The sequence below is a fragment of the Gemmatimonadota bacterium genome (genome assembly GCA_009838645.1).
Lineage (GTDB): Bacteria > JAAXHH01 > JAAXHH01 > JAAXHH01 > JAAXHH01 > JAAXHH01.
This window is the reverse complement of sequence record VXRC01000042.1, coordinates 23276-138618: the sequence shown is the minus strand read 5'-3', so window position 1 is coordinate 138618 and position 115343 is coordinate 23276. Positions and strand designations below refer to the sequence as shown.

At 63.1% G+C, this 115343-nt stretch carries 96 protein-coding genes (1 of these 96 cut by a window edge); 46 read left to right on the top strand and 50 right to left on the bottom strand.

What is annotated here, in order from left to right; genetic code table 11:
• The 4 genes in view from F4Y38_12180 to F4Y38_12165 are tightly spaced (at most 38 nt apart) and all read left to right on the top strand, a layout consistent with a single transcriptional unit that may run on beyond the window.
• A protein-coding gene (locus F4Y38_12180; protein MXY50039.1) for an efflux RND transporter permease subunit crosses the window boundary here: on the top strand, positions 1 to 2750 show its 3' portion. The gene continues 427 nt to the left of window position 1, outside the view; 2750 of the gene's 3177 nt are visible here — the last part of the coding sequence; the start codon falls outside the window, past its left edge; the stop codon is at positions 2748 to 2750.
• Entirely contained in the window at positions 2750 to 4777 is a 2028-nt protein-coding gene (locus F4Y38_12175) for a cytochrome P450 (protein ID MXY50038.1), read from the top strand. The genes F4Y38_12180 and F4Y38_12175 overlap by 1 nt, the downstream gene beginning before the upstream one ends.
• Positions 4778 to 4815: 38 nt before the next feature.
• Positions 4816 to 5850, top strand: a complete 1035-nt coding sequence (locus tag F4Y38_12170; protein MXY50037.1) for a methyltransferase domain-containing protein — start codon at positions 4816 to 4818, stop codon at positions 5848 to 5850.
• 24 nt (positions 5851 to 5874) lie between these two features.
• A complete protein-coding gene (locus tag F4Y38_12165) occupies positions 5875 to 6741 on the top strand; it encodes a hypothetical protein (protein MXY50036.1) in 867 nt (288 codons plus the stop codon).
• Here F4Y38_12165 and F4Y38_12160 read toward each other — a convergent pair whose 3' ends face one another.
• The 9 genes from F4Y38_12160 to F4Y38_12120 form a co-directional block, all read right to left on the bottom strand.
• Complete coding sequence (locus tag F4Y38_12160) at positions 6742 to 7818, bottom strand: Rieske 2Fe-2S domain-containing protein (protein MXY50035.1); 1077 nt, start codon at positions 7816 to 7818, stop codon at positions 6742 to 6744.
• A gap of 201 nt (positions 7819 to 8019) precedes the next feature.
• A complete protein-coding gene (locus F4Y38_12155) occupies positions 8020 to 9477 on the bottom strand; it encodes an NAD(P)-binding protein (GenBank protein ID MXY50034.1) in 1458 nt (485 codons plus the stop codon).
• 10 nt (positions 9478 to 9487) lie between these two features.
• Positions 9488 to 11227 carry a hydantoinase B/oxoprolinase family protein gene (locus F4Y38_12150; protein MXY50033.1) on the bottom strand — a complete coding sequence of 580 codons (1740 nt, stop codon included), beginning with the start codon at positions 11225 to 11227 and terminating at the stop codon, positions 9488 to 9490.
• Positions 11176 to 13218 carry a hydantoinase/oxoprolinase family protein gene (locus F4Y38_12145; GenBank protein MXY50032.1) on the bottom strand — a complete coding sequence of 681 codons (2043 nt, stop codon included), beginning with the start codon at positions 13216 to 13218 and terminating at the stop codon, positions 11176 to 11178. Before F4Y38_12145 ends, F4Y38_12150 begins: the two co-directional genes overlap by 52 nt.
• Positions 13219 to 13224: 6 nt before the next feature.
• Positions 13225 to 14283: a Gfo/Idh/MocA family oxidoreductase gene (locus F4Y38_12140; protein MXY50031.1), complete on the bottom strand. Its 1059-nt coding sequence runs from the start codon at positions 14281 to 14283 to the stop codon at positions 13225 to 13227.
• Between the two features lie 41 nt (positions 14284 to 14324).
• Positions 14325 to 15440 carry a mandelate racemase/muconate lactonizing protein gene (locus F4Y38_12135; GenBank protein ID MXY50030.1) on the bottom strand — a complete coding sequence of 372 codons (1116 nt, stop codon included), beginning with the start codon at positions 15438 to 15440 and terminating at the stop codon, positions 14325 to 14327.
• A gap of 37 nt (positions 15441 to 15477) precedes the next feature.
• A complete protein-coding gene (locus F4Y38_12130) occupies positions 15478 to 16539 on the bottom strand; it encodes a dihydrodipicolinate synthase family protein (GenBank protein ID MXY50029.1) in 1062 nt (353 codons plus the stop codon).
• Between the two features lie 29 nt (positions 16540 to 16568).
• Positions 16569 to 17582: an NAD-dependent epimerase/dehydratase family protein gene (locus F4Y38_12125; GenBank protein ID MXY50028.1), complete on the bottom strand. Its 1014-nt coding sequence runs from the start codon at positions 17580 to 17582 to the stop codon at positions 16569 to 16571.
• Positions 17575 to 18822: a transglutaminase domain-containing protein gene (locus F4Y38_12120; GenBank protein ID MXY50027.1), complete on the bottom strand. Its 1248-nt coding sequence runs from the start codon at positions 18820 to 18822 to the stop codon at positions 17575 to 17577. The genes F4Y38_12125 and F4Y38_12120 overlap by 8 nt, the downstream gene beginning before the upstream one ends.
• Positions 18823 to 18969: 147 nt before the next feature.
• On the opposite strand from F4Y38_12120, the gene F4Y38_12115 reads away from it, so the two are divergent.
• Both F4Y38_12115 and F4Y38_12110 read left to right on the top strand, forming a co-directional pair.
• Entirely contained in the window at positions 18970 to 19995 is a 1026-nt protein-coding gene (locus F4Y38_12115) for a zinc-binding dehydrogenase (protein MXY50026.1), read from the top strand.
• Positions 19932 to 21017, top strand: coding sequence for a Gfo/Idh/MocA family oxidoreductase (locus F4Y38_12110; GenBank protein MXY50025.1), 1086 nt, complete (start codon positions 19932 to 19934; stop codon positions 21015 to 21017). Before F4Y38_12115 ends, F4Y38_12110 begins: the two co-directional genes overlap by 64 nt.
• On the opposite strand, the gene F4Y38_12105 is transcribed toward F4Y38_12110, so the two are convergent.
• Positions 21014 to 22576 carry a DUF2088 domain-containing protein gene (locus tag F4Y38_12105; GenBank protein ID MXY50024.1) on the bottom strand — a complete coding sequence of 521 codons (1563 nt, stop codon included), beginning with the start codon at positions 22574 to 22576 and terminating at the stop codon, positions 21014 to 21016. The two genes, F4Y38_12110 and F4Y38_12105, sit on opposite strands and share 4 nt — an antisense overlap.
• A gap of 242 nt (positions 22577 to 22818) precedes the next feature.
• Between F4Y38_12105 and F4Y38_12100 the strand changes: the two genes are divergently transcribed.
• From F4Y38_12100 to F4Y38_12090, 3 genes are all read left to right on the top strand, one after another.
• Positions 22819 to 23634: a twin-arginine translocation signal domain-containing protein gene (locus F4Y38_12100; GenBank protein ID MXY50023.1), complete on the top strand. Its 816-nt coding sequence runs from the start codon at positions 22819 to 22821 to the stop codon at positions 23632 to 23634.
• A 221-nt stretch (positions 23635 to 23855) separates the two neighbouring features.
• The gene (locus F4Y38_12095) at positions 23856 to 24383 is read left to right on the top strand and encodes a hypothetical protein (protein MXY50022.1); all 528 of its coding nucleotides are present in this window, start codon (positions 23856 to 23858) and stop codon (positions 24381 to 24383) included.
• 14 nt (positions 24384 to 24397) lie between these two features.
• Positions 24398 to 24814, top strand: coding sequence for a DUF4440 domain-containing protein (locus tag F4Y38_12090; protein MXY50021.1), 417 nt, complete (start codon positions 24398 to 24400; stop codon positions 24812 to 24814).
• A gap of 68 nt (positions 24815 to 24882) precedes the next feature.
• On the opposite strand, the gene F4Y38_12085 is transcribed toward F4Y38_12090, so the two are convergent.
• From F4Y38_12085 to F4Y38_12060, 6 genes are all read right to left on the bottom strand, one after another.
• Entirely contained in the window at positions 24883 to 25890 is a 1008-nt protein-coding gene (locus F4Y38_12085) for an Ldh family oxidoreductase (GenBank protein MXY50020.1), read from the bottom strand.
• Between the two features lie 45 nt (positions 25891 to 25935).
• A complete protein-coding gene (locus tag F4Y38_12080) occupies positions 25936 to 28596 on the bottom strand; it encodes a peptidase M14 (protein ID MXY50019.1) in 2661 nt (886 codons plus the stop codon).
• Positions 28597 to 28701: 105 nt separating this feature from the next.
• Positions 28702 to 29511 carry a phytanoyl-CoA dioxygenase family protein gene (locus tag F4Y38_12075; protein ID MXY50018.1) on the bottom strand — a complete coding sequence of 270 codons (810 nt, stop codon included), beginning with the start codon at positions 29509 to 29511 and terminating at the stop codon, positions 28702 to 28704.
• Positions 29512 to 29524: 13 nt separating this feature from the next.
• Positions 29525 to 30388 carry a phytanoyl-CoA dioxygenase gene (locus F4Y38_12070; GenBank protein ID MXY50017.1) on the bottom strand — a complete coding sequence of 288 codons (864 nt, stop codon included), beginning with the start codon at positions 30386 to 30388 and terminating at the stop codon, positions 29525 to 29527.
• 39 nt (positions 30389 to 30427) lie between these two features.
• Positions 30428 to 32218 (bottom strand): peptide ABC transporter substrate-binding protein, encoded by a 1791-nt coding sequence (locus F4Y38_12065; protein ID MXY50016.1) that lies wholly within the window; start codon positions 32216 to 32218, stop codon positions 30428 to 30430.
• 124 nt (positions 32219 to 32342) lie between these two features.
• Positions 32343 to 32945: a biotin transporter BioY gene (locus F4Y38_12060; protein MXY50015.1), complete on the bottom strand. Its 603-nt coding sequence runs from the start codon at positions 32943 to 32945 to the stop codon at positions 32343 to 32345.
• A 94-nt stretch (positions 32946 to 33039) separates the two neighbouring features.
• Between F4Y38_12060 and F4Y38_12055 the strand changes: the two genes are divergently transcribed.
• Entirely contained in the window at positions 33040 to 33906 is an 867-nt protein-coding gene (locus F4Y38_12055) for a sugar phosphate isomerase/epimerase (protein ID MXY50014.1), read from the top strand.
• 96 nt (positions 33907 to 34002) lie between these two features.
• Here F4Y38_12055 and F4Y38_12050 read toward each other — a convergent pair whose 3' ends face one another.
• Complete coding sequence (locus tag F4Y38_12050) at positions 34003 to 34461, bottom strand: thioredoxin-dependent thiol peroxidase (GenBank protein MXY50013.1); 459 nt, start codon at positions 34459 to 34461, stop codon at positions 34003 to 34005.
• Positions 34462 to 34495: 34 nt separating this feature from the next.
• A complete protein-coding gene (gene trmB / locus F4Y38_12045; GenBank protein MXY50012.1) occupies positions 34496 to 35140 on the bottom strand; it encodes a tRNA (guanosine(46)-N7)-methyltransferase TrmB in 645 nt (214 codons plus the stop codon).
• A 190-nt stretch (positions 35141 to 35330) separates the two neighbouring features.
• Between trmB and F4Y38_12040 the strand changes: the two genes are divergently transcribed.
• The 8 genes from F4Y38_12040 to F4Y38_12005 all read left to right on the top strand — a co-directional run bounded on the left by F4Y38_12040 (position 35331) and on the right by F4Y38_12005 (position 45538).
• The gene (locus F4Y38_12040) at positions 35331 to 36176 is read left to right on the top strand and encodes a histidinol-phosphatase HisJ family protein (protein MXY50011.1); all 846 of its coding nucleotides are present in this window, start codon (positions 35331 to 35333) and stop codon (positions 36174 to 36176) included.
• A 29-nt stretch (positions 36177 to 36205) separates the two neighbouring features.
• Complete coding sequence (locus tag F4Y38_12035) at positions 36206 to 37453, top strand: trans-2-enoyl-CoA reductase family protein (GenBank protein MXY50010.1); 1248 nt, start codon at positions 36206 to 36208, stop codon at positions 37451 to 37453.
• 9 nt (positions 37454 to 37462) lie between these two features.
• A complete protein-coding gene (locus tag F4Y38_12030) occupies positions 37463 to 38806 on the top strand; it encodes a nicotinate phosphoribosyltransferase (GenBank protein ID MXY50009.1) in 1344 nt (447 codons plus the stop codon).
• 9 nt (positions 38807 to 38815) lie between these two features.
• Complete coding sequence (locus tag F4Y38_12025) at positions 38816 to 39547, top strand: UMP kinase (GenBank protein ID MXY50008.1); 732 nt, start codon at positions 38816 to 38818, stop codon at positions 39545 to 39547.
• Between the two features lie 19 nt (positions 39548 to 39566).
• Positions 39567 to 40706: a hypothetical protein gene (locus F4Y38_12020; GenBank protein MXY50007.1), complete on the top strand. Its 1140-nt coding sequence runs from the start codon at positions 39567 to 39569 to the stop codon at positions 40704 to 40706.
• 94 nt (positions 40707 to 40800) lie between these two features.
• On the top strand, positions 40801 to 42240 hold the full coding sequence (locus F4Y38_12015) for an NADH:flavin oxidoreductase (GenBank protein ID MXY50006.1): 1440 nt from the start codon (positions 40801 to 40803) through the stop codon (positions 42238 to 42240).
• Between the two features lie 157 nt (positions 42241 to 42397).
• Complete coding sequence (locus F4Y38_12010) at positions 42398 to 44227, top strand: hypothetical protein (protein MXY50005.1); 1830 nt, start codon at positions 42398 to 42400, stop codon at positions 44225 to 44227.
• A gap of 27 nt (positions 44228 to 44254) precedes the next feature.
• Positions 44255 to 45538 carry a hypothetical protein gene (locus tag F4Y38_12005; protein ID MXY50004.1) on the top strand — a complete coding sequence of 428 codons (1284 nt, stop codon included), beginning with the start codon at positions 44255 to 44257 and terminating at the stop codon, positions 45536 to 45538.
• 54 nt (positions 45539 to 45592) lie between these two features.
• On the opposite strand, the gene F4Y38_12000 is transcribed toward F4Y38_12005, so the two are convergent.
• Positions 45593 to 46852 (bottom strand): enolase, encoded by a 1260-nt coding sequence (locus F4Y38_12000; protein MXY50003.1) that lies wholly within the window; start codon positions 46850 to 46852, stop codon positions 45593 to 45595.
• Between the two features lie 181 nt (positions 46853 to 47033).
• Here F4Y38_12000 and F4Y38_11995 point away from each other — a divergent pair, with 181 nt between their 5' ends.
• From F4Y38_11995 to F4Y38_11890, 22 genes are all read left to right on the top strand, one after another.
• Positions 47034 to 47810, top strand: coding sequence for a glucose 1-dehydrogenase (locus F4Y38_11995; GenBank protein MXY50002.1), 777 nt, complete (start codon positions 47034 to 47036; stop codon positions 47808 to 47810).
• A 60-nt stretch (positions 47811 to 47870) separates the two neighbouring features.
• Complete coding sequence (locus F4Y38_11990; GenBank protein ID MXY50001.1) at positions 47871 to 48239, top strand: DUF423 domain-containing protein; 369 nt, start codon at positions 47871 to 47873, stop codon at positions 48237 to 48239.
• 16 nt (positions 48240 to 48255) lie between these two features.
• Positions 48256 to 49719, top strand: coding sequence for a M81 family metallopeptidase (locus tag F4Y38_11985; GenBank protein MXY50000.1), 1464 nt, complete (start codon positions 48256 to 48258; stop codon positions 49717 to 49719).
• A 60-nt stretch (positions 49720 to 49779) separates the two neighbouring features.
• Positions 49780 to 51819 (top strand): hypothetical protein, encoded by a 2040-nt coding sequence (locus F4Y38_11980; protein MXY49999.1) that lies wholly within the window; start codon positions 49780 to 49782, stop codon positions 51817 to 51819.
• A gap of 43 nt (positions 51820 to 51862) precedes the next feature.
• Positions 51863 to 53170, top strand: coding sequence for a nodulation protein NfeD (locus tag F4Y38_11975; GenBank protein MXY49998.1), 1308 nt, complete (start codon positions 51863 to 51865; stop codon positions 53168 to 53170).
• Between the two features lie 14 nt (positions 53171 to 53184).
• On the top strand, positions 53185 to 54069 hold the full coding sequence (locus tag F4Y38_11970) for a slipin family protein (GenBank protein ID MXY49997.1): 885 nt from the start codon (positions 53185 to 53187) through the stop codon (positions 54067 to 54069).
• A gap of 80 nt (positions 54070 to 54149) precedes the next feature.
• A complete protein-coding gene (locus F4Y38_11965) occupies positions 54150 to 54848 on the top strand; it encodes a JAB domain-containing protein (protein ID MXY49996.1) in 699 nt (232 codons plus the stop codon).
• 90 nt (positions 54849 to 54938) lie between these two features.
• Positions 54939 to 55982, top strand: coding sequence for a Gfo/Idh/MocA family oxidoreductase (locus F4Y38_11960; GenBank protein ID MXY49995.1), 1044 nt, complete (start codon positions 54939 to 54941; stop codon positions 55980 to 55982).
• 10 nt (positions 55983 to 55992) lie between these two features.
• A protein-coding gene (locus F4Y38_11955; GenBank protein ID MXY49994.1) for a peptide chain release factor 2 occupies positions 55993 to 57118 on the top strand; the annotation gives its coding sequence in 2 pieces (ribosomal slippage) (positions 55993 to 56076 and positions 56078 to 57118; 1125 coding nt in all).
• A gap of 260 nt (positions 57119 to 57378) precedes the next feature.
• The gene (gene lysS / locus F4Y38_11950; protein MXY49993.1) at positions 57379 to 58953 is read left to right on the top strand and encodes a lysine--tRNA ligase; all 1575 of its coding nucleotides are present in this window, start codon (positions 57379 to 57381) and stop codon (positions 58951 to 58953) included.
• Positions 58953 to 60278, top strand: coding sequence for an FtsX-like permease family protein (locus F4Y38_11945; GenBank protein ID MXY49992.1), 1326 nt, complete (start codon positions 58953 to 58955; stop codon positions 60276 to 60278). The genes lysS and F4Y38_11945 overlap by 1 nt, the downstream gene beginning before the upstream one ends.
• A gap of 44 nt (positions 60279 to 60322) precedes the next feature.
• The gene (locus F4Y38_11940) at positions 60323 to 61042 is read left to right on the top strand and encodes an ABC transporter ATP-binding protein (protein MXY49991.1); all 720 of its coding nucleotides are present in this window, start codon (positions 60323 to 60325) and stop codon (positions 61040 to 61042) included.
• Positions 61043 to 61061: 19 nt separating this feature from the next.
• The gene (locus tag F4Y38_11935; protein MXY49990.1) at positions 61062 to 61445 is read left to right on the top strand and encodes a hypothetical protein; all 384 of its coding nucleotides are present in this window, start codon (positions 61062 to 61064) and stop codon (positions 61443 to 61445) included.
• Complete coding sequence (locus F4Y38_11930) at positions 61438 to 62517, top strand: protein arginine kinase (GenBank protein MXY49989.1); 1080 nt, start codon at positions 61438 to 61440, stop codon at positions 62515 to 62517. The genes F4Y38_11935 and F4Y38_11930 overlap by 8 nt, the downstream gene beginning before the upstream one ends.
• 66 nt (positions 62518 to 62583) lie before the next feature.
• Positions 62584 to 65055: an ATP-dependent Clp protease ATP-binding subunit gene (locus F4Y38_11925; GenBank protein MXY49988.1), complete on the top strand. Its 2472-nt coding sequence runs from the start codon at positions 62584 to 62586 to the stop codon at positions 65053 to 65055.
• 108 nt (positions 65056 to 65163) lie between these two features.
• Positions 65164 to 67689, top strand: a complete 2526-nt coding sequence (gene bamA / locus F4Y38_11920) for an outer membrane protein assembly factor BamA (GenBank protein ID MXY49987.1) — start codon at positions 65164 to 65166, stop codon at positions 67687 to 67689.
• 49 nt (positions 67690 to 67738) lie between these two features.
• Entirely contained in the window at positions 67739 to 68278 is a 540-nt protein-coding gene (locus F4Y38_11915) for an OmpH family outer membrane protein (protein MXY49986.1), read from the top strand.
• Positions 68279 to 68284: 6 nt separating this feature from the next.
• Positions 68285 to 69343, top strand: a complete 1059-nt coding sequence (gene lpxD / locus F4Y38_11910; GenBank protein MXY49985.1) for a UDP-3-O-(3-hydroxymyristoyl)glucosamine N-acyltransferase — start codon at positions 68285 to 68287, stop codon at positions 69341 to 69343.
• 6 nt (positions 69344 to 69349) lie between these two features.
• Positions 69350 to 70906 carry a bifunctional UDP-3-O-[3-hydroxymyristoyl] N-acetylglucosamine deacetylase/3-hydroxyacyl-ACP dehydratase gene (locus F4Y38_11905; protein ID MXY49984.1) on the top strand — a complete coding sequence of 519 codons (1557 nt, stop codon included), beginning with the start codon at positions 69350 to 69352 and terminating at the stop codon, positions 70904 to 70906.
• A gap of 23 nt (positions 70907 to 70929) precedes the next feature.
• Positions 70930 to 71715, top strand: a complete 786-nt coding sequence (gene lpxA, locus F4Y38_11900) for an acyl-ACP--UDP-N-acetylglucosamine O-acyltransferase (GenBank protein ID MXY49983.1) — start codon at positions 70930 to 70932, stop codon at positions 71713 to 71715.
• A gap of 81 nt (positions 71716 to 71796) precedes the next feature.
• The gene (locus F4Y38_11895; GenBank protein ID MXY49982.1) at positions 71797 to 73560 is read left to right on the top strand and encodes a hypothetical protein; all 1764 of its coding nucleotides are present in this window, start codon (positions 71797 to 71799) and stop codon (positions 73558 to 73560) included.
• Between the two features lie 10 nt (positions 73561 to 73570).
• Positions 73571 to 74905: an amidohydrolase gene (locus F4Y38_11890; GenBank protein MXY49981.1), complete on the top strand. Its 1335-nt coding sequence runs from the start codon at positions 73571 to 73573 to the stop codon at positions 74903 to 74905.
• Positions 74906 to 74929: 24 nt separating this feature from the next.
• Here F4Y38_11890 and F4Y38_11885 read toward each other — a convergent pair whose 3' ends face one another.
• The 25 genes from F4Y38_11885 to F4Y38_11765 all read right to left on the bottom strand — a co-directional run bounded on the left by F4Y38_11885 (position 74930) and on the right by F4Y38_11765 (position 102201).
• Positions 74930 to 75445 (bottom strand): hypothetical protein, encoded by a 516-nt coding sequence (locus F4Y38_11885; protein MXY49980.1) that lies wholly within the window; start codon positions 75443 to 75445, stop codon positions 74930 to 74932.
• A 128-nt stretch (positions 75446 to 75573) separates the two neighbouring features.
• Positions 75574 to 76506 (bottom strand): DMT family transporter, encoded by a 933-nt coding sequence (locus tag F4Y38_11880; protein ID MXY49979.1) that lies wholly within the window; start codon positions 76504 to 76506, stop codon positions 75574 to 75576.
• A gap of 46 nt (positions 76507 to 76552) precedes the next feature.
• Complete coding sequence (locus F4Y38_11875) at positions 76553 to 78019, bottom strand: M81 family metallopeptidase (GenBank protein ID MXY49978.1); 1467 nt, start codon at positions 78017 to 78019, stop codon at positions 76553 to 76555.
• A gap of 19 nt (positions 78020 to 78038) precedes the next feature.
• The gene (locus F4Y38_11870) at positions 78039 to 79673 is read right to left on the bottom strand and encodes a thiamine pyrophosphate-requiring protein (GenBank protein ID MXY49977.1); all 1635 of its coding nucleotides are present in this window, start codon (positions 79671 to 79673) and stop codon (positions 78039 to 78041) included.
• A 10-nt stretch (positions 79674 to 79683) separates the two neighbouring features.
• Complete coding sequence (locus tag F4Y38_11865; GenBank protein ID MXY49976.1) at positions 79684 to 80523, bottom strand: phytanoyl-CoA dioxygenase family protein; 840 nt, start codon at positions 80521 to 80523, stop codon at positions 79684 to 79686.
• Positions 80524 to 80564: 41 nt separating this feature from the next.
• The gene (locus F4Y38_11860) at positions 80565 to 81413 is read right to left on the bottom strand and encodes a phytanoyl-CoA dioxygenase family protein (GenBank protein MXY49975.1); all 849 of its coding nucleotides are present in this window, start codon (positions 81411 to 81413) and stop codon (positions 80565 to 80567) included.
• 283 nt (positions 81414 to 81696) lie between these two features.
• Positions 81697 to 81882 (bottom strand): type II toxin-antitoxin system HicA family toxin, encoded by a 186-nt coding sequence (locus F4Y38_11855; GenBank protein MXY49974.1) that lies wholly within the window; start codon positions 81880 to 81882, stop codon positions 81697 to 81699.
• Complete coding sequence (locus F4Y38_11850; GenBank protein ID MXY49973.1) at positions 81879 to 82088, bottom strand: type II toxin-antitoxin system HicB family antitoxin; 210 nt, start codon at positions 82086 to 82088, stop codon at positions 81879 to 81881. The genes F4Y38_11855 and F4Y38_11850 overlap by 4 nt, the downstream gene beginning before the upstream one ends.
• Positions 82089 to 82199: 111 nt before the next feature.
• Positions 82200 to 82826, bottom strand: coding sequence for a thioredoxin family protein (locus F4Y38_11845; protein ID MXY49972.1), 627 nt, complete (start codon positions 82824 to 82826; stop codon positions 82200 to 82202).
• 43 nt (positions 82827 to 82869) lie between these two features.
• On the bottom strand, positions 82870 to 85131 hold the full coding sequence (locus F4Y38_11840; GenBank protein ID MXY49971.1) for a thiol:disulfide interchange protein: 2262 nt from the start codon (positions 85129 to 85131) through the stop codon (positions 82870 to 82872).
• Between the two features lie 136 nt (positions 85132 to 85267).
• Entirely contained in the window at positions 85268 to 87967 is a 2700-nt protein-coding gene (locus F4Y38_11835) for a carbohydrate binding family 9 domain-containing protein (protein ID MXY49970.1), read from the bottom strand.
• Between the two features lie 211 nt (positions 87968 to 88178).
• Entirely contained in the window at positions 88179 to 88772 is a 594-nt protein-coding gene (locus F4Y38_11830) for a hypothetical protein (GenBank protein MXY49969.1), read from the bottom strand.
• 123 nt (positions 88773 to 88895) lie between these two features.
• Positions 88896 to 91130 carry a CPBP family intramembrane metalloprotease gene (locus F4Y38_11825; protein ID MXY49968.1) on the bottom strand — a complete coding sequence of 745 codons (2235 nt, stop codon included), beginning with the start codon at positions 91128 to 91130 and terminating at the stop codon, positions 88896 to 88898.
• Positions 91127 to 91882, bottom strand: a complete 756-nt coding sequence (locus F4Y38_11820; GenBank protein MXY49967.1) for an ABC transporter ATP-binding protein — start codon at positions 91880 to 91882, stop codon at positions 91127 to 91129. The genes F4Y38_11825 and F4Y38_11820 overlap by 4 nt, the downstream gene beginning before the upstream one ends.
• Positions 91870 to 93372 (bottom strand): ABC transporter permease, encoded by a 1503-nt coding sequence (locus tag F4Y38_11815; GenBank protein MXY49966.1) that lies wholly within the window; start codon positions 93370 to 93372, stop codon positions 91870 to 91872. Before F4Y38_11815 ends, F4Y38_11820 begins: the two co-directional genes overlap by 13 nt.
• Entirely contained in the window at positions 93234 to 94178 is a 945-nt protein-coding gene (locus tag F4Y38_11810; protein MXY49965.1) for a phytanoyl-CoA dioxygenase family protein, read from the bottom strand. The genes F4Y38_11815 and F4Y38_11810 overlap by 139 nt, the downstream gene beginning before the upstream one ends.
• A 38-nt stretch (positions 94179 to 94216) precedes the next feature.
• Positions 94217 to 94387 (bottom strand): Arc family DNA-binding protein, encoded by a 171-nt coding sequence (locus F4Y38_11805; GenBank protein ID MXY49964.1) that lies wholly within the window; start codon positions 94385 to 94387, stop codon positions 94217 to 94219.
• Between the two features lie 24 nt (positions 94388 to 94411).
• Entirely contained in the window at positions 94412 to 95227 is an 816-nt protein-coding gene (locus tag F4Y38_11800; GenBank protein ID MXY49963.1) for an SPFH domain-containing protein, read from the bottom strand.
• A gap of 316 nt (positions 95228 to 95543) precedes the next feature.
• On the bottom strand, positions 95544 to 96176 hold the full coding sequence (locus F4Y38_11795) for a peroxiredoxin (protein MXY49962.1): 633 nt from the start codon (positions 96174 to 96176) through the stop codon (positions 95544 to 95546).
• A gap of 115 nt (positions 96177 to 96291) precedes the next feature.
• Positions 96292 to 96936 (bottom strand): ThuA domain-containing protein, encoded by a 645-nt coding sequence (locus F4Y38_11790; protein MXY49961.1) that lies wholly within the window; start codon positions 96934 to 96936, stop codon positions 96292 to 96294.
• 153 nt (positions 96937 to 97089) lie between these two features.
• Complete coding sequence (locus tag F4Y38_11785) at positions 97090 to 97947, bottom strand: phytanoyl-CoA dioxygenase family protein (GenBank protein MXY49960.1); 858 nt, start codon at positions 97945 to 97947, stop codon at positions 97090 to 97092.
• Positions 97948 to 98083: 136 nt separating this feature from the next.
• Positions 98084 to 99265, bottom strand: coding sequence for a formate-dependent phosphoribosylglycinamide formyltransferase (gene purT, locus F4Y38_11780; GenBank protein ID MXY49959.1), 1182 nt, complete (start codon positions 99263 to 99265; stop codon positions 98084 to 98086).
• Between the two features lie 54 nt (positions 99266 to 99319).
• Positions 99320 to 100720, bottom strand: a complete 1401-nt coding sequence (locus F4Y38_11775) for an NAD(P)(+) transhydrogenase (Re/Si-specific) subunit beta (protein ID MXY49958.1) — start codon at positions 100718 to 100720, stop codon at positions 99320 to 99322.
• Positions 100721 to 100724: 4 nt separating this feature from the next.
• Positions 100725 to 101006, bottom strand: coding sequence for an NAD(P) transhydrogenase subunit alpha (locus F4Y38_11770; protein ID MXY49957.1), 282 nt, complete (start codon positions 101004 to 101006; stop codon positions 100725 to 100727).
• A 37-nt stretch (positions 101007 to 101043) separates the two neighbouring features.
• Positions 101044 to 102201 carry a Re/Si-specific NAD(P)(+) transhydrogenase subunit alpha gene (locus F4Y38_11765; GenBank protein MXY49956.1) on the bottom strand — a complete coding sequence of 386 codons (1158 nt, stop codon included), beginning with the start codon at positions 102199 to 102201 and terminating at the stop codon, positions 101044 to 101046.
• Positions 102202 to 102547: 346 nt separating this feature from the next.
• Between F4Y38_11765 and F4Y38_11760 the strand changes: the two genes are divergently transcribed.
• Positions 102548 to 103396, top strand: coding sequence for a phytanoyl-CoA dioxygenase family protein (locus tag F4Y38_11760; protein MXY49955.1), 849 nt, complete (start codon positions 102548 to 102550; stop codon positions 103394 to 103396).
• Positions 103329 to 104768, top strand: a complete 1440-nt coding sequence (locus tag F4Y38_11755) for an aminotransferase class III-fold pyridoxal phosphate-dependent enzyme (protein ID MXY49954.1) — start codon at positions 103329 to 103331, stop codon at positions 104766 to 104768. Before F4Y38_11760 ends, F4Y38_11755 begins: the two co-directional genes overlap by 68 nt.
• Here the strand turns inward: F4Y38_11755 and hemG are convergent.
• Together hemG and hemE are read right to left on the bottom strand one after the other, a co-directional pair.
• Positions 104749 to 106278 (bottom strand): protoporphyrinogen oxidase, encoded by a 1530-nt coding sequence (gene hemG / locus F4Y38_11750; protein ID MXY49953.1) that lies wholly within the window; start codon positions 106276 to 106278, stop codon positions 104749 to 104751. The genes F4Y38_11755 and hemG overlap by 20 nt on opposite strands.
• Positions 106275 to 107339 (bottom strand): uroporphyrinogen decarboxylase, encoded by a 1065-nt coding sequence (gene hemE / locus F4Y38_11745; protein ID MXY49952.1) that lies wholly within the window; start codon positions 107337 to 107339, stop codon positions 106275 to 106277. Before hemE ends, hemG begins: the two co-directional genes overlap by 4 nt.
• A gap of 687 nt (positions 107340 to 108026) precedes the next feature.
• Here hemE and F4Y38_11740 point away from each other — a divergent pair.
• The 3 genes from F4Y38_11740 to F4Y38_11730 are packed head-to-tail and all read left to right on the top strand — an operon-like array spanning position 108027 to position 109905.
• Positions 108027 to 109106 (top strand): Gfo/Idh/MocA family oxidoreductase, encoded by a 1080-nt coding sequence (locus tag F4Y38_11740; GenBank protein ID MXY49951.1) that lies wholly within the window; start codon positions 108027 to 108029, stop codon positions 109104 to 109106.
• A gap of 3 nt (positions 109107 to 109109) precedes the next feature.
• The gene (rsmI, locus tag F4Y38_11735) at positions 109110 to 109778 is read left to right on the top strand and encodes a 16S rRNA (cytidine(1402)-2'-O)-methyltransferase (GenBank protein MXY49950.1); all 669 of its coding nucleotides are present in this window, start codon (positions 109110 to 109112) and stop codon (positions 109776 to 109778) included.
• Positions 109711 to 109905: a hypothetical protein gene (locus F4Y38_11730; GenBank protein MXY49949.1), complete on the top strand. Its 195-nt coding sequence runs from the start codon at positions 109711 to 109713 to the stop codon at positions 109903 to 109905. Before rsmI ends, F4Y38_11730 begins: the two co-directional genes overlap by 68 nt.
• On the opposite strand, the gene F4Y38_11725 is transcribed toward F4Y38_11730, so the two are convergent.
• Positions 109847 to 110449: a molybdenum cofactor guanylyltransferase gene (locus tag F4Y38_11725; GenBank protein ID MXY49948.1), complete on the bottom strand. Its 603-nt coding sequence runs from the start codon at positions 110447 to 110449 to the stop codon at positions 109847 to 109849. The genes F4Y38_11730 and F4Y38_11725 overlap by 59 nt on opposite strands.
• 208 nt (positions 110450 to 110657) lie before the next feature.
• Between F4Y38_11725 and F4Y38_11720 the strand changes: the two genes are divergently transcribed.
• The gene (locus tag F4Y38_11720) at positions 110658 to 111413 is read left to right on the top strand and encodes a tetratricopeptide repeat protein (protein MXY49947.1); all 756 of its coding nucleotides are present in this window, start codon (positions 110658 to 110660) and stop codon (positions 111411 to 111413) included.
• Between the two features lie 106 nt (positions 111414 to 111519).
• Here the strand turns inward: F4Y38_11720 and F4Y38_11715 are convergent, their stop codons facing one another.
• From F4Y38_11715 to F4Y38_11705, 3 genes are all read right to left on the bottom strand, one after another.
• Complete coding sequence (locus tag F4Y38_11715; GenBank protein ID MXY49946.1) at positions 111520 to 112518, bottom strand: site-2 protease family protein; 999 nt, start codon at positions 112516 to 112518, stop codon at positions 111520 to 111522.
• Positions 112519 to 112557: 39 nt separating this feature from the next.
• Positions 112558 to 114240, bottom strand: a complete 1683-nt coding sequence (locus tag F4Y38_11710) for an AMP-binding protein (protein ID MXY49945.1) — start codon at positions 114238 to 114240, stop codon at positions 112558 to 112560.
• A gap of 85 nt (positions 114241 to 114325) precedes the next feature.
• Entirely contained in the window at positions 114326 to 115288 is a 963-nt protein-coding gene (locus F4Y38_11705; protein ID MXY49944.1) for an aminotransferase class V-fold PLP-dependent enzyme, read from the bottom strand.
• Positions 115289 to 115343 lie beyond the last annotated feature (55 nt).

The following is a 115343-nucleotide window of genomic DNA, read 5'->3' as shown; positions in this document are numbered from 1 at the left end:
ACCGCATGAGCTTGATGCGGCTCATCGTCTACGGCGACGTGTCCGAACGCTCGCTGAAGGAATTGGCGTATCAGATCGAGGACGAGCTCGCGGCACTTCCGTCCGTGTCCCAAGTCGACGTCAGCGGCGTTCGCAAATACGAAATCTCCGTCGAGGTACCGCTTCATCGGCTGGGCGCCCTTGGACTGACCCTCACCGACGTCGCCGGTACCATCCGTCGCAGTTCCTTGAACCTGTCTGCCGGCAGTATCGATACCCGGGAATCCCAGGTACGAATCCGGACCCTCGGACAGAACTACGACCAGCAGGATTTCGAAGATATCGTCCTGCTCAGCAGGAGTGACGGAACCGTCGTTCGTCTCGGAGATATCGCCGAGGTCCACGACGGTTTTCAGGAATCCGACCTTATCGTCCGGCATCAGAACCATCCCGCGGTATTCGTCGAGGTGTTCCGGGCTGATGGCGAACAGGTGATGGACGTCGCAACAACTGTCCGGGATCATCTGGAAAACGAGGTGATCCCGGCATTGCCGGACGGCGTGGCCGTCACCATGTGGAATGACGAATCCCAGGTCTATGAGGAACGCGCCGATCTCCTGATCAAGAATGGCATCCTGGGGCTGTTGCTGGTGTTGATCGCGCTCAGCCTGTTTCTCCAGATCCGGCTTGCGGTATGGGTCGCCGTCGGCCTCGCCGTTTCGGGTATAGGCGCGTTGGCCGTCATGAATGCGTTCGGTGTGTCGATCAACGAAATCAGCCTGTTTTCCTTCGTACTCGCCATAGGGATCGTCGTCGACGACGCCATCGTCGTAGCCGAGCACATTCAATACGAACGCAGTCGGGGAACGCCCGGCGTTACAGCCGCGATCCGTGGTGTACGACGGATAAAGGTGCCGTTGACTTTCGCGGTCCTCACTTCGGTCGTCGCTTTCGTCCCGCTGCTGTTCATCCCCGGCGGCATCGGTGACGTATGGCGGGCACTGCCGGTCATCATCATCGCCATGCTATTGGTCTCCCTGGTCGAATCGCTGCTGGTGTTACCCAACCACCTGTCCCATTTGAAGGGTCCGGATTGGGTGCCGGTAAATGCATTCGAACGTTTCTTCACACGAATCCAGGGCCGGGTAGACGGGTTGCTGAACCGGTTCGTGCAGGGCCCGTTGGACCGAGCACTGCGGTTCGCGACGGATCAACCCGCGATCACGATGGGAGGCGCCGTGGGCATGCTCGTGCTCAGTATCTCGCTGTTGCCGGCGGGCATCGTACCCACTACGCTGGCCGCTGACATCGAGGGGGACTTCGCGACGGTCGTCCTGGAGATGCCTGATGGGACGACCGCCCCGAGGACATACGAGGTGGCACGGGAACTGGAGGCCGCGGGTCATCGGGTCATGGAACGGCTTTCTAGTGGCCGGCCCGAGGATGCGCCACCGCTGCTGAGCGGCGTAACGGTGACCGTCGGTATGGGATCGAGACGCGAAGGCGGGCTTAATCCGACCCCTACCCTCAATCCCCAGGCCAACATCGCTACCATTGAATTCAAACTCCTGAGTGCGCAGCAAAGGCAGATCTCATCCGGAGAAGTCGTGCAGGCATGGCGGGAAGAGGTGGGGGTGCTTCCCTACGTGCGTGGCCTCACCTTCAGTGGCGCGGTCTTTGACCTGGGCAACCCGGTCGAGGCCTTACTGTCGCATCCGGATCCGGAGATCCTCGCCCGGATTGCGAACGCCGTGGTCGACGGTCTTCGTGAAGTGGCGGGCGTCCACGACATCCGGTCGGATCACACCCCTGGCATTCCGGAAATGCAGCTTGAACTACGGCCGGAAGCGCGTACCCTGGATCTGACGCTGGAGGCGTTGGCCGGACAAACGCGCGCGGCGTTTTTTGGCGCGGATGCCGTCCGGGTCCAGCGCGGCCGGGAAGAGGTCCGCGTCTACGTGCGTCTGCCCGCCGATGCGCGGAGTTCCATCACCGATATCGAAAGGTACCTGGTCCGCACACCGGGTGGGGCCGAGGTCCCGGTCGTCAGCGTGGCCACGCTGAAACCGGGCGTTTCGCCGCCGTCCGTTCGGCGGAAGGATGGTCAGCGCGTCGTCACGGTCTCCGCGGACGTGGACGCCGCGGTGATCTCCGGCGACCAGGCCAACAGCATCCTGGAGGGTTCGATCCTCGCCGCATTGACCGCCGTGTACCCGGATCTGACCTACACGTTCGGAGGTGAACAACAGCAGCAGCTCGATTCCCTGGATGCGCTGTACCGCGGGTTCGCGATCGCGCTGATCATGATTTTCGCACTGCTCGCCATCCCCTTGCGATCCTATACCAAACCGTTCATTATCATGGCGGTTATCCCTTTCGGATTCATCGGAGTGATCCTGGGCCACTGGGTCCTCGGGGTAGCACTGAGCGCCGTGTCCTTTCTGGGTATCTTCGGCCTTAGCGGCGTGGTCGTGAACGATTCCCTGGTCATGATTGATTTCATCGATCAGAAACTTAAGGAAGGCAACCCGGTACAGACTGCGATCATAGAGGGCGCAAAGGGCCGTTTTCGTCCGATTATGCTCACTTCCCTGACGACGTTTCTCGGATTCACACCGCTGATTCTGGAAACCGCCATTCAAGCGCAGTTCCTGATTCCTTTTGCCGCATCGCTTGGTTGCGGCATTATCTTCGTCACGGCCATTCTCATGATGATCGTTCCCGCGCTTTCCACCATTCATCTGCGTCTGATGACGGGAGGGCAAATATAATGACTGATACTAAAAGGGGCGTGAAACCCCAGCCTCTCACTTTGACCCAGGAACTCATCCTGATGCTCCTCAACGAGGAGACCGGCTACTTCCACCAGGTACCCGGATGGGACCTGAACTGCGCCGTGGTCGGCGCCGTGCTTGCAGAGCTTTCACTCAGATCCCGCATCGACACGGACATGGAATCCCTGTTCCTGCTCGACGCCACGAAAACGGGCAACCCTTCGATCGACCCCATTCTGGATGAAATCGCGAGCGATACGAACCGGCATAACACCCGGTACTGGATCGAACATCTCGCGCCTCGCGCGGAGACGATCATCGATTCGGTGCTGGACCGCCTGGTCGAAATGAGTATCCTGGAGCACCACGACGGCGAGTTCTGGACGCTGGCCCGCACCGACTGGAAGATGGAGTTGTACAGCGACGTCGAGACCAGTACGGCGAGTCAATTCGTAAGGACGCGGATCAGCCGGGCGATCTTCATGAACGAGATCCCGGACCCGAGGGACGTAATCGTTATAAGCCTCATCAACACGTGCGATGTTTTCCGGTTCATGTTCCAGCTTGACGAAGAAACGGAGGCGCGCATTCAGGCCATCTGCCAGATGGATCTGATCGGTCGGTCCATAACCGAAGCGGTCTCGCACAATCTCGCCGGTCCGACGCTTCGCCGTCCCGCTTTCGTCAAGAAGATTCCGACGGTTTCGCTGAGCAAGCTGCTGCTGAACCGGCATATTCGGGACGGCAACCTCAACGCGCTCTTCGGGAACCTTGCGCAGGAGTACGGCCCGGTGTTCAAGGTCCATCCTCCGTTCGCCCAACCCATGACCTTCCTGGCCGGCCTCGAGGCAAACCGCTGGGTGCATAAACACGGGCGCATGTATCTGAGAGCCAGGGACTACTTCAGCGAGTTTGAGAAGGTCTACGGCGCGTCCGGCCTGTTGCCCTCACTGGACGGCGCCGATCACTTCCGGCTGCGCAAGAACCTGTCGCCGGCGTATTCCCGCGGCAGACTGGGCGGGCAGTTGGAAAAGCTCTACGACCAGGCGCGGAGTTACATGGCAAGCTGGAACGTCGGAGAATCCTATTCCGCTACGACCATGTGCCGTCGGATGATCAACGCACAACTCTCGCCCCTGTTCATCGGCGTCGATACTCAGGACGTCATGGACGATCTGATGAAGTTCAAGGAAAGGGCGCTCAGCGTGCATGTCGCCAGGATTCTGCCCAAATTCATGCTGAACACACCGGGTATGAAACGACGGGCGAAAACCCTGGATACCCTGATGGAACGAATCGAGAAGGTCCATACCCCTGCCCAGCGGGCCGAATGTCCACGGGACCTGGTGGACGACTACCTCAGCCTGCACGCGAGCGACCCGCAGTTCCTGCCGGAGTCCAACCTTCGGTTCGCCTTTTCCGCTGCTTTGATTGCCAGCGTGTACCTTGGCGATACGTTCAGCCTGGTCGTATACGCCATGGCGTCGCGGCCCGCGCTCTATGAGAAAATACGAAATGAAGCCGACGCCATATTCGCGAATGGCGATCCGGATGTCGAGGCCTTCACACCATCCGCGATGGACGTCACGCACCGCTTTCTCATGGAGTGCATGCGCATGTACCCGATCGTTCCCATGTCGATTCGAAATGTAATGAATACGTTTGTGTTCGAGGGTTACGAACTGCCCCTGGGAGAACGACTCCATATCGCGCCGACTGCCACGCATTACATGAGCGATGTCTTTCCCGACCCGTACACCTTCGACATCGACCGCTACCTGCCGTCGCGCAATGAACATCGCAGCCCCGGGTACGCGCCGTACGGCCTGGGCACGCACATGTGTCTCGGCACCCGTTGGATGGAACTGCAACTGGCCGTCAACTTGCTGATGCTGACGCACTACTTCAGGATCGAAATGTCGCCCGCGAACTATAAACTGCGGTTCAATCCGTTTCCGTCTTTGAAACCGAGCAAGAAGCTGAAGTTCGTCATCTCCGAGCAGAGACGCGAGCTACAGGTCTGAAGCCGTGAAGACGAAACACCAGAGGAGAGGCCTAAGCATTGCAACTGGGTAAACTGTCCAGAGAATTACGGGAGGCGTACCAGGGAACGGGCGTCAAGGGTCGTGTCCGGCACTTCGATGGCTGGATCGCGCGGGCGGCTCCGCAAGCCGATGGCGCAAGCGGGTACGACCACGCGGCAACGGTGAAAGAGTACTATGACCTTTGCAGCGGGTTCATGGTATGGGGTTGGAACGAATCCCTGCATTTCGTACCACTCACACCCGATGAGAGTCTGGAAGAATCCATAGCACGTCATCAGCGGTTGATGATCTCGAAGCTGGACATGAAACCGGGTATGACGGTGGTGGACGTTGGTTGCGGAATCGGCGGCCCAATGCGCCGCGTCGTCCGTGAGGCCGGTGTCAAGGTCGTCGGTATCAACATCAGTGAAGTCCAACTGGAAAAGGCAAGAAAGTTGAACGCGGAAGCGGGGCTCGATCACATGGTCGATTACGAGGCGTGCAGCTTTATGGATATGGGCGCCTTCGAAGATGAGACGTTCGACAGGGGCTATGCCATCGAGTCGACGTGCCACGCGCCTGACAAGGTACGCGCGTTCGAGGAGATATTCCGAGTACTCAAACCAGGAGCGCTGTTCTGGGGTCAGGAAATGTGCCTGACCGACAAGTTCGATCCGGAAGACGCCGGACACCGTGTCATTGAGCAGAACCTAAAGCGAGGCATTGCACTGAACGACATCGCGACGTTCGGGGAAGTTAATCGCGCACTTGAAGCGGCGGGATTCCACGTCATCGAAGGGATGGACCGCGACAACCGGAAAGGACCATCCACGCCCTGGTACCGTTCCATGGAGAGTAGTCGCGGCATGTTGGGGAACATGCTGCGCAGGCTTCCATGGGGCCGTAAAGCCATCATCGCAGGATCGAAGATGGCCGAAGTGTTGCGTCTGCTCCCCAAGGGTTCATCGGAAGTCGTCCGGCTTCTTGATCGCACCGCGGACGCTTATGTCTCGGGCGGCAAGACGGGTATCTTTACCCCGCTGTATTGTTTCCTGGCTCGTAAACCTCTTTAGATTCGACTGAATAAAGGTGTCGAGATGATCCTTACGCGATTTGTACATCTCACGGTGGTCGGGGGGTTTTTACTCCTGGCGGCCGGTATAGCCGTCGTGGCCGGCGCGGACGCCCAGTCCCGCGCGGACGCCCGGTCGATCGACGACGCCCAGTCCGATGCGAACGCCCGGTCCGATGCGGACACCCAGTCCAGCGTGGACGCCCAGTCCGGCGCGGACGCCCGGTCGATCGACGACGCTCGGATTGCTTTTGAGGAGGGCCGCTTTCTCGAGGCGGCAGACCTGGCGGAAGCCCTCGGGACCTCCGTGGGCTACGCCCTGGCGGCGCAATCGCTCGCGGTGCACGGCCACTACGTTGCGGCCAGTGATGATCGGAAGGGGTTCTTTGAACGTGCGATGAAACTCGGCGAAGAGGCGGTACGCGCCGATTCGACCAATCAAGAAGCGTATTACCAGTCCGCGCACGCCGTTGGCCGATATGCGCTGACCGTCGGCACGTTTACGGCGCTTCGCCGGGGCCTGGCCGGAAGGGTCCGCGGACTGCTCGAGAACGCGCTTGCCATGGATCCCGACTTCGCCGATGCGCACATGGCCTTCGGGGGCTGGCATGCCGGTATCGCCCGGGCCGGGCGCGTAGCCCGGTTCCTGTACAAGGGAAACCGCGAGAGCGCGGTCATCCATTTCGAGCGGGCGCTGGAACTCGCGCCGGATTCGATGATCGTCCTGCTGGAATACGCGCTCAATTTACCCGAACTCGATAGAGAGGGTGGCCGGGAGCGGGCCGTGGCATTGCTGTCGAAGGCGGCCGGACTCCCGGCACGGGACGCCTTCGAGTCGTTCATCCAGCAGGACGTTCTCGAGGCCCTGGCGGAACTGGAGGGGCCGCCCTGATCAGGATGGGGGCTGTTCCGAGTAGAACTGTCGGCAATAGCGCCGGTACAGACCGATGGGACCGTCTGCCCTGCACAGCCGGGGCGGCGTGCGGAACCGCTTCCGTTCCCAAATCACCACGTCCTGCAGCACATCCCGTTTTTGCTGAGACAGGAGAATCTGGTTCATCAACCGCCGGCGCAGCTTCGACGGCAGGAATCCCAAGCCGGAGACGAACCGCCGCGGCTTCCGGATCTCCCGCAGCTGGCCGGCCAGCACGAGATCGATGTACTTGCCGTCGATTGGGGTCGGGAGAACCCAGAGCCTGGCGTGCATATCGATGGTCTTTTCGTGGATCTCCACGAGGGAGTACCCCAGGCCGTGGATGTGCGTGACGGCCGAGACCTCGTAGACGAGCTCCTTGACGCCCAAAGCCCTGCGGACGCGCCTGAAGTCGAAACAGCTCTTCAGGTAGGCGCCTTCCACCGTGACAGATCCGACCGCGTTCACGTTGTCGTAGCCGTGCACGTAACGCAGGTGGCCGATGTCCACGGAGTTCTCCGCGGTTTCCTGGGGATGGCTGCGAAACCGGAGGGTCCGGTAACCCAGCTCGCCCCACTCGCTTCCGGCCGGCGGTTCGTCCGGCAGGAACCAGTGCGCGGGCCGCCCGCCGAGTCCATACCAGGCGAAGACCAGGCCGAAGATCTCCCTGGTCTCGTACACGGCCAGCCGGGCGGCTCTCGGCGCCGGGGCGTTGGGCGTAGCGACGCACTGCCCGGTCGTATCGAACTCGAACCCGTGGAACGGGCAGACCAGGCGGCCGCCGCACACCTTGCCGCCGACTTTCGGTCCCAGGTCGGAACCCAGGTGCGGACACACGGCTTCGGCCACGCAGACCCGGCCTTCCTCGTCGCACCACGCGACGATATCCTCTCCCATCCACTTTTTCTCGATCAGTTTCTCCCGCCGCAGCGTATCGCGGGTCGTGACCAGGTACCAGCCTTCCGGGAAGGGATGAAGCCCTTCCGTGTCGCGGCGGTCGGTGAGTCCCGTATCCGCGTCGGCCGCCGGCGTTGGGATCGTATCGTTTGTATGCAAGGCCTATCCTCCAGTGTGCCACGTAAGTATTATAACTACAAGGCGTTAACGCGACAAGCAGGATTTGGCTCGAGCCGCTGGCGAGAGGTTGGAGCAGGCGTAATCCGGACGGGTTTCCCGTGGTCCGGCTTCCGATGGTCCGACGTGCGCAGGCAGGACGTGCGCCGACAGGACATTGAAGCCGGTCGAAACGGGGCCGTGTCAGCCCTTCGCCTTCCTGAACCGACCGCCGTGCAGAATCCGGCCGTAGTAGTTGAACATCCGCCTGGCCTCGGGGTCGTCAAAGGGATAGTCCGCCCCGATCTGCCGGGCGGCGGCGAGGCCGGTCACGAAGCAGGTCTCCTGGCTGTTCACCAGGGTGTGAGCGCCGCAGTGCCAGGTCCGTCGCCTGCCCTGGATGAACCGGAACAGTTGGACGAGCCAGGCGACGTGGCGCACGTCGTGCACGATGTGCTGGAACCAGTACTTCCTTACGACCTTCCGCTCATCGATCGGACTGACGGGATTATAGGTCACCAGACAGGGCCTGTCGGACCGGCTGGCCCACGGCTGCTGGTTGTGCATGATGTAGGTGATTTCGTAGTTGTCCGGCCTGGCGCCGTACTGTTCGATATGATTGCTCCGCGTTTCCAATGGTCTCACTTCGTTATCCGGAAGGACGGATGCGTCCGAGTGCACGACCGTGTGGTTGTGGAGTTCGCTCTCGTAGCGTATAGACGACAGAAGGTAGCGCTCCAGGAACGTGGGCCGGACGAGCATCATCAGGGTCTGGTTCGCATTGCACGCGAAGACCACCTCGTCGAACGTCTCCTCCACGCCGTCGGAGTCCTCGATCACGACGCAGTCGGACCGGCGGTGCACTTTTCGCACCGGCCGGTTGAGGTGTATCCTGTCCCGGAATCCGGCCGTCAGGTTTTCGTAGATCCGGCGCGTGCCCTGGTCCCACGTCTGCATGGGCGTCGCGCGTTCGATGTCGAAGAACTCCAGGTACCGTGCGAAGAGGGCCGCCGGCATGTCGAACACGTTCGTGGCCATCAGGAAATTGACGAACATGGGCTTCAGGATCTTGTATCTGAAGTCTCCGGAAAATCCGCCCAGGTTGAGCACCGTCCGCATCGTGATGTAATTGAACGGGTTGAGGGCGTTCATCAGCCTCGACCGGGAGCGGGTCAGCCGGCCGAACCGGTGCAGACGCTTCAGGACCCTTTGAAACCGGGCGATCTCGGGCTGAAGCTGTCGCCGGATGTCGGAGTCGAAATCGTGGGCGTAAACCCGGCCGTGGTATTTCACGCTGTAGTTGAACCGGGTGTCGAGCAGTTCGATACCGAACTGCCGCATCAACAACAGGATGTGGTGGTATACGGACGGTATCAGCGCGGTGACGGATATGTCGAACGGTATGGTGCTGCCATCATGCTGCGGCATGTCGGCGGTGATGGCGTTCCCGCCCACCTGGTCCCGGGCCTCGTACAGCCGGAAGTCAAACCGGTCCGGGTGGCGATGCAGCGCCCATGCGGCCCCGAGCCCGGATACCCCGCCGCCGATTATGGCGATTCGCTTTGGATTAGTGCCATTCCGTCCGGCTGCCATGATCTCCGCATCCTCTTCATTGGCTGCACCTGGAACCGGACGATCTGAAACTGGACGATCGCGTCCCATCCCGAACCCGTCAGTCTGCCGGTTTCCGATCCTTCGCGCAGCGGTAGTGTGCGTCCGCCCTTTCCGGGCTTACGAGTCCGTTCCGGACGTCCTCTTCCACCTTCTTTCCGTCTCGCTCCGCCGGGTCGCCCCAACCTCCGCCGCCGGGCGTCTCGATCCGCAGGATCTCGTTCCGGTACAGTTCGGTATGGGTCTTGGTCGGGATCTCCTTTTCGCGCCCTTCGGTGTCGATCACGTAACAGTGGGCCCCCGTGGCGTTCCCGCCGCCTTCGAGTCCCCAGGGCGTGAATTTGCGGCGGTCGGAACCCAGGGTGATGATAGTGCGTTTTCCCAGGCACTTCAGTTCCCGCATCATCCCGCAGCCGCCGCGCTGGCGTCCCGGCCCCTCGGTGTCCGGGATCAGGCCGTACCGCTCGACCCGGAGCGGATAGGTGCGTTCCATGATCTCGACCGGCGCGTTCCGGGTGTTGGTGAGGTGGGTGTGCACGCCGTCCTCGCCGTCGAGGTCGGACATGGCGCCCTGCCCGCCCGCGTAGGTTTCCACGTAGTTGTAGTAATCGCCAGTGACCGGATCGATCCCGCCGATGTTGACCAGGTTCATCTCCCCGCTGCAGGCCGCGCACACCCGGTCGGGCGCGGCCTGGTACAGCGCGCCCATGAGTACGTCCACGACCCGCTGGTCCGTCAGGATGTTGGCGTTCCCGATGGCCGCCGGGTAGGTGGCCTGCAGGATGGAGCCCTCGGGCGCGAAGATGTCCAGGGGCCGGTACGCCCCGGCGCACGCCGGCAGGTCCGGGTCGATCACCGCCTTACACACGTAGCTGATGCAGGAAGCGGCCGCCGGCAACCTGGCGTTCAACGGTCCCAGGACCTGGTCGCTGCACCCCGAGAAATCCGCGCGCAGCTCGTCCCCCGAGATGGTCAGGGTGACCGCGATCTTCACCGGCGCATCGGTGACCCCGTCGTCGTCCAGGTAGTCTTCGAAAGCGTACTCGCCGTCGGGCAGCGACCGGATGCCCGCGCGCATCCGCCGTTCGGCGTAGTCCTGGATCTCGTCCATGTAACGAACGACTTCATCGGGAGACTCCCGGGACATGAGATCGCTCACGCGCTGCTGGCCGATCTGGGCACAGGCGAACTGCGCCATGAGGTCGCCCCTTACCTCGTACTGGGTCCGTACGTTCTGGTTGATCAGCCGGTAGATCTCTTCGTCGAGCCGTCCCCCCTTGAAAATGGGAAGCGGCGGGATCTGCAGGCCCTCCTGGTAGATCTCCGTCACCCCGAAGGGCATGCTGCCCGGCGCGAACCCGCCCATGTCCACGTGATGGGCGGTGGATGCCGCCAGTGCGACCGGGCGATGCTCGTGGAAAATGGCGGATACCAGGGAAACATCCGGCAGATGACCCGGTCCCTCGGGATAGGGCAGGTTCGTGATGTAGACGTCGCCGGGTTTCATGGACGACACGGGATAGGTTTCAAGGATGGACCGGACCACGCCGGGCATCACGCCCAGGTGCAGGGGGACGCCCGATTCCGCCTGGGCCAGGATCTCCCCGGAGGGTTGCACGATGGCCGCGGAGCAGTCGCGCCGGTCCTTGATATTGGTGGAGTAGCTGGTGCGGATCAGGGCGGCGCACATTTCTTCCGCGATGCCGGTCCACCGGTTGCGCATCAGTTCCAGGGTGATGGGGTCGGTCTTCATGCCGAGTCCAGTCCGAATATGGTGATCTGTTCCCATTCGTCGACGCATGCGTTTTGCCCGGGTCCGATCAGCGTCGTGGAATCGAGTTGCTCGATAATGGCAGGACCGTCGATCCGCTGCCCGGGGCACAGGCAGGTCCTGCGGAAGACCGGCGTGTCCACCCAGTCTCCTGAGAAATAGACCGGGCGAGAAGCGAGGGGACCGGCCCGGTCGGATACGCTCCGTTCCGCGGGCTTCCGCCGGTCATCCGAAATGGGCAGCTCCGCGGAAACCCACACGTTGACGAGTTGAACGCGCTGGTCGCGCCGCGCGTATCCGTATTGCCGCTCGTGTTCGAGATGGAAGGCCGATTCGAGCGAGGCCAGGTCGACAGCGCCCTCGGGCAGGTCGATGGGGATGTCGTAACCCTGCCCTGAATACCGCAGCCCGACGCGCCGGCTGATGACGGGATCGCTACTCTCCGAAGAGATGGCCAGATCCTTAATCGCCTGCGCGGTCAGGTTGTCCAGCATCTCTTCGAATTCCGCAGCGCCGATTCGATCCAGCAGTTCCACGTGGGTCTGGATCCGGTCCGTACGCAGGTTTGAAAACACCAGGCCCTCGGCGGAGGCGACCCCTGGAGCGAGCGGTATGACCACGTCGCGTATTCCCAGTTCCCGGGCAAGCTCGACGCCGTGAAGCGGTCCCGCACCGCCGAAGGGTACCAGGGTGAAAGGGCGCGGATCGTACCCGCGTTCCACGGTGAGCTTGCGGATGGCCGCCGTCATAGAGGCGTTGATCACCCGGATGATCCCTTCGGCGGCATCCTCGACCGCACACCCCAAATGGGAGGCTATCTTCTCCTCTATCACACTCCGCGCGGCCGCCGGGTCCAGGGTGATGGCTCCGCCCAGAAGGCTGTCCGTCGAGAGTCGGCCCAGGACCAGGTTCGCGTCCGTTACGGTGGGTTCGGTACCGCCGGTCTGGTAGCAGGCGGGACCGGGCACGGCCCCCGCGGACTGCGGGCCCACCCGCAGGGCACCACCCGAATCGATCCACGCTATGCTCCCGCCCCCCGCGCCGATCGTGTGGATGTCCATCATGGGTGCTTTCAGGGCCAGGCCGTCGATTTCCGCGTTCTTCGCGAAGGCGATGGCGCCTTCGTGAATCATGGCCACGTCGAAACTCGTACCGCCCATGTCGGCCGTTATCACATTGGACCGGTCGAGCCGCCGGCCGATCTCGTCGCCGGCCACCACGCCGCCGGCCGGTCCGGACAGGATCGTATGCACGCATTGATCCGCGGCGTCCCGGGCCGAGGTGACTCCACCGTTGGATTTCATGACGTAGAGCGGCGCTTCGACGGCGGTGTCCGACAGGGCGTCGTTCACCCGGTCAAGGTAGTTCGTCATGACCGGCTGCACGTAAGCGTTCATGGCGCAGGTGCTGAACCGTTCGTATTCGCCCTCTTCACGGCTCATATCGGAAGAAAGACAGACCGTGGTCTCCGGCAGTGCATGTTGCAGCGCATCGCCGACTGCCCGCTCGTGGCCGGGATCGATGTGGCTGTGCAGCAACCCCACGCCGACCGCCTCGATGCCTTCCTTACTGAGCGATTCGATCAGTTCGTTCAGCCGATCCCGGTCGACGGGCAGGGCTTCCGATCCGTCGTGCAACGTTCGTTCCGGAAGCTCATACCGCAGAGAGCGTGGTACGAGAGCCGGCGTCCGGCGGATGCGCATGTTGTACAGATGGGGCCGGTCCTGCCGCTGAATGTGGAGTACGTCCCGGAACCCTTCGGTCGTAATGAAGGCGGTACGGGCGCCCTTTCGCTGCAGGATGGTGTTGGTGGCCACCGTAGTGCCGTGGATCAGGAACCGAATATCCCCACGTGCGTATCCGGCCTGAGCGACGAGTTCGCTGACGCCTTCCACCAGCGCCCGGCTCGGATCGGACGGCGTACTCGGCACCTTGTGGAAGACCAGGCGGCCCGTGTCGGGGTCGGACAGAACGAGATCGGTAAACGTGCCGCCCGTGTCTATGGCGATGCGAACGTTCATGGCGGGTCAGACGGTGTTTTCGTCCAGCGGGAAGTCGATGCGCACGTTGCCGTGCTTCTGCGACGCGAGAAACCCCAGGATGATCTCCAGTGTACTCCGGGCTGCACGCGGCGGGGAAACCGTCTCGCCGCCGTTTTCCATGACGTGGACGAGATCCCGGATGGCCGCCGCGGAGTAGTAATGGGTCGGCCCCTTGGGGGTGACGATCTGGACGCCGTTTCCCGTATCGAGTTCGTAGTAGTCCTCGTGGACGAACATCCATCCGTCGGTGCCGTCGAGCTGGTATCCTCCCCGGCATTCCCTGCCCTTGGAACCGTTGTAGAAAGCCCGCACGCCATTCTTGAAATGGATGAAACCGGAGCAGCCCGGTTCCAGGTCCGCGTTCCGGCCTCCGTCGCCCCCGTAGGGCCAGTAGTCCTCGTAGCCTTCGTCGAGTTCGGCGAATACCCACGCGGGTTCCGATCCAGCGAGGAAGCAGGTCATGTCGATCATGTGCGTGCCGTTACGGAAGAGAATGGCCCGGGGGCCGCCGAAGTTGAGGACGATGCGTTGCAACGCGCCGATCGCACCATCTTCGAGCAGTTGCTTGACCTCCCGGTATACCGGACTCCAGCGACGGGTGTGGTTGATGTTCATGGGCACGTTCCGGCTTTCCACCGCGGCGATCATGCGGTCGGCATCGGCGAGGGATGTCGCGATCGGTTTTTCGCAGTAAATACCACGGACGCCCGCCGCAACGCCGTCCACGACGATATCCGCGTGACGGTGGTCTGAGGTCACCACGCTCAGGATGTCGGGCCTGCACGCTTCCAGCATCTCCCGGTAGTCCGTGAATCCCCGCAGGCCCGGGAAAGTACCCGACCAATCCCTTAGTGTGTCCTGCAGGAGGTCTTCCTTCAGGTCGCAGACACCGACCACCTCTGTATTCGGCAGGAGGGCATAGGCCGGTACATGGCGGTTGGGCATCTCATGGCCCATTCCGTGGTCGCCGTCGACCGGGGGGCTTCCCGCCCCAATACCGCTCAAGCCCACCACGCAGGCCCTGTAGGTCCTTCCGTCAGCCATGGCTGTCCTCTCTTAAGGTTGGTAAAACTCCAGGGAAGGTGCTACGCGTCCTTCCAACGCGCGACCTGTGCTTCATCCAGGGTGACGCCGAGACCGGGTCCGTCGGTTACCTTCGCGGTGACCGGCCCGAGTTCCAGCGGCGTCTCGATCATATCGCCTTCGTGGTACAGCGGTCCGAGCAGGTCACCGGGATAGGTATCGCTGTCGATGGCTTCCACACTGGCCGCCACGTGGAGCATGGCCGCCGTGCCGATCCCCAGTTCGAGATTGCTGCCCATGTGACAGCGCAGTCCCGCCGCCCGGGCCACGTGCGAGATGGCCAGCGTCTGGCCGATGCCTCCGTTCTTTCCAGGATAGACGCTGATGATGTCCGCGGACCGCCGCAGTACCGTCTGCATGGCGTCGTGTACCGTGAATACGCTCTCGTCGGCCATGATGGGGATGGTCGTGCCGGTGCGAATCAGGGCCGCTTCATCGTCGAACTGCGGCGCCGAGGGTTGCTCGGCGAACAGGATGTCCAACGGCTCCAGGAGACGAAGCATGCGGCGGGCCACCGCCGGCGGCCACCCACAGTTCGCATCGATGCTCATCCGGATGCCGGGACCGGCCAGGGCGCGGATTGCGCGGACGCGCTCGAGGTCCTCCCCGGGGTCCAGTCCGACCTTGACCTTGAGACATTGCACGCCCCACTGAAGGAACTTCTCCGCCAGGGCGACGGAAGTCGGCACGTCGAAGGCGCCGACCACCATCTTCATGGGGATCTCCTGCCGGACCTTGCCGCCCAGCAACTGGTAGAGCGGCACACCCGCGCGCTTCCCCGCCAGGTCCCACAAAGCCATCTCCACGGCCGCCTTCGTAAAGGGGTTCAGCTTGATGACCTCGTCCATGAGCCCACAAAGCCGGTTCACGTCCGCCGGGTCCTCGCCCTTGAGCGCGGGGTCCACCAGGTCCCGGACCGCGGCGGCGCACGAGGCGGACGTTTCCCCGCTCCAGCGCGGCGCGACCGTGGCCTCTCCCAGCCCGGTCAACCCCTCGTCCGTATGGACCCGGAGGATGACATAGGGGGAGACGATGTGTTCGCCATGGGCGGTCTTCGTGGTCATGCCCTGCTTGAGGGGCACCTCGATGGGGATGGCTTCGATGCGGGTGATCTTCATGTTCCGCTCCGTTTTCGGATGATCTTCTCCGCTGCGCTTACCGGAGCCAGTCGTCCCGGTGTTCGGCGACGAAGTGGTCGTCGTTGAGATGGGGATAGGCCGAGTATACCCGGTTGATTTCTTCGTACTGGCCGGGCGACAGCGTCTCATCGGGATTGAGGCACCAGGTGCCCTCGATCAGGCCCTGCCTGCGCAGTACCTCGTGAATCCCGGGGATGCACCCGGCAAAACCGTGGGCCGGATCGAAGAAAGCCGCGTTGCAGTCCGTGACCTCGATCGATCGGGTCAGCAGGTGTTGGGGTACGGGCTCGCCGGACGACGAGGCGTCCTGGCATTCCCGCAGCAACGCGACCGCGCCCCGGGTCCAGACGGCCCAGTGTCCCAGCAGCCCGCCTTTGAATCGCACGGACCGGCTTCCGTCTCCGCACCGGAAAACGTGTTCGGTAAGGAGGTCCATCACGATGTTGTCGTCGTTTCCGGTGTAAAGCGTGATTTCCTCCTGCCGTCCGGACTCCGCCAGGGCCCGCAGCACGTCGAGCGTGTGGTACCTGTTGAACGCCGCGATCTTGATGGCCACCACCCCTTCCAGTTCGACGAACCGCCGCCAGAAACGGTAGGGAAGCACGAGGCCGCCGACCGCGGGCTGCAGGTAGAATCCCATGACGGGAATGACGTCGGCCACGGCGCGGCAGTGCGCGATGAGTTCGTCCTCCGAGGCGCCGCTCATGGCGGTCAGGCTGAGCAGGCCGGCATGGTATCCGATCGACTGCGCCGCATCCGCCTCGCCGGTCGCCTGGTCCGTCCGTCCGCAAATACCCGCGATCCGGATGAAGTCCGCCGCCGCCTCCCGGTTCATGACTTCCGCGGCCAGGCCGAGTACCGGTTCGTAGAGACCGTGGGCGGGGTCCCGGATCTCGAACTGGGTCGTGTGGACGCCTACGGCGAGTCCACCGGCCCCGGCCGCGATGTAGTAACGCGTAAGGGCACGCTGGCGCCGTTCATCCAGTCGCCGGTCCGCCGTTACGGCCAGCGGATGGGCCGGGATGACCACACCTCGCCCCATGGCCGATCGGACTGGCGGGGGCATTGCGTCCTGCATGGTTACTCTCCAGCGTTGGTATACTTCGATCAGAAACGTCCGGTACGCGACTCGTACCCGGTCGGTTTGTCCAGGCTGCGGCCACCGATGCGGATCCAGTGGGCGACCCAGTCCGCGATCCTTTCCGGCGGGACCTCCGGCTCACCCAGCCGGTCAAACAACCTGCGGGCGTTGCCAAGCAGCGCCGTATCGCTTTCACGGCCGGTAAAATCCGGCTCCATTGCCAACCGGCGGCCGAGCATTCCGGACATCGACCGGACGGAGAGGACGTCCGGCCCCGTCAGGTTCAGGATCGTGGCGGGACTGCTGCACAGGGGGAACAGCCGCGCCAGGTAACGGTTGGCGTCTCCCTGCCAGATCTGGTTCACATGGCCCATGTCCAGGTCGATCGGCACGCCGTCGTGGATCTTTCTGCCGAGGTCGTGGATGATGCCGTACCGCAGTTCCGTGGCGTAGAATAGCCGGACGATCAGCAGGGGCGTTCCCTGTTCCAGGCACAGGTGTTCCGCGATGCGTTCCCCGCCCAGACGAGACTGGGCATATTCACCCACCGGTCCGATTTCGCCGTCCTCGTCCGCGCCGCCCTCCGCAACCGGGGTATAGGCATACACGTTGCCCGAACTCACGTAGATGACGCGGGATCCGGCGTACCTGCGCATGATCCGGCCCGGCAGCCAGGCGTTCATCGCCCAGGTCATCGGCGAGTTGCCCGTGGCGCCGAACTTGAACCCCGCGAGAAAGAGGACATTCGGCGCATCCGGCAGGCGGGCCAGGTCCTTTTCGTCGAGCAGGTCCGCCCGAACGATTTCGACGCCGGCTTGTTCGAGATAAGCACCTACCCGTGCGTCGCTGAACCGTGAGACACCGATCACGCGCTTCGCGCCGGCCCGCACGAGGAGTTCCGTCAGGGTCGGCCCCATCTTCCCGCCGGCGCCCAGGATCACCACGTCGCCTTCCAGTTCCGATACGGCTTCGACGACGGCCGTCGACGGGGCCGTCATCCGGTCGATCAGCATCTCCTCGCTCGTGATCAGATCAGGCATAGGCCGCTCCGTCGGGTGGCGCCGTAAAGTAAGCGGCCGGCGCGAAGTACTTGAACATGCCGAAACCCGACTCCCGGTCCGGTTCCGACCAGACCAGGTCGGTCTCGCAGTAGGACACGGAACCATGTCCCGGCGGCGTCAGTTCGGGATGGGAGAAAAAATCGATCCGAGGCCAGATGCTTCGGTGGCGGAAGCATACACCCCGGAGCAGGCTGTTTCGGATGAAACTCCGCATGTGGGAGAACGTCCGCTGGAATTTCGATCCGCTGCCCCATTCAACATAAGAGGCCAGTCCGCCGTCCAGCTCCTGGATCTCCGGGATGGAGAGGGGTTCTCCGCCGCGAAACATTATCGCGTCGATGTTCGGGTCCACCATCACCCATTTCCGGTAATCGTCGAACCAGACTTCGGCCACGAAATGGCCTTCATAGCTATTCGGCGTTCCCATCAGCGCCGAGCAGCGCGCAGGGATGCCCAGCGCCTGACAGGCACTGGCGAAGGCCACCGCATAGTGGACGCACATGGTGATGGAACTTTCGCCGTTGTGGCCTTGCCGGCTTTCGCCCCATGCGAGTATGGTCTCCGCGTCCCACGGCGCGTATGCCGTCCCGCGGCGGGATCCAGAATGCTCCCAGCTTGTCGAAATCCACGCGGAAAGCGCCCGCACCCGGGTCAGTAGATCGCTGCCGTTCGCGATACGGCGGGGAATCCGGTCACGCATCGACTGTGCCCTGGGGTGGCCTGCGGATTCCCAGACCATGTCCGGCGGCGGGTCGTCCCGGCCTTCCTCCAGCCGAACGCGCACGCAGTAGTTTCCACTAATTGCATTCAGGTAGCCCATACGGTGCGAACGCCAGGTTGCGCCGCCGTTGTCGGTCAGTGTGCTGTTCGACGGGGCGCCGCCCGCCTCCAGCGCGAGCGACCATCCCGTCATCGCGGCGTCATCGGCCCACAGCTCCACCGTGTTGTCCCCGTCGCGCAAGTCGCCTGACTTAACGGTACGTTCGTACCATCTGTAGTGGAGATCCTCCCCGGTCCGGATCGTTTCCTGGCCGATCCCGTTGACGGACCAGTGCAGTGGGTTGTCGCCGACCCGGTGGGGCCGGGCGAGCAGGTACAGGGTTGCGTTGGATCCGGTGGCCGGGAGATTAAGGATGACGCGGACGCGCCGGAACCGCGTGAGTTCCTCGCACAGGGAAGGGATGACACGACCGGATTCGTTGTGGTAGAGTCTGCTCATTGACTTACCAAGTAACAGCCTGCGGTATGTTGCGTCAAGATCGGACGGACGTTATATTGCGGCTTGGAATATGCATGCCCGGCGCATAGCCTTTCTTCAGCCTCACTAAAGATCGTGGCCTCAGGAATTTCCTACAGGAATCCCTCTATGAAGCGGGCAGTGATACTCGGTCGAAACCAGGGCGGCGTCGTGGAGGCCGACGTTCCGAAGCCACGGGAAAACTGGGCACTGATCAAGATCCACGCGGCTCCGCTCTGCAACGAATACAAGGGATTCGCGGCAGGCCGCAAGGAAGACTACCTGGGCCACGAAGCGTCCGGCGAAGTGGTCGAGGTTGCGCAGCCCTGCCGGGTCGAGGAAGGAGACCGGGTAGTTGTCATGCCCGGGTATCCCTGCGGCGGTTGCGCCTTGTGCCGGTCCGGGGACTACATCCACTGCGAAAACAACGTGGACTTCGTGGCATTCACCGGATCAGCCGAAGGCAGGGCGACCGTCGCGCAGTACATGCTCAAACCGGACTGGCTGTTGACGCCGATTCCCGATGACATGACCTATGAGCACGGGGCCATGGCCTGCTGCGGACTGGGGCCGACCTACGGCGCCTTCGACCGACTTCGGGTCCGGGGCGGCGACACCGTGCTGATTACCGGCATGGGCCCGGTGGGCCTCGGCGGGGTGATCGGCGCGTCTCATCTCGGCGCCGAAGTCATCGCCGTGGAGTCCCATCCCTACCGAAAGGCGAAGGCCATGGAACTGGGCGCGGCTCACGTCATCGATCCGGGGGATGAGGACGCGCTGGAACGGATACGCGAGCTGACCGGCGGGATCGGCGTGGACCGGGCCGTGGACTGCTCGGGGTCGCCGGCGGCCCACAGGCTCTGTATCGACGCGCTCCGCCGGAGAGGTAGCCTCGCCTTCGTCGGCGAGAGTGGGGCGGACACGCGGCTGGTCGTGAGTCCCGACATGTTGCGCAAGGGCATCGATCTGAAGGGATCCTGGCATTACAACATGAAGGGCGCCCTCGACATCATGGGCGTCATCGCTAAAAACCGGGAGAAACTTGACCGCTTCATCACCCACCTCTATCCCATAGATGAAATCCAGCGCGCATGGGAAACGCAGGTATCGGGCGCATGCGCGAAGGTTGTCATCCAGCCCTGGGCATCAACATGATCAAATGCGTTATCATCGGCGTCGGCGGCGGGCGGGCCCGTGGGCTGGCCGAAGCCTACGGACACGTAACCCGGGGCCGGCTGGCCGCCGTTTCGACCCGCCGGCGGGACAGGCTTGACGCCTTCGCAGCCGAATTCGGCGTGCCCGCAAGGTACACGGACTACCGCGAGATGTTCGAACGGGAGAAACCCGACCTGGTCCACGTGAATACGCCGCCCTCGGTACGCCTGGAGATCTTCGAATCGGCGGAGTCGGCGGGTGTCCCGGCCGTGCTGGTCGAAAAGCCCCTGGCCATACAGGGAGAGGACTTCCTGACTATACAGGCATTTGCGCGGTCGGCCCGGGTCAAGATCGCCGTCAACCACCAGTTGCACTTCCACCCGCATCGCGGCCGGTTGCAACGGCAGGTGCACGATGGCGCGATCGGGAACCTGCGCTTTATCGAGGCCAGTGCGGGCATGAACCCGGCCTACCAGGGGACGCACGCGATGCAGGCCATCAGCGCTTTCAATCCCGGTGCGGCGCCGATCGCCGTCTTCGGGCAGGCCTCGGGCGCGGACGGGCTTGCCGAAACCCCCAGGCACCACTACGCGCCGGACGAATGCACCGGGATCATCGACTTCGACAACGGCGTGAGCGCTTTGCTGCGCTGCGGCGCCGTCGCCCCCCGCGTCATCCCGGGCGGTTCCACTAACGTCCACAAGCGGATCGCCGTGTACGGGGACCGGGGCTTCGCGCACTGGACCATGCACGGCTGGGAGTCCAGGATCGACGACGTCTACGAGCGCGGGGAACACGTCTATGCCGAGGAAGACATCCTGGGCCAGGCGGCCATGACCGAGGCCATGATCGACTGGCTCGAAGACGACGCGGCCGTTCACCCGCTGAACATCGACTCGGCGCTGAGCGACTTCAGCGTGATACTGGGGATATACGAAAGCGCGCTGAACCGGGCGGTCGTTTCGCTGCCCTTTACGCCGTCGCCGGACCTGGTGGGAAAACTGCGCGCCACGTTGGGCTAGCCGGTCGTTCCGTCGTTCACCTGCATGTACATGAAGGGCGGAATGGTCAGGGCCACCACGTCGTTTCCGCCGGTGACTTCGCGGGCCTGTCCCAGGGCGTGTTCCAGGTCGGGCGCCCAGGAAACCCCCAGCCTCTTGGCCGCGAAATCGGTCTTCGGTCCGGCCAGGATTACCCGGGACAGGTAATTCAGCGGATAGGTCGCCCAGTACCACACCGTGAAGGGGTGGAACCCGTGGTGGCCGAAGCGGTTCCGGTAGCAGTCGACCAGGTGCGGATCCCGGGCGAACTGCTCCTGGAACCCCGACTGCATCTCGAAGGGGTCCTGGGTCTCGGGCAGCACTTCGTTCCAGAACTTCTCGTAGGCGACGTGGTACTCGGGATGAAAGAATTCGAAGACCGGGTTCAGGATGATGACCACGCCGCCCGGCTTGACGAAGGGCTTGTTGTAGAACCAGTTGAAGACGTAGCCGAGCACGTCGCTCAGTACCAGCACCGGGTTGATCCGCGTGCCGACGGAATAGGGACTCAGGTCGGGCAGGCCGAAGACCAGCGTATCGTGCTGATGGTCGGTGGTCACCAGCAGCTGGTCCTTCAGGGTCTGCAGGGTCGGTTCGTGCACGGCGTCTATGGAACCCGCGTTGATTTCAACGGGCAGGTAAGCGCTCTGGATGCCCTTGAAAACCCGGAAGCGCACCGATTCGGGAAGCATGCTCATGGACGCGGGCGTCGTGGCCTTCAGGATCTTCTCGAACAGGTTGCATCGCTCCGACGGTTTGCTTAAGTAGCGCATCATGGGGGGATAGGACGCGTTGTTCATGGCCGCCTCGAGGACCATGATGCGGGTGTGCTTCAGGATGACGCGGCTGATGCGCTCGATGGAACCGTGCATTTCGGATCCTTCGGGCTGCATGACGTGAGGCTTCTCCGCGGTCATCTGCGGCGCGTGGTGCGGCGCGATGCTGTTGTAAGTGCCCAGTCCGACGGCCACGGACTTGTGTCCGCCGTTCAAGGGGATCTGGATGGAGTCCACGTAGATTACCAGGTCGCTCTCGATGACCTTTCGGCTGGTCTCCACCGGCTCGTCGTGGTCGGTGGTGCCCAGCACGACGATGTCGTCCGGGTCTTCGGCGTCGAAATTGACCAGTTGGCTGGGGTGGAAGGCCTTCATGATCCGCTTGCCCAGCATGGCGGCCATTTCGTGGGTTTTCATCTTGCGGTGCAGCGCGACCGCGCACATGAGCTCGACATTCTCCTGCTTTACCCCGTAGCCGTAGAGCATTTCCAGCAGGGTCTCGATGGCGAGCTGGCGGATGTCGGGCGGCGCGGTAGCCGGAAAGGGCTGGCAGTTGTCGTCGAAGGCGATCAGGATCCGGCTGTTCGCGTCGACGAGTTCTTCGAGGGGCGGCATGTCCAGGGGGGATTCGAAGGCCGCCCTGACCCGGTCCGGAATGTCTTTGTTCGGAATGCCCGGCAGCGGCGGCGGCGGAAAGAAAACCGACCCCTCGTCAGGCAGTTCGGCGTGTATGATGTTGTTTCCGGAATAGGTAAGGTATTTCATCGCGCACTCCGCGTTTCGGGAACATCCTGTAGTCCGCAGGGGATCAGAAAGGACAGTACTGCGGCCTTCCTCCCGGCCTGATAGCAGTTGGGTCTACGGTCGGGTTCATTTATAGCCGGGTTCATTCATTATAGACGCGGATATTCGTGGTATCAACCGATTAATCGCGCGTTCGATGCGAACGCATACGCCGTGACCAGTACCGGTTTTCGGCCCACATCCTCAACGCTTGGGAGTACAAAATGACGATATTCGACCGCAGCCTGTCCCGCAGGGGGTTCATGAAAACCGGAATGGCCGCGACGGCCGTGGGAGGCCTCGCAGGTTTGCATAGCGCCCACGACGCCCAGGACGCCCATGCCACCAAGGCTGGCCAGGCTGACCAGGGGAACCGCGGTCCGGTCAGCGACGAAAACCCCTACCAGTCCCTCCGGAACACACCCACGCCCCTCATCATGGACGCGCTGACCCGGCTAGGTTTCGATCGCGCCCGTCTGGCCATGTCCCGCGCCGTGCGTCCGATGTTTCCGGCCAGGGGCACCATCGCCGGTCCTGCGGTGACGACGAAATACGAAGAAAGCGACATACCGACGACATGGGACGATATCCGGGCCCATGTATTCCGGCCGGTCGATGAGGCAGGGCCCGGGTCGATCTGGGTCACAGCCAGCGGCACCACGGAAATCCTCAGCATGTTCGGCGACGTGATCGTGCTCTCCTGCATGCAGCAGGGCCTGTCCGGGCTGGTAACCGACGGCGGCTGCCGGGACATCGAAGGGATGGAGGAAGTCGGATTGCCCGTCTACGCGGCGGGCACCTGTCTTTACGGCCCCGGTTCGGTCATTCGTCCCGTGGCCTCCAACGTGCCCGTGACCTGCGGCGGGATCAAAATCTCGCCCGGTGACGTGGTCGCCGCCGACGTGAACGGCGTAATGGCCTTTCCGGCTGAAGCGATGACGGAAGTGGTTCAGAAGATAGGCGAGCTCGAGGAGAAGGAAACCCGTTCGCGCCGGGCTATCGAAGAAGGTCTGTCGCTGGAGACGGCATACGAGTTCTAGGCGATAGGCCGACCATCCGGAATGCATGTCCCCGGTCACGGCAAACTGAGCGCCGGCCACGGCATACGACCCGACCGTCACATCCCGGTGGACTTGCTGGGCAATTCCGGGTTATATTGCTGGTCGTTGTTCGGCTCGTTCGTTCAGATTGATTCGCAACAGCCCGGCGGGTCCTCAGGCATGGCGGCGGGGAACCTTCACCGGAGTAAACGGACTTTAGGATGTCTCGAAGTATCGGCTTGATTCTGTGTGTTGTCGTCTTTGCCGCGGTTACAGGTTCCGTCCATGGCCAGGGTGCGGAAATCGCCTTTCACGGCGGTCAGGCCGTCGAGGAATACGAGCGGGGTGGGGGCGGCAGCCTGGTCGTCAACCTGCCGACGGGCATCCGGACCGTTCACGTCGGGGCGCGGGCGACCTATCATGTGGCGAAAACGGAGGACGATGGTGAGAAATCCCTGCTGTTGTACGGAGTGGACGCGGGCGTGACGCTGGTCTCGTCTCCCATTCTGGTGCGCGCGATGATCGGCGTGGGAAGGGCACAGGACTCGGAGCAGACGGTGACCCGAAATGATGATACGCGGACGGCCACCACCACGACGACGAATACCTACTACGCGCAACCGGGTGTTTTGATCGGGGCGTCCCTCGGCCCCGCCTTCGTGGGGATTGAGGGCAGGTACATCAACCTGGAGAAAGGCGTGAGTACGGCGGCGGTCTACGCCATGGTCGGATTCAAGGTAGGCCGGTGATTCCGGGATCATCCATGCAGATTCAAGAAGCGTGCAGAAACGAAATCGACGTGTTGCACCGGTGTTTCGAAGACTGGTTCAACGGCCGCGTCCCCAGGACCGCGGAGGTCTTCGGCCGAATCGATACGGCCCTCGGCGAGGCCTTCGTAATCGTCATGCCGCAGGGCAGTAAAGTGGAACGCGGACCGCTTTTGAAAGGCCTCTATGACGCCCACACCGGCCGGCCGGGCATCCGGATCTGGATTGAAAACGTTCGGGTGCTGGAGGAAGACCGGGCGCTCGTCGTCGCGGAATACGAGGAATGGCAGACGGAGGGCGGGGAGACGACTTCGAGGCACAGCACCGCGGTCTTCCGCCGCAATGATGAGAAGCCGAACGGCCTGGAATGGCTACGTGTGCACGAAACCTGGTTCGACCGCCGGCCTGCCTGACTTTCCTTGAATATCCGTCACCGGAAAGCGACGTTTCGAGTTCACTGTTAAAATCGCGTGAATTCGATTCAGAACCGCGTGGATTCGAACGCCCCGTAGGGTGGGTCTACGTCGAATTCGCGTGCGATATCTTCCAGTTTCTTGCGGTGATCGTCACTCAGCGGCACGCCCTTCGCCTCGTTCTCCCTTTCCCACCGCCACTCCATGCCGCCGGGCAGTTCCGCGTGGGGCATGCCTGGGAAGGGTCTCATTTTCCTCGCCTTCGAAACGAAGTCGTCCAAGGTCTGCTCGAACTCGTCCAGATCCATGAAGTGATCGATCTTCATGGCCAGCAGGAAGGCGCCCTGGTTGGATTCCCATTTTGAACGGGGCGGTTGGAATTCGGGCTTCCAGATGCCGGCCAGTATGCCGCCGAGGGTCTGCAGGGCGACCGCGAGGCCCAGGCTCTTGGCGAACAGCGCAAAGTGTTCCTGGAAAAGTTCGTCTTTGTACCTCATGAATACCGCGGCCATGTCGAGCACCAGGGGAGGCTGGTTCCGCGTGGGGAAGGCCAGGCTCATGGGCGATCCGCCGCTTGCGGACATGATCACGTTATCGGGGTCGAGGGCGACGCGGTGGGTGGACAGCGCCCATCCCACGCACCCGTGCTCGAGTGCCATGCGCGAGTAGTTTCCGGCCGCGCCGAAGTGGTAGTGGTTGCGCGTGGTTGCCGCACCGAGGCCATGGGCCAGCGCCTTTTCGATGGCGGTCTCCATGCCCCGGTGGGACGGGCCGTACCCCATGCCCCCGTCCCCGTCGAGTACCAGTACCGTCTCCGATTCGCGTACCGTCGTCACGTCGGGACGGGGGTTCACGTCGCCGTCGCGGAGCTTCGGCAGGTACCCGAGCGCCTGCTGCGTGCCGTGACTGTACACGCAGCGCTTGTCGGCCGTGGCGAGTATCCTGGCCATCAGGCCCGCTTCATCGACGCCCATGCCGGCCGAAACGAAAAGCTCCACGATGAATGCCGCATGGGTTTTGTACGGTATCCTTATGCCATGGTCCGGCGGGGTATTGCGCATGGGAATGGGGGTCATGCTTCGTACCGCCTTTCTGTTGCAGCCGCGTTCGTCCCTTTTGTGCTACTCCGTCACGGCCGCCCCCGCGTGGGCCGGACCGCGGAATATCGCATTCATAAACAGGATGTTCAGACCGTCCATGTAGGCCCTGAAGTTCGGGTCTGCCGTGAATCCGATGGCCAGGCCGCGTCCGTGCCGCTCTTCCATGAGCAGGGGCTTGTAGGCCAACTGAGCCGTACTCCCTTCCCAGGCGAAACCGCTGGCGAGGACTTCGTCGGGACCCAGGTAGACGGCCACGTTATTGCCCGCGTCGATCTTGAGCGGCGTAAAGATCGAGCTGCCGCTGACCAGGGCGTTCACGGTGCGGTCCCTGCCGGCGGCCAGCCAGTGGTCCGGATCGAGCCCGGCCTTGAGGAGCACGCCCTGCGTGGACGGCGGTACGGAATCATCGGGATTCAATGACCGAAGGTATTCGTCTTCCGTCTCGAAAATGCGTCCGGAAGCACTTCCGTCACCGGAATCGCCATCGCCGCCGTCGCCGTCTTCTTCGGCTTCGTCCTCCCTGGTCGTCGAGAGCAGGCCGGCCGATTCCGACGCCAGGTAAGCCGTGGCGCCGGCCCCCAGTCCGACCACCGTGCCGCCGGCGCGCACCCATTCCCTGATACGACGGGCTCCCCGTTCGCCGAGCACAGTGCCGTAGGTGCCGCCGAATCCGGGATCCGGCAGCAGCAGCACGTCGAAGTCTCTCAGGTCGGCCGTGGCGAGCTGGCGCGTCCGGATGGCCGTTACCGGGTACCCGATCTGGCGTTCGACGACGAAACGGGTGGCGCCCGCGTTGTACGCGCGGGTGGGCCGGTCCCACGCAAGGGCGATACGCGGCTTGCGCATGAAGACCACGTTGTTGCTGCCGAAGTTGGGTCCTTCATCGACCCAGCCGGTGTCCGTCGCGATGACCTCCGCCCCCGACGAAGCGGCGATGCGCGACAGTGTCTCGTGCAGGTGATCCGGGTTGTCCTTGACCTTGAAGATCAACGTGCCGGACGGATAGCGCCGGTCTCCCTGCACGAAGGCCAGGTCGGTGCTGAATATCCGGAGCCCGGCCCGGTGCGACGCGGCCAGCAGGCGGCCGGCGGCCTGGGTGCCCCAGGGAACCAGGTAGGCGACTTCCGCCCGGCCTCCCTCGATCGAACCCGGAGGGATCATGGCGGGATCGACCAGGGCGAGGTCGCCTTCGACCGTCCGATCCACGGCCACGGCCTCCACGTTGTACATCAGCGGGAACGACCATGCGGTCACGTCGTAGATCTGGTCGCCCATGCCCTTGCTCCGCCGGCGCTCCTGTTCCTCGATGAAGTCGTCAGCCATGGGAACGTGCCTGTCCAGGAGCGTACGGATCAGGCGCTTGGCCGGCTGGGCGAGGGAAATGACGTAACTGTCCGCGGGATAGGTCTCGCCGCCGGACCGGAAGTCCGACCCGGCCTGCTGCACCTCCGCGCCGTGATAGGCCATCAGCCACGCCAGCTTGTCCACGCCCGAGGTGTTGCCGTCCGGACTGCGCGGAAGGATGTAGGACCTGATGTCTTCGCTGCGGCCTTCCTCGATCGCGGACAGCTGGTAGGCGTAGAAGTCCGTCAGGAGTTTCTCCCGGTGGATCGCGGCCGTCTCGCTGGTGGCGATGGACGCGACGAAGTGGTGCCGGACCGTGTCCCTGAAGTGCATCACCGACGCATCGCTTCTCCGGACGACGAGTCCCCGGGCCGACGCCTGCTCGTAAGTCATGGCCACGCTGCCGTAGTATGACGGCCAGCTCGCGCCGTAACCCGGGTAGAAGGCGTCGAAGATCTCCCGGGTAAAGTAGGAGAACCCGTAGTGATCGAACCACTTCGCGTTGTTCCTGCCGAAGAGCTGGAGATTCTCGCGCTGGTCCCTGGCCAGGTGCGGATTGTAGGGTATCGCCTCCGGCGCGAAGTAGTAGGTCGAGTTGGAACCCATCTCGTGCAGGTCGACGAATACGGGCGGGTAATAGTCCTGCAGGACCTTCACCCGGCCCAGGGTTTCGGGATGGTTCAGCGAAATCCAGTCGCGGTTCAGGTCGAAGTAGTAGTGGTTAGTCCGCCCCCCGGGCCAGGGTTCGTTGTGCTCGGCCGCAAGCGGACTGGCGTTCGGTTCCAGGCCTTCGGCGATCTCGTAATTATGGACGAACCGGTCCCGTCCGTCCGGATTCTGGACCGGGTCGATCATCACGATCGTCTCCTCGAGGATACGGTCCACGACCGGGTCGTTGCGGGCCGCCAGCAGGTGGTAGGCCGTGAGCAGCGCGGCATCCCCGGGGGAAATCTCGTTGCCGTGGACGGCGTAGCTCAGGTTGACGATCACCGGCAGCGAAGCGATCAGGCTGTCGGCACTCGCACGGGGCGTTATTCTCGGGTCGGCCAGCCGTTTCATGCCCGCGCTGACTTCCACCAGCGCGCCGATCCGTTCCGGCGAACCCACGAAAGCGTACACCAGCTTTCGCCCTTCCCACGACCGGGCGTACTCGAGCACGCGCACCTGGCCGGGCAAGGCCGTTTCAAGCGCTTCCAGGTACTTCATCAGGCCCGAGTGGGGCGTGATCCGGTCCCCGATCCGGTAGCCCAGGATCTCCTCAGCGGTGGGCACCGCGGGATCGTACTCGGTACCGGGCCAGTATTCGAAGTCCTGCGCTGCAGCTGCCCGGGGAATCATCCCGGCGAGTAGAACCAGGAAAAAAAGCGGCAGGACGGTGAGCCTGTTCATCGATATACCTCCTCACACAAATGTTCCTCCTCACACACAGTCTGGGCGGTTCATTCAGGAAACTTCATTGGAGTAAATGAGCGGGTTCTGTGTATCGTCATCCAGCGGGTCGCCGAATTCGATCGTATCCAGGATCCGGTTCGGAAGCACGTTGGGGATGCCGTTGAACGTACTGTGGTCGGGCATGTAGGCGCAGGTGAAGGCGCGGCGCGGATGGGGCGTCATGTTCGCGGCGGCGGCGTGCACGATCAGCCCGTTGTGAAAGGAACATCCGCCCGCCGGCATGACGACGGGCACGGGGTCCATCCGGCCGAGATCCGGATAGGCGTCGAACATGGCCCCCACCTGTTTCCCCGCCGCCGGGAAGTCGTCGCGCCGCTTCCTGTGTGAACCGGGCATGAAGAACATGCAGCCGTTCTGAACGGTGACTTCATCCAGGGCGACCCAGATGGTGATGGCGTGCTCCGACGCGAAGGACCACTTGGTATTGTCCTGGTGCCACGTGGTGGGATTGGCCCAGGGCAGCTTGGTCAGGACCTGGTCGTGCCAGATCCGGATCCCGTCGACCCCCTCCAGGTCGGCCGCCATTTTACCCAGCCGACCGTCCAGCATCAGCGCGCGTACGCCTTCGTGATCCATCCACAGGTTGATCCGCTGCCGGAATACGGATTCGTCGTCCGCCGTTACCTTTCTGGCCAGGTGGTAGGACCCTTCGGGCAGCCTGTTCCGGTCCCGTAGCGAGACCGCCTCATCCACCGCGGACCGCCAGGTCTCCAGTTCTGATTCGTTCAGGAAGTCTTCCAGGATGAGAAAGCCGTTTTCCCGGTAGGAGGCAATCTGTTCGCTCGACACTCGATGGTTCATTGCACGCGCTCCGTCATGCGGACCAGACCCGGGGAAACAGGTCGCAGGCCATGGGGTCTCCCGGGGCGAGCCCTCCGGTTTCCATGGGGGAAATCTCCCAGGGCCGGATCGCGAACCGGGCGTCGTCTCCGAGCCAGCGGGTGGCCAGGACCCGGCGCGCATCGGTGAGGGACTGGTTGCCCGCCGCGCCGTGCAGCGTACACATGTGGAATGCGATGACGTCGCCGGGTTCCATGTCCCACGCCAGGATCTCGTAGTCTTCCGGGTGTTCGTCGATGGGCGGCACGTCCTCGAAGGGCCGATCTTCGAGCATGGGTTTGGCGGATGCGTCCTCGATGGCGTAATTGCTTTCCGTGGCGAACTTGCGGGGTACGAACCAGCGGTTCCAGTCGTGGGAACCCCGGACGAACTGTACGCAGGACGCTTTTGAAACAGGGTCCAGCGGCATCCACAGGGATACGTTCTGGCGGCCGTTTACCGGGTAATAGGGCTGGTCGTGGTGCCAGGGCGTCCGTTTGAGCGTGCCGGGCCACTTGACCAGGAGGTGTTCATGATAGAAAACGGAACTCCGCGATCCCATGAGCCGCGCCGTCATGGCGCCCGCGGGCGAGTGGAACACGAAGTCGCGGTACTCGGGAATCCGCTGCCAGTTGCAGTAATCGTCGACGAAACCGCCCCGGTCTTCCTCGCCCGCCTTCAGGGTGCCCGCGTAATCGCTGGGTTCGGCGAGGTTACGGGACACGCCGGCTTCCACGATGGACACCCAGTGCGAATCAAAGGCCTGCCGTATGCATACCGCGCCGTCTTCCTGAAACTGCCGTACGATGTCTTCGGTTACAACCTCTTCACCGTTCAAGTTCCGCGCGCTCCTTCTGATCGAACTTGCTCAGTGCCGGCGCCTTGAGTGCCGACGTCTTCAGTGCCTGGCGATGTACATCCTGGTGTGCATGACGCCGATCCACGAAAACATTGCGTACCCGAACTTGTTGACTTCGAGCCCTTTCAGGTAGGGTTTCCGCAGATCCACCGTCAGATTGTGATACAGAAACGCGCCGCCCACGTCTTCCACGAGCAGACGCTCCGCATCTCGGTACATGCCCATGCGATTGTCGTGATCCATTTCATGCGCCGCCGCGTCGATCAGCCGGTCGAAGTCGTCGTTGCGCCAGTCCTGCCTCCCGAATCCCCGCGGCTGCGACCGCCAAACCATACCGAGCAGGTTGTTCGGATCGGGATAGTCGGCATTGAATCCTCCCAGGCCCATGGGAATGTTCCATTCGTACATATTGTCCCTGTATACCTTGTCTTCCGATCCCCGCATGCGGAGTCTCAGTCCCAGGGTATTGGCCAGCATCGCCTGTATGGCCTGGGCGGTGTAACTGATCTGGGGATTGGTCTTGCCGATCCAGAAATCGATCGTTGGAAACCCCTTGCCGCCCGGAAATCCCGCTTCGGCCATCAGGTCCCTGGCACGTTCTGGATCGTAGGCCTGGACGGACTGTATCGACGCGTCCGCACTTCCGGGAAACTTGGGTGGGAGCATGGAGTAGGCGGGCACGCCCGTGTTGCGCAGAACGACGTTGCACAACACCTCGCGGTCGATGGCGTGGCTGATCGCGCTCCTCACGCGGACATCGTCGAAGGGCGGCTCGCGGGTCTTGAAGAAGAGGTACCAGGTCTCAGGAAAGGCGTAGTACGACAGTTCGGATTTCAGGGTCGGATGGTTTTCGATGAAGGGCAGGTCGGTCAGCAGGACCCTGAGATAGTCGATCTCGTCGTTCTCGTACGGTGGGGTGCCCGGGTGTCCCGTGGTGAAGATCTGGACGATCTTCTCGAGATACCCTTTGTGGGGACCGGTATAGTAGGGATTGAGAGTCAGCGTGGCCTGCCTGCCCTTCTGCCATTCGGAGAGGGTGTAGCTCGCATTGGCTACCAGGTTCCCCGCCTCGCTCCATCGTACCCCGTGTTTTTCGACCTGCCAACGGGGCACGGGTCCCGACCCGGTGAACGCAACGATAAAGGGCAGATAGGGACAGGGCTTCTCCGTTTCGATCTCCAGCGTGAAATCGTCCAATGCCCGCACGCCCACGGTCGCCGGGTCGGTCACACTGCCCTGGTTGAACGGACGGGCGCCCTTTATTTCGTAGTAGAAGAAGGCGTAGGGACTCGCTACGGCCGGATCGAGGAATCGCTTGTAAGTGTATTCGAAGTCGTGGGCTGTCACAACGCGTCCGTCGCTCCATCTACCATCGGGACGGAGTTTGAACGTCCAGCGCAGCCCGTCGGCCGACTGCTCCCACGAGGAAGCCGCCGCCCCGACGAGTTCCAGGTTCTTGTCGAGCATGACCAGGCGTTCGAACAGGGTCAGCGCCCCCTGGCCCTCGTAAATGTTGATACTGACATCGAAGGTCAGCGGCTCGACCAGCGTGTAGCGGAACACCTGCTGTTCCAGCGGCGCCGCGTCCGGCGGCATCTCCTTGCCGATGGAGTTGACCAGCGGGACGGCGCCGGTCAAAACGGCGGCTGGCATGAAGCAGCAGAATAACCCTACAAGGACAGCCGCGCCGGCGACGAGACGTCCTCGTGCGGACAAGGCCCTTACGGCGGCGAGACGTCCCCGTGCGGACAAGGCCGCGCCGCGCGCACTTGCGGACCGGAACGATCGTGTCCCCTTCTTCATACCTGTTCCCGTGGCTGTCGTGTGCATGATGGAATCGGCGCGGAACGCAGGATTCCAGCAGACTAAAGACTATACAATACGGAAGATGGCGTGTCAACAGCAGGCTACGGTGTCCGGCGCGTACACACAGGTGCGCACCCGGACGGTCGGCTCACGGGCATTCGATCCGGACATACTTCGACAGGGTACGGGCGACGGAAACCGCGAGGACGAGCTTGACCAGTCCGAAGGGGAGGAAGGGGATCAGGCCGACGGCCAGCGTAGCGGGCCAGGTGGACTCCACGCCCGCATAGAAGTTGAAGTAGGCGTAGAGGTACAGAAGGCCGCATCCGAAGATGGCGACATGGCCGAGCAGCATTCCGGCGACAAGATGGGGGATGCTGCTCCGGGTGAAACGGTCCAGGTAACTTCCGGTCAGGAAGGCACAGAGGACGAACCCGACGAGGTAGCCGAAGGTGGGCGAGAGCACGACCGCCGGCCCGGTCATGCCGCCGGCGAAAACCGGGATTCCGGCCAGGCCGAGGCATACGTAGACGGCCTGGCTGCCGGCGCCCCAGCGGCCTCCGAGCACGGCGCCGGAAAGCAGGACGAAGAAGGTCTGCATCGTGATGGGCACGGGCCCGATCGGTATGTTGATATAGGCGCTCACCGCCGTCAGCGCCGCCATCAGGGAGGCCGTGGCCAATCGCACGTTCCTGGACAAAATGTCCCTTCCTGTCGTTCCGGCCGAACCGGGTTCCTTCCGCATGCTCAAGGGGGGCTGCTTTGCCTTGCCACCTCACGCAGGTTCATATACATTGGCGGGCGGTTGTGTCAACGACGTTTTCTAAAGGCAAAGGAGTATCGCGATGAGAGTGGGGATCCGCACTACGGGCCGTTTGAACGCAGTGCCCTTCGAAGAAGTGTGCGCGTGGATGGCCGAAAAGGGGTTCGATACGATCGACGTGTCCCGGATCGACGGTGACATGATCCGGACCGCCGAAGCGCACGGCGTGGCCATCGGCCAGGTGGACCTCGTCGCTGGCACGGAACTGCTGAGTGACGACGCCGGTCAACGGACACAGGCGCTGAACGCCTCCAGGGATTCCATACAGCGCGCGGTCGACCATGGCATAACCAACCTGTTCTACGTCGCGCCGGCCCCCGAGGATCCCGCCCAGGGCCGCGAGGCGACCTTCCGGCAGTGGAAGCGCACGATGCCCGACATCGTGGACTTCGCCGAGTCCCGCGGGGCGACCATCGCCCTCGAAGGCTGGCCCGGGGGGTCGACCCACCACGAGCGGATCGGCGCCACGCCCGAGATGCTACGGGCCATGTTCGAGGCCTGCCCGTCACCCGCCTTCGGCATCAACTACGATCCCTCACATCTGATCCGGCTGGGCGTCGATCCGATGCGATTCCTGAAGGAGTTCGGCCACCGCGCCCACCACGTGCACGCTAAGGACACCGTATTTGACGAGGAAGCCCTTTACCTGTACGGCAGAATCAAGCCCTCCTTCGGTTCCCCGGTCGCCTTTGGCGAAGGCTACTGGCGTTACTGCATCCCCGGCGAGGGCCTGGCGGACTGGGCGCTCATCGTGAAACGGCTCGAGGATTTCGGCTACGACGGCATACTGAGCATCGAGCACGAGGACGGCCGGTATTATGGTTCGTGGGAGCTGGAAGAAGAAGGCTTCGTCCGCGCGCGGGCGCACCTGAGACGGTACCTGGTGTAGCGCCCTCGGCAGACGTCGCGGCGCCTCCGGCCGCGCCCGGCCGCACTGGCCGCGCTGGCCGCGCCCGTCCGCACCGGGTCACCGGGTCACGGCCCTTCAGCCGGACACTTCGTTCAGCACTTTCTCCACGTGGCCGTCCACCTTGACGTTACGGAAGATCCTGGAAATCCGGCCGTCCCCGTCGATGACGAAGGTTGATCGCTCGATCCCCATGTACTTCCGGCCGTAATTCGTCTTCTCCTTGTACACGCCGTACGCCGTGGATACGGAGGTGTCCGGGTCGCTCAGCAACGGGAAGGGCAGGTCATACTTCGCTGCGAACTTCTCGTGGGAAGGAATATCGTCGCAACTGACGCCGTAAATCAGTACATCCTGGCCCTGAAACGACGGGAAGTGATCCCTGAAGGCGCAGGACTCCCGGGTGCAGCCGGGGGTGTCGTCCTTCGGGTAGAAATACAACACCACCGTCTTGCCCTTCAGGTCCTTGAGCGAAACGGGGCCGCCCTTGTCGGCCTCCATCGTGAAGTCGGGTGCGGGATCGCCTGCCTGCAGCATAACGGATTCCTTTCTATTCAGGGTTTCACGTACGTCAGGATTTCACGTACGCCCCGCGGTGAATCGCCCGGCCCTCCGCGGTATACTTCGTCTCGAAATTGGTCAGGTCGCGGCCCAGTTCCCTTACCCTTTCAGGGATTTCCTCTAGCGCGTCCAGTCGGTCCGACCCTTCGAGCAGGGCCTGGATCTCCTCGTAGTATTCGACATAGTCCGTGGCGAAATCGAGGGTGCCCCCCGCCGCCAGTGTGCGCACGATCTCTTCCAGAAACCGTGGATTGAACAGGCGGCGTTTCCTGTGCCGTTTCTTCGGCCAGGGATCGGGGAAGTAGATATGATAGGCCGAGACCGCCTCGTCGGGTATGAACCGCTCTACGAAATACACGGCGTCGTCCCGCAGCAGGCGGACATTGGCCAGTTCCCGCCGGACCACCCGTTCCTTCATGATGCGGAAATAGCGCAGGGCCCGTTCTATGCCGATGTAATTGATATGCGGATAGGCCATGGCCGAATTGATGATGAAGCGTCCCTTGCCGCACCCGATTTCGACTTCCACCGGACCGCTGTTTTCGAAAAACCGGTCCCACTGGACCTGGTCCTCGTTCTCGCGTATGCGGAATTCCACGTCCCGGGTCACGTCCGCCGTCCGACGTGGTGCTGGGGAAAGGGTTGTTTTTTCCATGGAAAGGCGCTGGGTACAGGGGTGGCCACCTGGACGTTCCACCGGGCAAATTAGGAATCCGGCGGTGCCCTGTCAAGCGATACGGACCGCCCAGAATTGGTTTGATTTTAGACCGGTCACTGGTTATCATTACCAGCACTGACGGCTGGCATCCCCGCGGCTGATTCCTCCTGCGGCACGAGGCTGAACCATGCTCGACTACCACATGCACGTGGAGAATTACTATCCCTTCGGCAGGACGGAGGACACCCGCCCGGACGGCACGGATCCGATGGAGACCATGCGCCTTTTTGCCGCCTCGGCAGCCGAACACGGCGTGCGGGAAATCGCCATCACCGAGCACGTGTACCACTTCGTCCAGGCACGGGAAATCGTGGACAAGCCCTGGGCCGTGGACAAGTGCTTCTATGATATGGACGATTACGTGGACCTGCTCCAGTCCGCGCGCCGGGAGGGGTTGCCCATCAAGACCGGCATCGAGATGGATTACATCGAAGGCAAGGAACTGGTCATCGAACGGATCGTCGAGGGGTATCCCTGGGATTTCGTGCTGGGTTCGGTGCACTGGATCGGCGACTGGGGATTCGACATGCCCCTTTTCGCGGACGAGTGGGACCGGAGATCGGTGGACCAGGCCTACCGGGACTACTTCCGCCTGCTGGGACAGGCCGTACAGACCGGATGTTTCAATTCCATGTCCCATCCGGATCTGATCAAGGTGATGGGACATATGCCCGACGGCGACATCTCGGATCTGTACGAAGCCTTTGCCGAGCAGGTGAGCGGTCAGGAGGGCCTCTGCGTGGAGATCAGCTCGGCCGGTTTTCGCAAACCCGTGGGCAGGATCTACCCGGAGCGCCCCCTGCTGGAGGCCTGCGCCCGTCGCGGGATCTCCATCACGACGGCTTCAGACGCCCACGTCCTGGAAGACATCGGCCGTGATTTCGACCGGGTCAGGACGCACGCGGCATCCTGCGGGTACAGGGAAGCCATGTCCTTTGACGGCCGGCGCGCGACGCCGGTACCCATTGAATAGGCATTTAAAACGGGAAGGGAAAAGAACCTATGGCCACGGTCGTCGTCGAGCCACGCATCCGAGGCTTTATCTGTACCACGGCGCATCCCGCCGGTTGCGCTTCGAACGTCAACGACCAGATCCAGGTCGCCCGGTCCGCCCGGTCCGTTCAGGCCGGCCAGGCGGACCAGGCCGTTCAGGCCGGCCAGGCGGACCAAAAGAACGGCGCCGGACCGCTTCGTGTACTGGTGATCGGCGCTTCGACGGGATACGGCCTGGCGGCGCGCATCGCGGCGGGCGCGATGTACGACGCCGGCACGGTAGGTGTTTTTTTCGAACGCGAAAGCAGCGGTACCCGATGCGGCACGCCGGGATTCTATAACACCGCGGCTTACCACCGGTACGCGACAGAAAGCGGACTGGTCTCGGCCAATGTCAACGGGGACGCCTACTCCCACGAGATCAAGCGGAAGACCGTGGAACTGGTCGCGTCCCGGCTGGGTCAGGTGGACCTGGTCGTCTACAGCCTGGCCTCCCCGAAACGCACGGATCCGGACACGGGCGAGACTTACCAGTCCGTGCTCAGTCCCATCGGAGAGACCTACGTGGGAAAGACCGTCGATCTGAACCGCGAGGTCATCAACGAGGTCACCGTGGATCCGGCGTCGGACGAAGGCATCCGAGGGACGGTGGGCGTCATGGGCGGCGACGACCTGGGCCGGTGGAGCGAGGCGCTGCTCGACGCCGGGTTGCTGGCGGACGGCGCCCGGATCGTTACGTTCTCGTACATCGGACCGGCCCTGACCTGGCCCATCTACCGGAGCGGCACCATCGGCCGTGCGAAGGAACACCTGGAACAGATCACGAAAGCGATCGACGGCCAGTTACAGTCAGCCGTCGGGGGCAGGGCCATGGTGTCGGTGAACAAGGCCGTGATCACCCAGGCTTCGGCCGCGATCCCGGTCGTTCCCCTATACATCAGCCTGCTGTACCGTATTATGCGGGAACGAAGTCTGCACGAGGATCCGATCCACCAGATGGTCCGGTTGTTCAACGACCATATCGGCCCGGGCAGGACGCCGGCGCTCGACGGGGAGGACCGGATCCGCCTCGATGACCTGGAACTGGGCGGGCCGGTCCAGGGGGAAATCGATTCGGTGTGGCCGACGATTACGACGGACAACTTCCGCGCCCTGACCGACTACGATGCCTACAAGCGGGGTTTCCGGCAGCTGTTCGGTTTCGAAGTGGACGGCGTGGCGTACGACGAACCGGTCGAGCTGGAAGCGGAGATATAGCGGATCTGCATGGGCCAGAAAGGTTCCTGCCCGATTCACTGGTCGCCTTCGCTGGCAACCGATCTGTACGAACTCACGATGGCGGCCGGCTATTTCGTGAACGAACGCCGGGAAAGAGCCACCTTCGAGTTGTTCGTCAGGAACCTGCCGGCACGACGGTCCTGGCTCGTCGCGGCCGGGTTGCGGCAGGCCGTTGATTATCTGTCGGCACTCAGGTTTTCCGCGGACGACATCGACCATTTGAAGACGTTGCCGCCGTTTCAAAGTATTCCGGACGCGTTTTTCGATTTCCTGTCTTCGTTCCGGTTTACGGGAGATCTCTGGGCCGTACCCGAAGGGACCGTGGTTTTCGCCGGCGAGCCGCTGATTCGGATTACGGCGCCGATTATCGAAGCCCAGATCGTCGAGACTTTCCTGCTGGCCACGGTAAACCACCAGACCCTGGTGGCCACGAAGGCGGCGCGTATCGTCGAAGCCGCGACGGGCAGGGGCGTGGTGGAATTTGGCAGCCGCCGGGCCCACGGGCCGGAGGCGGGACTGATGGCGGCCCGGGCCGCCGCTATCGGAGGGTGCATCGGGACGTCCAACGTGGAGGCGGGACGGCAGTTCGGCATCACCGTCTACGGGACCGCCGCCCACTCCTGGATCATGACGTTCGAAAGCGAGTTGGAGGCCTTCCGCGCCTATCATCGCGTTTTTCCCGGGAGCACCACGCTGTTGCTGGACACCTTTGACCCCGTCGAGGCCGCCAGGCTGGCGACCAGGATAGGCCCCTCATTAAAGGGGGTGCGGCTCGACAGCGGCGACCTGGCCGGCCAGGCGAGGCGCGTCCGCACCATCCTGGACGAGGCCGGAATGTCGGAAACGAGGATCATGCTGAGCGGGGACCTGAACGAATTCCGAATCGCTTCGCTGGTCGAATCCGGGGTACCCGTGGATCTCTTCGGCGTCGGCAACGAACTGGTCAACTCGCCGGACGCGCCGTCCCTGAGCGGCGTTTACAAGCTGTGCGCGCTGGAAACGCCTTCCGGTACGCGGCCGGTTTTCAAGCTGAGCGAGGGGAAGCAGACCCGGCCCTATGCCAAGCAGGTGTGGCGGCGTCGCGACGGGCACGGGGAGTTCGTGGAGGACCGGGTAACCCGGGAGGGTGAACCGGCCGGATCCCCGGAGTGGGAACCCCTGCTCAGCCGCGTCATGCGCTGCGGCCACCTTGACGGACCGATGCCGGACCTGTCCGCGGCCGACCGAAGGAGGGCGTCGCAATTGGACAGCCTTCCCGCGCGCTATAAACGAATGGAAAACGCGGCGGCCTATCCCGTCCGTTTCAGCGCCCAACTTTCTGCCAATCGATAAGGAGGACCCGTGCGTTACAAACGAGTATTGGTCAAACTCAGCGGCGGTGCGCTTTCGGGTCAAAGTCCCTGGGGATTCGATCCTACCGCCATCGAGTACATTGCCAGCGAGGTCATGAAGCTTCATGCCGCGGGGGTCGAGGTGGGTATCGTGGCGGGCGGTGGCAACATATTCAAGGGCGAACTGGGCCAGGATTGGGGTATCGAGCGGGCGGAGGCCGACAACATCGGCATGATCGCGACCGTGATCAACAGCATGATGCTCCGGGGCGCACTGACTTCACGCGGGGCGGGCGACGTGCGGGTCATGACGGCCATCCCCATCAATACCGTGGCCGAACCCTACATCCGGCTCCGGGCGGTCCGGCACCTGGAGCACGGCTGCATCGTCCTCCTCGCCGCCGGCACCGGGAATCCGTACGTGACCACGGACTATCCGTCCGTATTGCGCGCCCTGGAACTTCGGACCGAAGTCCTGCTTTCGGCCAAGAACGGCACCGACGGGATCTATACGAGCGATCCCCGGGAAAACCCGGACGCCCGCAGGTACAAGGTCATCAGCTACGATTCGGTCATCCAGCACGATCTCAAGGTCATGGACCAGACGGCCGTGCTGCTGGCCCGCGACAACCGGTTGCCGATTCACGTTTTCGACTTCGCCTCGCCCGGCGCCATGGAACGAATCTGCCGGGGCGAGGACCTCGGCAGCCTCATCACAAGGGGGGCGGACCAGTTCGCCTGACTGCGACCATTTCGTCGACATGACGCTCCAGTCCATCGCCATGACGCCCCGGTCCATCGACATGACGCCCCAGTCCATCGCCATGACGCCAATCCGTCACCTCAGTCTTCTGATGTTGGTAGGCGCCGTCCTGTGGTGCGACCGCGCTGCGGCACAGGAACCGTCCTTCGCGCTGGAGAACTTCTACAAGGGCGTATCCTGGGTGGGCGGCCGTTGGGAGATGCCGGAAGACGCCCTGCCCGAGGCGCGCGAACTGGGCATCGAATGGCTGGCGCTTACGCCCTTCGGATGGATGGAGAACCACACTACGCCGTCCGTGCGGTTGAACCGGCGCGGACGATTCTGGGGAGAGACCGACCAGGGACTGCGGACGACGGCCAGAAAGGCCAGGGAACTGGGATTCCATTTGATGCTCAAGCCCCACCTCTGGCTGACCCGGCCTGTGGACGACGGCTGGATCGGCGTGATCGACTTCACTACGGAGGCGGAGTGGCGCCAGTGGGAGGCGGATTACCGGACGTTCATCCTGCACTATGCCGAACTGGCGCAAGCGGAAGGCATGGACATCCTCTGCATTGCCACGGAACTTTCGAATCCGGTGCGGTCCCGTCCACGATTCTGGAAGTCGCTCATCGCGGAAATCAGGACGGTCTACAATGGGAAGCTCACCTACGCGGCGAACTGGCACGGGGACTACGACGTCGTCGAGTTGTGGCCCCACCTCGACTACATCGGCGTCAACGCCTATTTCCCCCTGACCGAACGGCATGGACCGAGCGTCACCGAAATCATGTCCGGGTGGGAACCCCATATCGAGAACATCGGCCGGCTGGCCGATACGCACCGAAAACCCGTACTTTTCACGGAAGTAGGTTACAAGAACTCACCTGGGTCGACTATCCGACCCTGGGAATGGCCGCCGAGAAGAAGGAACCGGCGTGGGGAAATCAACCCGGAAGTCCACCAGGTCGATCCGGTCGAGCAGGTCAACGCTTACGAAGCCCTGTTCCGGACCGTCGGCAGAATGCCCTGGTTCCGGGGACTGTTCATCTGGAAGTGGTACCCGGACGCGAGCCGCGTAACTGAGGACAGGATAGAATTCAGTCCTCAGAACAAGGAAGCGGAACGGGTGCTGCGACGATGGTACGCCGTCCCGTGATGGTACGCCGTCCCGTGATGATCGCATGATAAAGGCCACCGGCGGCACGCGCACCTCGTGACGCCCTGGATTTCAACCGGAACAGGATGACGACATGCCGAAGCACTTTCGTTACCGTTCGCTCGAGGATCTGCAACTGGATATCGACCGCCTCGGTTTGCACGACGATATTCCGCTGACCGAGGACCTCGATCCGCTCTGGCGCCCCATCCGGTTTGGGAACCGCACGATCGGAAACTCCATGGCCGTGCACCCCATGGAGGGATGCGACGGGCACCTGGACGGCTCGCCCGACGAGCTGGTATTCCGCAGGTGGCGGCTTTTCGGGGAGGGCGGGGCCAAACTGATCTGGGGCGAAGCCACGGCCGTGACGGAGGAAGCCCGGGCGAATACCCGCCAGCTCTGGCTGCACGATGGCAACGCCGCGTCCTTCGAGGCGCTGCTCGCGCAGACCCGCGAGGCCCACCGGGCCGTCCATGGCCGCGATGACGACCTGGTGATCGGGCTGCAACTGACCCACTCGGGTCGTTACAGTTACCGGAAACCGCTGATCGCCTTCCACGATCCCGCCGCCGATCCGGTCACCCTCGTGGACAAGAAGCGCAAGATACCGGTCACAACGGACTACCCGGTGCTGACGGACGCCGAACTCGGCCGGGTGGAAGATGCCCTCGTAAATACCGCGGTCCTGGCCTGGAAACTGGGATTCGACTTTGTAGACATCAAGCAGTGCCATCGCTACCTCCTCTCCGAACTCCTGGCCGCGCGGCTACGGGAAGGCGACTACGGCGGGAGTCTGGAGAATCGGACGCGGCTGGTCCGGAACGTGATCGGACGCATTCGCGAAGAAACGAAGGACGAACTGCCGTTGGCAACCCGGATGAACGTATACGACGGCATACCGTACACCACCGACCCGGATACCGGCACGGGCACGCCCCGCGCACCGTACCCCGTACCCTACCTCTCCGGATTCGGCGTGGACGTGGACGATCCGCTGCGGGAGGACCTGTCGGAACCGGTCGTGGCGGCCGGCCTGCTCAAGGAGGCGGGGATCCGGATGATCAACGCCACCATGGGAAGTCCCTACTACAATCCCCACGTGGGCCGTCCGGCCGAGCGATCGCCGGTGGACGGCTACGATGCCCCCGAACATCCCCTGTTCGGTGTTGCGCGGCACTTCCGCGCGGCCGCCGCCCTCTGCGCGGCGCATCCGGAACTCCACATCGTGGGTACCGGGTACAGCTGGCTGCAGAAGTACATGATCAACGCGGGTGCGGCGAATATTCGCGACGGCCGGGTCACCGTCATGGGATCGGGCAGAGGCGCGTTGGCCTATCCCGATTTCGCGAAGGACGTGGCCGAGCACGGCGAAATGATCCGAAAGAAGAGTTGTATCACGGTCAGTTACTGCACCGCCCTGATGCGCGGGAAGCACAACGAACTCGGCCAGTTCGCCGTCGGATGCGTGCCACGGGACAAGATCTACGCGGACATCTACAAGGAGATGCTGGATACAGCGCCTGAACCCTAGGGACGGCAAATCTGCGAATCTTCCGGTCGACCCGGACGGCCCGGACGGCCCGGACCGCCAGCCCGTAACGCTGAGGGCGGCCGGCATCGGCCTCCTCCTGTCGGCCCTCATCGGGCTCGGTACGCAATACCTGGCCGACCGGGGCGGATACGATTTCATGCTGTTCGCCCACCTGCCCTCCGGCTTCCTGATCCCTTTTCTGGCCCTCGTTCTGCTGCCCAACCTGATCTGCCGGACCTGCTGCCCGGTCATAGCGTTAACCCGGACCGAGCTGTTCACGGTCTTCGCCATGGGCTGGGCGGCGTCCATGATGCCCGACCTGGGGGTCACCCGCTACATGGTTTCCGCCATCGCGGCGCCCGCCTACTTCGCCTCCCCCGAAAACCGGTGGGACGAACTCATCCTTCCCCACCTGCCCCACTGGGTTTATCTGAGCGATTCCGAATCGGCCCGGCGATTCTACGAAGGCCTGCAGCCGGGCCAGGGGATCCCGTGGTCGGTCTGGATGACTCCCGTGTTCTGGTGGCTCTGCCTGTTCGCCGCCCTCCTGCTGATCGGCGCCTGCATCGTGGTGATCTTCCGCAGGCAGTGGATGGAGTACGAACGCCTTCGTTTCCCCCTGGCGGAAGCGGCCCTGCGGCTCATCGGGGAATCCGGGGAGGACCGGGCTTCATCGCGTCCCGGACGCGGCGGCAACCGGCTTTTTCTGGCGGGGCTGCTCCTCACCTTCTCCGCCATGGCCTGGAACTGCGCGGCATACTCGGGCGCGCTGCCCATGCTGCCCATTCATCCGGGGGCGGTGGCCACCCTGGAAATCTCCCCTTACTTCCCGGGCATACCCCTGTACCTGAACGTCTACGCCCTGTGCTTCGCTTTCTTCGCGCCCGCGGAGATCCTCTTCAGTCTCTGGTTCTTCCAGCTGTTCGGGGTGCTCGAACAGGGGCTGCTGAGCCGGATGGGCATGTTTTCCACGAGCGGCAGCGTGGTGCAGGGGGGACTGACCGGCATGCAGTACATGGGCGGCGTTATCGTCTTTGCGGCATGGCTGGTCTGGATCGCAAGGCGCCACCTGGCTTCGGTGTGGCGCGCCGCATGGCGGCCCGTCCGGGACGACGGCGAGGCGCGGGAACTGTTCTCCTACAGGTGGGCGCTCATCGGGCTCGCGGGTGGTTCGGCGTTCGCGGTGCTGTGGCTGTACAGCGCCGGGCTCTCCATTGCGGTGGGCGTGCTCTTCCTCGCCGTCATGTTCACCTTCTACCTGGTACTCGCCAGGGTGGTGGCCGAATCGGGGCTGGTCATGGCGGAACTCACCGTGAAACCCAACTACTTCACGGTCGGCCTGATCGGAACGGCCTCCCTGTCCATGCGGGACATCAACGTGATGGGCATGGCCAACGGTTTCGCGCGGAACTGGCGGACTTTCACCCTGGTCGGGTTTTCGCACATCGCGTGGCTGAAGAACCGGCTGGAAGGGCGCGGCCGCGGGTTGTTCGGCTGGATTTGCCTGGCGATCGGCGTAAGCGCCGTGGTCTCGATCGTCTCCCTGGTCCATTCCGCCCATACGGTGGGCGCCAACAACCTCTATACCCAGCCCGGCGGCCTGGGTACGTTCTTCTTCGGTCGCACCATCGTCTGGGCGACCAACGCCGCCCAGATCGGGGTCCTCGAAGCGCTGTTCCTGCTATCGGGGATACTGATCAACGGCCTGGTCATCGCCGGCAGGGCATTTTTCACGTGGTGGCCCCTGCATCCCGTCGGCATGGCCGTCGGGGACGTGGGCGGCGTGGTGAGGAACGCCTTTCTGCCGATTTTCCTCGCCTGGTTCCTGCAGATCGTATTGATTCGCATCGGCGGCGTGCGCATGTACCGCGCCGCCCAACCGTTTTTCACCGGAGCGATCCTTGGGTTTCTCCTGGGCGTCGTCTTGTCCCTGGTGGTTGACGCGGTCTTCTTCCCGGGTACCCCCCACAGGACGGAATGGTACTAGTTGGCACGTAAAAGGCAGGGAGGACTGATGAGCGAACTGATTCCGATCGGCGTTTCCGAAGTCGACGTAACCCCCGACTACCCGGTGCGCCTGAGCGGTTACGGCGCGCGCAGGGAAGAAACGGCGAAGATCAAGTCGCCCCTGTTCGCCCGCGCCCTGGCCATCGGCGCGGAGCGGCCGGTCCTGGTGCTGGCCCTGGAGAACTGCGGCGTGACCGAATCCATGACGGCGTCCGTCGCACGGGAGCTGGGCATGCAGGCGGGGATGGAAAGGGAGCGCATCGTCCTGTGCTATACTCACACCCACAACGCGCCCATGCTGTCGGGCGCGGCGCCCATGCTGTTCAGCACGGATATCCCGGCGGCACACCAGCGGCATATCGACCGCTATACCGGGGAAGTGACGAAAAGGCTCGTGGAGGTGGGACTGCGTGCCTTGTCGGACCGGAAATCGTCCCGGTTGAATTACAGCGAGGGACACGCCGGTTTCGCGGTGAACCGACGCGCGCAGATCGGGCCCGTGGATCACGTGATGCCCATGATACGGGTAGATGACCCGGATGGAAACCTGAGGGCGGTATGGGTCAGCTACGCCTGCCACTGCACGACCTTTGGCCCCGCGGACAACTTCATGTGCGGCGACTGGGCGGGATTCGCGGCCGACAGGATCAGGCGGAACCACCCGGGTGCCGTTGCCCTGGTCACCATCGGGTGCGCCGCCAACGCGAATCCCTTTCCCCGCACGGGCCTTTCCTTTTCCCGGCGTCACGGTGGAGACATCGCATGGGAAGTGGACCGCTTGCTCGGGATCCCCGGACGCCCCCTGACGGGACGGATCCGGTGCCGCCTGGTCCACGCCTCGCTGCCCTACGACACCTTGCCTTCGCGCGAGGCCTGGATGGCCGCGGCGAAGGAAACAGGCGCCTCGGGCTACCACGCCCGGAAGTGGATCGCCCGGATGGACAACGGCGAAACCGTCCCGGAAGCACTCAACTATCCGGTGCAGGGCTGGTCGTTCGGTGACGAACTCGCCATCGTCTTCCTGGCGGGGGAGGTCGTTGCGGACTACGCCTTCAGACTGAGGCGCATGTACGATTCCGCCAGGCTGTGGATCGGCGCGTACGCCAACGACTTTCCCGGCTACATACCCTCCCGGCGGATCTGGAAGGAGGACGGGTACGAAGGCGGCGACGCCACGGTGTATTTCGGATTGCCCAATCGCTTCGCTGGCGACGTGGAAGAACGCGTCGTCGAAGCGGCGCAGCGGGTCATTCCGGAGACATTCAGGCGGTCCGGGAAGAACAGAATCTGAGGCCGTGCGCTTCGGCCGTGGCTGAGGCCGCGCGCTTCCCGGCCAGGTCCTGTACTAGATCCCCTTGGGCGCCCGGGCTACGGCGGCCTCCCGCCGCGCCAGTTCCGCGTGCCGCTTTTCGAAGGCGGAACTGTGGTCGTCTTCGATCACCTCGAGGTGCACCCCCGATTCGAATCCGGGCAGGTTCCCCTTGTAGAACTCGGGTTGGTAGATGCTCTCGTCGGTAAATTCCCAGACGCGCTGCCCGCCGGCATGGCCCGGCCAGACCACGCGCAGGATCCGCTTCTTGCTCCGGTAGCGCTGCACCGCCGTGGGTTCATCGTCGTCGACGGCGTAGGTTTCGATGGCCTTCTCGTCGACCTCCACGCCGAGACCGGGCTCGTCCGGCACATCCATGTACCCGTCCACCACCTTGATCCGTTCGGTCAGCAGGTCGGCCTGCCAGAGTTCGTGGCAGGTGATGTAGGGCAGCTGGGCGTGGGACAGCACCGAGCCGATGTGGGCGGCAAAAGTCGTGGTCAGTCCGGCACCCACCATCTGGAGCCAGAAGGGCTTGTTCAACGCGGCCGCCATGATGCCCTGCCGCATCGTCCCCGAGGCGCCGCCGCCGACCACGAACCCGTCGCTGACCTCCGCGTGCCAGACGTCGTCGCCGAAGTGTTCCACGATGGGCTTCTGGATGCGTTCCCGGAGCATTTGCGCGCCTTTGAGGTCTTTCCGCAGGTAGAAGGGACTCTCGTACATGCCCACGTTCACCCGCTGGTCGAGCTGGGACAGGATCTGTTCCGCTTTCGCCTGGGTGAGCAGGAAACCGTTGAAGTCCACGTCGAACCGGTAGTCGGCCGGAACGACCTCGCTCACCGTGTCGATCTGGGCGATGATGTCGCGCCAGGGCCGCGCCTTCATCTTGAAGGACGTGTAGCCACGCCGCAGGGACTCCTCCGCCTCCTTGACCCAGTCTTCGGGAGCCATGTCGATATCCCACCAGGAAAGGGGGCAGCGGTCCCGCAGCTTGTTGCCCAGCAGGGCATGCACGGGCACCCCGGCGTCCTTCCCGCACAGGTCGAATACGGCGATCTGCGGTCCGAAACCGATATCGTCGTCCCACATGATGGTCCAGGGGTCCTTGCCGACCAGGCCGGCGGTATCCGAGGCGCCGTGGCCGTCGGTGATGCTGACCAGTCCGTTGTCGGTCTCCAGCCGGTACACCCAGACGCGCTCGTTATGGGTGTTCGCCCGGGCCATGGCGTGATCGACGTGCGGGGCGTAGAACGGCACGTTCAGGGCCGTTCGTTCGGCGTGCGTGATCTTCATGGATTCCTCCTGAGTTGGTATGGGACGGTAGGGTCGGGACGGGCGTGAAATCTATATAACTAAGGCGGGATTCGAAAAACGCAATCCATTTATGAACACTTGCCTTGCCTCGGTTTTTCGATCTGTTTACATTCCATTCAGGAAGGCTCCAGATCGCTTACCAGGTTAGACAGAGGACCATTTGAAACTCGAAGGTCGGGTCGCTATCGTCACGGGCGGCAGTTCCGGTATTGGCCGGGGTATATCCATCGAACTGGCCAGGGAAGGGGCCCGCGTCGTGGTGTGCGACCTCGTCGAGCGTCCGAGGCCGGGCAAGTACCATGACCAGGACGTGACGACGCCGACCGTGGAGGCCTTGACCGGGATGGGTTCCGAAGGCCTCTTCGTGCAGGCCGACGTGTCGGACGAAACGGCCGTCAACCGGTTGGTCGACCAGACGCTGGAAGCCTTTGGCGGCCTGGACATCCTGGTCAACAACGCGGGCATTTTTGCCCTCGGCGACAGCCAGACGACCCCGGTCGAGACGTGGGACCGCATCATGGGCGTGAACCTGCGGGCCCTGTTCCTGACTACGCGTGCCGCCGTGCCGCACCTGAAGGCATCTCGCGCCGGACGGATCATCAACATCGCTTCCGTGCACGCCTTTCACGGCGGCGGCGGTCCGGCGTACGCGCCTGCCAAGGCCGGTGTCGTCAACCTCACGCGGGATACGGCGGTCGAACTGGCGTCGCACGGCATAACCGCCAATACGATCTGCCCGGGCTATATCGAGACGCCCATCCAGGACTACCTGACCGAAGACCAGGTCGCCGAGGCGCTGGAGAAGACCCCCCTGCCCCGCCTGGGATTGCCGAAGGACATCGGCCGGGCCTGCGTGTTCTTCGCGTCGGACGACGCCGAGTGGATCACCGGAACGGCCCTGCCCGTGGACGGCGGCTGGCTGACCCCGATCTGGTAGGCTGACGGGTCAGCTGGCTGGCCCCGATCTGGTAGGCGGCCGAACAGGACCTGGTTCTAGATGGATAAGCTTTTTGCCATAACCGGCGGTATCTCGGCGCTCCTGGGCGTGGTCGCAGGGGCCTTCGGCGCCCATGGGCTGAAGGATAGGATCTCGCCGGAGATGCTGGAGATCTTCGAGACCGCCGTCCGGTACCAGATGTATCACGCCTTCGGCCTGCTCTTCACGGCCTGGGCGGTCTCGCGCTGGCCGGGTGCGATCCCGCCGGCTGCGGGATGGTCGTTCATCGCGGGCACGGTGCTGTTCTCCGGCAGCCTGTACGTATTGAGTCTCACGGGCATCCGGTGGCTGGGCGCCGTGACTCCGCTGGGCGGCGTGGCGTTCATCGTCGGCTGGCTGCTCCTGGTCTACGGCATATATAGGGCTTGAATCGGCAGGGAGTCGTATGCGCGTCGTAACCGGAATCATCGCCCACGAAACGAGCACGTTCACGACCGTGGAAACCACCCGGAGGAATTACGAGGAACGGTACGGCGGCCTGCGGGGCGGCGAGATCCTCAAGGCGTTCAAGGGCGCGAACAAGCCCACGGGCGGCTTCATCGAAGGCGCGGAAGCACACGGGTTCGAACTGATCCCCACGATCGTGGCCGAACCCCATCCGAGCGGTCCCACACCACGGGTGCTATTCGAAGAGATCGTCGAAGAAATGCTGGAGGGTTTTCGCAACGCGGGGCCCATAGACGGCGTGCTGCTCGAACTGCACGGCGCCATGGTGGCCGAAGGCATCGACGATGGCGAAGGGTACATCCTCTCCGCCGTCCGGGACCTCGTCGGCGACCTGCCCATCGTGGGGCAGCTCGATATCCACTCCAACATGACCCCGCTGATGATCGAGCAGGCCGACGTGCTGATCGGCCGGGAGTCCTACCCGGAGGTGGACATGGCGCCCCGGGGGCGGGAATGCGCCGACGTACTCGTACGGATCCTCAAGGAGGGACTGCGGCCCACCATGGCACTGCACCAGATCCCCATGGCCTGGGGCATGAACCAGGTGACGGCCCATTCGCCCATGAAGGAGGCGATCGACTACCTGCATGAAATCGAATCGAGGCCCGGGGTCGTCTGCGGATCGATCGCCACCTGTTTCCCGCTGGCGGATATACCCCACATGGGCGCGTCCGTGTACATCGTGACGGACGACGACCGGGAGACGGCCCAGCGTTACGCCGACGAACTGGGCGCCTGGTTGTACGACCGTCGGGCGGACTGGCATTACCACATGCCGTCGACGAAGGAGACGCTGGAACGGGTCCATGAGGAGGACCTTTTTCCCGTCGTGCTGGCGGACCGCAACGACAACACGGGCGGCGGGTCGCCGGGAGACAGCACCGCCATGCTGCGCACGTTCATCGACGCCGGACTTGAAGACGCCTGCGTCCTGTACATGGTTGACCCCGAGGCGGTGGACCGGTGCATGGACGCCGGTGTGGGCGCCACGGTTACGCTGGACGTCGGGGGGAAATCCACGCCGTTGCAGGGCGAGCCGGTGACCATGACGGCGGAGGTGCTGGCCCTGTCGGACGGTAGGTTCCGGTACCACGGCCCCATGCTCGCCGGCCTGGAGGGTACGATGGGACCATCAGCCCATATCCGGCAGGAAGGCGTACACGTCATACTGGTGAACGAGCGCGAACAACCCTTCGATACGGCGTTTTCGGAATCGCTCGGCCTGGACCCCAGGGCAATGCGTTACATCGGCGTCAAGTCGTCGGCCCACTTCCGGGCCGGATTCGAACCGTGGGCGGGCGCGATCCACGTGGTTACGGAACCGGGCGTCCATGACGCCGGCGTGGTCACCTATCACCGCCTCGGCAGGAAACTCTATCCGCTCGACGGCGCGCAGGGATAGCGCAGCGATACCGGCGGACCGACAGCGCGCACCAAGGGCTGGCCCCTTACGGAACCCGACATGAACACCGCGACCCAGAAAATCGATACCGCTTCGATCTGGTTCGATCACCAGACGCTGATCAGGAACGTGGACGTCCTGCTCACGGTCTACGACCAGGCCGCGCAGGGTGTGCTGGACCTGGCGAACAGCGAGGGTTATTTCGAAGGCGTCGATCCGGAACTGCTGAAATGGCCGCCGTCTCGGACACCCGGTGGAACGATAGGACTGGAGGGACTGGGCTACCGCGCGAAGCTGATCGGCGCGATATACGAAGGGGTTCCCCTCCTTCGCGACCAGCGGATGGGCGAGGCCTACGACCAGTTCCGGCGGGTCGCCCCCGACTATTACCAATCGGTTCAGTTGTACGCCCGCGTGAGGGAGCAGTTCCTGCAGCAGGACCCGGACGCCACCGCCCAGTTCCTCGAACTGTACCAGACGGTCTACGTCGAGGCGCTCCGGGCGAGCAACGTGTTTACCCCCGACGAAGGCGAGGCCGCCCTGGCCGGGGCCAGGCTGTCCCGCGTGCCCCTGTCTCACGCCCAACCTGTCGCGGAGAAGCTCAAGGACATTGTGCCAGAGGACGACCCCATCTGGCAGGCTACCTATCCCTGCACGCTCGACGGCAAGGAAACCCGCTCCTCGCTGCGGGACATCTTCCACAACACCGCGGAGAAAACGCTCGAATACCTGGCCGCCGGCGAACTGCTCGCCGTCCGCTACAATACCTATACCAACTTCGCGTGGTTCGGCTGCGCGGTATGGAAGATCATCAGCGACGCCGAACTGTTGGCCGAGTTCTGCCGCCGGCACGTCCCCAGCAAGTATATCCAGCGCAAGATCGACGGCATTCAGGAGGATATCCTGCTCGGCCAGGCCATGATGGTGGAGTTCTTCCAGGCGCACCAGGAGAACCCCGCGCAGCTCAAGCCTACCGGATACTGGTACGGCCATCACTATACGAGCCTGACCCGGGACATGATCGACCTGACCCATGCCCTGATGGACAAGTGCAACCTGGTCGTCTACCGGATCAACCAGCACCTGAAGGACAACGAGGAGGAGAGGGCGAAAATCCCGGACGAACTCGCCTCCATGCTGGAACCTATGGTGGTGCCGCCCCTGCTGGACCGGGCCGCCGCGGGCCATTTCCTGGAGTATCCGCACGTGGGACGCAACGCCCGGTATTCTCCCGTCAAGCGCGCCACAAAGCTCACCCGGTGGATCGGCGCCTCATGGCGGTACGTCAGGAACAAACTCGCCATCGAGGAGGAGAACCTGGGCGAACGGGAGCAGCTCGAGGCGGCCTGGCACAACAGTCTCACCTGGGCCGACCGGACCCTGAAGATCTTCGGCATTACGGTCAAGGTCCACGTCGATCCGATGGTCGGCGAACTGGCCCGTGTGCTCAAGCTGCACGAGGGGCGGTACAAGGTCCTCTTCTTTCCGACCCACCAGAGCGTCTTCGACCATCCCGTCATGTACAAGGTGCTTCAGTCCCGCGTCCTGCTGGACGCCCTGGGCTGGGAAGACTCCCGTCCCTGTACCATCCTGTCCCGGTCGGGACTGACGGAGTACGTGACGTTGCGCCTGGGATCCTGGAGCACGACCCTGTTCGGCGTCAACGCCGCGGAATTCGACCGGCTGCTCGAGGAAGTCGATGGTTACGTGGTCCTGCCCCGCGCGGGAGACACCAACAACGCGACCCAGCGATTCGCCGGACTGCTGGAGAAACGACCGGGCATCATCTACGCCGCGGGGACCACGGCGGCTTTCGACATCCAGTCCATACCTTTGCAGCACGGACTGTTCAGCAAGATTCCGCCCGATGTGGTCATCATTCCCATGGCCTTCAGGGGCATTCATTCCATCTGGCCCAAGTGTCCGAGGCGGAACATCCGCATCAACCCGGGCCAGGTCGAAGTCGTGGTGGCGCCGCCCATGATGGGAGAGACCACGCTGTTCCCGCGGCGCCGGTCCCTCAGGCCCCAGATCGAACCGGCGGCGCTGTTCCAGGCCGTGCAACTCGTTCACCTGCTCAATCCGAATCACCGGCCCTAGCCGCCGCTCAAATCCTTTCACGAAACAACCGGGCAAACCTATCATGAACCCGATACGAACCCTCCAATGTCTCCTGCTGGCCTGCGGGCTGGCCTGGCCGGGAGCGGACGCCGCGGCATCCCGGGTCGACGTCATCTCGCTGACCGGTCCGATCGGTCCGGTGAGCGTCCAGCACGTTTCCGCCGCGATCGCACGGGCGGAAGACGACCGGTCGGAATGCCTGGTGATCATGCTCGACACGCCAGGCGGACTCCTCGAGTCCACCCAGTTGATCATCAAGGACATGCTCGCGTCCAACGTGCCGGTCGTGGTCTACGTGGCGCCCAGCGGCGCGGGCGCCGGGTCCGCGGGCGTGTTCATTACCATGAGCGCCCACGTCGCGGCCATGGCGCCGGGCACGAGTATCGGCGCGGCCAGCCCGGTGGGCATCGGCGGCGCGGTCGCGGACTCGACCATGCAGGAGAAGATCGAAAACTTCTCGGTGAGTTATATCCGGTCCATCGCCGACAAGCATGGCCGTAACGCGGACTGGGCGGAACAGGCGGTACGGAAGGCCGAGGCCCTGACCGACCGGGAAGCCGTGGAGCAGAACGTCGTGGACCTGAACGTCGCCACGCTGGACTCCCTGCTGGTCAGGATCGACGGCACCGTGGTCGAGGTCCGCGAAGGCAGCCGGGTATTACGCACGAAGGACGCCGAGGTGAGCATTCGTGAAATGAGCTGGCATCACCGGGTGCTGAACGTGCTCTCCAATCCCAATATTGCCTATCTTCTGATGATGCTCGGGTTCTACGGGCTCATCTACGAGTTCATCAATCCCGGGGCCATCTTCCCCGGCGTCGTGGGCGGCATGTGCATTGTAATCGGGCTCTTCGCCCTGCAGACGTTGCCCATCAACTATGCGGGGCTCCTGCTGCTCCTGCTCGGATTGGGATTGTTCGTCACGGAACTGTTCGTGGCCAGCGGGGGCCTCCTCACCCTAGGCGGCGCTGTTTCCTTCACGATCGGTTCGATGATGCTCATCGATTCGCCCGATCCCTATCTCCGCATTTCCCTGTATGCCATCATTCCGGCCGTGATCGCGACCGCGGCATTCACGCTCTTCGCCGTGGGCTACGCGCTGAAGGCCCAGAAGCGGCGCACGACCACGGGCAGCCAGGGACTGATTGGCGAGACCGGCCGCGCGCACACGGACGTGGACAGCCGGAGCGGCAAAGTGTTTGTCCACGGTGAATATTGGTTCGCCACGAGCGAGGCGCCTATCGAGCCCGAAACGCCGGTACGGGTAGTGGAGGTCAATGGCCTGCGACTCAAGGTGGAAAGCCTGGACTCAGGTACGGACGCAACGTAACAAGGGGGACGCCCATGTTCTTTGACGGATTTCAGCTATCGACGATTGTAATCATCCTGATCCTCATCATACTCTTCACCAACGCGGTCAAGATACTCCGCGAATACGAGCGGGGTGTGATATTTCGGCTGGGCCGGCTTTCCAAGGCCCTCATCGGGAAGAACGGACCGGGTATCATTATCCTGATCCCCGGTATCGACAAAATGGAAAAGGTCAGCCTGCGCACCGTGACCAAGGACGTGCCGGCCCAGGACGTGATCACCCGGGACAACGTGTCCATCAAGGTCAACGCGGTGATCTACTTCAGGGTCCTCGACCCCGAACGGGCGATCACCGAGGTGGAGGACTTCCTGCAGGCGACCCACCAACTGGCCCAGACCTCGTTGCGGAGCGTCCTCGGGCAGGTGGAACTGGACGACCTGCTTTCCAACCGGGACAAGATCAACGAGGATCTGCAAATCCTCCTGGACCAGCAGACCGAACCCTGGGGCATCAAGGTGTCCATGGTCGTCATCAAGAACGTCGACCTGCCCCTGGAGATGCAGCGGGCCATGGCCAAGCAGGCGGAAGCGGAACGGGAACGCCGGGCCAAGGTGATCAACGCCCTGGGCGAACAGCAGGCCGCGGAGAAACTCTCCGAAGCCGCCCACGTCATGGGTACCCATCCCGTCGCCATTCAGTTACGTTACCTGCAGACCCTGTCGGTCGTGGCGGCGGAGAACAACTCCACCACGCTGTTTCCGGTTCCCATCGACCTTTTCAAGCCCTTCGTGGACGCGATGAAACCGGCGGTTTCGGGCGGCTCGTCGGATACGGGTACCGGCACGGCGGATCCGGGTTCAGCCGCGGCGGAGACGAATTCCGGCGCAGCGGAGCGTCCGGGCGAGGAGGCTTCATAGCTTACGAGATCGCCTGATCGGATTCCGACTAAATCGGTCAACACGCAATGTTTCCAATGACCCGCAGAAAGGACGATGCGATGACCGATTTACAGGGAGTAACACCGATCAGGGACTGGCCGGAGGACGAGAAGCCCAGGGAGCGTCTGCTCAAGTACGGCATACACACGCTGTCGGACACGGAGTTGATCGCGCTGCTGCTGCGCACGGGAAACGGCGCGGGCGGCAGGGACGTCATTGAAATCTCACGGGCACTCCTGCAGCACTTCGGCGGCCTGCGCCACCTCGCCACCCGGGAACTGAGCGAGTTGTGCCAGGTGTCGGGCGTGGGACCCGTCAAGGCCGCCCAGATCGCCTCCGCCATCGAAATCGGCCGCCGGCTCGAAGCGCAGGATATGGAACAGAAGTCCTTCGTTTCGAGCACGGACGTAGCCCGCTACTTCATGCCGAGGCTTCGGGACCTGCGCAAGGAGATCTTCATGGTCCTGATGCTCGACGCGCGCAACTGCCTGATCCGCGGCGTGACCGTATCGGTGGGCAGTCTTACGGCCAGCATCGTCCATCCCCGCGAAGTATTCAAACCCGCCATCCTCGATTCGGCCGCCTCGGTGATCTTCGTTCACAACCATCCCAGCGGCGATCCCACGCCGAGCCAGGACGACCTCAAGATCACGGCCCAGCTCGTCGACGCGGGCCAGATGATCGACATCAAGGTGCTGGATCACATCATCATCGGCCGAAAGTCCTTTACCAGCCTGGCCGGCAAGGGTTTAATATAGCGGCCAGTCTGGTCAGCCAGGTCAGCTAGGTCAGCCTGGTCAGCCAGGTCAGCCCGGCCAGTCTGGCGCACATGACAACCGGAGGACGGCGTGGGATCTACGTATAACAGCCGGATCAGGATCGGTTTCGTCGGCGCGGGATTCATGGGACAACTGGTCCATCTGCCCAATTTCACGGAGATGGACGGTTGCGAGGTGGTCGCCCTGGCCGACCGCAGGCCCCGGCTCGCGCGTTTGGTGGCCGACCGTTTCGGGGTCGCGAGGATTTGCGACTCCCACGAGGAACTCTGCGCCGACCCCGCGATAGACGCCATCGTGCAGATCACTTCGGACGACGCCCATGCGCCCGTTTCCATCGACGCGTTGAACGCGGGCAAGCACGTCTATCTCGAGAAGCCCATGGCGACCAACCTGTCCGATGCCCGCCGCATGGTCGAGGCCGCCGAGCGCAACGAACGCCACCTGATGGTCGGGTACATGAAACGGTTCGATACCGGCGTCGAACTGGCCCGTTCGGTCATCGAAAATCTGACCTCATCCGGCGAACTCGGGGCGATCACCCACGCCGGGGGCCACTGCTTCGCCGGAGACTGGGTCTGCAACGCCGGGACGCCGATCCGAACGGACGAGACCTATCCGGAAATCGAGCCCCGGCCTCCGGAGTGGCTGGACGATGAACGCGTCCGTGAGATCTACAGTTTAAACAACCTGTATTGCCACAACATCAATCTGTTGCGCCACTTGCTGGGCGAGGTCAGGGCACTGAAATACGCGGCCCTCGACAGTCCGACCAAACTGATGGTCTTCGCCATGGACGGCTTCGACGCGGTGCTGGAACTGGGCCGGCTGTCGGCGAACTTCTGGGACGAGGGCGTCAAGGTGTATTTCGAAGACGGATGGGTGGAGGTTCTTACGCCGCCCCCGCTGCTCAGGAACGTGCCGGCCGGGGTCTCGGTCTACCGGGCCGGTGACGCACAGGAGCATGCCCAGCCGCAGGCGCCGAGAGACTGGGCGTTCCGGCGGGCGAACGCCCACTTCCTGGCCTGCATACGGTCCGGCGATCCGGTCCGTTCCTCCGGGGCGGACTCGATCCGCGACCAGGAACTGCTGGAAGAAGCGTTCAGGCGGTTTTAGAAAGGAGCACATGCCCAAGATGATGGAACCCTCCGAAATCAAGAACGCGCTGGAAGCGTGCCGCGACCAATTATCCTGGCTCTGGAGGGGCCTTTGACATAGAGAACCGGCAGGCTGAGACGGACCGGCTCGAAGGCGTCACGGGCGAACCGGACTTCTGGAACAACCAGGCCAGGGCCCAGGCGATCAGCCGGCAGATCAGCGATCACAAGAAGATCATCGATGGCTGGAACGAGATGGGCAGCCAGACCGAGGACCTGGAGACCCTGTTTGAAATGGCCGTCGAGGAGGACGACCGGGACGCTTTCGACGAGATTGAAGAAGGGGTCCGGTCGCTGCAGGGCCTCCTTGAGGCGGCGACGCTGCAGAGCATGCTGTCGGCCCCCGACGACACGAAGAACGCCATCGTATCCATTCACCCCGGGGCGGGGGGAACCGAGTCCCAGGACTGGGCGGAAATGCTCATGCGCATGTACCTGCGCTGGATGGAATCCCGGGACTACGCCTTCGACACCCTGGACCTGCAGCCAGGCGAAGAAGCCGGCATCAAGAGCGTATCCATCGAAGTCTCGGGCGAGTACGCCTATGGGTACCTCAAGGCGGAAGCCGGGGTCCACCGCCTCGTGCGCATCTCCCCCTTCGACTCGAACCACCGTCGGCACACCTCCTTCGCCTCGGTTTCCGTGCTGCCCGAAATCGACGATCCGGGCGATATCGATTTAAATGAGACGGACCTGGAGATCGACGTCTACCGAGCGAGCGGCGCCGGAGGCCAGCACGTGAACAAGACCTCTTCGGCCGTGCGCATCACCCATCGGCCCTCCGGCATCGTGGTGCAGTGCCAGTCCGAGCGATCCCAGCACCGCAACCGGGAAAGCGCCATGAAGGTGCTCATGTCCCGCCTCTACCAGCAACGGCAGGATGAGATCCGGGAGAAAAGGGAACGTCTCGAAGGTGACAAGAAGGACATCGCCTGGGGCAGCCAGATCCGATCCTACGTCTTCCACCCCTACACCATGGCAAAGGACCACCGGACCGGAACGGAAATCGGCAACATCCAGTCCGTGATGAACGGCGGAATCGATGCCTTCATCGAGGCCTACCTCCGCAGTGGAGACTCCGCGAAAAGCGTCTGAAACCGCCGCCTTGCGCACGCCGCACGCGCCCATCCTGCACGTCCCGAAAACGCCGCCGAAAACGCCGCCGCGCGTCCCCCGCTCGCATGCCGCACGGACCCATCCCGCACGTTGTCCCGATAGTCCTTTTTCGTTGACAGGACGGCCCGTCGCGCCTATATTCCGGTGCCCGTCCGGCAGGCCGGTCGGCGCATCGATCAATCCGCAGCGCGCCTCTACCGGGGTCCGTCACCAACCATGAAGTCCTTCGGAGCAAACGGGTGAACAGCCCGATCGAATTCAACCGTCAACGGTACAGCAAACTCGAAGAGATCCGCGCGCGCGGCATCGATCCGTACCCCGTCCGCTACGACGTAACCCATCCCGCCCAGTCCATTCTCGATCAGGTGGAAACGCTGATCGAATCCGCCGAGCCCGTCGCGGTAGCGGGCCGGATCACGTCCAAGCGGGGCCATGGCAAGTCCGGTTTCGCCCACCTGCTCGACCGTACCGGCCGGATACAGATCTACGTCCGGCTCGATCGCGTCGGACCGGACGCCTACGAGGTCTACGACCAGTTGATCGAGGTCGGGGACTACCTGGGCGTGAAAGGCGCCGTCTTCACCACCCGGACCGGTGAAACCACCGTCATGGCGGACGAACTGACGCTGCTGTCCAAGTCCCTGCGCGCGTTGCCCGAGAAGTGGCACGGCCTTCGGGATATCGAGACCAGGTACCGGCAGCGCTACGTCGACCTGATCATCAATCCCGGGGTCAAGGAAGTCTTCCTCAAGCGCTCGCGACTCATCCGGTCCATCCAGCGGTTCATGGACGGCGAGGGCTTCATCGAAGTCGAAACGCCGATCCTCCAGCCCCTCTACGGCGGAGCGCTCGCCCGTCCCTTCAAGACCCACCACCAGGCCCTCGACATGCCGCTGTTCATGCGCATCGCCGATGAGCTCTACCTCAAGCGGCTGATCGTCGGCGGCCTGGAGCGCGTGTATGAAATCGGGCACGATTTTCGGAACGAAGGGATCGACCGCACGCACAATCCCGAGTTCACCATGCTGGAGTTCTATATCGCCTATGTCGATTACCAGTACATCATGGACCTTGTGGAGCGCCTCTTCGTCTCGGTCTTCGAGGAGGTGAACGGCACGCTGGAGCACGCCTACCAGGACCAGCCCATCGATCTGACCCCGCCCTGGCCGAGGATTCCCATGCTGGAAGCCATCCGCACCCACAGCGGTATCGACGTCGCCGGCCTGTCGACCGGAGAGCTTGCCGCGGTCTGCGGTGAACGGGGACTGGATGTGGACGCCGAGCTGGGCCGGGGCCGGATGATCGACGGACTCTTCGAGCACTTCGTACAGGACCGTCTCGTGAATCCGACCTTCATCACGGACTATCCCGTGGAGATCTCCCCCCTGGCCAAGCGCCGCGGTGACGATCCCGACCTTACCGAACGGTTCGAACTCTTCATCTGCGGAAGCGAGTTCGCCAACGCCTTCACCGAGTTGAACGACCCGGTGGACCAGCGCCGCCGGTTCGAGGAGCAGGTGGAAATGCAGCGGAAGGGTGACGGGGAAGCTCACGCCATGGACGAAGACTTCCTGCGCGCCATGGAATACGGCATGCCGCCCACCGGGGGATGCGGCATCGGCATCGACCGGCTGGCCATGCTGGTCACCGACTCAGCCAACATCAAGGACGTGCTCCTTTTTCCCCACATGCGCCGGGAAGCTTCCGGAGAAGAATCCGACGGCCCGGATAGCGCCGAGGTCGACGGGGAAGACGGTCCCGGCGAAACGGATGGCCGGCCGGACCGGGCGTCCGGCGCACAGGATGCCGAATAGTGCCGCGCAAACGATGGTCATACGAGTGGTTCATCGCCCTGAGATACCTGCGCTCCAAGCGGCAGAACCGGTTCGTCTCCCTCATCACATACATATCCGTGGGCGGTGTGCTTGTGGGCGTTGCCGCCCTCGTCATCGTCCTCTCGCTGTTCAACGGCTTTGAAAGCGAAGTCCGGGAACGGATCATCGGGGAGCGCGCGCATATCAACGTGTATTCGTTGCTCGGCGATGGTTCGATTTCCGAATACGATCCGTTGATCGACGTCATCCTGTCGGTGGACGAGGTGGTCTCGGCCGCGCCATACGTCCTGGAGAAGGCCGTCTGCGCACCGGTGCCCACAACGCGCAATGCGGCGGCGGGCGTCATCGTGCACGGGCTGGACATCACATCGGGCCGCCTGGCGACGAACCTCGAGGAAAACATCGCCTTCGGATCCCTGGACCTGACGGCCGCGCCCGATCCGGCCGATCCGGACGGACGATCGCTGCCCGGGATCGTTCTGGGCAGGGGCCTGGCGGATCAGCTGGGGATCATAGTCGGCGAAAGGGTCGCTCTGGGCAACATCCAGGGCTTCTCCCTGACCTCGGCGCTCACGCCCTACATCCGGCCGTACAGGGTCACGGGCATTTCGGAAACCGGGTTCTACGAGTACGACGCCTCCTCCGCCTACGTCTCCCTGGACGAGTCCCAGAAACTGTTCAAACTCGGAAGCGACATTAACGGCATCGCCGTCCGGGTTGCCGACCGGGACCAGGCGCGTCGTGTCTCCGAAGAAATCGAGGCCGCACTTAACCGCTACGTGGAGGAGACCGCTGAATCCTCTGTTGCGTCAAGCCCGTCAGTAGCGTATTTTACGGTAGACTGGATGCAGCGGCACAAGGGCCTGTTCCGGTGGATGACCCTCGAGAAATGGGGCTCCTTCGCCATACTCAACCTGATCATCCTGGTGGCCGCTTTCAACATCGCCAGTACCCTGATCATGGTCGTGCTGGAGAAGACCCGGGACATCGGCATTCTGAAGTCCATGGGCGCCACCGCCGCCAGCATCACCAGGGTATTCATCATCCAGGGTTCCGTGGTCGGCGTCCTGGGTACCTTGCTCGGTTGCGTGATCGGCTACGTGCTTTGCTGGACGCAGCGGACTTTCGAGTTCATCGCGCTGCCGCCGGACATCTATCTGATCGACGCGTTGCCCGTACGGGTCGACCCGCTGGATTTCGCCAGTGTCGCCCTGGGATCCATGCTGATCTGCGTGATGGCCGCCGTCTATCCGGCACGGAAGGCCGCCGGCCTGGTGCCGGTCGAGGCGATCCGGCACGAATAGCGAACGCGCCGCGGGACGCGGGAGGAGGACTAGAAGCCAGGGTTATGGCCTATGAACCGCCCACAGCGGACGACAGCCGGACCGATGAAGTGCTGAGCGCGAGAAGCCTGACCAGGGATTTCCACTCAGGCAACGGCCGGCTCGAGATCCTGAAGGGCATCGACATCGATATCCGCCGAGGGCAGATCGTGGCGATCCACGGCGCGTCGGGCGCGGGCAAAAGCACCCTGCTGCATATCCTGGGAACGCTGGACCGGCCCACTTCCGGCCAGGTCTTCATCGGCGAAACGAACGCCTTCGACCTGCCTGACGACCGGCTGGCCGAGTTCCGCAACCGGACCGTGGGCTTCGTCTTTCAGGCCCATCACCTGCTCCCCGAGTTCTCGGCGCTGGAAAACGTGATGATGCCGTTGCTGGTGGGAAGATGCGACTGGGACACGGCCCGCGACCGGGCCGGAAGCCTGCTCGCGGAGGTGGGACTGGCGGCGCGGCTCGACCACAAGCCGGTCGCGCTTTCCGGCGGAGAACAGCAGCGGGTTGCCGTGGCCCGGGCCCTGGTGGGCCGGCCCCACATCGTGCTGGCGGACGAGCCGTCCGGCAACCTGGACCGCGGGAACGGGGAAGCGCTGCTGGACCTGATGTGGGCTATGTCCCGCAGGCACGGACAGGCCTTCGTCGTCGTTACCCATGACGAAGACCTGGGCCGCCGCGCAGACCGCGCATTCAGGCTGGAAGACGGACTATTGAACGCTTTGGCGGCCTAGGGTGGCGACCGGGCCCAGGATGGCGGCCAGGGTAGGATCACGACCAGGCCCAGAACGGCGGCCAGGGGTTGGATCGGTGATGAAAACGACGTCATGTACACAATGCGGCTTGTCCGCGGCGGAGTTCGGCGAATCGGGACAGTTGGGATGCGCCGCATGCTACCGCGCCTTCAAGGAGACGCTGGTCCCGCTCTTCAAGCAGATACACGGCAATGAGTACCACCGGGGCAAGGTCCCCGTGTCCGATCCGTCCCGGCAGAAGACGCGGCGCGAACTGATCGATCTCAGGCGGGCCCTGAAGAAGGCCGTCGGCCGTGAAGCCTACGAACAGGCGGCGGATCTGCGGGACCGCATCAACGAACTCGAACGCGGCTCGGACCTGCACGAGGTAGCCCATGGATAAGCCCATGGACAGCGGAATGGAAAACCTGTACACGGAACTGCTGGTCGACGTGCCGCAATGGTGCGTGCCCGAAGGCGAGACGGCGGACCTGGTGATCAGCAGCCGGGCCCGTCTTGCGCGGAACCTGACCTCCCTGCCCTTCGTGCACCGTTCGATCAAGAACGAGCGGTTCCGCGTGATCGAACAGGTGGAAAACGCCGTCCAGCGCAGCGAAAACGTGGCGCGGTCGGTGTACCTATCGCTGCTGGACACGTCGGAACTGGACCGCGGGGTACTGGTGGAAAGACGGTTGATCAGCCCTTCCCTGGCGGACGGGACGCGGCCTGCGGGCGTGTTCATAGGCCCCGGAGAAACCTTCAGCCTCATGGTGAACGAGGAAGACCACCTGCGCCTGCAGACCATCAAAGGCGGCCTGCAGGTGCGCGCGGCCTGGCAGGAAGCGGACAAAATCGATACCGAACTGAGCAAAACACTTGATTTTGCCTTCTCGGATGAGTTTGGTTATTTAACGTCCTGTCCCAGCAACACGGGCACCGGAATGCGGCTGTCGGTGTTGATGCACCTGCCGGGTTTGACCCTGGCGGACCAGATGGCTTCCCTGGGATGCGCCATGGAGGAGATCGGGTTCACGGTGCGGGGACTGCACGGCGAAGGCACCGGGCGATCGGGCAACATGTACCAGGTGTCCAACCAGTGCACCCTGGGACACGCCGAGGAGGAGATCGTCGACCGGCTCGACCGTGTCACGCGCCGGCTGGCCGCCTTCGAGGAACGGGCCTGCGACGCCCTGGCAAGCAGGGCGAAACGCCAGACGGAAGACAGGGTGGCCCGGGCATACGGCCTGTTGAAGCATGCCCGGCTACTTGGCGAGATGGAAGCGCTGGATGCCCTGTCCATGCTCAGGATGGGCGCGTTTATGCGGATCTGCAAGGGCATGGAGACGAGTGCATTCAACCAGTTGATGATCGCGATACAGCCCGCGCACATCCGGATGGCCTCGGGCCGGGAAATGACGGCGGAAGAACAGGATGAGCGCCGCGCGGAGCTGGTCAGGGAACACCTGAGGTTCTGAGAACGACGGCGAACACACTCCGGCCGGGGGTTCAGACCCCGGACCATGAAGGGAGGGATGCTCAAGATGCCCCAGGGAAACAACAACAAGTTTACGGAACGGTTCAAACGGGTGATGCACATCGCCCGGGAAGAAGCCGCCCGGCTGCAGCATGACTACATCGCCACGGAGCACCTGCTGCTGGCCTTCATCCGGGATGGGGAAGGGACCGCGGCCGCCATGCTGCGCAATATGGGCATCGATCTCGAAGACCTCCGGCAGTCCATAGAGGAGGCTACGGTATCCCAGTCGAGTGCGCTCACGATCGGCCAGGTTCCCTTTACGCCGAGGGCGAAACAGGCCCTGGAGATCGCCGCGCACGAAGCCAACAACATGAAATCGAAATACGTGGGGACCGAGCACCTGCTGCTCGCGCTGGTCCGGGACAAGCAGGGGATCGCCTCCCAGATCCTCTCGACCTACGACGTGACGTTCGAGAAGATCAAGGAAGAGATCCAGAACATCCAGAGCGACCGTTCGGTGACCAAGAAGGACGCGCAGCGCAGCCGGACGCCCTTCCTGGACCATTTCGGCAGGGACCTCACCGAAATGGCGCGCGGCGGCAAACTCGATCCGGTCATCGGCCGCGACAAGGAAATCGAACGGGTCACCCAGGTCCTCAGCCGACGCAAGAAGAACAACCCGGCGCTGATCGGCGAGCCCGGCGTGGGCAAGACCGCCATCGCCGAGGGGCTTGCGCAGCGCATCGTGCAACGCGGCGTCCCCCAGATCCTCGAGAACAAGCGCGTCGTGACGCTGGACATGGCCTCGATCGTGGCCGGGACCAAGTACCGGGGACAGTTCGAAGACCGGCTGAAATCCATCATGGCCGAGATCACCAAGTCGGACGAGGTGATTATCTTCATCGACGAGCTTCATTCGATCGTCGGGGCGGGCGGCGCCGAGGGTAGTCTCGACGCGTCCAACATCTTCAAGCCGGCCCTCGCCCGGGGCGAACTGCAGTGCATCGGCGCCACGACGCTTGACGAGTACCGCAAGCACATCGAAAAGGACGGCGCGCTCGAACGCAGGTTCCAGAAGGTGATCGTGGACCAGCCGAGCATCGACGAAACCATCGACATGCTCAAAGGGCTGCGCAGCCGATTCGAGGAATACCATCACGTCAAGTATACGGACGACGCCCTCGAGTTCGCCGTAAAGCAGTCCGACCGGTACATCAAGGACCGCTTCCTCCCGGACAAGGCCATCGACATCATCGACGAGGCAGGGTCCAAGGCGCAGTTGTCCAAGATGACTGTCCCGGAAGAGATCCGGGAGATCGAGGAACAGCTCCAGGCCATTCAGGAGAAGAAGGTGGAGGCCGCCCAGCAGCAGGAGTTCGAACGCGCGGCTGCGCTGCGGGACCGACAGGAGGAGTTGCAGCGCGAGTACGACGAGGCGTTCATGGCCTGGCGCGAACGGGTTTCCGACCAGGTGGTGACCGTCACCGAGAACGACATGGCACAGATCATCTCCAGCATGACGGGTATTCCAATGTTCCGGCTCGAGGAACAGGAATCGAGGAGCCTGCTGCGCATGGAGGACGAGCTGAAGAAACGGATCATCGGCCAGGACATGGCCATCCAGGTGCTGAGCAAGGCCATCCGGCGTTCGCGCTCCGGGCTGAAGAACCCCAACCGGCCCATCGGATCGTTTCTCTTCCTCGGGCCGACCGGCGTGGGCAAGACGGAACTGGCCAAGATCCTGGCCTCCTTCCTCTTCCAGGACAGCGACGCCCTGATCTTCATCGACATGTCCGAATACATGGAGAAGTTCAACGTGTCCCGTCTGATCGGCGCTCCGCCGGGCTACGTGGGATTCAACGAAGGCGGGCACCTGTCGGAGAAGGTACGGCGCAAACCCTATTCCGTCATTCTGCTGGACGAGGTGGAGAAGGCCCATCCGGACGTATTTAATATCCTCCTGCAGATACTGGACGAGGGCACGCTGACCGACAGCAACGGCCGCCGGGTGGATTTCCGCAACACCATCATCATCATGACTTCCAATCTCGGCACCCGGGACATCAACAAGGCCGGAGGCCTGGGCTTCCAGCAGGACGCCACCGTCGACTACGAAAAGATGGAGGCCACCGTAAAGGAAGAGGTGAAGAAACTGTTCAATCCGGAGTTTCTGAACCGGCTCGACGAATCGGTGGTCTTCCGCCAGTTGAACCCGTCCGATATCTCCCGGATCATCGATCTGCAGCTCAAGGAAATCAACGAAAGGATGAGCGAAAGGGGCATCCGCATTTCATTGACGCAGAGTGCGCGGGAGCTGTTGTCCGACAAGGGATATGACCCGGTCTACAACGCCCGGTTCATGAACCAGACCATCCAGCGCATGCTCGAGGATCCGCTTGCGGAAGAGCTGCTGAAGGGCACGTTCGGCGACGGCGATGAAATCAGGGTCGGCAAGAAGGGTGAAAACCTGACGTTCTACAAGGCCGAGACCGCTGATACCGGTAAGGCGCCCGTCCTCACCGAGTCGGAAGCCTGAAAGCCCCCGTGACGGACCGAGTCCGTCCAGCCATGTCCGGTTGAAACCCTTGGACGGGCCGAGTCCGTCCAGCCATGTCCGGTTGAAACCCTTGGACGGGAACCCGCCATGTGGGTTGCGCGTAGAATCGACAGCCGGGCCGCTTGCGCCGTGTTCATGTCGATAGCCGGCTTCTGCCGATCGATTACCCGCATGGACGGGAAAGTTGCCGCTGTGTCTTCAAAGTCATCCATGTACTTCAAACCCTTCCTTGTACTGATCCTGACGGGCGGGATTCTTGCCTCCGCGTCCGTGAGTCCCCAGAAAGTCTTCGGACAACAGCAGCAGTCTTTGATCGCCGACGTGCGTATCGAGGGGCACGCCAACGTGGATGAACCCCTCATCCGGTCGATGACCGTGCTGAAAGCGGGTAATCCCTATAATCCCCGGGACGGCGCCACCACGATCAAGCAACTGTACCGGCTGGGACTGTTCGAGGACATACGCATCTACGTCAGCGGAAGCGCGACGGGTCTGATCGTGACCGTAAACGTCAAGGAATACCCGTTGCTGGACCGCCTGGAGTTCGAGGGAAACGATAAGATCAAGGACGACGAACTCGAACGCATTTCGGGCATTTTCCAGGGCCAGGCCCTGTCTCCCTTCCGCAGAAAGAGTGTCCTGGACAACATCACCAGCGCCTATTACGAAAAGGGGTACCTGCTCGCCACGCTGAATGAACGCGTCCTCGTGGAAAGAAACAACGCGATCATGCGGATCGAAATCGATGAAGGCGAGAAGGTGGGGCTGGGCGAGATCTTTATCGAAAACAACGTGTCCGTACCGGAAAAGGAGTTGCAGAAGGCCTTTCGAAAGAAAGCGGACACGGAAGAAGAGCATTTCTGGAAAGAAGGCGACCTGCGCCGGGAACGCCTGCTGGACCAGTTCGAGAAAATCGTCCAGGAGTACCGCAAGCACGGATTTCGGGACGCGGAAGTCGTGGACGACACGCTCTGGTTCAGCGAGGACAGGAAGCGGATGTACATCAAGGTCGATGTCAAGGAAGGAAGGCGGTATTACCTCGGGGACGTCGCCTTCGAGGGGAACACGAAGTTCACCGGCGAACAACTGTCCAGTCTCATCAAGATCGACGCGGGCCAGCCCTTCAACGAAGAAGAATACCAGGAAAGCGTGTCGACCATCTACGAAGCGTATGGCGAACTGGGTTATCTGTACGCCACGCCCATCGCCCGAGAATCGGCGGCCAACGACTCCACGATCAATCTGCGCTTCGCGGTCAACGAGGGCGAACCCGCAAAGGTACACCGGATCAACATCATCGGCAATACCAAGACGAAGGACAAGGTCATACGGCGCGAACTGCTGATCAAACCGGGACAGTTCTTTCGCCGTTCGGTGCTGATGAGAAGCCAGCGGGACGTCTTCCAGTTGAATTACTTCCAGGACGTGCAGCCCGGCCTGCAACCCCGTGCCAACGGAGACGTGGACATCACCTTTACCGTCCTGGAGAAACCGACGGGTACGGCGAATGCCGGCGCCGGCTACAGCGGGCTCGACGGGCTCGTGGGTACCATATCCATGATCATCCCGAATTTCCTGGGCAACGGACAGAACGTGAATTTCAACTGGGAATTCGGCGCCCGGCGCAATTCCATTTCAACGAGTTTCGTCGAACCCTGGCTCTTCGATACGCCGACCAGCGCCGGCATCGACATCTACCGTACGAACCGGCGATGGTACCGGGAATTCAATGTCATACGGAAAGGCTTCGGGCTGTCCCTGGGGCGCCGCTTCCGCGGCACGTACTGGCGCATCAACGGTGCCTATCGGTTTTACGACCAGAATTACACCGGTTTTGGCGAGCGTTACTACGCGGCGGCACTGGAAGATACCACCCTGACGGATACGCAGATTTCGGCCATAAACTTGAATATACGGAATCGGGAATCCTACGAATCCAACAGCGGCCTGACCAGCCAGGTGTCCTTCTCCGTGACGCGCGACAGCCGCGATTTTCCCCAGTTTGCAACGCGTGGCATGCGCCATACGTCACGTAGCGACGTTGCCGGCGTTGGCGGTGACGTGAAGTTCCTCAAGCAGACCCTGGAATCCGATTTTTATGTTCCCCTGTTCAAAGGCACGTCCCTGTCCCTCAAGGGGAGATATGCCTTTGCTGTAAACCCCTTCAACGACCGTGAGGTCCCGTTTATCGAACGGTTCTTTCCGGGAGGGGTCAGTTTCGACGGCCTGATCCGGGGGTACGGCAACAATTCCATCGGTCCCTACACCGATCTGGGTGACGGGACCAGCAGCCGGGACGGAGGCCGCGCGATGAGCATCATCACGCTGGAGTACCAGGTCCCGATCGTCGACCAGCTCAGTTCTCAACAGCCGGTCTACGCCGTGGCGTTTGTCGAGGCCGGCAACGCCTGGGCTAAGCTCGAAGACGCCACCCCGCTGCCGGGCAATATGAAGAAATCGGTGGGCGCCGGCATCCGGGTGATCATGCCCCTGGTGGGGCTGTTGGGCTTCGACGTCGGATACGGATTCGACCGGCCCTCGGATCCCATCCAGGCCCTTCAGAAGAAGCGAAGCGGCTGGCATACGCACTTTCAGCTCGGCCAGATGTTCTGACAAGCTGTTCCAGGTTACCGGAGCGATCCGGCATTCGAGGAGGATATCAATGGTTTCAGGGAGAGGGATGATACGCATTGCGGCCGTGCTGGCCGTGCTGGCCGCCGTCATGTTGCAGCCGGTAGTCGCCCAGGGGCAGGAACTCAAGATCGGCTATCTCGACATGGATCGCCTGCGCCAGTCGTACCAGGGGTTCAGGGATGCCGAAGAGGCCTTCCAGAAGCAGGTGACGGCCATGCAGGAACAGGTCCAGAGCAGGCAGCAGGAAGTCGAGATGCTGGAGCAGCAATATGAAGCCCGCAAGACCATGTTGACCGCGGCCAGGCGGCAGCAGGACGAGCAGAACATCATGCAGAAGAAACAGGAGCTCATGCAGTTCGCCCAGACCCAGCAAATGCAGTTGGCGCAGCAGGAAGTGGAATTGACCAGGCCGTTGCAGGAATCCATTTTCAACGTGGTGCAGACCCTGGCCAAGGCGGAGAATTACACCTATATCTTCGATGCCGGGTCGCTCTTTTACATTGATCCGCTTAGAGCGCAGGACCTCACGGGGCAGGTCCTGGAGGAACTGCAGAAGGAAGCCAACTAGCCACCCATGCGACAGAAGCTGGCAGATATCGCGACGCAGGTACAGGGCGAACTCATCGGCGACGGTTCATGCATCATCGAGAGCGTGGCCCCGCTGGACGAGGCCGGCAAGGGTTCGATCTCCGTCCTGATCAACGCCCGGCAGAGCCGGCGCCTGGAGTCGACGGAGGCCACGGCGGTCATCGTCTCCCGGGAAATCGATCACGCCCCGGTCCCCATCATCCGCGTGGCTTCTCCCGAGCTCGCCCTCGTCACCCTGCTGACGACCTATTTCGCCGGACACCGTCCCGCCGAAACCGGGATCCATCCGACGGCCAGGATAGATTCCGCCGCGGAGGTGGATGAAGAAGCGGCCATCGGTTCCCATGTGTCGATCGGTCCGCACACCGTGGTGGGGCGGAGCGCCTGCATCGGCTCGAACGTGTCGATCGGCGCCAACTGCCGGGTCGGCGCCGGCACGTGGATCTTTGCAAACGCGACGCTCTACGACCGGGTCTCCCTGGGAGAGGGCGTGATCGTGCACGGCGGTGTCGTGATCGGCAGCGATGGTTTTGGTTATTTCCAGGGCAGTGGAGGTGCCAGAAAGATACCGCAGGTCGGCGGCGTGGAGATCGGCGACGAAGTGGAGATCGGTGCGAATTCGACAATCGACCGCGCGACCATGGGCATGACCCGCATCGGCCGCGGCACGAAGATCGACAACCTGGTACAGATCGGCCATAACGTCGTGATCGGCGATCACGTCACCATATGCGCCCAGGTAGGCATCGCGGGCAGCACGGTAGTCGAATCGGGGACACTCATCGGCGGGCAGGCCGGGCTCTCCGATCACATCAGCGTCGGCGCCGGTTCCAGGATCGGCGGGCAGGCGGGCGTGACCAAGTCCATTCCCGCCGGATCGACCGTTTCGGGATACCCCGCCCGTCCGCACAACCAGGCCAGGAGAATCGAGGCGGCCATCAAGCGCCTGCCGGACCTGCTGCACCAGATCCAGACCCTGGAGGAGCGGATCAAGGCGCTCGAAAGCGGCGAGCAGGACGGGCCATCCAACGAAGGAAGAGAGTAGCGGCACATGCTCAAACGCCAGCGTACCATCAAGTCCTCGGCGTCCATCAAGGGCATCGGCCTGCATACCGGAGGACGGGCGACGATCACGTTCAAGCCCGGTGCCGTAAACGACGGGATCCGTTTCGTACGCGTCGACCATCCCGACAGGCTGGAAATTCCGGCGGACATAGACTACGTGATCGATACGACCCGGGGGACGAACCTGGCGCGGGACGGCGTCCGGATCCACACCGTGGAGCACGTCCTGGCCGCCGTCGCGGGCCTGGGCCTGGACAATATCCGGATCGAACTGGACGGGGACGAGCCGCCGATCTGCGACGGTAGCGCCATACCCTTTGTGAACGCGTTGATCGAAGCGGGCATCGTCGAACAGGACGCCCCCAGGGAATACCTGGAACTGGACAACCCCGTGCTGTATTCGGAGCGGGAGAACGGCCTGCTTAAGGAACTCGTCGTCATGCCCTCCGACGATTTCCATCTCACCTACATGGTCGACTACCAGAAATCCAACCTGGCCAGCCAGCACACCGTACTCTATTCCCTGGAAGACGAATTCGTCACCGAGTTCGCCCCGGCGCGGACCTGGACCTTCCTGAGTGACGTGAAGGCCCTGCGCGAAAGAGGACTGATCAAGGGCGGCAGCCTGGAAAGTGCGGTGGTAATCGCGGACATGGACCTGTCCGACGAGGAACTGGACGAGTTGAAGGATCTGTTCGGTGTGGAGGATAGGGTGGTGATCGGTGAGAACGGGATCGTGGGCGCCCAGCCGCTGCGGTTCGACAACGAGCCCTGCCGCCACAAGGCCCTCGACCTGATCGGCGACCTGGCCCTGCTCGGAGCGCCGCTCAGAGCGCAGGTGTTCGGCGCGCGTTCCTCCCATGCCGCCAACGTGGAACTCGTGCGAAGGATCCGCGGCGCGTGCGTGAAGAAGAAGCCGGAAACAGAAACAGGGAATGCCGATCCGCCTGCACCTGCTCCGTCTGAATCTGAACCCGAATCGGTCCTGGACATCGAGGACATCCTGCGCATCCTCCCCCACCGGTATCCCTTTCTGCTCATCGACCGGGTGACCCACATTGAACCGGGGAAGCGGGTGACCGCGCTGAAGAACGTGACCATCAACGAGCCTTTCTTCGCGGGCCACTTCCCCGGCCATCCCGTCATGCCAGGCGTCTTGATCGTCGAGGCCATGGCGCAGGCGGGCGGTCTGCTGCTGCTCAACACGATCGATGAGCCGAAAAGCAAAATGGCGTATTTCATGGGCATCGACCATGCCCGCTTCCGGAGACTGGTAAAACCCGGCGACCAGATCCGTTTCGAGTTGGAAACGATCCGGATGCGCATGCACGCATGCAAGATGGAAGGCAAGGCTTACGTTAACGATGAACTGGTTGCCGAAGCCACCCTCATGGCCATGATCACGGACCGTGCGGATCGGGTGGAACAGACTGACCGTGCTGACCAGACGGACCGGGTCGACCAGGCCGACCGGGCGGACCAGGCGGACCGGGCGGACCGGGCGGACCGGGCGGACCGGGCGGACCGGGAGGCCCCACAGTGACGGATATTACCGCCGAAGTTCAGATACATCCCACGGCCATCGTGCATCCCGACGCGGAGCTGGGCGCCGGCTGCAGCATCGGTCCCTACACGATCGTGGAACCCAACGTGACCATTGGGGCCGGTACCCAGATTGCATCCAGCGCGCTGATCGGCGCCCATACCCGAATCGGCGCGGAATGCAGGGTCTATCACGGGGCCGTCGTCGGGTCGATCCCCCAGGATCAGAAATTCATCGGCGAGCAGTCCATCCTGGAGATCGGAGACCGGACTTCCATCCGGGAGTTCACCACGCTGAATCGCGGAACGAGCGCGTTGGGGAAGACAGTTATCGGCAGTGATACCCTGGTCATGGCCTATGTGCACGTCGCCCACGACTGCGTGATCGGCAACCGGGTGATCCTCGCCAACGGCACGCAACTGGGCGGCCACGTGGAAATAGAGGATTTTGCCATTACGGGCGGGCTCGTCGCCGTCCACCAGTTCGTCCGGATTGGCCGCAACGCCTTCATCAGCGGCGGCGGCATGGTGACCAAGGACATCTGCCCGTACTTCAAGTATGGACACGATCCGCTCAAGCCCGTTTCACTCAACACCATCGGCCTGAAGCGCTGCGGATTCTCCGACGAATCCATCCGTACGCTCAAGCAGACCTATCGCCTGCTCCACCGGTCCTCTCTCAATATCTCCCAGGCGGTGAATGCGGTGACGGCGGAAGTGGAGCAAACCGACGAAGTCAAGTACCTGCTCGCGTTTATCGACGAAAGCGTCCTGCGGAGCAAGCGATACGGCCGCGGCCTGACATCCTGATTACGTGGAGTCATCAGAAGAGAAGCTGCCGCGGTCCCCTTCACTACTCACACTACCCATCGTCAAAAGAAAGGAACTGCCATGTCGGCCGTCTCAACCGGTGGGCGTACCGTGCGTATCGCCTCGCCCATGTCGCCTCCGTCCTGGGCCTTGCTTGAACTGAGCCTGATCAAACAGCAGGAAGAGGCCGTGGAAGCGTTTTACGATCAATACTTCGACGAGCGGGGGTACCTGCTCTGCGTGCCCCGCTGGGGCGGCGACGACGGACCGGACGATGCGGCCGAGAACTTCGCGAACTGGCCGGAGCTCTATGCGCTCGGCGCTACCAAACGCGTATATGACCTGTACAGGAAGGCGTGGGACGGTCACCTGCTGCAGTACACGGAGGCGAAGACCACCGAGGTCGAATTCGCCCGGGACGGCATGTATTTCAAGGAGTTCCCCACGATGTTCGACTGGATGCACAACGGCGAGGGCTTCACGGCCTTCTTCCTCGAGGGCCTGTGTGACTCCCGCGACAAGAAGTTCGTGGACCGCACCCGGCGATTCTGCGGCTTCTACATGGGCGACGATCCTATCGCCGACAACTGGATCCCCGAGCACCGCGTGATCAAGAGCATGTTCAACGGAAGCCGGGGGCCGATGCTGCGCAAGGCCACGGGGCTCGACTGGGCCGGCGATTCCATCGAGGTCGAGGGCCGTTTCAGGCTGGGGCACGGGGAACGGAACTACGAGGAGATGGTCGCCCACTTCAAGGACTATAACGATGTGGCAGGCGATCATCCACTAAATATGGGCGTAACCACGATGACCCTGAACGCCTACATGATCGACGGCGATGAAAGGTACTATGACTGGACGAAGGACTACATCGACGCCTGGGTGGAGCGCACCGAAAAGAACAACGGGATCATCCCCTCCAATATCGGACTGGACGGGAGCATCGGCGGGGAGTGCGGCGGAAGATGGTACGGCGGGGCGTACGGGTGGGGATTCTCGACGATCGTGCCCCAGACCGGCGAGACAGCGCACCGGCCCTACTTCCTGATCCGGGCTCACTGGAGTTTCGGCAACGGGCTGCTGCTGACCGGCGACCAGAAATACGTCGACACCTGGCGCGGCGTCATCGACGGCGTCAACGCGAACAGCACGGTCGAGAACGGCCGGACGCTCTATCCCCGCATGCACGGCGATGACGGCTGGTACGACTACCGTCCCGAACCCTTCGACGTGGGCGCGGAGCAGGTCTACTACTGGTCCATGGACCGCCGCGATCTCGAACGGGTACCCATGGAGGGCTGGATCGCCTTCCTGGAAGGGCAGAACCCGGACTATCCGGAAGAGGCGCTGCTGGAGGACATCTCGACCGTTCGTTCGAAGATGGAAAGGATGCGGAACGACCTGTCCACGCCGGATACGCGATTATCGGACGACATGAACGGCACGAATCCCGCGGCGGTGGACGCCCTGATCCGGCTCATGCTCGGTGGCATGCCCACCGGGCACCTGGGCCACCCCCTGCACTGCCGGTTCCGGTATTTCGATCCGGCGCGCGTACGTCCGGGAATGCCGGAAGACGTAGGCGCACTCGTGGAAGAGCTTCACGACGACAGCGCGGTGGTCACGCTGGTCAATACCAACCAGGTCTCCTCTCGTACCGTGACCGTCCAGGGCGGCGCTTACGGGGAGCATCAGATCCTGGAAGTGGATGGCGAAAGCGGGTCAACCCCGGTCGACGGCAGCAGTTTTACGGTGACGCTAGAGCCGGGATGCGGCAGCAGGCTGCGCGTGTCCATGGACCGTTACGCCAACCGGCCGTCCTTCGAATTTCCCTGGGAGAGGTAGGAAAGACCTTATGCCGAGAAGACTGACGCGGGCGCTGCTCATCCTGGGCATGTTGTCTGTCACGAACATGCCGCTGCCCGCGGCCGCCCAGCAGGATAACGTGGCCGCCCGGCAGGAAAACGTGGCCGCTCTGGTGGCGAAGCACCGGACGGAAGCCATCCGCATGCGAGAGCATATCCACCGGAACCCGGAACTGAGCAACCGGGAGTTCAAGACGGCGGCGCTGGTGGCGGATCATCTCACCGCACTCGGCATCGAGATCCGGACCGGCGTCGCCCATACCGGCGTGGTGGGCGTGCTTAAAGGCGGCCGGCCGGGTCCGGTGGTGGCCATCCGGGCGGACATGGACGCGCTGCCCGTGACGGAGGAGACGGTATTGCCTTTCCGGTCGACCGTGCGGACGACCTACCTGGGCCAGGAAGTGGGCGTCATGCACGCCTGCGGCCACGATGTACACACCGCTGTACAAATGGGCGTCGCTTCCGTGCTGGCCGAGATGAAGGACGACCTGCCCGGCACCGTCAAGTTCATCTTCCAGCCGGCGGAAGAAGGCGCGCCTCCCGGTGAAGAGGGCGGCGCGGACCTGATGGTGCGCGAGAAAGTGCTCGAAAACCCCGCGCCCGAGGCGATTTTCGGTCTCCATGCGCTGCCCTCCCTCGACGTGGGCACCGTCGGATACACCATCGGGCCGGCCTTCGCCGCCGTGGATCATTTCACCATCAAAGTCCGGGGTAAGCAGGCCCACGGCGCCCGTCCCGAAGAGGGCATCGACCCGGTCGTCATGGCTTCCGAGATCGTATTCGCCCTGCAGACGATCCGGTCGCGCACCCTGTCGCCCCTCGAGCCCAGTGTGGTCACGGTGGGTATCTTCCGCGGCGGCGAGCGCTTTAACATCATTCCCCGGGAAGTCCATCTCGAGGGGACGGTGCGCACCTACAATCCCGTGGTGAGGGACACGGTGGAGCGCCGGATGAAATCCATCCTGGAAGGCATAACCGCGGCCTATGGCGGTTCCTTCGTACTTGACTACGACCGCGGGACCCCTTCCGTGATCAACGACCCGGGCCTGTCCCGAGAAATGGCCGGCTACCTGACGGGTGCGCCCGGCGTCGAGCAGGTGCTCGAACTGCCCCCGACCATGGGCGGCGAGGACTTCGCCTATTTCGCCAACGAGATTCCCGGATTCTTCTACCGGCTCGGTACCACCAAACCAGGCCAGCCTTCGGGCGGACTGCACACCCCGACCATGACGGCGGACAGCGGATCCGTGGGAGTGGGCATGCGCGTGATGACCCACCTGGTGCTGGAGTTCCTGAACGCCCGGGCGCCGCGGTCCGATCGGTAGCCGCGCGACGGGGGTACGTTAGTCTTAACGACCCTTACGGTTCCGCGGACTCCCGACGGCCTGGCGGTAAGCCCGTGTCTGGTCCAGGGCCGAGATGCCCGTCGCTCCCTCGATGCATACGTCCGCGTCCGCGGTGACGTAGTACTTTTCCACATCCACGAAGACGGACGAACCGGCGAGGTTGCGCACCAGCACCTCGCCGATATCGACCACCGTGTGCAGCGCAAGCCCCCGCACTTCGTATTCCCGCCGCCATCCTTCCCAGTTTGTCGCGTCCTTTCGGTCCAGTGGATCCGATGAGATCAGGTGTTCCGTCGGAAACAGGCAGGACCATCCCAGGTGGTCGATCACCCGCTCGATGCGCGCAATGCCGTGGCTGGACAGGATCCCAAGCGCAAATCCGCCGGCGATGACTTCGAGGTGCTCCACCGGGAATCGTCCCGACGCCTGGATATCGTCCCGGTCGATCTGTTCGTACATGGTTTCTTTCGCGTCCAGGTGGGCCAGGGTCCTAAGGCCCATGACCAGGAGGGGTTTCACGGTAACGGCTCCTTTCGTCGAAGATAAGCTACTCCGGCCGGCACGGTCGTGGCCGGGCCTTGCGACCTGTGCGGACTCGGCCGGGCTGCCCGTCCCGCATGGTCGTAGCGGAACCGCGCGGTATTCGGTTACCCGGACTTCACAGACCGCCGCAGGTTGCCGAGTATGGACCCGATGACGACGAGTAAGGCGCCCGATATGCTGAGCAGATTCAGGTGTTCCGGCTGCAACAGGCCGGGAAGGAGCGGCGCCAGGATCATCATGTCCACGACGGTGACCATGGGCACGGCCGCCAGGACCATGCTGACCCGGAATACCTCGAGGTGTTTCAGTGATTCCACCAGCGTAACGAAGGCGACGAGCGAGATCACCGCCGAAGCGTTGAGCAGGATCATCTGCCGGGCGTCCTGCGCCAGCAGCGATTCGAATCGAACGAAGGGCAGGATTAAAAACGAACCGATCAGGTAGATCAGGAACAGGATGACGGACGTGGGCAGGATCTGCAGCAACTGCTTCTGGGTGAGGGTATATGTCGACAGCGCCAGCGCGGCCACCGTCACCCACAAAATGCCCGGTATCATGGCGCTGTCACCGGACAGGAGTTCCGCCAGTTCCTCGTTGAAGAACAGCACGATCCCGCCCGTGAGCAGCAGGAGGCCCAGGACCTGGATCAGGGTCATCCGTTCATGAAAGAGCAGCATGGCGCCCAGCAGCAGGAACAGCAGTGAGATCTGGTTGACTACCTGTGCGGCGCTGGGCGAGATGTACTGCAGGCTCTGGGGATAGAACACGTACGCGCAGCTGAACCCGAGCACCGCCGCGAGGAAGACCAGTACGTAACCGCCCTTGAGTCGACGGACCAGGGCGAAATGACCCTGCCGGTACACGATCAGCGCCATCAACGCGGCCGCGACGACGAACCGGTACCACGTCATCGTGAAGGCGTCCAGGCTGATCAGCATGATTTTCAGGACGATGGGCAGTCCGCCCCATACAAAGATCGTGAACAGGCTGAGGACCAGCCCCAGGCCCCAGCGGCCGCTGGTGACGTGACGGTTCATGCCTTCCCCGCGGGAGGGACCGCTACGAGAAGACAGGCGTGCGGCTTTATTCGATCACCTCCACTTCCGGCGTGAAGGTCATGTCGGGGTCGAGGGGATAGATGGGTCGGGGGACGTACTGGTGGCCAAGCGTGGGGATGTTGGGGCTCGCCGCCCCCGGCGAATCGATGGTGAGGGTTCGTTCCGCCCAGTCGTCGTACCACTCGTCCGGCGTATGGGGCAGCTTCTTGACCACGACGTCGAAGCGTTTCGGGTCCTGGCCGAAGGCGGGATACATCCACCGGTCGCACAGCAGGGGACCGGAAGCCGCCAGGAAAATCGTGATGTTCCGGCACTGCAGCACCGCGATGGGAACGTCGTCCCGCCGGTCCAGTACTTCGACCGTCGCGGTGACTTCCACCGGGGTAAAGCGGGGGTCCCGCGTTCCGCCCAGGGGGACGGTAATAGTCTGTCCGACGCCCGCATCCATGGCGCGCGCGACCGCGGGATCGTCGCGGATGGGGAACAGCACACAGCCGCGATAATCGCTCCCGAGGAACCCCTTCAGGATGGTGTTGCTTGTGCCCGGCGCGCCCGAACTGGTGGCGTCGGCCGCATCGGCGAAAACGACCGTTCCTTTCGCCTGCGCGGCGATGCGGATGCCCTCCTCTACACTGTGCAGCACGCACTGCATGTGGGACCGCATGTTCCAAAAGCTCCGGCCGATATGCAGGGCCTCCCGCACCGCCAGGTTCCGGTTGCCGTCCGTGATCACGACGACGCGGGAGCCCTGTTCCGGGCAGTCCGTCGGCGGGTGGCCCAGCATGATCCCCCCGGCGAGTACTTCGTCCCGTTCCTCCAGGCGCTCCAGGTACCGGATGAACGTGCCGTGCACGCCGGTGGCCGTCTTGAGTTCGTCGCCTCTGACCATGGTGGGCGTATACACGCTGGCGATCACGGGCCGGGCCCCGTCGAGGATGCGCAGCAGCACCCCGGCGGCCCGGGCGCCCGTTTCGTACCAGTCGATGTGGGGATAGGTGTGCAGGATGGCGCAGCCGTCCATGTGGGACAGCATGCGTCGGGTGATTGTGCCGTGCATGTCGAAGGAAGCGACCACGGGCACGTGGGGTCCGACGATCCGGCGCACCTCCTGCAGGACGTATCCTTCCGGATCCTTTTCGATTTCCGCGGCCATGGCGCCGTGCAGGTTCAGGTACACGCCGTCGGCACCGGCCCTGTGCCGTTCGATCACGTCGAGCAACTCCGACGCGGTCCGCTCGAAGCACGCCTGCGTGATCGTGCCGCCCGCGCCCATGGCGGCGCTGTAGGTGGGCACGATTTCCACGTCATTCCGGGCGGAAAGGGTATGGACGGCCCCACCGACCACGCCACCCAGGCTGTCCAGGTCCTCAAGGCCGACCGGACCCTCCAGCATCTCTCGGCCACGCAGGATACTGAAGTCCTCGTACACCGTATCGTTGGGATGGAAGTCGTTGGTTTCCTGGAAGAAGGTGCCGATCAGGATCCTGGGCATGGCGCTCCGGTAGTTAGTTCTAATACCTGGACGTGTGCTCTTCCACCTTGGTGATCGTCTCGATGACCGCCGGCCGGCCTTCGCGGTTGGCTTCCACCGCCCGCCGGATCGCCGGGGCGATCTGGTCGGGCGTCGTCACCTTCTCCGCGTAAGCGCCCAGCCCGGCTCCGATGGCGGCGTAATCCCCGCCCAGGCGGTTGCTCCCCCAGCGTTCCGACGCGTAGGCCATGTGGTGGTCGTAATGGGTCATGACCCCGTTGTTCAGGATCACCGTGATGATGGGGATCTCCGAACGCACGGCGGTCTCCACGTCCAGGCCGGCCATGCCGAAAGCGGCGTCGCCCATGACGTTGACGACCTGTTTCTCCGGGTCGGCGATCTTGGCGCCGATGGCCAGTCCCAGCCCGTAACCCAGTTGCGTGGAAGCGCCCCAGCCGATGTAACCCCGGGGTGTATCGGTCTCCCAGAAGGGCGCGAGTTGCTCCCGCGGATAGCCGGAGTCGTGGGTGATGATCGTGCGCGCCGCATCCACCACCCCCGCGATCTCTCGGAACACGCGGTACGGGCTCAGGGGCACCTCAACGGAGCGGAACCGCGGTTCCCATTCGGCCAGCCACGCCTGCTTCAGCCGGGCGATCTCCGCGATATCGCCCCGTTCATCGTCCCGGGGCCGCCCGTCGAGCTGGCGTTTCGCTTCCTCGACCAGTTGCCGAAGCACCACCCCCGCGTCGCCCACCGCGCCGTGGTCGACGCGGTGCTCCTTGTTCAGGTCCCCGTGGCTGACGACGCACTGGGCGAGCGCGGCGCCTGCCGGCACATCCGACTTGAACCCTGAAGTCATGCTTGTGCCGATGCCGAAGAAGAAATCGGTCTTCTTCAGGTATTCCGCCACCATGAGGGAATGGGAAGCCGCTCCCGTTCCCAGGGACAGGGGATGGGTTTCGGGGAATGCGCTCTTGCCGGCCAGCGTGGTCATGACCGGGGTCTTCGTCCATTCGGCGAACTCGATCAACGCATCGGTGGCCTCGGCGTACAGCACGCCCTGGCCGGCGCTGATGACCGGGCATCCGGAGTTCAGCAGGGCCGAAACCAGATCCCGGACGTCCTCGGGCGATGCGCCGCTTTTAAACGGTTTTACGGGGGTGTAGTCAAAGGCGTCGTCAGGGATCTCCTCCTCTCCCACGTCCCCTGGGATCTCCAGCATGACCGGCCCCGGCTTGCCCTGCTTCAGCAGGCTGTACGCCCGCCCCATCATTTCTGGAATCCGGGCCGCCGAGTTGATGTTAGAGACCCACTTGGTGATGCCCCGGTAGTTTTCCACCGATTCGAAGGCAAGGTCGGCGCCCGCGCGGGACCGCGGCGGGCCACCGGGCAGCAGCAGGACGGGCACCGAATCCGCGTAGGCCTGGGCCACCCCGCCGAAGGCGTTCTCTGCGCCCGGTCCCATCTGCATCATGAAGACGCCGATGGTTTTCCCGTTCCGAATCCGGCTGAATCCATCCGCGATGTTGACGCCGGCCCGTTCCTGTCGGCAGAGAATGGGACGCAGGCCCTCGATCGCGCAGGCGTCGATGAGTGGATGGTGGGGAAAACAGCTGAACCAGTCCAGCCCCTCCGCCTTCAGGATCTTCGCAATCGCTTCGTTTCCGGTCATGGGTTTCCCTTTACTCTCCCTCGCGCCGAGGGGTCGAAAGCGTCCTTCCGTCGTCGTCGATCAAGGGACGGTGATACACATAGGGCGGTTCGATCACGGCCCGCTGGGCTTCGTTGAGTTCTTTCGTCCACTCCGGCAGGCCGGTTTCGTACACGCCGCCGGTATAATGCATGTACTTCGGGGTGTACCGGTAGAACAGCGAGCGGCGCTCTCCCTGCCCCTTCCAGGGCAGCGTGCCGTGGGTCGTGGCCTCGTTGAAGATGACCAGGTCGCCGGCCTTCATGGGCACGTGGTACACGATATCCTGATCGGCCTCGTAGCGGGAGATTTCGTCCGGAAGGGTGAAGTTCGCCTTGTGGCTGCCCGGGATGACGCACAGGCCGCCGTCGCCCGGGTTCACGTCGCTCAGCTGGTACTGGCAGTTGATCAGCCCGCAACGCATAGCGCCGTTCTGGTAGTGGTAGGACCGGGATCCGTTGTATTCGGCCTGTCCGTACCCGTGAAGGCGCAGTCCCTCGGTCCCCGCCGCGGACGTGAAGATGAAGGGACTGTGGTCCATCTTCCACCCTCGGCCCAGCAGGGTGTTCAGATAAGGGATGATCCTCGGATTGGCCAGCACCTCGCGGAATGGCCGGCACCAGGGTTGCTCCCACGTCAGCATGCCCTCGTAGAGGCCGCGAAGCTGCTTGCCCTTCAGCGCCTCGCTCGTGCTGCTCGCCGTATCGTCCTTCCGCTTGTCGCGATTGGCGTCCAGGGCCTCGTTCAGTGCCGCAACCTGCTGGGGCGCAAGGGCGTTGCGCACCACGATGAACCCCTGCAGGTCGAAGAGGTACTGTTCATGGGGCTCCATGGTGAGGTATGGTGTGGACGGGTTCATGTAGACTGAATCATTCAGATCCCCTCTCTGCGGGGACGCACGATCGATTCGCCGTCGTCCTCGATCAGGGGGCGGTTGTAGATGTACGGGGGTTCCAGGACCGCGCGCTGGGCTTCGGTGAGCTCATTCGTCCATTCGGGCAGGCGCGTTTCATATACGCCGCCTTCGTAATGCATGTATTTCGGGATGTAACGGTGAAGCACGCAGCGTCGCTCACCCTTTCCCCTCCACGGCAGCGCGCCGTGGGTCGTGGCCTCGTTGAAGATTACAAGGTCGCCGGCTTTCACTGTGACATGATGGAAGATCTCCTGGTGGTCCTCAAAGTGTCGGACGTATCCCGGCATGGGGAAATGAGCCTTGTGGCTGCCCGGAATCACGGTCAGCCCGCCATCGTCCGGGTTCACGTCGGTCAGGTAGAACTGGCAGACGATCAGACCGCTCCGCATGCGGCCGTCGTCGTACATGTAGTAGGTCGACCCGGCGAACATCCCCGTGCTGTTACCATGGAAAGGCGTGCCCTGGGCGCCCGGCTTCGAAGTGAGCACGTCAATGTTGTGGTCCAGTTTCCAGCCCCGTCCCATCATGGTATTCAGATAGGGAATCAGCTTGGGGTGGGCGAGCAGGTCGCGGAAGGATTGGCACCAGGGCGGGTCCCAGGTCAGCATACCTTCGTAGTGGACGTACTGCGTGTCGGGGCCCGCCAGCGGGGTGCCGTCCAGCGCACCGCCCGGTCCGTGCTCGCCGGTCCGGTCGGGATTGGCGTCCAGGGCGTCGTTCAGTGCCCGAACCTCATCGGCGGACAGCAGGCTGCGGACCACGAGAAACCCCTGGAGATCGTAGAGGTACTTCTCGCGCTCACCCATCACGACGAAGTCTTCCGGGTCACCGAACTTGGCCATGGCGGCCTCCTGGCGGCTTGCGCATTATAGACGGGTATCCATGCGCCACGAACGGAAATGGACGTTCCGGCGTCGCTGGAATCAAAAATCGCTTATTCAGAAATATAGAAAACGGGGGAGCGTAGTCAAAGATAACTATAAAAATGCCGTTGTCGCCATACGTGCGGCAACAACGGCAATTTCGTTTGTACGGCTTCTTCCTTACGATGGCGCGACCCGCTGTAATGCTAGGCAATCTGGACGAAGCCTATGAGTCGTTTAGTTGTAACTGCTGCCTAATTAGTTTACACAAGCTCTCGCTGATTTCCCGATGTCTCGGTACGGGCGCCCATTTATTGTTCTTGGGGTTGAAGTAGAGATCATGCCTTCTGCCGTGTCTTTTCAAGAAACAACCATCGTCCGTCAGTTTCTTAATAAACGCTCTTCGTTTCAAGGTACTTCCAGGCTCAGTTCCGTTGATTCAAATTCTTTTACAGGAGTCGGTACGGTCTCCTGCATCACCAAATCGTAAGCATCCTTGATGTTTGTTTTCAGTTCTTCAAGATTCTTGCCTTGACTGAATACTCCTGGAACTTCACGGAGTTTACCAACGTACCAGTCTTCTTCTTTCCAGAAGTCCAGAGTGAAGTTACAAGTCATGATGGCTCCGCAGATTCCGTCACGACGATCGTGAGATTCCAGATATAGACAATACCGGGGGAGTGCCAATAACCCGCAAGGCGGCGTGACCTCCCCCGGACTTTGGTCCCTCTAGTACTTCACCGTACAGCCGTAGGCCCGGGTCATCTCGACAGGCACTTCCTTGCCGGCGAAAGTCGCTTCCAGCGCCATGACGACGTAATTGTCGGCTTTGGGTATGTCGGCGATGTTGGCCGAGTTGATGCTGTCGATGGCGCCCATGTAGATCAGCGTGCCTTCGGGATTGATGATGTACATGTGGGGCGTGTGGGTGGCGCCGTACGCCCTGCCGACGTCGCCGTTGCCATCGAGCAGGTAGGCGTCCACGGTCGACGCGTGCTTCTTCAGGCGCGAGTGGATTTCTTCATTGGAGAACTGGCCCTGCTTGCCTTCGGCCGACGAGTTGACGGCCAGCCAGACCACGCCCTGCTCGCGGTACTTGTCCTGCAGGCCTTGCATGTTCTTGGCCTCGTAGTGCTTGGCCACGAAAGGACAGTCGTAGTTGATCCACTCCAGGACCACGTACTTGCCGCTGTAGTCCGAAAGCGTCACGCTATTGCCGTTCGTATCCGTCAGCGTGAAATCCGGGGCCGCGTTCCCCACCTTGGCTTCTCCGGCGGCCATCGGCGTGGAAAAGTTTACCAGCAGGAACGCGGCGGCAACGGCCACCACGGCTGCCGGAATCAGAATCCTCTTCATGAAAATCCTCCTTGTGAATAGTAACGTCAAACTACTTCAAATACTACCTGCTGGCCGCGCTCCCGCTTTCCACCTTCTTCAACGCGTCCAGCACCAGGCCGGGCGTGAGCAGTTCCGGAAGGATCTCCGGTACGGAATCCGGACCGCCCGTATACAGCACGTAAAGCGGGACACTGTTGCGACCGAACTCGGCCAGTGCCCGCGTGATCTCGGGGTCCCTCGACGTCCAGTCGGCCTGGACCGGGACGACGCCCAGGGTCTCGAACTGCTCGACTACGCGGCTGTCGCTCAGCGCCACGCGCTTGTTGACCTGGCAACTCAGGCACCAGGCCGCGGTGAAGTCCACGAAAACCGCCTTCCCGGAAGTGCGCAGGTCCTGCACCAGCTGCCGGGAGAAGGGTTCCCACTCCAGCCCCGCGCTGTATGTCGAAGCCGCGGCAGTTCGATCCGCCTTGGCCGGGGCCGGCACCTGGCTCAGTACGGTTACCATGCTCGCGATGATGATCACCGCGGCGGCAGCACGGGCAGCTATCCTGGAACGGCTGCCGGCAGCGATGCCTCCCCAGCGGCCGAGAATCCAGCTTCCAAGGGCCACCAGCACGAGCAGAACCATCACTAGGGCGACCAGATTGGGATCCGTCTGTAGGTTCAGCACCCAGAGCAGCCAGACCACGGTGGCCATCATGAGGAAGCCCATGAACTGCTTGAAGGATTCCATCCACGCGCCGGGTTTCGGCACGTACCGCAGCAGGGCGGGAACGGATGACAGGGTCAGGTAGGGCAGGGCCATGCCCAGGCCGAGGAACCCGAAGATCGCCAGGGACTGCGCCGCCGACTGTGTCAGGGCGTATCCCAGGGCCACGCCCATGAACGGCGCGGTGCACGGCGTGGCCACGACCGTGGCCAGGACGCCGCTCAGGAAGGATCCGCCGAGTCCGCTCCCCGAATCCATTCGCCCGCCGAGACCGACCAGTGACGTGCCGATCTCGAAGACGCCGAAGAGACTCAGGCCGAACATGAAGATGATGACCGACAGGATGACGATGAAGACCGGCGACTGGAGCTGGAATCCCCAGCCCAGTTGCTCTCCCCCGGTCCGCAGGGCGATCAGGACGGCCGCCAGCGCGAGAAAGGAGACCAGGACGCCCGCAGTGAAGACCATGCCGTGCCGCCGGGCCTTTGCCGGATCGTCGCCCGCCTGGTGAATGAATCCGAGCACCTTGATGGACAGCACGGGGAGGACGCAGGGCATCAGGTTGAGGATCATGCCGCCGATGAGGGCGAATAGCAGAGCCTGCCACAGGCCGGACACGAGATCGCCGGAAATCGCCGTGGCAGCAAGGCCGGAAACCGCCGAAACGTTGCCGGAACCAGGCGAACCAGGCGAAACAGGCGAACCGATCGCAGCGACCGCGGCCGACAGCACATCCGCATAGACTGCGCTCACGGCCAGGGCGCGCTCCGATCCCGGGCCACGCCATCCATCCGGGGACACCAGCACGCCCTCGATCTGCTGCGGCCTGTCCGTATAGAAGCCCGATCGGCGCATCGTCAACAGGTACCCGGTCTCCGTCTTCTCCAGTTTCTGGGGAGATATGTAGTCGATCAGGTCAGCGTTGTAGGGGTAGAACTCGGCGCTGGTGAGGTTTCCAGGGAACCATTCGGGCGGCGTGGCGTGCAGCGCCACGGTGGAATCGGAGATAGCGGCCTCGACGTGCCATCCGGGGACCGGGACCGGAAGTTGCTCCCGGGTGCGGGCAAAGAGATCGGTCCATCGCTCATCGGCCTGGGGCGCCTCCGTGGAAACGGGCAGCGTCACCTGGTATCCGGATTCTCCCGGGAGACAGATTTCCGCGCAGACCAGCCAGGAAGCAAAGGCTCCGACGTCGACCGTCCCGCCGGTCTCCAGGTCGGCCGGAGGCGTGATTTCCACGAGCAGGAGCGTCTCGCCTTCGTACCCGTAGCTGGCCAGGATGTCGAGTTCGATCTTCTGGGGATAGGGCCAATTGATCTCACCGGCCTTGAATCCATCGGGCAGCGCCAAGTGTATCTGCGTGGGAAGCCCCGAATCGGCCGGGTTGCGCCAGTAGGTGTGCCAGTGCTCGTCCATCTTCATCCGCAGGCCGGCCCAGAAAGGCTGCCCGGGCTTGACGGACGTCGTCTCTACGACCAGTTCGGTCTCCATGTAATCGGTGCGGACCGCCTGACCATGAACGGACCAGGCGCCGGCGCCGAAGGCGAACAGGATCGCGAGCGACAGAATGGCGGTGCGCGCTGATTTCATGACGTTTTGAGTTGATTTCATGGCGTGTTTCAGTTCGTGCGGGTGGATGCCGCCCGGATATTCATGCGGCGTAATCAGTTACACAAGCACAATATGGCCACAAAAACGTCCCCGTGTCAAGCCGCATTGGCGTGAGGGTCTGGCTGTCTGACCGTATTCACACGCCGAACCAGTAGTTGAACTTGACGATGAATATATTCTCAGATTCACCGCCGAAAAGGTTGCCGAAGTCCCTGCCGATGTCCAGTGCCCCGTTTTCGTCCCGCTCGCTGCGGGTCTGTTGCCAGACGAGGAAGACCCTGGAACCGGGACGGTACTCCCAGCGCAGCACCACGTTCATGCGCAGGGACTGGATGTTGAAGTCCCGGTCCGAGAAATTGATGTCCGGCATCCCGTCCCCGTCGAAGTCGAGGTAACGATAGCCGTCCGTCGGATCGATGAAGGAACGGGTTCCTTCGTCCAGCACGTCGAAATCGAAGCTGTTGCCCCGAAGCAATTGCTTGTAGTTGAGGTAGTCGCCCGAAGAAAGCAGGGGTTGTGCGTAAAGCTGCAGGGTCAGGTCGGGCGAAAAGGCCACGTTCAATCGGGTTTCGAGAGAAAAGGACCGCCGCTCCAGGTCCGAGAACACGTAACGGCTGCCGTAAGTGGGTGCGAAGGGCAGGGCATCTGTCCGGGTAACATACTGGGCTGCGTTCCGCTCCCAGCTGAAATTAGGCGAAACTTCCAGTTCCCAGTTCGGGGTTGGGCGAATCGTGGCCTCGACTTCCGCTCCCCACTCATGGCCGCCCCGCTGGTAGTTCTCGTAATCAAGTTCCGTCTCCAGGGAGATCCGTTTCCGGCCGTCCGTGCCGATCCCTATGTCGAATGAATAGGAACCAGGATCCTCCATCACCGGCCCGCCCCGGGTCCGGGTGTCGCTAAATTGGGTGGGGGCGTAGCTGGAGCCCAGGAAAACGTCCCAGTTGTTGTTCAATTCGAAATCGGCTCCAGCCCAGAACCGGCCGTTCTTGTAGTTGTTCCGCCACGACGACCAGGTCCACGGATCGTCGAGGGCCTCGTGCCGAAAGTTGTAGAACGTGAAGAAACTGATGTCGTAGTTGCGGAAGAAGCGTCCCGGTGTGATGTTCTGATACTCGATCCGGGCGCCTCCGTCTAGTCGGGCGTTCGAGCGGGAGAATCCCAGGTCGTTGACCTCGAAACCGGGCGTGATTTCGGCGAACCACACCGCTCCGGTCCAGTGTTCGGCGTCCCGCCGGGCGAACTGCAGTCGCCAGTTGTACCCGTTCATGGAGGTGGCGGTCGAATCCACGGCCAACCGGGTAGCGTCCGGGCGCTGGAAGTAATGATTGCTGGACCGCTGAATCCTGGTCAGCGCCTCCGGGCTTCCCTGGACGCGGCTGCCCGCCAGGTAGCCGTAGACGGCCCAGTCTCGCGAACGCGCTCCCCCCCAGTTGTGCTCGAAGTCCACCCCGCCGGAAAACGCCTCGGACGTGAGGTAGTCGAAGGCGCCGTCGTCCGGAAGGGCCCGGTGCACCAACGAACCGACGGCGCCGACCTGACTGGCGCCGTTTCGGTAGTCCTTGCGGATCCGGAAAACGCCGAATTCCGCCCGGGGTTCGACGGTGAACTCCCGGATTCTGCCGTCCGAAATCGAGTGGGCTTTTCCCGATTCCCGACCCGTGACCGCGGCCAGGGCGCCGATGGACACGCCACCCGGTGAACGCCCGGTGATCTTGGCCGCGCCGAGAATGCTGGTCTCCGTGGGGATATCGGCGAAATCCGCATCGTCCGGCGTGCCGCCCCGGGGCTGCCGGCCGATCCGCCGGCTGTAGTACAGTTCATCCCGGCCCGAAAGGCCGAATTCAAACTCCTGGGCGTCCAACACGAAAAAGGGCCGCTGTTCCCGGAAAAAAGTCTCGAAGGCCGAGAGGTTTATGACGGCGGGATCCACTTCCACCTGCCCGAAGTCCGGGTTGACGGTAAGGATCAGATGGTAGGATGGACTAAGTCCGTAACGCAAACCGAACCCTCCCCGCCCACTGAAGTCCGATCCGTCGAAGAAGGGGTTCCCCTGCTCGGCCTGTGCGGTCCGGGCGCTGCCGAGGACGTATGGACGGATTTCCAGGCGGCTGGCCCCCGAAGGAAGGACCAGGCCGTTCAGGCGACCGAGGACGCTGACCCTTCCGTGCCGTTGGCGGGACTGGAGGGCGAAGTCGATCGACTCGTTCGCGGCCAGGCGCCTTCGCATGAAGTTTATACCCCAGGTCTGGGGTTCGTTCTTCGGTTCATACCGAATCTGGGACAGGGGAATCCGCATCTCGGCGACCCAGCCCTGATCGTCGATCGACACGCCGGACTCCCATACGGCGTCCCACGCGTCGTCCTGACGCACGTCATCATAAAGGTAGGCGTCCCGCTGCGCCCCGGCGGCGCTCACACGGAACTGGTAGCCGGTCAGCCGGTCATTGTTCGGATCGACGGAAACGGAGAAAAGGTCGAAAGCACCCCGTTCGTCCCGCCGGACGAGTTGCCTGCCGATCTGGTCCGGGTGATCGTCGTACATCCGGGCGCCGATGTAGATGGCGCCGTCGTCGTAGAGTACACGGACCTCGGTGTCCTCACCGGGCTCGGCCCCCTCCACCGGCTCCCGCTGGACGAACCGCGTCGCCGGCACGGCCGCTGCCCAGGCCGCTTCATCCAACCGGCCGTCGATCGAAATCTGGCCGGTCCGTTGTGCCGCTTCCATGGCGGGGACGGTAGGATTCCCGGCATCCGACTGGGCGATAACAGTACCGGCGGGCAGGATGCTAAGCGCTATCGAGGCGAAGATCGGCGGGACAAGGGATTTCAAAAGCATATTCGCAGGGATTCCTTCCTGAGCGTGGTGCAGATCGAATCAAGAGGCTTCGACGTTTACGACTTCCGTCGGGCCTTTAATCTCGCGGCGGTTTTGCGCCACGACGGCGCAACAAGGCGACAATGCCTGCCACGGCCACGACGGGCGGTCACCTTATACTACAAATACCCATGGCAAAACTTTAAAATATCGGCCGGCGCGCCGCCGGGTGCTAGCGGGTCCAGGTCAGGACAAAAGCCGGGGGCAGGTTCTGCACGACGAGCGATTCGCACCTGTAGTCGGAGAACAGCGGGGTCATGCGGCGGCGAAACCGTACTGCCGAAGGCAGGCAGTAGGCGTGGACGTACTGAAACATGCGGAATACGGAACCGGGCCCCAGGAGCCGGTCCAGGTTGCCGATGAGCTCGTCGACGACCGGGGCCGGCATGGTGGATACAGACAGTCCGCAGATGACGGCCTTGACCGGTGGAACGCCCGAATCCGCGTGTACCTGGAACGCCCGGGTGACGGTATCGTGTTCGAAGCGGAGATTGGGAAACCGGTCCCGCAGCAGATGAACGAACCGTTGTTCGAGTTCTATGCCGATATATCCGTCGTCATTGGGGAGGATATGCCGGATCTGGTCCGTGAGCGCGCCTGTACCCGGGCCCAGTTCCATGACGGATTCGTTGGGCATGATTTCCAGTCCCCTGGCCATGACCCGGGCGAGCATTCTCGAACTGGGCGTCAGGGCGCACACGCTCAGCGGGTTCTTCAGCATGACCCGGAGAAACAGGAAAAACGGATGTCGTGCGGATCGAGACATGTACTGGAAGGATTGCAGCCGGAGCCCTAGTCAGGGCAGGAACACGGATATCGCTAAAGATCGGAGCCAATAAAAGATCGGAGCCAATATATGTTCGCGGTCCACGGGAGGCAATACCTATCGTTATGGCTGTATACGCTGGTCCGCTGGGTCTCCGCATACCCCTTTCCTGAAAGGCAACAGACCCGGATAGGGCGTACGGTACCGGTACAGCAGATAGAGTGCAAAGACAAACACGGGCAGGTTCAGCAGGAGCAGCTCCGGGGGCCAGGTCTCGATCTCGACGCCGTAGCGGTAGAGGAGGAAGGCGAAGGCGTTGTTGCCCGCGTGAAGCAGCATGCACGGGAAGATCGAGCCAGTAAGGACCGCTACGGTGGTGATTACCACGCCCAGGTAGGTCGTCGGAATGATGCGGAACAGGGCCTGGTGGAACAATCCGAATATAATGCCGACCACCAGGATGAGCACGACCGGCCTCAGCCGGCGGTGCAGCCCGTGCAGCAGCAGGCCACGAAAGGCCATTTCTTCCACGATGCCCGGCGTAAGGGCCATCATGAGCATGATCTGCCACAACGGGAAGTCGTCCGGGAGGAGCTCGCTGGCGAACTGCTCCAGCAATTCTTCCGGGAAGGGAAGGAATACGCTGGACAGGCCCACGACGAAGATCCCGGTCAACAGGGTCGACGGCACCAGGAGCAGCACCGCCAGCCATACCTGGGGCCGAACCGGGCGGATCGCCAGGGCCTGGCGCCAGTCGAGCCGGTGTACCCGGATCATGAGCAGCGAGCCCAGAAAGAAGACGCCGAACATGTTGAAGGCCCACTGCCCCTCGAGCCGGGTCAGCGCGTCTATGTTCGAAGGGGCGATGATGACGACGGCCCACATGCCGAGAAACCAAAGGAGCACGCGCCTGGGAAACAGCGCGGCGCCGCCTGCCAAGTCCGCCTCGTCCAGGTCCTGCGCGGTAACAAGCCTTTCCTTGTCCAGCATCCGGGACGACCACCTGAGCAGCAGGAAAGCGGCAAGCAGCATGGACGCGCAGGCTACCAGGAGCATGGGGATGTCGTAATGGCCGACCATGATTTCCCGCACGGCCACGCTGACGTTCGCGACCGGCACGACGGCGATCAGCGAGCGCAGGGATACCGCCGGGAGCAACCCCGCCGCAGTCAGGACCATGAGTCCGAGAAACACCGGCAGGAGATAGAGCTGCGTCTCCTTGTACGTCTTCGCATAGGCCGAGATCAGCAGCAAGAGGGACGATACCACGATGGCCACGGGGATGTAGAGGGCGAACAACACCAGCACAGCGGTGGGCGAAACCTCGATATCCATTTCCGCGGGGAGTTCGATCACCCCGAGGCCGAGGTACACGAAAAGGTTCCCCGCCTGCGCCATGGTGATGAAGAGTGCGACGGACAGGATCGTCAATTGCTTGGCGGCAATGATCTCGATCCGGCGAACCGACGTGGTCAGGAGGGTTTCGAGTGAACCCCGCTCCTTCTCGCCCGCGACACTGTCCATGGCCGCCACCGACGCGCCGGTGAGCGTGAGAAAAACGAGCAGCAGCGGCAGCAGTCGACCAAAGTAGAATCCTGCCGCCTGCTCCGGCGTGGCCACGTCCACCCTCGAAAGCCGGATGACTTCTTCGGGGTCCGCCTCGAGCCCGCTTCCGCGGAGCGCTTCGGCGCGGTCCTGTTTCCTCGCGTCCACCATCCGGTCCACCAGCAGGGCACTGCCCCGTCTGGATTCTTCCTGGTTGGCGCGGTAGTAGACCCTGACCACGGGAACCCCCGGATACCGCTCGTCCGCCACGGTCACTGCAACGCCGTCTTCCTCCCCGGGTTCCGTGGTGTCGGCCGCGGCGCGGACCAGGTCGAGCGAATCGGCTTCGGATCCGGTCAGGGCTTCCAGGTAGAAATCCAGGTCGCCGGCTTCCAGGCTCGAATCGGGCATCGCGGCCTCCACCTCCAGAAAAGAGGCCGGCGGCCGGTCGTCATCCCCGGTTTCGGCGGTATCCCCGGTTTCGGCGGTATCCCCGGTTTCGGCGGGACCCGCGTTCTCGGTTGGATCCCCGTTCTCGGCCTGATCTCCGTTCTCGGCCGGACCGCCCGCGGCGCGCGCTTCGCCCCTTGCGATGAGCGTCCGGACGGAGTCGGCGTAGGTGCCCACCACGGCGTAGCGATAGGTCGTCGTGTCCTGCTGTTCCTGGCGCCATTCGCTCATGAACCTGAAGCCGAAGAAGATCGCCGGCAAAACGAGGAGCGGCAGGAGGATGCTCAGTACCACCGTCCGGCGGTCCCGCAGCAGCATGCGCATTTCATTCCTGTACAGCAGTCCGATCTTTGCGCGGTTCATGCGGCCTCTTGGATGAAGGAGACGAAGATGTCTTCGAGGTAGTGGGCCCCGGTCCGCTCGCGTAGCGCTTCAAGGGTGCCGGAGGCCAGGATCCTTCCCTCGTGGATGATGGCGATCCGGTCGCACAGTTTCTCCGCTTCGCTCATGATGTGGGTGGAGAACAGGATGGTCTTGCCCTGCGCTTTCAGTTCGGTCAAAATGGCCTGCATTTCCAGGGCGTTGAGCACATCGAGACCGACGGTGGGTTCGTCGAAGACCAGGATCGGCGGATCATGGGCCAGGGTCCGCGCGATCGCCACCTTCTGCTTCATCCCGCTGGAGAGCTTGTCTATGCGGGCGCGGGCATATTCCTCGATCCCGAAGCGCTCGACCAGTTCGTCGACCCTGGCGGGCGTCCGGGACGGGTCGTATCCATTGATCCGGGCGAAAAACTCGATGGTTTCTCTCGCGGTAAGGCGGGGGTACAGCGCGGTTGTGGCCGAATAGAACCCGACGTGCCTGCGGACTTCCACGGGTTCCTCCGCCACGTCGTATCCCATGATCTTCGCGGTGCCGGCCGAGGGCTTGAGGATCGTCGTCAGCATGCGCAGCGTCGTCGTCTTGCCGGCGCCGTTCGCACCCAGCAACCCGAAGATCTCTCCGGGACGGCAGGTGAAATCGATCTGCCGGACGGCATGCACGGGACCGCGGGATTCATCGAAATAGGTCTTGCTCAGGTCCTTCACGGATACGGGATCGTTCACGGTTGCCATCCTCTTGAGGGGTTGCGGCGCAGGAGCCGGTGTTTCAGGAAACCGCCCAGCCCGCCTTCATAGCTGCCGGTCATGATGTCTTCGTAGCGCGTGATCGCTGCGGCGATCCGCAGAATGATCCAGATGTACAGGACTTCCATCAGCAGGGTCAGGCCGATCTGGGGCCATTGATAGACCCCGCCAATGGCTTCCCGGAACACCAGGCAGACGTTTATGATGGGCACGCAGGCCAGCCAGGTCGTGAGTTCCAGGCCGGGGAACTGCATGAAGACCGCCGGCACCAGGATCATGACGGTTACGAAGGGACCCGCCAGGGACTGGGCGTCCTTGAACGTCCGGGCGAAGCTGGCCACGACCATGAGGAAGGCGGAGACGAACAGGGCGAGAAGAATGATTACCACGAAGATCAGCGGAACGGCGGACCACGGGATCGTGAAGCTCAGGTCCTGGACCCGGTCGCCCAGGAGCGGCGCCATGAGGGTGCGCATGGAAAGGCTCATGGCCAGGAAGTTCAGCATGCCGGCCGTGGTCGAAAGCGTGGCCACGTACAGATACTTTCCCGCAAGGATATTCACGCGGTCCGTCGCCGCCGTCAACGTGGTCTCCCAGGTGGAACGCTCGCGTTCTCCGGCCGTCGCGTCCAGGGCGGGGTACATGCCGCCCACGATCAGCATGATGATGACAAGGATGGGGACCGCCATCCCCAGGATGAAGCGTCCCATGTCCCGGCTGGAGGAAACGTTCTCCCGTTCAATCCAGATCATCTGATAGGCCGGGCCGGCCAGCCCGCGTTCCCTGCCCGCCCTTTCCAGGTAAGCCGTCCGGTGGCGGGTGACGACGTCCTCGACCCGGCTCATGGCGATTCGGCTCCGGTCCTTCGAAGAGTCGCCGGTTATCCGGACCTCGATGTCGTCCGCGTCACCCCCCTCGCGGGGAGCGAGTTCGACCAGGAGATCCAGCCGGCCGTCGCGAATCGCGTCCTCGGCGGCTTCCATGGGAGCGGCCGTCACAGATCCGGGGCGGTCCACCGTTTCAGCGCGGTCCACGCGATCCAGTCGGTCCACGAGTTCCACGCGGTCCGCGTCCTCGATCTCGCGGACGATGGCAGCGTCTTCTCCCACGTCGCCTGTGATCATCACGCGGGCCGTGAAGTTCTCCGTCTGGCCGATGACGAAGGACAGCCCCGTGTAGGCCAGCCAGAGGAGGACCGGGTACATGAACAGGGGCACCAGGACGACGTTGATGACGATGGAGCGTTCACGCAGGGCGCCTCGGAGTTCCCGTAGGAATACGAGACCGGTATCGGTGAGATTGAGCAATACGGCATCCTGTTCGCGGGACGTGGAGTAAGCTACTGAAACGACCGGCGGACCCAGTCCCCGGCGTTGCGTACGACCTGGTCGGGATGCAGGCGGCTGCGGGCGAGATGCCCCGTCGTGCTCCGCAGCGTCGGTTGCCGCGCATCCTGGTAACGCCAGTCCATGCTCCACCTGACCTGATCGGAGCGGTTGGGCAGTCCCTGGTGGTAGAGCATGTTATGGAAGAGGACGATGTCTCCCGGATCCACTTCGATGGACACGGCCTGGTCCACGTAGGGCGCCAGGTCCTCCTGCGTGATTTCGAGGTAGTATTCGCGGTCTTCGTGCCGGGCCATGCCGATCCGGTGCGTGCCGGGAATGAACTGCATGCACCCGTTGTCCTCGCGGGCAGGCACCAGGGGCGACCACACGTTGATCATGCGCAGGGCGTCTACCGTCTCCGCACTGTGATCGCCGTCGCGGTGGACCTTGTAGGTATATCCGCCGTCCTGGTGCCATAAGACGAGTGTCGGGGCATGGCCGGGCAGCTTGGGGCGGATGGAGTAGTTGGGATAGAGCCGAAGTTCGTCGCCCAGGAGGGTTTCCACGATGTCCAGCAGCGGCGGATGGAAGAAAACCTCGTACATGCCCGCCAGGTGGAGCTCCTTGCGGAAGATGTGGGGCGCGTCGTCCGGGGCGTCCTCGCAGATCCGGGCAAGGCGCGTCTCGAAAGGCGCATCGCCGTGGTCTCTCGAGATCTTGCCCGCCGCCATCAGCCGGTCCGCGAACCTGTCCACGAGTTCGCCGGCGTCGCGCCGGGCCGCCTCCACCACCTCATCGGGATAGAACCCCTTCAGAATCACGAATCCCGTTGTTTCGAACCGGTCCAGGTTCGTATTTATCTCTACTGCCAAGCCAGTGGTCTCCCGGTCAAGCGCGCGGCTCCTGTCTGGCCACCCAGGGCAGCTCTCCCAGGCCAGGCCGCGCGCTACCGATATTCACCTGCACATGTTTACCTGCACACGTTTCGATCCCTTCAATTTTCGTCGCGCCGTCGCCGTTTCTTCCTTTTGTGTACTTCGGCCCGTAGAATATACTCTATCTGCGCGTTCACGCTACGCAATTCATCCTTCGCCCAGGCGTTGAGGTCATTCCAGAGCTCGGTGTTGATGCGAAGCAGCAGGGATTTCTTCTTATCGGGCACGATCGCACGTTTCCCTGTAGTCCCGCGTCAATACAGCGAACCGGTATTGACGATAGGCTGCGTGGACGATTCGCTGCAGAGCACGGTGAGAAGATTGCTCACCATGGCGGCCTTGCGTTCTTCGTCCAGGTCGACCACATTTTGGTCCTTCAGTCTTTCCAGGGCCATCTCCACCATGCCCACCGCGCCGTCCACGATCTTCTGACGGGCGGCGATGATGGCATCGGCCTGCTGCCGCTGCAGCATCACCTGTGCGATTTCCGGGGCGTAGGCCAGGTGGTTGATACGCGCTTCCGATACCGAAACCCCGGCCGCGCTGACCCGTTCCCGTATTTCGTTGCCGAGCGCTTCGGACACTTCTTCTATGGACGACCTCAGGCTGGCCGTCTCCCCCTCGGTCAGATCATAGGGGTAGCTGGTGGCCAGATGGCGAATGGCCGATTCCGACTGAACCTGTATGTATTCGACGAAATCGTCCACGTCGAAACTCGCCTGAGCGGTATCTTCAACGCGCCAGACCACGACGGCTGAAATCTCGATCGGGTTGCCGTTCTTGTCGTTCACCTTCAGGCGCTCGCTGTCGAAATTCCTGGCACGCAGGGAGATCTTCGCCTTGCTGTTAAGGGGATTCACCCACCAGAATCCCTGCTCCCTCACCGTCCCCGTGTACTTGCCGAACAGCGTAAGCACACTGGCTTCGTTCGGTTCCAGCGTGAAGAATCCCTTGAAACAGAATCCCAGCACGGCGAGGGCCGGTATGAAGATAAACACCAGCAGGAGCACGTCTCTAACGCTCATTTCCTGCTCAAGCACGGGCGGATTGAACGTGATGACCCAATCCATGGCCACAAACGTCAAAGGAATCAGGGCGATCAGCCAGACCAATGCCCTCCAGCCGCTGAATTTCAACGGGCTTCGTTCCGTAATCATTGCTCCCCTCCTCGAAATACCGGTCTATGGATAACATAATGATATTATTATGATATCATGTTAAGAGAAATCGGAACGCCTGTCAAGCACATATTTCAAATAAAAAAGGCACCCCGGTCGAGGTGCCTTTTATCTACCGTTTTACTTAAGCTTTTTACGGGCTGTCCGCACTGCAACGGCCGCCCGCATGGAACGGCCGTGCGGATTTACCGGCCGTCTGCGGCCGCAATCAGCCCTGGGGCTGCTTCACGTAGCGCAGGTAGGGCTTCACGCGGCGGATGTCGGAGTAGGTCTGGTCCGCTTCCTCGTCCGTGACCGCCGGCACGATGATGCAGTCTTCGCCGCTGGTCCAGTTCACCGGCGTGGCGAGCTTGTGATGAGCCGTCAACTGGAGGGAATCCACGACGCGCAGGATCTCGTCGAAATTCCGGCCCGTGGACGCGGGGTAGGTCAGCATCAGCTTGATCTTCTTGTCCGGGCCGATGACGAACACCGAACGGACGGTCATCTTGTCGTCGGCGTTCGGATGGATCATGTCGTAGAGCTGGGCGACTTCCTGGTCGGGATCCGCGATCAGCGGGTAGCTCACGTTCGCGTTATGCGTCTCGTTGATGTCGCCGATCCAGCCGCGGTGGGAATCGAGGGGATCCACGCTGATGGCCAGGATCTTGACGTTTCGCCGGGCAAACTCGTGGGCGATGTTGGCCATGTAACCCAGTTCCGTGGTGCAGACCGGCGTGTAATCCGCGGGATGGGAAAAGAGAATGCCCCAGCCGTCCCCGAGCCATTCGTGAAAACGAATCGTTCCCTCGGTGGTTTCAGCCGTGAAATCCGGGGCTTCGTCCATTAAACGTAACGCCATGACAATCCTCCTGCAAAGGGCCTGCTACAGATGATAAGGTGGTGTGATCAGTGGCCTGATCCGTCTTATGACCATGATAATATACCTATCTAGGTCAACAAAGTAAAGAATAAAATCAGCGCGTGCACCAGATCAGTCCGCGACGGACGATTTCCCGCGCCTCGGGCACGTCGAAATCGCTGGCGACGTGTCCCAGCGTACAGTGGAATACCTTCCCCCGGCCCCACGGCCTCTTCCACGCCACGGGCATCACCGTGCCGTCGATCCAGGCATCATGATCCCCGCTGAAGGTCGTGGTCGCGAGCACCTGGTTGGACGGATCGACGTGCATGTAGTACTGTTCCGAGTGCATGGCAAAGTCGTTAAGGTCCGCCGTCACGGGATCTTCGTGATCGGTGATGTTGACCTCGTAGTCGATGATGCCGCCCGGGTGGGACACCCACTGTCCGCCCACCATGTACTGGTAGTTCGTGTTGTTGCGGAAGGCGTCCGCCTGTCCGCCGTGCCAGCCGCCGAACCCGGCCCCGGCGGAGACCGTGTCCAGCAGCGCCTTCTCCTGGGCGCCGGTGATCGCGCTCATGGTCACGGTCTGCACGATGAGATCGTACGTGGGCATGGCTTCCGCGTCCAGGTAGGCGTCGAGCGTGTCGCGCTGCGTGATTTCGTATCCTTCCGATTCGAGCAGCGGGATGAAGATGTCCTGGGACTGCCTGGGTTCGTGTCCTTCCCATCCTCCCCAGACGAAAAGGGCCTTAGGCATATGGTTGCTCCTATGGTTGCAATACGTTCACTGCCCTTGAAGGACCGGGGCACGGTGTTTCCGTGGCTGTCGGGTTCGCGGATTCGGTCCGGTCCCCGCTCCGCCCGTCTCGCTGCCTATGGCGCGTCTCGCTCCGACTGGCCGTCCCGCCCGCTACGCCCGGCGTTCCCAGCGGCTCGGGTTCATACCGGGCGCGCTGGCCGACATGCCCTCCGGCTTGTTGCCGACGCCGAACTCGTAAGTTCGCATGCTGGGATCGCCCAGGAAAGGCCGGACGGAATCGGGCATCCGTTCCAGGTCCGACGGATCCCGCGGGTCCACGTCGACGATCGGTCCGGCCCAGGCCGGCCGGTAGGCCACCGCGAGCATGGCCCGAGACCGGTTGCCTCTGTTGGGCAGCGTTCCGTGGAACGTCCGGTGATTCAGGAACAACGCCGATCCTGCCGTGCAGGGTACGATCACCTCCTCGGGATGGCGCTCGTACCGCTTGTACGGGTGGGCGTCCGCGTGCATGCAGAGGTGAGACCTGGGCACGACCCGGAAGGGCGAGACGTCCAGCGTCAGGTCGTCGAGGTAGTAGAGTACCCGGACGGTAATGGGGCAGCTTCCCTCGTACCCGAATATCTTTGAGCCGTAGGGCTGGCCGTCCGTATGGAGACTGATCCCCGGCGTGCCGGGTTCGGACCGGTCGTAGGTATAGTGAATGAAAACCAGGCGGTCGCCGAACAACTCCTCCAGGAAACGCACCGTGGGCTCGTAGGCGATGAGTTCGGCCAGCTTCGGACTGGCAAGGTGCGGATCCCTGCAGCCCCGCTGTTTTTCGCTGTAGTCCCGTCCGATGGTTTCGAGTCGTTCGCTTTCCGCTTTCAACTCGGCCAGGTAGTCCGGTGAAATCCAGTCCGGGATGATCAGGTAGCCCTCCTCCTCGATCATCCGGATCCGCTCGCCCCGGGTGAGGGCGCGCCAGTCCCGGTCGTCCACATTGATCTGTTGTTCCGTTTGACTGTGCATCATCCCTCCTTTCTCCCGTGATGAGGGCGTCGCCGGCGGTCTCCTTACCGTCTCTGGAGGCACGGCCGTCGCCGGCGGCCTCCTGGCGGTCTCCTGCCTGTCAACTGGTCCGCCGGACGTGCTACAATCGGACGCGCTACAGTTCGACGCGCACGGATTCCATGGCCCGGTCCGCCTTCGCGCGGGCCGCGTCGATGTCCGCCCCGCGGGCGACGACTACGCCGAGGCGCCGGTGACCGGAGACCTCGGGCTTGCCGAAGAGATACAGGCCGGTGTCCGGTTCGGCAAGGGCGGAACCCAGGTTGCCGAACTTCATCCGGTCGGACTCGCCTTCCACCACGAGGGCCGCCGAGGCGGAAGGACCGTGCTGGCGGATCTCCGGGATCGGGAGACCGAGCACGGCCCGCGCGTGCAGGGCGAATTCGGACAGGTCCTGCGAGATGAGCGTGACCATGCCCGTATCGTGGGGGCGGGGCGAGACCTCGCTGAAGACCACTTCGTCTCCCCTGACGAACAGCTCGACGCCGAATACGCCGCGGCCGCCGAGTGCGGTGGTGACCGCTGCAGCCGTCCGCCTGGCTTCCGCCCACGCCTTCTCGCTCATGGGCTGGGGCTGCCAGGAGTACCGGTAGTCCCCGTCGACCTGTTCGTGGCCGATGGGCGGGCAGAAACCCGTGCCGCCCGCATGGCGCACCGTCAGGAGCGTGATTTCATAATCGAATTCGACGAATCCCTCTACGATCACCTTGCCCGCGCCGCCGCGGGCCTCGTCGTGCGCACGCTGCCAGGCGCCGGCCGCTTCCGATGTATGGCGCACCGTGCTCTGTCCCTTGCCGGAAGAGCTCATGACGGGTTTGATGACGCAGGGCAGGCCGATCTCGCGCACCGCGCGTTCGTAGGCTTCGCGGGTCTCGGCGAAGCGATAGGGCGACGTGGTAAGACCGAGCTCCTCCGCGGCCAGCCGGCGTATCCCTTCCCGGTTCATGGTCAGGTGGACGGCCCGCGCCGTGGGAACGACGTGATATCCTTCCGATTCAAGGTCCACCAGGGCGCCGGTGGCGATGGCTTCTATTTCGGGTACGATGAAATCGGGGTTTTCCCGCTCGATCACCGCGCGCAGGGCGGATGGGTCCAGCATGTCCACCACGTGGGAGCGGTGGGCCACCTGCATGGCCGGCGCGTTGGCGTAACGGTCGACCGCGACCACTTCCACGCCCAGGCGCTGGAACTCGATGACCACTTCCTTGCCCAGTTCGCCTGAACCGCACATCAGCACCCGGGTCGCCGAAGGGGACAGCGGCGTGCCTAGCGCGGCCATCGGGTCGTCCTTCCGGTATGTGTTGCTGATTCCATCATTCCCGGTGCACCGCGGTCAGATTTCGTTCACCGCCGCCGTCAGTTCCTGCACCGCTTCCTTGCCGTCGGCGAAGAACATCAGGCAGTTGTCCGCGGCGAAGAGCGGATTGGGTATGCCGGCGAAGCCGGGGCTCAGGCTGCGCTTGATGACCACGACGGTCCGCGACTTGTCCACGTTCAGGATCGGCATGCCGGTCAACGGCGTGTCCGCTGCGTCGCGGGCCAGGGGATTGACCACGTCGTTGGCGCCGATGACGATGGTTACGTCGGTCTGTTCGAAACCCGTATTGGCCTCGTCCATCTCCTTCAGGCGGTCGTAGGGGACGTCCGCTTCGGCCAGCAGCACGTTCATGTGACCGGGCATGCGGCCCGCAACGGGATGGATGGCGAACTCCACCTCGATGCCGTCGGCCTCCAGTTGATTGGCCAGGTCTCGCACGGCGTGCTGCGCCTGGGCTACCGCCATGCCGTAGCCGGGGACGAACACCACGCGCCGCGCGCTGTCGAGCACCATGGCGACCTCCTCGGCGGTGGTGGATTTCACTTTGCCTTCGTAGAGGTCGTCGGCAGGACCCGCGTCGTCGCCGCCCGAATCGCCGCCGACCCCCGCGAACATCACGTTGGCAAGCGACCGGTTCATGGCCTTGCACATGATACTCGTCAGGATGAACCCGGAAGCGCCGACCAGCGAACCGGAAATGATCAGCACGTTGTTGGACAGCACGAAGCCGGTCGCCGCGGCGGCCATGCCCGAGTAGGAGTTGAGCAGGGCGATGACCACCGGCATGTCCGCGCCCCCGATGGGCACCACGAGCAATATGCCCAGCACGGACGCGATCGCCACCATGATCCAGAAGTACAGGGTGTTCTCCGGCTGCAGGATGACGAGGACGCCCGCCGCCAGTGCGGCCAGCAGGAAGAGCCCTTTGAGCACGTGATCTCCGGTGAAGCGAACCGCTTTCTCGGAGACGATGCCCTGCAGCTTGCCGAAGGCGATCAGGCTGCCCCAGAAGGTCACACCGCCGATCAGCCCGGAAGCCACGGTCGCGATGCCGAACTGCATCGAGATCGTGTCCGCAGACCGCAGCACGGCCTCGACGTAGGCCGCGCCGGCCACGAGCACCGACGCCCCGCCGCCGAAACCGTTGCACAGGCCCACGAACTGCGGCATGGCGGTCATGGGCACCTTGAGCGCCCAGATGGCGCCGATGGCTCCGCCGAGGACGATGCCCGCGACGATGAACTCGAACCGGACGATCTGCTGGTCGATCAGGGTCACCACGATGGCGATGAACATGCCCAGGGCACTCAGGCGGTTTCCCCGAACCGCGGTGCGGGGATGGGAGAGACCCTTCAGCCCGAATACGAACAGGGAGGCGGCGACGAGATAGGCGAAGCGGACGAGATCGGGGGACATCCGCCTACTCCTTTCTCTTGAACATGTCCAGCATGCGGTTGGTCACGAGGTAGCCGCCGACCACGTTGATCGTGGCGAAAACCACGGCGGCGGTTCCGAGGACCGTGGTAAGCGTAGAGTACTGGGTTCCGGCCGAGAGGATGGCGCCGATGATCGTGATCCCCGATATGGCGTTCGAGCCGGACATCAGCGGCGTGTGCAGAATGGGCGGGACCTTGGTGATGACTTCGAATCCGACGAACACCGCCAGGACGAAAATGGTCAGTATGGCAATGGTTTCACCCATGTGGCACTCCTCGATGCGTTCTCCGGGACAAGCCCGCTCAGCCGGTACCGTCAAGTACGGAACGGACCAGTTCGTTGACGATCTCGCCGTCGCGGGTAACGGTCGCGCCCTGCACGATATCGTCGTCCACGGTCGCGTCCAGCGCGCCGTCGTTGATCATCAGTTTCAGGAAGTTCACGATGTTGTTGGAGTACATCTGGCTCGCGTGATAGGGTACGGTCGAAGGCAGGTTCAGTTCGCCCACGAGGGTCACGCCGTGCTTGACGACGGTCTTGCCCGGTTCCGTGATCTCGCAGTTTCCTCCCCGTTCCGCCGCCAGGTCGATCACGACCGAGCCGGGATTCATGCTCTTGACCATGTCTTCCGTCACCAGCACGGGCGCCGGCTTTCCGGGTACGGCGGCCGTGGTGATCACCACGTCGTTCTCGGATACGACGCGGGCCATCATCTCCCGCTGCTTCGCGTAGAACTGCTCGTCCATGGCCTGGGCGTAACCCCCCGATCCTTCGGATTCCGCGGTGTCGAGTTCCAGCTCCACGAATCGCGCCCCGACGCTCTGGACCTGCTCCTTGACGGCCGGCCGCACGTCGTAGGCCTGGATCACGGCGCCCAGCCGCTTGCAGGTCGAAATGGCCTGCAGGCCCGCCACGCCGACACCGACCACGAAGACATGGGCGGGCGTGATGGTCCCGGCCGCCGTCATCATCATGGGGAACAGCTTCGGGAGGTATTCGGCCGCCATCAGCGCGGCCTTGTACCCGCCGATATTGGCCTGGGAGGAAAGGGCGTCCATGCTTTGCGCCCGGGAGGTCCTCGGGATCAACTCCATGGCACAGGCGATTGTGCGCCGTTCTGCGAGCGCCCGGATCTCGGCGGCGGTGGACAGTGGTTCCAGAAACCCGATCAGTACCTGTCCCTCGCGCAGCAGCTCTACGTCCGCCATACCCGAGTCGGGATTCGCTCCGCCCCCTCTTACCTGCACGATCGCGTCTGCTTCGGAAAACACCGATGCGCGATCCGGCACGACCAGGGCACCGGCTTCTTCATAGTCTGCGTCCGCGATGCCCGCCTCACGGCCCGCTCCCGCGGAGACCCGGACGGCGCAACCTGCCCGCACCAGGGCGCCAATCCCGGCCGGAACGATGGATACGCGCCGTTCGCCCGGACAGGTTTCGGTAGGGACGCCGATGGTCATGTACTGCTCCGACTGCGTTGACTGAATTGGATATTCCGGCTGTTTCAAATATGCTGGCTGATCCGACAATGTGGACGATGTGGACCATGCTTGCGCCGCGTCGCGGACCGAATTCCACGCGGACCGAGTTCTATATATAAGGATTCCTGCCGGACGCGTCAACTACCAGATTGGCGTCTTCGCCGCCGCGGCAAAAAACCCGTGCGAACCACACGCATATTGTCAGGGTCAGGACCAGGCGTTATTTTGTATGGCATGCGCTTCGACCATGAAATCGCGAACGGTGGCATCGGTGGAACGTGCGGGCTACGTACCGCTATGGGAGACGGGCAGCTAAGGAGTAATCATGAACGAAACCGAACGCTATGAATTCGACCGTCAGGGCTACATCGTGGTCGAGGACCTGCTGGATCCGGGTACCGTCTTTTCGCTGTCAGCCGCGGTGGACGAACTGGAAGCACACGCGCTGGAGAACCTGGAAAAGCCGCCGCGCAAGATCAGCCCATGGGGTCCGGATTATCACCGGAATCCGGAACGGGGATATCACGCGGACGGATCGAACGCGGAGGGCAGGACCGTCATCATCGAGGACTTCTGGAACGCCGACGAGCGCTTCGACGTGCTGGTGAACGACAAGCGCACCATGGCGTATATCAATGGTATCGTCCAGGGCAGGTCCACGATCAACAACTCCGAGATCCGGATCCGCTACCGCGGGAACCTGTCGGGACTGCACGGCGGCATGCGGCCCGAGAATCAGAAGTACCGGTACGGGTTCAACGCGAACGGAATCGACTGCATGATGGTGCGCATGGTCTACTTCATCCATGACGTGTCCCGGGAACACGGGGCGTTCTGCGTCATACCCGGAACCCACAAGACGAACGTGCCCTGTCCCTATGACGGCAACCCGGACGAGGAACCCGGCGTGGTCGCGCTGGAAGTCAAGGCCGGTGACGCCATACTGTTCACAGAGAATCTCCGCCACGGAGGTGTTACCAACCGGTCCGACCGGGTCCGCAAGACCATCCACGTAGGTTACGGGCCCTACTGGATGCTGTCGCAGAACCAGGCGACCATGGACGAACTGCCGTACGTGACAGAAGCCACCTACGCCCGGTGGGACGATGACCAGCGCGCGCTCTTCAAGCCGTGGCACAGGCCGCGGGGGTGGACCCGAAGCAACAAGACATAACTACCTGAAAAGGATGGTAAAAATGTCCGTCACCCGTTCCGAAGAACGTTCCGTAGAACAGTCCATGCGCATGTACCGGCGGGCCGAGGAACTGATCCCCGGATGGACACAACTCATCAGCAGGCGGGCAAGCCAGTTTGCCAACGGCGTCAGCCCCGTCTACGCCGAAAGCGCCAAGGGCGCCCGTTTCGTGGACGTGGACGGCAACGAGTACCTGGACATGATGAACGCGGTCAGTGCCATCATCCTGGGTCACGCCGATGATGTCGTTGACGGGGCGGTGAAGGAGCAGATCGACCGGGGCAGTATCTACACGCTGAACGGTCCGCTGGAAATCGAACTGGCCGAGGAACTCGTCGATACCATACCCAGCGCCGAGATGGTGCGGTACGCCAAGGCTGGGGGAGAGACCTGCGCGCTGGCGGCACGGATCGTGCGGGGAACCACCGGCAGGGACATCATCCTCTTCTGCGGCTACCACGGCTGGCACGACTGGTACCAGTCCGCCAACTACCTCGTCGATCCGGAGAGCGGCGAGTATCCCTTCGCCGGCATCGAGCCGATCGGCGTGCCGCGCGTCCTCGCGGGCACCGCCATCCCCTTTACCTACGGGGACCCGGACATGCTTTCAGACCTGCTGAAAAAGCACGAAGGTCAGGTCGCGGCGGTCATGATGGAACCCGCGCGGTCCGAACTCCCGCCATCCGGCTACCTGGAAGCCGTCAAGTCGTTGGCCCATGAACACGGCGCACTACTCGTGTTCGACGAGGTGTCCTGCGGCTGGCGCTTCCGCATCGGGGGGTTCCAGGAGTATACCGGGGTGACGCCCGACGTGACCACCCTGGCCAAGGCCATGTCGAATGGATACGCCATGGGCGCCGTCGTGGGTTCCCGCGAAGCTATGGCGCCCGCCGCTTCGATGTTCGTATCCAGTTCCTACTGGAGCGACAACGTGGGCCTGGCCGCGGCGCTGACCACGATACGTGAACTGAAGCGACGGAACTCGGTACCCTTCTTCGAGGCCATGGGTCAACTGGTCAAGAAGACGGTGAACGACGCCTTCGCGAGTGCGGGACTGTCCGGCGCCTGCGTGGGGCTTTCCTACAATCCCAGCCTCTCCTTCGATCTGCCCAACCCGGAACTCACCCCCATCGTCTCCACGCTCTTCGTCCAGGAGATGTCGCGCCGGGGCATCTTCACACCTACCTCGTTTCGGGTCACCATGGCCCACACGGAGGAGGACATCCGTCAACTGGGCGAGGCGGCCGTCGAGGTCTTCGGGCTCATCAAGTCGGGCCTGGACCGCGGCAACCTGTCGGAACTGCTGGAATGCGACCTGAAGAAGGAACCCTTCAGGAGGCTGGTTCGGTGAGTTGGGCGGCATCCGCTCCGCCCAGGACACGCTCCGCCGCCTGTACTCCCGAGCGCACGCAGTCCGGCAGGCCCACGCCCCCGTAGGCATTGCCCGCCAGTGCAAGCCCGGGATGCCGCCCGAGCAGCGATTCGATCCGCTCGACACGCCGGCCATGGCCGACCAGGTACTGGGGCATGGCGTCCGGATAGCGCGCCAGTTCGGTATGCAGCGGCTCGTTTTCGATGCCCATCAGGTCCCGCAACTCCCCGCGTACGATCCGCAACAGGACTTCGTCGTCAGACCGGAGCAGTTCCTGCTGGAGCATGCCGCCTAAAAACACGCGCAGCAGGACGAGGCCTTCCGGCGCGCGGTTCGGGAACTTCACGCTGCTGAAAGTGCAGGCGATGATTTCGCGATCCTCTACCGCGGGCACGACGAAACCGAAGCAGTCCAGCGGGTGGGGCACGTCCGAACGCCGGTACGCGAGGTTCATGACGGCCGACGACGCGTGGGGGATGGCCGCCAGTTCTTCGAACAGACCGGAGTCGGTACCGTGCAGCAGTTCCGCGGCATGTCGGGAGGGCACGGCGAGAATGACGCCGTCCACATGGAAATGGCGCCCGTCGCCGCAGGTCAGGTTCCAGCCGCTCCCTTCACGGGACAGCCGCGTCACCTCGGCCTGGGTATGCATGGCGTCCGAGGGCAGTTGCCGCAGCAGCGCCTGCACGATGGTTTCCATGCCCCGGTCGAAGGAAGCCAGTTCGCCGTAACGGGCGCCGCTGCCGGTGGGGCCACCGCTGCCGGCGGGGCCACCGCTTCCTGCGGGACCACCGCTGCCTGCAGACGCTTGGCCTCGATGCTTCGCGGCTGTGCTGCCGGCGGACGCCCCGCGCTGTTGCTTCGCGGCCGCGCGCCGCTGCGCGACCATGGCCTTGATGACGCTGCGGTGATGCTGTTCCATCTCGAAGAACCGCGGGATAGTGGCCTTTAGGCTGAGGGTGTCCGGGTCTCCCGCGTAGATGCCGCCGATGAGCGGCTGGACGACCCGCTCGAGCACTTCGCCGCCGAATCGCCTGCGGACGAAGGCGCCGAGGCTCTCGTCGCCGGTTGCGGATCCCTTGGGCAGTATCAGGTCCAGGGCGCACCGGGCCTTGCCCTTCCACGAAAAGAGGGAGGTGCCCACCATGGGCCAGAGCCGGGTGGGCGCCATCATCAGAAAACCGTCGGGCAACGGATGCAGCTTCCCGCGATGGACCACGTGGGACCTGCGATGGGTACGTGCGGTGGGGATGATCCGGTCCGCCACACCCAGGCGGCCCGCGAGATCCGACAGCCAGGGCTTGGATGTGAGAAAGGAATCCGGCCCCAGTTCGACCAGGCAGCCGTCGCGCTCGACCGTACGAATCGTCCCGCCGAAACGGTCCGACCGCTCGAGCAGCGTCACTTCCAGTCCGGGATGCCCGGATTCCGTCAGCCGGTGGGCCGCGCTCAGTCCCGCGATGCCCCCGCCGACCACGACGACCTTCATCGACCGCTTCCCATCTCATGTACGGCGTCCACCAGGGCGATCACGTGGTCTTCCGGCGTGCCGGGCAGTATGCCGTGGCCGAGATTGAATATGTGGCCGGGACGTCCGGCGGCCTTGTGCAGGATGGCCTTGGCCTGTTTGCGGATTTCATCGGGGGAGGCGAACAGGATCACGGGATCGAGGTTCCCCTGTACGGCCGTATCGTATTCGAGCCGGCGCCAGGCCTCGGCCAGGTCCACCCGCCAGTCCAGCCCGATGACGTCTCCTCCCGCCTCCCGCATCAGTTCGAGCAGGGACCCCGTCCCCACGCCGAAGTGAAGCCTGGGCACGCCCCGGCGCAGGTGGGAAAAGACGTATCCCGTGTGGGGAAGGACGAACGCCCGGTAATCGTCGGGTGACAGGCAGCCGGCCCAGCTGTCGAAGAGTTGCACGGCGTGGACGCCGGCCTCGATCTGTTCGTTGAGGTACGCCGTGACGGCCCGGGCCAGCTTCGACATGAAAGCGTGCCACGCGCCCGGATCGGTATACATGAAGGTCTTGAGATGCTTGAAGTCCTTGGTACTCTGGCCTTCGATGGCATAGGCCGCCAGGGTGAAGGGGGCGCCGGAAAAACCGATGAGCGGGATATGGGGCGGCAGCGCGGGCAGCACCATGCGGATGGCCTCGTAGACGAAGCGCTGGGACGCCGGTTCCCCGTCTTCGAGTTGGTCCACGGCTTCGGCCGATCGCAACGGGTTGTGAATGACCGGTCCCTGACCCGTGACGTATTCCAGTCGGAACCCCATCGGCTGCAGCAGGGGCAGGATGTCCGCGAAGAGGATGGCGGCGTCCACCCCGAGGCGTTCCGCGGCCATCAACGTGATTTCCGCCGTGAGCTCCGGGGTCTTGCACATATCCAGGAAGTCCAGGTCGGATTTGAGTTCCCGGTAGGCCCGCTGGTAGCGGCCGGCCTGGCGCAGCAGCCATATGGGCGTATATTCCGTCGATTCACGGCGGCAAGCCCTGAGGAAGGCCGATTCTCCCCGGGTACCGTACGGATCGCTCTCGAAATGCCACCGCATGTCGGTGCGATGCCAGTAGGTGGTGTCCACGCCACCGTCCACGGCGGTGCGCTTCTTGTTGACCAGGTAGCCCGCCAGGCGCGCCATGCTTGATACGAGTGCTTCGCCTCCCGTTCCGTCTGGTTCGAAGTCGACCGAGAGACGGTGGTTTCTCCAGATGTCCGTGCAGGCCGGGCCGGCCGAGCCCACGGCAATCTGCCTGACGGCATCCAGCAGGACCTCGATCCGGCCCGTGGCGGCCGCCCGGCCGAGTAACGCGCGAATATGCTCAGGCTCCGTCAGCAACAGTATGGCGATGTCGTCCCTGGCCAAGCCGTCGATAAAGACGTCCACGCACTCCGGATCGTCGGCGCTGGCTACCACGGGTCTGCCGCCGCGTGCGCCTATGGCGTCCCGTAGCGACTCGTCCAATGTCGCGACCTGCAGGCCGTTGTAGTCCATTCCTTTCCTCCCACAGTTGTACTGTGCTAACCTACAATCGACGATAGAGGGGAGCAATATAATAGTAAGGTGCGGCGATCGATCCGCCGGCCGTGCTCAGGGCGAACCTGGGTGTGCCTGGACCTGCCGGGACTTACCGGCCCGAGCTGGGTTTACAGACCTTTCCCGGGAGTGCAAGGCCCTGCCAAACAGGGGTTGCGGGTTCAGTCGGCAAGTGGTACATTGCGCGGAACGACAGGCCGCGGAATGCGGGAAAGCAAACGCAATCAAGGAGTTCACATGTCCGGGTCATATCGGGTCGGCATCATAGGCTGCGGAGGAATGGGCGGTTCGCACGCGCGGCACTGGACGCAGAAGCCGCAGACCGACGTGGTGGCGGTCGCCGACGTCAGTGAGCGCAGCGCCCGCAAGCTGGCCGACGAATTCGATGCGAAACCTTACACGGATTACGCGGGTATGCTGAAGGAAGAAGCCTGTGACATCGTCAGCATCACCACCTGGCAGAACGTCCGCGCCGAAGTCACCGTGAAAGCCGCGGAATCGGGCGCAAAGGGCATTCTTGGCGAGAAGCCGATGGCGTCCAGTCTCCGCGAAGCCGACCTCATGCTGGCGTCCTGCGCGCAGCACGGCGTCAAGCTCGCCATCGGCCACCAGCGCAGGTTCACCCCGCAGAACATGGAAGCGCGCCGCCTGGTGACGGACGGCGCGATCGGAGCCCCCACGGCCATGCTGCGCCGGGACGCCCACGGCCTGCTCAACCGGGGAACTCACGAGCTGGACGAGATGATGTACGTGCTTGGCGACCCGGCCCCGGTCTGGGTGATCGGCCAGGTGACCCGCAAGACGGACCGTTGGGAGCGCCGGGTGCGGTGCGAGGACCGGTGTGCGGCGATCATCGCCTTCGAAGGCGGGATCAGGGGTACCTACGAAAGCGACCTGCCCGATCCCGGGCTGCAGGGCGACGTCATTTATGGTACGGAGGGGATCCTGAAACGCGGTCCCGAAGGCGGCCTGCTCCTGCTGAACCGCCGTGCCGGCGACTGGCAGTCCATCACGCCGCCGCCGGTGGAGGTTGACCAGTACGACGAGTTCATTTACTGGCTGGACGGCAGCGGAGAAGGACACCGCAACGACGGTGAAACCGCCCGTCTGACCATGGAACTCATGATGGCGATCTACGAATCGGCCCGCATCCGCGACGTGGTAGAACTGCCGCTGCAGACGGGAGACAATCCGCTGGACCTGATGGTGGAGGAGGGAGCGCTTCCCGTGGAGATACACGGCCGCTACGACATACGCGCGCCGTTCCCTGAACAGACGAACTGATCCATGCTTTACCTGGTAGCCACGCCGATCGGCCATCTGGACGACATCACGCTCCGGGCGCTGGAGATCCTGCGCGGCGTGGATACCGTGCTCAGCGAAGACACGCGCAGGACCGGACGGTTGCTCAAGCATTACGGGATCAGCGCCCGGCAGATGTCCTACCACGAACACAACGAGCAGCGGGCCGTACCCAGGGCCCTTGCCGCCCTGGAGCAGGGACGTGACCTCGCCCTGGTCACGGATGCGGGCACACCCGGTATCGCCGATCCCGGCTACCGGCTCGTCCAGGCCGCGATCCAGGCCGAAATCCCCGTGAGCATGGCCCCCGGTCCGAGCGCGTTGATCATGGCGCTCGTACTATCGGGCCTGCCGGTCCACCGGTTTTCGTTCTGCGGATTCCCGCCCCGCAGGCCCGCGGCCCGGCGCCGCTGTCTGGAAGCGGACGCGGACCGTGCGGACACGCTCATCTATTTCGAAAGCCCCCACCGGGTGCACGCGCTCATCGCCGACGCTCTGGAGGCGTTCGGGGACCGCAGGGCGGCCCTGGCCAACGACCTGACCAAGCTTCACGAGAAAATCGACCGGAGTCCGCTGTCGGTGCTGCTTGAAGATACCCGGGACCGCCGCCTGCGCGGGGAGTTCATCCTGCTGGTGGAGGGACGGTCCGGCTAACGCGGCTGGTCCGGCTAGCGCGCCTGGTCCGGCTAACGCGGCTGGTCCGGTTCGCGCGGCTGGTCCGGCTAGCGCGCCCGGTCCGTCATGCGCTTCAGTGCTTCGTCGTAATCCGTCCTGTCGTTGATGTTGAAGAACATGTCGTCATCGTGGAACCCACCCTCCTCCGGTGCAAGACGCAGGACGCGGACCTCGTCGAAGAATCCGGCGATCTTGTATCTGCGCGCATGGATCCGGTCCTCGATCGCCGGGACGCAGGTCTCCCGGTAAACCGCGCACAGCGGTTCCACGCGTCCGTCGTTCACGGGGACGACCACGTCATAACCGGCCGACCGCTCCACCATGTATTCCAGGAATTCCGGCCTGACAAAGGGCATGTCGCAGGCGACACACAGGCACAGTGGCGTATGCGCCGTCCTGAGCGCGGTATAGATGCCGCCAATGGGCCCGCAGCGGGGAACCAGGTCCTTCCGGCTTTCCAGCTTCAGGAAGGCGTAGTCCGCCGGGGTATGGGTGATCAGCATCATCCGTCCGGTCACCGAATCGACCGTCCGGCAAAGCCGTTCGATCAACCGGTCTCCATCAATCCGGCTGAGTGCCTTGTTCGAGCCGAACCGGCTGCTCTTCCCTCCCGCGAGGATGATGCCCGTAACTTCTTCCCTGGCTGTCATTTATCGTGTTCTCTTCATCTGATTTCGACCCCCGATTCCACTTCCCTCGACCACAAGAAAAACCCCGAAGCCCAGCCGGCCGGGCCGCTTGACACCCCTGCCGAACCCCCGTATATTCAGGGTATCGGGATGATGGCGCCGCGTGTCCCGTTCCTCCGGAATAGAACCCCCTTTTACGGTGCCGGCCGTTCGTGAAAGAGTAATCAATATGTGGTTCTGGTCTCATAAGCTCAAGCTCCTCCTGGTGAAGAAGGACTACGAGACCATCGTGCGCCTTTGCTTCGAGCGCGTGGAGCGGAACCAGTCCGACTACTGGACCCTGCGGGGCCTGGGCCTCGGACTCATGTATACCGGCCGCACGAGCGAAGCCTTCGAATGGCTCAGCAAGTGCGCACGGGCGTATCCGAAAAAGGTCGCGGTACAGTACGATATCGGTTTGATCTACATGAAGCAGGAGTGCTACAGCGAAGCCCGCGGTTACATGCTGAACGCCCTCGAGGGCGGATACCGAACGGACGCCCTCTTCCAGGACCTGGGCCGAATCTACTGCTATCTCGGCGAATTCGAGAAGGCGACCAACTGCTTCCGCGAGGTCATCCGCCGTTCACCCCGGAACGGTGAGGCCTACAAGCTCCTGGGAATGGTGTACAAGCGGCGGACCATGTACGACGAGGCCGTCGCCGCGTACCGGGAATCCTTGCGGTGGGATGGAGACAACTCCGAAATCCACATGAGTCTCGCGGAGATCTTCGTCCGTCAGGAGAAATGGGAACTGGCGGTCGGAGAGTACCAGAAGGCGCTCGAACTCGACGCCACCAATTTCGCGGCCCACTACGCGCTGGGATCCATCTTCGAGATCATGGGCGAGAACGCCCGGGCGATCGATGAATTGCTCAAGGCCCACCGTATCGACGGGGGCGACGAACGAATCCACAAGAAACTGGAACGGTTGCTGATTAGCTGACTCCGGACCGCCCGGCCCGGACTGCCTGGCCGCCCTTACCGCCCGACCTGGACCGCCTGACCGCCCGCATCGTCCGCATCGCCCGCGCCGGTCTTTAAGGCTATGGTCACGTAAACGAGATCGGCACCGGCATGCAGGTCAGGATGAAGACCAGGACCGAGAGCCAGCCCAGCCACTTGCTGTGCCCGGGAAGCGGCGCCGCGTCGTCCACCGGCGCGGGATGACGGAAACCGCTGAACCTGCCCATCAACAGCAGCAGCACCCCGAACACCCACCACCCAGGCGAATACCACCCCAGCACGGCCAGCGCCGCAAAACTCGCGAGCGCGAGGTTTTTCTGCAGGCGCCTGCCTCCGGCCGCGCCCCCCGTGAAGGCATACAGGATATGGCCGCCGTCCAGCTGGCCCACCGGCAACAGGTTGAGCATGGTGACCAGGCAGCCGAACCATGCAGCCAGGCCCACGGAATCGAGGTAAATGGTGTAATCCTCGGGCAGCGGACCGTGAATCAGGTAGGCGAGCGCCTGAAACACCAGGGGTTCGCCCAGGTAAAGACCCTCTCCCTCACCGGGGACGAGATCCACCCGGGCGCCGATCAGGCTGTACGCCATGATCGGAACCGCCACGATGAATCCGGCGATGGGACCGGCGGCGCCGATGTCCATCAGGGCCTGCCGGTTCGGGTAGGGCGCCTTCGTCACGATGACGGCGCCGAAAGTACCCGGATTCGGCGTGATGAAGAAGAAGGGCGAGGGAATGAAATGTGGAAGGGACGTATGGACGCCGTACCACCTGGCGTAGAGATAGTGGCCCATCTCGTGGGCCATGAGGATGCCGAGCACCGACAGGGAGAAGGGCAAACCGTCCAGGAGAAGCGCCGGGACGGTCACCAGGGTGAACAGCACAACCAGCGGGGGGACCGTGGGGTGCTCCATGATGGTGCCGGAGATCAGGGTGGTCAGGAAGGTACAGGCGAACAGGAAGGTGGGGCGGCGCCAGTGGGTGTGGTGCCGCCCGGCTTCGTCCGGCCGCATGGCATGCGGGAGCGTATCCTCCGAGGAATGGGGCGCCGGATCCGAATCGGATGGGTGTAGCCTGTTGTCCATGAATCGTGATTCCGCCTTGCGGGGATCGCGGCATCTCCCTTACTGGCCGGCGGTGTCCTCCGCGGGGCTTTCCTGCCCGGTCTTGAACAGAAAACGCTTGATCTTGCGCGTGGAAGTCTTCGAAAACTCTTCCCGGCGCAGCTCCACTTCTCTGACGCGCTTGTAGTCCGCGAGGTTCCGGCAACGCTCCCGCACCTCGTGGTTCATGAGCGCGGTCAGGGTCTCGTCGTCGTCCGGCGTGCCTTCTTCTTCCAGGACTTCGAAGTCGGGTACCACGACCGCACGGACGTATTCCTCTCCCGTATCCGCGTTTTCGGCGCCGAAGACGAGCGCTTCCGCGATGTAGGGACTGAGGACGAGTTCACCCTCGATTTCCTCCGGATAGATGTTCTTGCCGGCCCGGGTGATGATTACGTTCTTGAGCCGGCCCGCGATGTGGACATGTCCCTCGTCGTCGATCCATCCCGAATCGCCGGTATATAGCGCGCCGTCCTTGAGGACTTCGGCCGTGGCCTCGGGATTGTTGTAGTAGCCCAGCATCACGTTATCGCCCCGCACGACGAGTTCGCCCACGCCCGTGTCGTCCGGGTTCACGACTTCCACGTCCACGCCGTTTATGGGCGGTCCGACGGAATCGGGTTTCGGAGGCTGCTCCACGCGGTGCACGGAAACGACCGGAGAGGTTTCCGTGAGCCCGTAACCCTGCAGGATGCGCAGCCCCAGCCGATCGAATCCCTCGGCTACTTCGGGCGGCAGCGCGGCGGCACCGGACACGAAGAACCGGATCGTCCCCAGCCCGCCCTTGTCCCGAAGGCTCCGGAACAGGGCCGTGCCCATGCGCTTGTTGAACTTCTCGCCCAGTTTCACCACGCCCATCAGGAGGTTGAACACGGTCCGCGTGACCGCGGGCTGGGAGCCGACCTTGCGCATGATCCCCTGGTACATCTTCTCGTAAAGCAGCGGGACGGCCAGCATGATCGTCGCCCTGGAGTCCTTCATGGTCTCGACGATGTCTCTCGAGTTGAGGCTGCCCACGTAGGACACCATGGCGCCGTTGTAGACCGGCGCAAGGAACCCGGCCGTGCACTCGAAGGTATGGTGCAGGGGGAGCACGGATACGAAACTGTCGTCGGAAGTGATGGATATGACCTGGCTGGCGGCCGACACGTTGGACATGATATTGCGGTGGGACAGCATCACGCCCTTGGGCCGGCCGGTCGTGCCCGAGGTGTAGATCAGGACGGCGAGGTCGTCCGGGCTGACCTGGCTGTCAGGCGCGGCGGCGTCCGTATCGCTGGCCATCACTTCTTCCAGACTCAGCACGTGCTTGAGTTCGGGCAGGGAACCGGCGATGGAATGGAAGTCGTCCCGGAAGGCGTCGGACACCACGATGGCCCGCGCCCCGGAATCCTCCAGAATCCGCTGGTATTCACCGGGCTTCAACAGCCGGTCGATGGGTACGGCCGTCATTCCGTGCCCTACGATGGCCAGGTAGGCGATGCCCCATTCGGGTTGGTTGGCCGCCAGCAGCGCGACCCTGTCGCCGTGCTGCAGGCCGAGGGAGGCGAGCAGTCCGGCGAGCGCGTCGGCCCGGCGGGCCGCTTCCGATCCCGTGAATTCCGCGTACTCGCCGTCGCGTTTGATGCGCAGGACGACGTTCTCCGCGAACGCATCTCCCAATCTGTCTTTCAGTGCCTTTATGGTAAGTGCAGTATCGGACATGATCCGTTCTCCCGCGTTGTGTGCACCTGTTCTTATTTTCACACCTGTTCTGTCGGACGCTGATATGAATCCGTTTTCAGCACCTCTAGCACCGGTTAGCCGCGATTTCTCTCACGGCGCCGGCGACTCGTTCCATTTCTTCGTAGCTGTTGTGCATGGCACAGGAAATGCGTGCGCCGTGGTAGCCCCCTTCGTGCAGGCCGCGACTGTGGATCCGGTACCTCTCCCGGAGCGGCGTGCCCACGTCGGAGGAGGTCATGCCGGCGATGGAAAAGGATACCATGGACGCGGAGAGCGCGCGGCTCATCGGCGTCCAGACCCGAACGCCGGGTATGTCGGAAAGACGGGTCTTGAGCCATTTCGCCATGGCCGCGCCGCGGTCCTCGACCAGGCCGGTACCGATGGCGTTGTGGAAATCCACGGCCACGGCGAATCCCACCAGCGGCGCGTGACTCTGGGACGCGTTGTTCTCGAAACGCCTCGCCGTCGGCCGCCCGCCGCCCGTGTAGTAACCCAGTCCGATCTTGTCCTGTGCGGCGTCATCCACGTACAGCAGACCCGTGCCCTTGGGCGTAAACAGCCACTTGTGCGTGCTGCTCACGTAGAAGTCGCCGCCGAGGTCCTTCATGTCGACCGCGATCATGCCCACCGACTGCGCCCCGTCGACGACCGTGATGAGCCCGCGCTCGCGTGCCATCGCACAGATCTTTTTGACGGGCAGGCGCCAGGCCGTCGTGCAGGTGACGTGGCAGAAACTGAGCACGCGGGTTTCCGGCCGAATGGCTTCCTCGAACAGCCGGACGATCTCGTCCTCGTCTTCCGGCGGATCGTACAGGTCGAGCTTCCGGATCGGGTTGCCGAATTGTGCGTGCCGGTGCTGCCAGCAGGACCAGCCGCCGTAGTGCTCGTGGGTGGTCGTCAGGATCTCGTCTTCCGGTTTCAGGTCGAGGCCGAGGGCAATGATGTTCATGCTCTCGGTCGAATTCCTCGTGATGGCGACCTCGGAGGGGTGCGCGGGGCGGAAGCCCACCCGCATCAAAGACTGCACGAGCAACCCCCCAGAGACTCCCCCCGACCACAGACCCCCCCCACCACCACACTAA

Excerpts from the sequence above, each read along its gene's own strand:
- F4Y38_12175 (MXY50038.1), top strand. The coding sequence starts at position 2,750 with ATGACTGATACTAAAAGGGGCGTGAAACCCCAGCCTCTCACTTTGACC.
- F4Y38_12165 (MXY50036.1), top strand. The coding sequence starts at position 5,875 with ATGATCCTTACGCGATTTGTACATCTCACGGTGGTCGGGGGGTTTTTA.
- F4Y38_12155 (MXY50034.1), bottom strand. The coding sequence starts at position 9,477 with ATGGGACGCGATCGTCCAGTTTCAGATCGTCCGGTTCCAGGTGCAGCC.
- F4Y38_12150 (MXY50033.1), bottom strand. The coding sequence starts at position 11,227 with ATGCGTCGACGAATGGGAACAGATCACCATATTCGGACTGGACTCGGC.
- F4Y38_12145 (MXY50032.1), bottom strand. The coding sequence starts at position 13,218 with ATGAACGTTCGCATCGCCATAGACACGGGCGGCACGTTTACCGATCTC.
- F4Y38_12140 (MXY50031.1), bottom strand. The coding sequence starts at position 14,283 with ATGGCTGACGGAAGGACCTACAGGGCCTGCGTGGTGGGCTTGAGCGGT.
- F4Y38_12135 (MXY50030.1), bottom strand. The coding sequence starts at position 15,440 with ATGAAGATCACCCGCATCGAAGCCATCCCCATCGAGGTGCCCCTCAAG.
- F4Y38_12130 (MXY50029.1), bottom strand. The coding sequence starts at position 16,539 with ATGCAGGACGCAATGCCCCCGCCAGTCCGATCGGCCATGGGGCGAGGT.
- F4Y38_12125 (MXY50028.1), bottom strand. The coding sequence starts at position 17,582 with ATGCCTGATCTGATCACGAGCGAGGAGATGCTGATCGACCGGATGACG.
- F4Y38_12120 (MXY50027.1), bottom strand. The coding sequence starts at position 18,822 with ATGAGCAGACTCTACCACAACGAATCCGGTCGTGTCATCCCTTCCCTG.
- F4Y38_12115 (MXY50026.1), top strand. The coding sequence starts at position 18,970 with ATGAAGCGGGCAGTGATACTCGGTCGAAACCAGGGCGGCGTCGTGGAG.
- F4Y38_12110 (MXY50025.1), top strand. The coding sequence starts at position 19,932 with ATGGGAAACGCAGGTATCGGGCGCATGCGCGAAGGTTGTCATCCAGCC.
- F4Y38_12105 (MXY50024.1), bottom strand. The coding sequence starts at position 22,576 with ATGAAATACCTTACCTATTCCGGAAACAACATCATACACGCCGAACTG.
- F4Y38_12100 (MXY50023.1), top strand. The coding sequence starts at position 22,819 with ATGACGATATTCGACCGCAGCCTGTCCCGCAGGGGGTTCATGAAAACC.
- F4Y38_12095 (MXY50022.1), top strand. The coding sequence starts at position 23,856 with ATGTCTCGAAGTATCGGCTTGATTCTGTGTGTTGTCGTCTTTGCCGCG.
- F4Y38_12090 (MXY50021.1), top strand. The coding sequence starts at position 24,398 with ATGCAGATTCAAGAAGCGTGCAGAAACGAAATCGACGTGTTGCACCGG.
- F4Y38_12085 (MXY50020.1), bottom strand. The coding sequence starts at position 25,890 with ATGACCCCCATTCCCATGCGCAATACCCCGCCGGACCATGGCATAAGG.
- F4Y38_12080 (MXY50019.1), bottom strand. The coding sequence starts at position 28,596 with ATGATTCCCCGGGCAGCTGCAGCGCAGGACTTCGAATACTGGCCCGGT.
- F4Y38_12075 (MXY50018.1), bottom strand. The coding sequence starts at position 29,511 with ATGAACCATCGAGTGTCGAGCGAACAGATTGCCTCCTACCGGGAAAAC.
- F4Y38_12065 (MXY50016.1), bottom strand. The coding sequence starts at position 32,218 with ATGCACACGACAGCCACGGGAACAGGTATGAAGAAGGGGACACGATCG.
- F4Y38_12055 (MXY50014.1), top strand. The coding sequence starts at position 33,040 with ATGAGAGTGGGGATCCGCACTACGGGCCGTTTGAACGCAGTGCCCTTC.
- F4Y38_12050 (MXY50013.1), bottom strand. The coding sequence starts at position 34,461 with ATGCTGCAGGCAGGCGATCCCGCACCCGACTTCACGATGGAGGCCGAC.
- trmB (MXY50012.1), bottom strand. The coding sequence starts at position 35,140 with ATGGAAAAAACAACCCTTTCCCCAGCACCACGTCGGACGGCGGACGTG.
- F4Y38_12040 (MXY50011.1), top strand. The coding sequence starts at position 35,331 with ATGCTCGACTACCACATGCACGTGGAGAATTACTATCCCTTCGGCAGG.
- F4Y38_12035 (MXY50010.1), top strand. The coding sequence starts at position 36,206 with ATGGCCACGGTCGTCGTCGAGCCACGCATCCGAGGCTTTATCTGTACC.
- F4Y38_12030 (MXY50009.1), top strand. The coding sequence starts at position 37,463 with ATGGGCCAGAAAGGTTCCTGCCCGATTCACTGGTCGCCTTCGCTGGCA.
- F4Y38_12020 (MXY50007.1), top strand. The coding sequence starts at position 39,567 with ATGACGCTCCAGTCCATCGCCATGACGCCCCGGTCCATCGACATGACG.
- F4Y38_12015 (MXY50006.1), top strand. The coding sequence starts at position 40,801 with ATGCCGAAGCACTTTCGTTACCGTTCGCTCGAGGATCTGCAACTGGAT.
- F4Y38_12010 (MXY50005.1), top strand. The coding sequence starts at position 42,398 with ATGCTGTTCGCCCACCTGCCCTCCGGCTTCCTGATCCCTTTTCTGGCC.
- F4Y38_12005 (MXY50004.1), top strand. The coding sequence starts at position 44,255 with ATGAGCGAACTGATTCCGATCGGCGTTTCCGAAGTCGACGTAACCCCC.
- F4Y38_12000 (MXY50003.1), bottom strand. The coding sequence starts at position 46,852 with ATGAAGATCACGCACGCCGAACGAACGGCCCTGAACGTGCCGTTCTAC.
- F4Y38_11990 (MXY50001.1), top strand. The coding sequence starts at position 47,871 with ATGGATAAGCTTTTTGCCATAACCGGCGGTATCTCGGCGCTCCTGGGC.
- F4Y38_11985 (MXY50000.1), top strand. The coding sequence starts at position 48,256 with ATGCGCGTCGTAACCGGAATCATCGCCCACGAAACGAGCACGTTCACG.
- F4Y38_11980 (MXY49999.1), top strand. The coding sequence starts at position 49,780 with ATGAACACCGCGACCCAGAAAATCGATACCGCTTCGATCTGGTTCGAT.
- F4Y38_11975 (MXY49998.1), top strand. The coding sequence starts at position 51,863 with ATGAACCCGATACGAACCCTCCAATGTCTCCTGCTGGCCTGCGGGCTG.
- F4Y38_11970 (MXY49997.1), top strand. The coding sequence starts at position 53,185 with ATGTTCTTTGACGGATTTCAGCTATCGACGATTGTAATCATCCTGATC.
- F4Y38_11965 (MXY49996.1), top strand. The coding sequence starts at position 54,150 with ATGACCGATTTACAGGGAGTAACACCGATCAGGGACTGGCCGGAGGAC.
- F4Y38_11940 (MXY49991.1), top strand. The coding sequence starts at position 60,323 with ATGGCCTATGAACCGCCCACAGCGGACGACAGCCGGACCGATGAAGTG.
- F4Y38_11935 (MXY49990.1), top strand. The coding sequence starts at position 61,062 with ATGGCGGCCAGGGTAGGATCACGACCAGGCCCAGAACGGCGGCCAGGG.
- F4Y38_11930 (MXY49989.1), top strand. The coding sequence starts at position 61,438 with ATGGATAAGCCCATGGACAGCGGAATGGAAAACCTGTACACGGAACTG.
- F4Y38_11925 (MXY49988.1), top strand. The coding sequence starts at position 62,584 with ATGCCCCAGGGAAACAACAACAAGTTTACGGAACGGTTCAAACGGGTG.
- bamA (MXY49987.1), top strand. The coding sequence starts at position 65,164 with ATGTGGGTTGCGCGTAGAATCGACAGCCGGGCCGCTTGCGCCGTGTTC.
- F4Y38_11915 (MXY49986.1), top strand. The coding sequence starts at position 67,739 with ATGGTTTCAGGGAGAGGGATGATACGCATTGCGGCCGTGCTGGCCGTG.
- lpxD (MXY49985.1), top strand. The coding sequence starts at position 68,285 with ATGCGACAGAAGCTGGCAGATATCGCGACGCAGGTACAGGGCGAACTC.
- F4Y38_11905 (MXY49984.1), top strand. The coding sequence starts at position 69,350 with ATGCTCAAACGCCAGCGTACCATCAAGTCCTCGGCGTCCATCAAGGGC.
- F4Y38_11895 (MXY49982.1), top strand. The coding sequence starts at position 71,797 with ATGTCGGCCGTCTCAACCGGTGGGCGTACCGTGCGTATCGCCTCGCCC.
- F4Y38_11890 (MXY49981.1), top strand. The coding sequence starts at position 73,571 with ATGCCGAGAAGACTGACGCGGGCGCTGCTCATCCTGGGCATGTTGTCT.
- F4Y38_11880 (MXY49979.1), bottom strand. The coding sequence starts at position 76,506 with ATGAACCGTCACGTCACCAGCGGCCGCTGGGGCCTGGGGCTGGTCCTC.
- F4Y38_11875 (MXY49978.1), bottom strand. The coding sequence starts at position 78,019 with ATGCCCAGGATCCTGATCGGCACCTTCTTCCAGGAAACCAACGACTTC.
- F4Y38_11870 (MXY49977.1), bottom strand. The coding sequence starts at position 79,673 with ATGACCGGAAACGAAGCGATTGCGAAGATCCTGAAGGCGGAGGGGCTG.
- F4Y38_11865 (MXY49976.1), bottom strand. The coding sequence starts at position 80,523 with ATGGAGCCCCATGAACAGTACCTCTTCGACCTGCAGGGGTTCATCGTG.
- F4Y38_11860 (MXY49975.1), bottom strand. The coding sequence starts at position 81,413 with ATGGGTGAGCGCGAGAAGTACCTCTACGATCTCCAGGGGTTTCTCGTG.
- F4Y38_11850 (MXY49973.1), bottom strand. The coding sequence starts at position 82,088 with ATGACTTGTAACTTCACTCTGGACTTCTGGAAAGAAGAAGACTGGTAC.
- F4Y38_11845 (MXY49972.1), bottom strand. The coding sequence starts at position 82,826 with ATGAAGAGGATTCTGATTCCGGCAGCCGTGGTGGCCGTTGCCGCCGCG.
- F4Y38_11840 (MXY49971.1), bottom strand. The coding sequence starts at position 85,131 with ATGAAATCAACTCAAAACGTCATGAAATCAGCGCGCACCGCCATTCTG.
- F4Y38_11835 (MXY49970.1), bottom strand. The coding sequence starts at position 87,967 with ATGCTTTTGAAATCCCTTGTCCCGCCGATCTTCGCCTCGATAGCGCTT.
- F4Y38_11830 (MXY49969.1), bottom strand. The coding sequence starts at position 88,772 with ATGTCTCGATCCGCACGACATCCGTTTTTCCTGTTTCTCCGGGTCATG.
- F4Y38_11825 (MXY49968.1), bottom strand. The coding sequence starts at position 91,130 with ATGAACCGCGCAAAGATCGGACTGCTGTACAGGAATGAAATGCGCATG.
- F4Y38_11820 (MXY49967.1), bottom strand. The coding sequence starts at position 91,882 with ATGGCAACCGTGAACGATCCCGTATCCGTGAAGGACCTGAGCAAGACC.
- F4Y38_11800 (MXY49963.1), bottom strand. The coding sequence starts at position 95,227 with ATGGATTGGGTCATCACGTTCAATCCGCCCGTGCTTGAGCAGGAAATG.
- F4Y38_11795 (MXY49962.1), bottom strand. The coding sequence starts at position 96,176 with ATGGCGTTACGTTTAATGGACGAAGCCCCGGATTTCACGGCTGAAACC.
- F4Y38_11790 (MXY49961.1), bottom strand. The coding sequence starts at position 96,936 with ATGCCTAAGGCCCTTTTCGTCTGGGGAGGATGGGAAGGACACGAACCC.
- F4Y38_11785 (MXY49960.1), bottom strand. The coding sequence starts at position 97,947 with ATGCACAGTCAAACGGAACAACAGATCAATGTGGACGACCGGGACTGG.
- purT (MXY49959.1), bottom strand. The coding sequence starts at position 99,265 with ATGGCCGCGCTAGGCACGCCGCTGTCCCCTTCGGCGACCCGGGTGCTG.
- F4Y38_11775 (MXY49958.1), bottom strand. The coding sequence starts at position 100,720 with ATGTCCCCCGATCTCGTCCGCTTCGCCTATCTCGTCGCCGCCTCCCTG.
- F4Y38_11770 (MXY49957.1), bottom strand. The coding sequence starts at position 101,006 with ATGGGTGAAACCATTGCCATACTGACCATTTTCGTCCTGGCGGTGTTC.
- F4Y38_11765 (MXY49956.1), bottom strand. The coding sequence starts at position 102,201 with ATGACCATCGGCGTCCCTACCGAAACCTGTCCGGGCGAACGGCGCGTA.
- F4Y38_11760 (MXY49955.1), top strand. The coding sequence starts at position 102,548 with ATGAACGAAACCGAACGCTATGAATTCGACCGTCAGGGCTACATCGTG.
- F4Y38_11755 (MXY49954.1), top strand. The coding sequence starts at position 103,329 with ATGACCAGCGCGCGCTCTTCAAGCCGTGGCACAGGCCGCGGGGGTGGA.
- hemG (MXY49953.1), bottom strand. The coding sequence starts at position 106,278 with ATGAAGGTCGTCGTGGTCGGCGGGGGCATCGCGGGACTGAGCGCGGCC.
- hemE (MXY49952.1), bottom strand. The coding sequence starts at position 107,339 with ATGCGGTGGCATTTCGAGAGCGATCCGTACGGTACCCGGGGAGAATCG.
- F4Y38_11740 (MXY49951.1), top strand. The coding sequence starts at position 108,027 with ATGCGGGAAAGCAAACGCAATCAAGGAGTTCACATGTCCGGGTCATAT.
- rsmI (MXY49950.1), top strand. The coding sequence starts at position 109,110 with ATGCTTTACCTGGTAGCCACGCCGATCGGCCATCTGGACGACATCACG.
- F4Y38_11725 (MXY49948.1), bottom strand. The coding sequence starts at position 110,449 with ATGACAGCCAGGGAAGAAGTTACGGGCATCATCCTCGCGGGAGGGAAG.
- F4Y38_11720 (MXY49947.1), top strand. The coding sequence starts at position 110,658 with ATGTGGTTCTGGTCTCATAAGCTCAAGCTCCTCCTGGTGAAGAAGGAC.
- F4Y38_11715 (MXY49946.1), bottom strand. The coding sequence starts at position 112,518 with ATGGACAACAGGCTACACCCATCCGATTCGGATCCGGCGCCCCATTCC.
- F4Y38_11710 (MXY49945.1), bottom strand. The coding sequence starts at position 114,240 with ATGTCCGATACTGCACTTACCATAAAGGCACTGAAAGACAGATTGGGA.